Here is a 94,444-nt window from a genome sequence, read left to right on the forward strand (position 1 = left end):
AAGCTAAGCCCTCCAGCGCCGATGGTACTGCACTCGATAGGGTGTGGGAGAGTAGGACACCGCCGACAATACTCATCAGAAGGGGCCGACCGGGCCCGTCCAACGGGACGGACCGGTCGGCCCCTTTTTTTCGTGCCGCGGACCGGTGCTGCACCGTCCGGCATCGCACGCAGGCGCTCCCGACTGAGCGGTGGCGCCGAGGTCTACGCTGGTAGTTAACCGAGTTGTACGTTTCCAGGAGGTCTGGTGTCCGGGTCCGACGACACACGTGGCGGCGGCGACCGCCGCGGAGCCGATTCCGGCCGTAGCGGCCAGGCCGGCAGGAATGGGTCGGCCGGACGCGGGTTCGGCGGCGCCAAGAACGACCGAGGCCGCGACGGCGGGTCGCGCGGCTCGGCGAACGACCGCGGACGTCAGGGTCGTGGTGGCGGCGATCGGTTCGGGAACAAGGATCGACGGGACGATCGTCGCAGCGGTCCTCGCATCGAGGACCGTCGCGCCGACGGTGGTCACCGCCAGCGAGCGTTCGGCCAAGGTCGCGATGAGCAGACCTGGGGCGGTCCGGGCGGCAAGGACGACTCGAAGTACCGCAACGACGGTAAGGGCCGTTCGGGCGACAAGGGCGGTTTCCGGCGGGACTCGAAGTTCGATGACCGCAAGGGCGGACGTCCCTCCGATCAGCGTCGTGGCGCCCCCCGGGACGACCGGCGCAGCGACGGTGGCCGGGGTACTGGTGGAGGTCCGCGTCGTTTCGATCGGCAGGACGACCGCGGCCGTCGATTCGACCGCGATGACCGTCCGAGCCGGCCGCAGCGCGACGATCGCGGGCGCGACGACCGCAATCGTGGTGAATTCCGCGGTGGTGACCGCAGGGACAAGCCGCGGTTCGATGACCGACGTGACCGGCCCAACTCGAACTTCAAGCGGGACGACCGTCGTCCGGACAACCGGCGCGACGACGATCGGCGCGGTGGTGGCCGTCCGGACGACAACCGGCAAGGCGGCAACCGCTATCAGGGCGGCGGACAGCGCCCCGACGATCGTCGACGGGACGACCGGCCGAGGTCCGACCGTTCGTGGAACGACCGCAAGAACGAGGGTCGCGACCGCAATGACCGCCCCTGGGCGGACAAGCGCCGTGATGATCGTGGCGGGAATCGGCGGTACAACGACGACCGGCGCGACGACCGCGGTGGCCGCCCGGCGAATGACCGCCAGCGCGACGACCGCCGGGGTGGACCTCGGCCGCAAGGCAAGCGCGAGCGCTTCGACAACGACCGTCCGCGCCGTGACGACCGGCAGCGCCCGCCTTCGAACGACCGCGGGCCCGGCGGTCCGCGTCGGGACGATCGCGGGCGCAACCCTCGACAGGGAACGCCGGCGGGCGAAGCCGTAGACACGAGGCCAGTGGAGGCGGCTCCCGAACTGCCGGAGGACGTCGACGCCTCCGAGCTGCACGGTGAGATTCGTCGTGACATGCGTTCGCTGCCAAAGGGGCTCGCGGACAAGGTCGCGGCCCACCTCGTCGCGGCCGGCAAGTTGATGGACACCGACCCGGAACAGGCTTTGGTGCACGCCCGCTACGCCCGGCATCGTGCGTCGCGGATCGGCGCGGCACGCGAAGCGAACGGTCTGTGCGCCTACCAGATGGGCGAGTGGACCGAGGCGCTGTCGGAGCTGCGCGCGGCCCGCCGCATGGGCGGCGGCCCCGGCCACATCGCGATCATGGCGGACTGCGAGCGCGCCCTGGGGCGCCCGGAGCGCGCCCTCGAGCTGAGCCGGAGCGCCGAGGCGGCCGAGCTGGTCGGCGGGGAAGCCGTCGAGCTGCGGATCGTGGCGGCCGGTGCTCGCCGGGACCTCGGTGAAGTCGACGCGTCGGTGGTGAGCCTGCAGATCCCGGAACTCGACCCGAAGCTGCAGGAACCCTGGAGCGCTCGGCTGTTCTACGCGTACGCGGACAACCTGCTCGCGGCCGACCGGGTTCAGGAGTCGTTCACGTGGTTCGTGCACGCGGCCCACGCGGACGACGAGGGTGAGACCGACGCACCGGAACGCTTGGACGAACTGGTCGTCCAGCTCGGCGGTGACGTCGACGCGGAGGAACTCGTGGCAGAGGCCACGGCAGCGGGCTCGGCCGCCGTCGTGGGGGCCGCTGAGACCGACGACGCCGCGGAGGAGTCCGTCGAGGACGACCAGCACCTCGACGCGACGACGGCAGAAGTCGTGGTCGCCGACGCCGAGGTGGACGAGTCCGCGTCGGACGCCGCGATCTCGAAGGACCCCGATGACGAGGCGGCGCAGACCGACCGTGCAGTGAAGGCGAGTGACCCGCGAGGGGACGAATCGCAGTGACCGGCACCTTGCTCGATCACCACGACGTGGTGCTGCTCGATCTCGACGGCACTGTGTACCGCGGTGGGCAGCTCGCTCCCGGCGCTGACGAAGCCATCGCAGAGGTGCGTGCTCGAGGCGTGCTGGTGCGGTACGTGACCAACAACGCCTCGAAGCCGGCGCAGGCCGTGTCCGAGCACTTGAACTCGCTTGGTTTGAGCGCCACCACCGACGAGGTGAGCACCAGTTCGCAAGCGGGTGCGGCACTGCTCGCCGAGCAGTTGCCCGCCGGAGCGAAGGTGCTGGTCGTCGGCTCGGAAGCGTTGGCGGACGAGGTCGCGCAAGTCGGGCTCACCCCGGTCCGGGAGAACGCGGACGAGCCGGTCGCGGTGGTTCAAGGGCATTCACCCGACACCGGCTGGTGGAACCTCGCTGAGGCGTGTCTGGCGATCCGGGACGGAGCGTTGTGGGTCGCGTGCAATGCCGACGCCACTTTGCCGACCGAACGCGGCGAACTGCCGGGCAACGGTTCGATGGTCGCCGCGCTTCGCGCGGCGACCAAGCAGGAGCCGCAGGTCGCGGGCAAACCGGAACGGCCGTTGCTGGCTCGGGCCGTGTCCTCGGCGCAGGCGGGTCGTCCGCTGATGGTGGGCGATCGGCTGGACACCGACATCGGTGGCGCCGTCCGGTCCGGGATGCCATCGCTGATGGTGCTGACCGGCGTCGGTACGGCCGCCGACGTGCTGTTCGCCCTGGTGGGGGAACGTCCGGACCACGTCGCGGACGATCTGCGCGGACTGCACCTCCCCCAAGCGGCCACGGTGATCGGTGAACAGCCGGGTTGGAAGGTTCGCGTCGGCGAAGGGGTGCTGGAGTTGGCGGCGGACTCCGCGCAACCGCAGCCGGACTCCACTGAGGCACGGGCCGCGGCTCTCGGTGCGCTCCGCGCGTTGTGCGCGGCCTGGTGGCCGCTCGGCTCCGGGCCCGTCGAGGTTCGCGCGGAGGATTCCACGTCCGGCGACGCGTTGCGCGAGTTGGACCTGGGCTGAAGCGGCCAGGGTTCGCACACCGGCCGTCCTGGTCGGATAGCGTTGATGTAGTCGTCGTGACACGTCCGGCGACGTGGGCGACAGAAGCGGGAGACGATGACCTCTCCAGGACAGGGCGGTTCTCACGCCCCGAACCCGTCGATGTTGGCGAGACCGTCGGAGGACGGTTCGGCGGCCGAACACGCGATCGGCGAGGCCCTCGCGCGTCTTGACGAGGTGCGAGAACTGCCGGTGGCGGACCACGTCGAACGGTTCGAAGCCGTCCACACGGCGCTGTCGGACGCGTTGAGCAAAGCCGAGAACATGCTGTCCGGCTCGACCGGCGGTGGGTGATCAGGATGCCGCGCAAGGCGCGTTTGGACGCTGAACTCGTACGGCGCGGGCAGGCCCGGTCCCGCGAGCACGCCGCGGAGTTGATCGCCGCGGGCCGGGTGACGGTACGGGGCATGCTCGCCCGCAAATCCGCTACCGCCGTCGAGATCGACGCTCCGGTGGTCGTGACCGAGGACGTCGAAGATCCGCGATGGGCCTCCCGCGGCGCGCACAAGCTGCTGGGCGCGCTGGATGTGTTCGGGGAGGCAGGCCTGTCCGTCGAGGGACGCCGTTGCCTTGATGCCGGCGCGTCGACAGGTGGATTCACCGACGTGCTGCTGCGCCGAGGGGCGCGCGAGGTCGTGGCAGTGGACGTGGGGTACGGCCAGCTGGTGTGGGCGTTGCAGACCGATGAGCGGGTACGGATCCACGATCGTACGAACGTCCGCGCACTCGAACCGGCTGACATCGACGGTCCGGTGGACCTCGTGGTCGCCGATCTGTCGTTCATCTCGCTGAAGCTGGTGCTGCCCGCATTGCTGGCGTGTTCAAGTCCGGGTGCCGACCTGGTTCCGATGGTCAAACCGCAGTTCGAGGTGGGCAAGCAGCGATTGGGCTCCGGCGGTGTGGTGCGCGATCCTGGATTGCGCGCGGAGGCCGTGCTCGACGTCGTGCGCTTCGCCGCAGAGGCCGGGATGGGCCTGCAGGGCGTCGAGGCCAGCCCGCTACCGGGCCCGTCGGGCAACGTCGAGTTCTTCGTCTGGTTGCGGGCGGGGGCGAGCACGGAACCCGCGGTGGCCTCGGAACTCGTCGAGGACGCGGTGCGCCGAGGCCCCCAGACGACGGGGAAGAACGGCGCTGCCGGGGAGACCACCGTCGGAACGACCGAGCACCGACAAGGGAGCCGGAGTTGACCCGAGAGGTGCTGCTGGTGGTCCACACCGGTAAACAGCACAATCTGCGCACGGCGGAGAAGGTCGCCGGGCAGCTGGTCGGAGCCGGGGTGCGCGTTCGGGTGCTGGAGGACGAGGCGCGTGACCTCAGCCCAGGCTGCTACACCCAGGCCGTGTCGTCCGGGCCGCACGCGGCCGCGGGAACGGAGCTGGTGTTCGTCCTCGGCGGGGACGGCACGCTCCTGCGGGCCGCCGAACTCGCCCGGTTGCCCGGAGTCCCGGTTTTCGGGGTCAACCTCGGACGCGTCGGGTTCCTCGCCGGAGCCGACTCCGACGCGCTCGACCAAGCGGTGCTCGCGGTCGTCGAAGGGCGCTACCACGTCGAAGAACGCATGACGATCGACATCACCGCGATGCTCGACGGGCGGGTGCTGGCCACCACGTGGGCGTTGAACGAGGCCAGCGTCGAGAAGAGCAGCAGGGAGCGCATCCTCGACGTGGTCGTCGAGGTCGACGGTCATCCTGTGTCGGCGTTCGGGTGCGACGGAGTGCTGTGCTCGACCCCGACCGGTTCCACCGCATACGCGTTCTCCGCCGGCGGGCCGGTCGTCTGGCCCGAGGTGGAGGCCTTGTTGGTGGTGCCGAGCAACGCGCACGCGTTGTTCGCCCGACCGCTGGTGGTGTCGCGAAATTCGACGGTCGCGTTGGAGATCGACCACGGGGGGCATGACGCGGTGCTGTGCTGCGACGGGCAGCGGCACTTCGACCTGCCCGCGGGCGCCAGGGTCGAGGTCATCGCCGGGGCGAACCCGTTGCGGCTGGTTCGGTTGTACGACACGTCCTTCACCGATCGTCTGGTGCGGAAGTTCGAACTGCCGGTGCAAGGGTGGCGCGGCCCGGCAGCTGACTGACCGGCCACGATCGGCCGGTCGGAGCGTCTGGGGTTCACGTCCCCGCTCGGATCGGCGGCATTGATCGGGCTGGCGGGGCTCGGGCGGTCGGGGCCGACCGCTAGGGTGCTTGATGTGTTGGCTGAGATGCGCATCCAAGGTTTGGGAGTCATCGACGATGCCACGCTGGAGCTGCACCCTGGCCTGACCGTGGTGACCGGTGAGACCGGAGCTGGCAAGACGATGGTGGTCACAGGGCTGCATCTGCTCAGCGGTGGGCGCGCCGATGCTTCGCGAGTCCGATCCGATAGTCCTCGGGCTCTGGTGGAAGGGCGGTTCGAGGTCGCCCCTGAGACGGGGGCGGCGAAAGTCGCCAGGGACGCCGGTGCGGAACCGGACGATGACGGCAGCCTCATCGCGCTGCGCAGCGTGAACAACGATGGTCGTTCCCGCGCGCACTTGGGCGGTCGGGCGGTGCCGAACGCGGTGCTCTCGGAGTTGTCGGAGCAGCTGCTGGCGGTGCACGGGCAGAACGATCAGCTTCGGCTGTTGCGCGCTGGCGAGCAGCGGGCGGTGCTGGACCGGTTCGCCGGACACCCGGTGTCCGACGTGCTCGCCCAGTACCAGCGGGTGCGCGCCGAGTGGGCCGACACGGTGCGGGAACTGACCGAACGCACGGAGCGTGCTCGCGAATGGGCTCGTGAGGCCGAGATGCTCCGGCACGGAGTGGACGAGATCGAGGCCGTCGCCCCCGAGCAGGGGGAGGACACGGCGCTGGTCGATGAGGCGCGACGGCTCTCCGACGTGGACCAGTTGCGCGAGATCGCCGCAGGCGCTCAGCACGCGGTGAGCGGGGCGGCGGACGGCGATCCTGAGTCTCCCGGTGCGATGGGATTGCTCGGTGATGCGCGCCGTCGGCTCGGCGGAGCCGAGGACCCCGTGCTGCGCGAGCTGGACTCGAGGGTCGCTGAGGCCACCGCTGTGCTGGCCGATGTCGGCGCCGAGCTCGGCGGTTACCTGGATCGGTTGGACGCCGATCCCGGGCGGCTGGAGCAGGTGCTGGCTCGGCAGGCCGAGTTGAAGAACTTGACGAAGAAGTACGCCGCCGACGTCGACGGCGTCCTCGCTTGGGCGGCCGACGCGCGTGAACGCCTGGCGGGGATGGACACCTCGGACGAGGCCCTCGCCGCGCTCGCACAGCGCCGGGATGAGCTCGCCGTCGAACTCGCCGAGCACGCCCAGGTGTTGTCCCGGGAACGGCAGGAAGCGGCCGTCGGGCTCGCGGCGGCGGTGTCCGAAGAGCTCACCGGATTGGCCATGGCGCAGGCCCGGTTGGAGGTCGTGGTCGAGCCCAAGGAGACCGACGAGTCCGACTCGTCCGCCCTGCGAGTGGGCGACCGGACCTTGGCCGCGGGCCCGGAAGGGACCGACGAGGTCGAGCTCCGCCTGATCGCGCATTCTGGAGCGCCGTCGCTTCCGATCCACAAGGGAGCCTCGGGCGGTGAGCTCTCGCGGGTGATGCTCGGGCTCGAAGTGGTGCTGGCGGACGCCGACACGGTGCCTACGCTGGTGTTCGACGAGGTCGATGCCGGGGTGGGCGGGCGTGCGGCCGTCGAGATTGGTCGGCGGCTGGCGCGGCTGGCCCGAACCCACCAGGTCGTGGTGGTCACCCACCTCGCCCAGGTCGCCGCGTACGCCGATCGGCACCTGGTGGTCGACAAGGGATCGAACGACACCGGGCTGACCCGTAGCGACGTGCGCACGGTCGCCGACGGGAAGCGGGTGGCCGAGCTGGCCCGGATGCTGGCCGGCTTGGATTCCACGGCGACGGGGCGCGCCCACGCCGAGGAGTTGTTGGCGACCGCCGCCTCCCACAAGTCGATGGCCGAACCCGGCCGCGGGCAGGGCCGTGGCAAGAAGAAGGACGCCGCGGGACGCCACTGACCCTATTGGTCCATTTGGATCAATCAAGATGGGCCGATCGGGCCTACGCGTACGGCGTGGCAGCCTCTCGGGCGGTGATCCCTTTGTCACCATCGGTCCATGAAGCTCAGTGGTCTGCTCGCACGCCAGGAGGAAGTTCGGCCGGGAGTGACCGGAACGGCACGGGTTCCACGTCGTCCCGGCGAGCTGCCGCAGCGGCTCGGTCCCGGTGACATCGTCCTGCTGGATCAGGTCGACCTCGATCGCCGGACGGCGGATGCCTTGGTGGCGGCCGGTGTCGTCGCCGTGGTCAACGCCGCCCCCTCGATCTCGGGCCGGTTTCCCAACTTGGGGCCGGAAGTGCTGTCCGCTGCCGGGGTCACCTTGATCGATCGCGTCGGGAGGGAGCCGATGCGAGTGATCAAAGACGGTGCTCGGCTGCGGTTGTACGAGGGCCGGGTGTACTCCGGTGATCGTGAGCTCGCCCGCGGAGCCGAACAGGACGCCGACTCGATCGCGGATCAGCTGATCGAGGCGAAGGCCGGGATGACCGCGCAGCTCGAAGCGTTCTCGGCCGACACCATCGAGTTCTTGCGCACCGAGCGGATGCTCATCCTCGACGGCGTCGGCGTCCCTGCGGTCACCGTGCCGATCGAGGGGCGTCACGTGCTCGTGCTGGTGCCCGGTTACGGGCACGCCGACGATCTGAAGCGCCTCAAGCGCTACATCAAGCACTACCGGCCGGTGCTGATCGGCGTGGACGCCGGAGCCGACACGCTGCTGCGCGCCGGATACCACCCCGACGTGATCGTCGGCGATCCGTGCGGAATCGCGACCGACACGTTGAAGCGGGCGACGGAAGTGGTCGTGCCGGCCCATCTGGACGGCCATGCGCCGGGGATCGAGCGCATCCAAGATCTCGGCATCGGTGCGCTGACGTTCCCGGCCTCCGGGAACCCGGAGGACCTCGCCTTGCTGATCGCAGATGCTCACAACGCCCGCCTCGTGGTGACGGTCGGGTTCCAGGCGACGTTGCACGAGTTCCTCGATCGCGGTCGGTCCGGCTCGAACCCGTCCACGTTCCTGACGAGGTTGCGGTTGGGCAGCAGGCTCGTCGACGGTGCGGCGGTCGCTTCGTTGCAGCGGGCCGCCGGATCGAACGGTGCGCTCGCCATGCTCCTGGTGGCCGCCCTCGTGGTGTTGGCGGTGGCGTTGGCGGTGTCCGGCTTCGGTACCTCCTTCCTCGCCGTGCTCGTCGACTTCGCGCGTTCCGCGTTCGGCCGGTTGGGGGAGTGGTTCGCATGATCTCGCTGCGGCACCACGTGATCTCGCTGATCGCGGTCCTGCTGGCGCTGGCCGTGGGCATCGTGCTTGGGTCGACGTCGCTGAGCGAACGGCTGCTCTCGCACGTTGGGCAGGAACGCGACTCCCTGGGGCGTCAGGTCGAGGAGTTGGAAGCCGACCGGGCCGCGTTGCGCGGGGAGCTCGACGGTGCGCACCGGTTCAGCGCCGCGACCGCGCCGCTGGCCGTGCAGGGCCGGCTCGCCGACCGCGGCGTCGTTCTCTTCAGCTCCTGGGACGTGCCGGAGCAGGACAGGGCGGCGATGCGCGGGATGGTCGAAGCCTCGGGTGCGCAGGTCACCGGTGAGGTGCGCCTGTCCGAGGCCGTGGCGGATCCGGACCGGTCCGATCAGGTGCGCCGATTGGTGACCCGGCTGCTGCCCGCCGGGGTGCAGCTGCCCACCGCTACCGACGTCGGCACGCTCACCGGTGGGCTGCTCGGGCCGCTGACCTTGGTCGATCAGCGGACGGGCGCACCCCAGGTCTCCCCGGAGGAACGTTCGGCCGCGATCTCCGGACTGACCGAGGGAGGCTTCGCCACCGCGGTGGGCGAGGTGCGTTCCGCGCCGCTCGCGCTCGTGCTCACCGGTCAGGGGTCCGGTGGTGCCGAATCGGCGGGCGCTGCCGATCGGGCGGCGTTCTTCGCCCGCTTCGCGTCCCAGCTGGACCGCTCCGGCGGCGGTGCGGTGCTCGCGGGCGGGCGCGGCTCCGCCGCCGGTGATGGGGCGGTCGGGTTCGCACGGGCCGACACGGCGGTCTCCTCCGCCTTGTCGACGGTGGACAACGCGGACACCCCCCAGGGTGAGGTGGCCGCGGTGCTGGCGCTGCGGGAACAGCTCGACCGCCGGGCCGGGCACTACGGCACGGCCAGCAGCGCCGAGGGCATGGTGCCCGGTACGCGCGACTGAGCGGGTCCGTGCCCGGCCCGGCGGTGTGGCCGCGCCGGGCGGCGCATACGCGAGTGCGCCGCCCGGCTGGGCGGCCCGGCGCACCGGTCGTGTCCGGGGGAGGGGCCGGACGCGAACGGACGGGGCGGCGCCGGGCGGGGATTCGAGGTCCATGCCATCGATGATGTTCGAGAATTATTCGAATCGCGATAATTCGATGGAGTGACATTCCTGGACCGTGCGGCACGGCGTGACCAGACTTGGGTCCATGAGCGAAACGCGATCCACTCAGCACGGCCGTGCCGAGGACTTCGACTCCGGCCGGTCCGAGCAGACCGACGCCAGGGGTGTTCCAGCGGGAATCCGGCGGGGAGACCTCGGCCAGGACCCCGCGAGTCCGCTTGGTCGCGCGTCGGGCAGTCCGATGGTTCGGCGCCACCTGCTCGCCGGGGAGCTGCGGAGGCTGCGGCACGCGGCCCGGCTGACCCACGCCGACATCGCCGCCCGGCTGGACTGGCCGCAGGCGAAGATCAGCAAGATCGAGGGGGCGCGGCAGCACGTCGGGGTCGACGCGGTCATCGCGCTCGCGGACATTTGCCACGCCGCCTCCGAGCATCGAGATCGACTGGTGGCGCTGGCGCACTCCGCTCGGCAGCGCGGGTGGTGGGAGTCCTACCGGGACGTGTTGTCCCCGGATGCGCGGCAGCACATCGGGTTCGAGGCGGAAGCGGCGGCGGTGCAGGTGTTCGCCACCGAGGCGGTGCCAGAGCTGGTGCAGACCGCCGAGTACGCGGCGGCCATCAGGGCGGTACGACTGGCGGACCGGTCCGCGTCGGAGGTCGAGCGGTCGCTCGAAGTGCTCCGCCGTCGGCAGCAGCGGGTGGCGTCCGGCGAGGTCCGGCTCGACTTGACGCTCGCCGAATCATCGCTGCGCCGCGAGGTCGGTGGCCGAGACGTGCTGGAGCGGCAACGTGGCAGGCTGCGGGAGCTGGCGCGGCGGGAGGACGTGACCGTCCGGGTGCTGCCGTTCAGCACGGGAGCGTTGGCGGCCGATGAACCGTTCTCGCTGCTCTCGTTCGACCTGGAGCTGCCCGAAGCGGTGGTGAGCACGTTCGGGTCGAGCACCAGCCTGATCGACGATCCGGCGGCGGTGCAGAACCACCGCGCCCTGTTGCAGAGGCTTCAGGCGACCGCGCTGTCACCCGACGACTCGATTCGCTGGCTCGACGTGGCGGGAACGTCACCGGCGGTCGGGTGACGGGTGAGGCGGGTGGGTGTGCCGGTGACCGGAGTGACGCGTGCACCAACGGCGGTTGACCTGGAGCTCCGCATCGTGTTCCAAGCCATGCGGGTCGCCGTGTACCGGCGGTTCATCGTGCGTTAGGCTGAAATCCCGTGGGAGAGACGGAATCAGCCGTCCTGCCAGCGCAGATTCACTAGCCCGGCGACGGCTTGACCACGGGGAGCCTTCTTGGTGCCGCAAGCACGCACGATCAAGCACGTGTTCGTCACGGGAGGTGTCGCCTCCTCACTCGGCAAAGGCCTGACCGCGTCGAGTCTCGGCGAACTCCTGACCTCCCGCGGCCTGCGGGTGACGATGCAGAAGCTCGATCCTTACCTCAACGTCGACCCTGGAACGATGAACCCGTTCCAGCACGGCGAGGTCTTCGTCACCGAGGACGGGGCGGAAACCGACCTCGACATCGGACATTACGAACGGTTCCTTGACCGGGACCTCACCAAGAACGCGAACGTGACGACCGGCCAGGTCTACTCGGCGGTCATCGCGAAAGAACGCCGCGGCGAATACTTGGGCGACACGGTCCAGGTCATCCCGCACATCACCGACCAGATCATCGCGCGCATCCGCGCGATGTCCGAGCCGGACGAGGACGGCCGGACGCCGGACGTGGTCATCACCGAGGTCGGTGGCACGGTCGGCGACATCGAATCCCTGCCGTTCCTGGAGGCCTGCCGCCAGATGCGGCACGACGTCGGCCGGGACAACTGCTTCTTCCTGCACGTGTCGCTGGTGCCGTACCTGGCTCCGTCGGGCGAGCTGAAGACGAAGCCCACCCAGCACTCGGTGGCCGCGCTGCGCAACATCGGCATCCAGCCCGATGCGCTGGTGTGCCGTGCCGACCGGGACCTCCCCGAGGACCTCAAGCGCAAGATCGCGCTGATGTGCGACGTGGACTCCGATGGGGTCGTCGCCTGCCCGGACGCCCCGTCGATCTACGACATCCCGCGGGTGCTGCACGGCGAAGGGCTGGACGCCTACCTGGTCCGGCGCCTCGGGCTGCCGTTCCGGGACGTCGACTGGACGGTGTGGGGCGACCTGCTGGACCGGGTGCACAAGCCGACCGAGCGAGTGCGGATCGCACTGGTCGGCAAGTACGTGGACCTGCCCGATGCCTACCTGTCGGTCACCGAGGCGTTGCGCGCCGGTGGCTTCGCGCATCGCGCGAAGGTCGAGATCGCGTGGGTCCCGTCCGACGAATGCGAGACGGACGCGGGTGCCGCGCACGCTCTCGCCGGCATGGACGGCGTCCTGATCCCCGGTGGCTTCGGGGTCCGCGGGATCGAAGGGAAGCTGGGAGCGATCCGGTACACCCGCACCCACGGCATCCCGACTCTCGGCCTCTGCCTGGGCCTGCAGTGCATGGTGATCGAGGTGGCCCGCTCGCTGGCCGAGCTCAAGCGGGCGAACTCGGCGGAGTTCGAGGAACCCTGCCAGCACCCGGTGATCAGCACCATGGCGGACCAGCGCGACGTGCTCTCGGGAGACCGGGACATGGGCGGCACGATGCGGCTCGGTTCGTACCCGGCGAAGCTGGTCGAAGGTTCGGTGGTCGCCGAGGCGTACGGCACGACCGAGGTCGCTGAGCGGCACCGGCACCGTTACGAGGTGAACAACGCCTACCGGGACCGGCTGGCCAAGGCGGGCCTGGTGTTCTCGGGCACCTCGCCCGACGACCGCTTGGTCGAGTTCGTGGAGCTCTCCACCGAACAGCACCCGTTCTTCGTCGGAACGCAGGCGCACCCCGAGCTCAAGAGCCGCCCGACCCGTCCGCATCCGCTGTTCGCCGCCTTCGTCCGGGCCGCCGTCGACTACCGCGCGGCGGAGCGGCTCCCGGTCGAGTTGACGGACAACGTGCAGGCAGGGGTCTGACCTCCACCCGTAGGGTGGCGCCGTGAGCGCAGACAGCACGAACGACGGCGAGATCGAACGGACCGACGGCACGCATCGGTTCGCCACCGTGGCGTCCCAGGACGTCTACGTGGGGAAGATCCTGGCGTTGCGGGCCGACGAGGTCGCGATGCCAGGTGGTGGTCAGGCCCGCCGCGAGGTCGTCGAACACCTCGGCGCCGTGTCCGTGGTCGCGCTCGACGCGGACGATCAGGTGGTCCTGATCCACCAGTACCGCTATCCGGTGGGGCGGCGGCTCTGGGAGCTCCCCGCGGGCCTGCTCGACATCGCAGGTGAGGACCCGCTGCGGACGGCGCAGCGGGAACTCCTAGAAGAAGTCGGGCTGGCCGCGGGGACTTGGTCGGTGCTGGCCGACATCGCCTCATCGCCGGGGTTCACCGATCAGAGCGAGCGCGTGTTCTTGGCGCGCGAGCTCACCGATGTGGGTCGACCGGCGGCCACCGGTGACGAAGAGGCCGACCTGGTGATCCGCCGGTTCCCGTTCGACGAGGCGCTGCGCATGGTCTTCGCCGGGGAGATCGTGAACGCTCCCGCGGTCGCAGGTCTGCTCGCGGCGCACGCGGTGCGGTCCGGTGCCGGCGAGGCGCGGCCCGCTTCCGCGCAGTGGATCGACCGGCCGCGCCGGATGAGCTCCCGGCTGCACGGGTAACGGCGTCGTCGCGGGGACGACGCACCCGTATCGGCGGCGCGGTCCGCCGCTAGGGGCAACGCCCTGCACCGGCAGCGTGCACGCCTGGTCAGGAGGACAGGGCGCGTCCGTGCGCGTCGGTGCTCTCGGTGCTCAGGAGGACGATTCCGTCGACCACGCACCAGATCACCGCAGCGACGGAACCGACGCCGCAGGTGATCATCCCGCCCAGGAAGAACAGCAGCAGCTGGGCCACCGCGATACCGGTGTGGCCGGTGTAGAACCTGCCGATTCCGAACGGAAGCAGGATCTGCAGGAGTCCCGCGGCGAGCCGTGACTTGTCGGACCTCGTCCGGTTCTCGAACGGGTGCGGTGGCATCCCGTACGGCATCGGCGCGAGGCTCATCGGCTGCGGGATCTGCGCGAAACCGATCGGTGGTCGTGGTGCGGGCAGGTCGCTGAACAGCGCCATCAGGTCGTCGCGGGTGACGGATCCTGTCGCGCGGTCGACGCGTTCCTCGTATTCGGTCAGGGACAGCCTGCTCAAGGCGTAGTGCTCGCCGAGCGCCTGGATCGCTTGCGCGCGTTCGTGATCGCCGATGCGCATCCGGCCGGGATCGTGCGGGGAGCTCACCTTGATCAGAATAGACGAGCAGAGGGATTCTGCGGTGAACGGCCGAACGAAGATGCATTCGTTCGGCGCAATGGTTCCTCCGCCGTTCCCCTGCCCGAGGTACGCAATGATCGAGGTTGTTCGGAATTGGGCACGATGGCGGGTGGCCGGAGGTCCGGCGGCGTGGCGTCCTAAGCTGCGACCTGTTCGTTTCGCGCAGAGGAGTCCGGCAGTGAAAGCCTTCGAGGATCTTCCCGAGGCATTGCGCTCCGCGTGCGCCGGATTCCTGGACCACTTGGCCGTGGAACGTGGAAGCGCGCGCAGCACCCTGGACTCCTACTCGCGGGATCTGCGCCGGTACGGCCTGCACGTGGCGGAGGCCGGCGCGCGGACCTTGCGCGACGTCGACGCGCGGCACCTGGCCTCGTTCGCCGCGGAATTGCGCGAAGGACGTGGCGAACACGTCCCGCTCGCACCGTCTTCGGCGGCACGAGCGCTGGTCGCGGTGCGCGGGCTGCACCGGTTCGCCCACGCCGAAGGGTGGGTTGAAGTGGACGTGGCGCGGGAGGTCTCGCCGCCCAGTCCTGCCCGGCGGTTGCCCAAGGCGCTGCCGGTGGACGACGTGCTCCGGCTGCTCGACGGCGCCGACGGGCGGGATGTCCGCGGCCTGCGGGACCGCGCACTGCTGGAGTTGCTGTACTCCTCGGGCGCTCGCATCTCGGAAGCCGTGGGCCTCGACGTCGACGACGTCGACTCGGGTGAGCGCACGGTGCTGCTCAACGGTAAGGGCGGGCGGCAGCGGCTGGTGCCGATCGGACGCCCGGCGCTGGAAGCGCTGGACGCGTACCTGGTTCGGGCCCGCCCGGTGCTGGCGGCGCGGGGCAGAGGTGCTTCGGCGGTCTTCCTGAATTCGCACGGCAGCAGGTTGTCGAGGCAGAGCGCGTGGAACGCGTTGAAATCCGCGGCGGGCCGAGCCGGGATCAGCAGTGCCGTGTCGCCGCACGTGCTCCGCCATTCGTTCGCCACGCATCTGCTGGAGGGCGGCGCGGACGTGCGGGTGGTGCAGGAATTGCTGGGCCACGCCTCGGTCACCACTACGCAGGTGTACACGCTGGTGACGGTGAACACGCTGCGCGAGGTGTACGCGACCGCCCATCCGCGGGCGCTGCGGCGCGATACTTGAACTCGATGGAGTGGGGTGGCACGCATTTCGCTGGGACTCGGCGAGGCGCGTTGCCGCAGGTAGTGAATGCCACTTAGGCTGCGGTCGATCGGTATGATCGTCACCGGCAGACAAGGAGTCCTAGCGCCATGTCGACACCGCAGCCCTCCGCCGAAGGGCGGTCCCGGGGCGCGGTCGACCTGAGCATCGCCCCGCACAAGCCGTCGGCTTCGGGCGGTGAAGCCGAATTGTCACCCGACGGGAACGTCGGCCCGACCGGCAGGCCGCGCAGGCACGTCCCGGAGCCGCCGCTGCTGGATCGGCACGGTCCCGCCTCGGTGCTCGCCATGTGCAACCAGAAAGGCGGCGTCGGCAAGACGACGTCGACGATCAACCTGGGTGCCGCGCTCGCCGAGTACGGGCGGCGGGTGCTGCTGGTGGACTTCGACCCGCAGGGTGCGCTCTCGGTCGGCCTGGGAGTGCAGCCGCACCAGCTGGACCAGACGATCTACAACGTGATCATGGAGCGGGCGGTGGACGTCCGCGACGTCGTGATGTCCACGACGGTCGAGGGCATGGACCTGCTGCCGAGCAACATCGACCTGTCCGCCGCCGAGGTGCAGCTGGTCGCCGAGGTCGGTCGCGAGCAGACGCTGCAGCGCGTGCTGTTCCCGGCGATGAAGGAGTACGACTTCATCCTGGTCGACTGCCAGCCGTCGCTGGGCCTGCTGACGGTGAACGCGCTCGCCGCCGCCGACGGCGTGATCATTCCGCTGGAGTGCGAGTTCTTCAGCCTCCGCGGGGTCGCCCTGCTGATCGACACGATCGAGAAGGTGCAGGAACGGCTGAACCCGAAGCTCGAGATCAGCGGCATCCTGGCGACGATGTTCGACCCGCGCACCTTGCACTCGCGCGAGGTGATGGCCCGGGTGGTGGAGGCGTTCGGCGATGTCGTGTTCGACAGCGTGATCAACCGGACGGTGCGGTTCCCGGAGACCACGGTGGCGGGTGAGCCGATCACCAGGTGGGCGCCGCGGTCGGCGGGGGCGCAGGCCTACCGCTCGCTGGCTCGTGAGGTGATCGCGCGGTGATCGTTCCCGTGCGGCTGGGCGCAGGGGAGGGCGTGTGAGGCGTCGTGCCGAGTTGCCCGGTGCATCCGAGCTGTTCCGGACGACGGTGCGCACGCCGGAGGCGCCGGCCGAGCACCGCGCCGCCCCCGAGGCGCCCGCCGGTGGGCGGCAGGACAGGTCGGGGTCGGGGCGTCGCAAGCACGATGCGAAAATCACCGTGTACGTCTCCGATGAGGAGTTGCTGGCGTTGGAACAGGCCCGGCTCGCCCTGCGCGCTGAGCACGGTATCGCGGTGGATCGCGGCAGGGTCGTGCGTGAAGGGGTGGCGATGCTGCTCGCTGATCTTGATGCGCGTGGCGCGGATTCGGTGCTGGTGCGCAGGCTGCTGGCGGAGTCCGGCGAGTGACCGATTCCGTCACCGGCGGGGTCGAAGCCGATCCGGTGCAGGACCAGGTCGATGCCGCCGCGCCAGACGCCGCGCCCGTTCCCGCCGCTGCGCAGGAGCAGGCGCAGTCCTCGGGGCGCTTCACGGTGCGGCTGGACAACTTCGAGGGTCCGTTCGACCTGCTGCTGCAGCTGATCTCCCAGCACCGGATGGACGTCACCGAGGTCGCGCTGCACAAGGTGACCGATGAGTTCATCGCCTACACCAAGGCCTTAGGGGAGCACTGGAACCTCGACGAGACCACCGAGTTCCTGGTCGTCGCGGCGACGTTGCTGGACCTGAAGGCCGCGCGGTTGCTCCCTGCCGCGGAGGTGGAGGACGAAGACGACCTGGCCTTGCTGGAGGCGCGCGACCTGCTGTTCGCGCGGTTGTTGCAGTACCGGGCGTACAAGCAGGTCGCGGCGTTGTTCGGCGAGCTGGAGGCGGGGGCGCTGCGGCGGTATCCGCGGTCGGTGGCGCTGGAACCGCGGTTCGAGGGGCTGTTGCCCGAGGTGATGATCGGGGTCGGCCCGCAGCGGCTGGCGGAGATCGCCGCTGCGGTCTTCCGGCCGAAACCGCCGCCTTCGGTGTCGCTGGACCACATCCACCAGCACCAGGTGTCGGTGCGGGAACACGCGGCGATGTTGCGGGTGCGGCTGGCCGAGCTGGGCGCCGCGGACTTCTCGACGCTGGTGGAGGACTGCGAGCACACGGTGGAGATCGTGGCTCGTTTCCTGGCGTTGCTGGAGTTGTTCCGGGAGAAGGTGCTCGCCTTCGAGCAGGAGGACCCGCTAGGGGATCTGCTGGTGCGGTGGGTCGGCGGCAGCCTGGAGGAGGCGCGGGCGACGGCCGAGGCGGACCGGCGGAGCGCGCACGACGAGGAATACGGGTGAAGGCAGTGAACGACGACGCTTCCGGCGCGGAGCCCCAGGTCGAGCAGGAACGGATCGCGGAAGACCTCGCCGACTCCGGTGCCACCGTGCCCGGCGCGGCTGAGCAGGCGACCCCGGATCCCGCGGCTGAGGCGGCCGAGCAGCCTCGCGCGGATGCGTCGGGTGCCCCGGTGTCGCGCACGCCGCCGGACCTGACCGCGGACGAGGCCTTGGACTCGGCGTTGGAGGCGCTGCTGCTCGTGGTCGACGTTCCGGCGGGGGAGGAGCTGCTGGCGGACACCCTGGAGCAGCCGGTCGCCCGGATCCGCACCGCGCTGCAGCGGTTGGCGCAGGGCTACGAGGAGTCCGAGCGGGGCATCGACCTGCGCCGAGTCGGCGAGGGCTGGCGCTTCTACACCCGCGAGACCTACGCGCCGTACGTCGAGCGGTACCTGCTCGACGGGCAGCGGGCGAAGCTGACCAGGGCGGCCTTGGAGACGCTCGCGGTGATCTCGTACCGGCAGCCGGTGACGCGTGCGAGGGTGGCGGCGGTACGCGGTGTCAACGTCGACGGCGTCATCCGTACCCTGGTGGGGCGCGGCCTTGTCGAGGAGGCCGGTACCGACCCGGAGACCGGCGGGTTCCTGTACTGCACGACGGAGCTGTTCTTGGAACGGCTCGGACTGTCGTCGCTGAAGGATCTTCCGCCGCTGGCTCCCTTGTTGCCTGAAGTGGATACGATCGACGATGTCTGAACACCGTGCCCCGGCTTCTTCGTCCGCTGCGGATTCGCAGCCGGAGGGCATCCGGCTGCAGAAGGTGCTGTCCCGTGCGGGGGTGGCTTCGCGTCGCGCCGCGGAGGGCATGATCACCCAAGGTCGCATCGAGGTGGACGGCGAGGTCGTCACCGAGCTCGGACGCCGGGTGGACCCGCAGACGTCGGTGATCCACGTGGACGGTTCCAGAGTGGTCGTCAACGAGGACGTGCAGCACCTGCTGCTGAACAAGCCGCAGGGCATCCTGTGCTCCATGTCCGATGACCAGGGGCGTCCCTGCATCGGTGATTACCTGCGGGAGCGCGACGGCAAGCTGTTCCACGTCGGGCGGCTGGACGTCGACACCGAGGGCCTGCTGCTGATCACGAACGACGGCGAGCTGGCACACCGGCTGATGCACCCGTCGTACCAGGTGCTCAAGACGTACCTGGCGGAGGTGCCGGGGCCGATCGCGAAGGACCTGGGCAAGCAGCTGCGCTCCGGGGTGCAGCTCGACGACGGTCCGGTGAAGGTCGACAAGTTCCGGCTGGTCGACGTCAACGAGGGCCGTGCGCTGGTCGAGGTCGTCCTGCACGAGGGGCGCAAGCACGTGGTGCGGCGAATGCTGGAGCAGGTCGGTCACCCGGTGCGGCGCCTGGTGCGCACCGCGATCGACGAGGTGAAGCTGACCAGCGAGCGTCCTGGCGCGATCCGCAGGCTGGACCGCAAGGAGATCGGCGCGCTCTACCGGGCCGTCGGCATGTGATCTTCGGAAGTGATTCGGTTCGGATCACTTCACGCGCGACCTGTTCGATGGTCGTGATTTGTTCAGTGCCGAGTGAAATTTTTCCTAGGTCTGGTCCGGTTCGCTCGAACCGGGAAAACTCGCAATGACAGGTCAGGCCGGGGACGCGGACGTTCGATCAGCGGACCGTCCGGTGTCCCCGGCCTGACTTCGTGCGGAGCGGGCGCGGTTCGGCTCAGGCCTGGGTCTGCGGCTTCCGCGAGACGACCAGCCGGGCGACGGGCTCGACGACCCGTGCCGCTACCGGCCCCAAGATGGCCATGAGCAGGACGTACGCGGTGGCCAGGGCGGCGAGTTCGCCGGAGACGGCTCCGGAGCCGACAGCGAGCCCGGCGATGACGATAGAGAACTCACCGCGGGCGACGAGCGCAGCACCGGCTCGGGCGCGGCCCATCTTGCCGATGCCCTGGGAACGGGCGGCGAACCAGCCGGTACCGATCTTCGTGATGGCGGTGACCACGGCCAGCAGCAGGGCGAACCCGAGCACCGGCGGAATCTGCGACGGATCGGTGTTGAGCCCGAAGACCACGAAGAACACCGCCGCGAACAGGTCGCGCAACGGCTCCAGCATCCGGGTCGCGTTCTGCGCGGTGGAACCGGAGATCGCGATGCCGAGCAGGAACGAACCCACCGCGGCCGAGACCTGCAGCTCCGAGGCGATGCCTGCGACCAGCAGGGCCGAACCCAGCAGGCGCAGCAGGAACACCTCAGGATCGGGGCTGTCGATCAGTGCGGAGACGTAGCGCCCGAACTTCAAGGCGACGACGAGCACGATCGAGATCACGATCAGCGAGACGCCGACGGCGGTCAGCCCGCCGAGCAGGCTGACCCCGCCCAGGACCGCCGTGAGGATCGGGAGGTAGAGCGCCATCGCCAGGTCCTCGAAGACCAGGATGGACAGCACGACAGGTGTTTCGCGGTTACCGAGCCGACCGAGGTCGCCGAGGACTTTCGCGATGATGCCGGAAGAAGAGATGTAGGTGACGCCCGCCATGGTCAGCGCGCCGATCGGACCCCAGCCCAGCATCAGGGCGACGATCGCCCCGGGGGCCGTGTTCAGCACCAGATCGACCAGACCGGCCAGCCAAGAACGCCGGAGCCCCGTGACGAGTTCGCCAGCCGAGTACTCCAGCCCGAGTAGGAGCAACAGCAGCACCACGCCTATTTCGGAGGCTAGATGCGTGAACGGTTCGATCCCGTGCAGCGGTATCAATCCGCCGGTGCCGAAGGCGATTCCACCTATGAGGTAAAGCGGGATCGGTGAGATGCCGATTTTCCAGGCGAGGCGGCCTAATACGCCGAGACCGAAGAACACCGCTCCCAGTTCGATGAGGGAGATCGCCGTGTCGTGCACCGTGTTTCCTCTCGCCCCTGTCCGAGTACCTATTCAGTTGTCCCGCTGCTTGAGCGCACGGGGTTTCCGCCCAAGAGCGCGGTGCTCTTGGGCGGGTGCGGACGACCTTGTCCTCTGCGGGGCTCGGCTCTGCGTCTAGCCCCGTTCGAGGATTTCGCCTGCGGCCCGGAGTCCGTCGGCGGTGCCGACCACGACCACCAGGTCGCCGGCGCTGAACTCGAAGTCGGGGCGCGGTGACGGGTGCACGGTCCCGCCGCGGACGACGGCGACGATCGACGCCGAGGTGCGGGTGCGCATCTCGGTGTCGCCGAGGGCTCGTCCTTCGTACGGCGAGCCCTGGTTCACCGGGAGCTGCCAGGTGTTGATCCCAGCGACCCCGCGCTGCTGCTCGCTCAAGCGCGCCACCAGTTGAGGGGCGCCGAGCAGGTTGGCGAGGGTGTTGGTCTCCTCGGCGGTCAGCCCGGCCGAGGCGGCGACCTTGTCCGGGTCGTCGTGGCCGGAGACGATCAGCTCGAAGCGTCCGTCGCGATACGTGATCACACCGATCCTGTGCCCGGAACGAGTGACGAAGTCCTGTTGGGTCCCGAGTCCCGGAAGCGGGGTCACTGTGACGTCCACGTGTTCGAGCGTAATACAAGAAGGCGTGCGCGTGAGCAACACCTGGACCGAACCGGCGAGGACCGACTCGGAACACGCCCGATGGGCGCGTGCCGTGAGCGGCGTGCCGCCGATCGTGGACGCAAGTGGGGAACCCATCGGTGGAGCAGGCACAATGAGTGGTTGGTCCGGCGTTTCCTCGGCCGGCGGTGACTAAGGAGGAGACTCGACGTGGCACACGCCGAGCTTCGTGGGGTGGTGGCCCTCGACGGCCCCTCGGGCACTGGGAAGTCGACGGTGGCCCGGAAGCTGGCCGCGGCGCTGTCTGCGTCGTACCTCGACACGGGCGCGATGTACCGGGCGGTCACGCTCGCGGTGCTGCGCGCGGAGGTGCCGGTCGCCGATGAGGCCGCGGTGGCCGAGGTGGCCGCGTCGGCGCTGCCGGTGATGGGCACGAACCCGCTGCTGCCGACCGTGACCCTCGCGGGCGAAGACGTGGGGCAGGAAATCCGCGGCGCCGCGGTGACCGGTGCGGTCTCGGCGGTCTCGGCGGTCGCGCGGGTGCGCGAGCTGCTGGTCGACGAGCAGCGCAGGCTCATCCGGGAGGCGCTGGGCGAACCTGGTGGTGTGGTGGTCGAGGGCCGCGACATCGGCACGGTCGTCGCGCGCGACGCCGAGTTGAAGGTGTACTTGACCGCTTCGTCGCAGGCGCGGGCGCGCCGCCGCAGCGATCAGGATTCGGCGGCCGGCCGGGTCTCCGATCTGGAGAGCACGCATGCCGACGTGCAGCGACGGGACGCGTTCGACTCCGGTCGCGCGGTGTCGCCGCTGCGGATGGCGGACGACGCCGTCGAACTCGACACCACCGAGCTGGACGTCGCTGGCGTGTTGGAGCAGCTGCGGACGCTGGTGGACACCAGGGGGCTGTTCGCAGGGGTGGAGTCGACGCGATGAGCGCGGGAGATCTGCCGGAGGGCGCGTCGCGGCGACTGCACCGGGTGGGCCGCTGGATCGGGAAGACCTTCGTGCGGCTGCCGTACCGGGTGCGGGTGCACCACCTCGATCGGGTTCCGCGCACCGGCCCGCTGGTGCTGGTGGCCAACCACAGTTCGCTGCTGGAAGCTCCGCTGCTGTTCGGAATCCTGCCGCGCAACGTGGTGTTCCTGGTCAAGCACGAGTTGTTCCGAGGGCCGCTCGGCTGGTTCCTGCGCCGGATCGGGCAGATCCCGGTGCGCCGCGGGGAACCGGACCGGACTCCGCTGCTGGCGGCGGTGCGGGTGTTGCGGGCGGACGGGTTGGTAGGCGTGTTCCCGGAAGGAACTCGCGGTGATGGTGAGGTGTCCAACGCGCAGCACGGTGCCGCGTGGTTGGCGAGGACTTCCGGTGCGCGGCTGCTGCCGGTGGCCTGCCGGGGCACGCACCGTCCGGCTGGGCAGGGCCGTAGGCTGTTGCCCAGGGTGGATGTGCTGTTCGGCGAGCCGGTGACGTTGCCGGTGGCCAAGGGGCGCGCCGGGTTGACGGCAGCGACCGAGCAGGTCCGCAATGAACTGGTCGGGCTGATCGCCGAATTGGACGGGCTGATCGCCGAGACCTCCGAAAGCGACGATGCGAGAGGGAAACGAGCGTGACCGAAGAGTCGGTGGGCCGCCCGGAAGATGTGGGTGCGCCGCTCGACGGCGGCCTGGACGGTACGTGGTCGGACGAGGCCGAATGGACCGAGTTCGACGGGGTCGAGGGCGCCGAGGACGCCGCCGAGGGCGGGCCGCAGCCGGTGCTGGCCGTCGTGGGCAGGCCGAACGTGGGCAAGTCGACGCTGGTGAACAGGCTGCTGGGGCGCCGCGAGGCGGTCGTGCAGGACCAGCCGGGCGTGACGCGGGACCGCGTGTCCTACGACGCGTTGTGGAACGGCAGGCGTTTCACGGTGGTCGACACGGGCGGCTGGGAGCCGAGCGCCAAGGGGCTGCAGGCGGCTGTCGCCCAGCAGGCGGAGATGGCGATGTCCACGGCGGACGCGGTGCTGCTCGTGGTGGACGCCCAGGTCGGCGCGACCGCGACGGAAGAGGCCGTGGCGCGGGTGCTGCGCCGTTCGAAGCGGCCGGTGCTGCTGGCGGCGAACAAGGTCGACGACGAGCGGACCTACGCGGACGCGGCGGCCCTGTGGTCGCTCGGGCTGGGAGAACCGCGGCCGATCAGCGGTCTGCACGGGCGTGGTTCCGGTGACCTGCTGGACGCGGTCCTGGACGTCTTCCCGGACGTGCCGCACGAGCAGTTCGGTGTCACCGGCGGGCCTCGCCGGGTCGCGCTGGTGGGAAAGCCGAATGTGGGCAAGTCGAGCCTGCTCAACCGGCTGACCGGTGAGCAGCGTTCGGTGGTGCACGACGTCGCGGGGACCACGGTCGACCCGGTCGACTCGCTGGTCGAGCTCGACGGCGAGGTGTGGCGGTTCGTCGACACGGCGGGGCTGCGCAAGCGGGTCCGGACCGCGAGCGGCACCGAGTACTACGCGTCGCTGCGGACGAAGGCCGCGATCGAGGCGGCGGAGGTGGCGGTCGTGCTGATCGACGCTTCCGAGCCGTTGACCGAGCAGGACCTGCGGGTGATCAGCATGGTCATCGATGCGGGTCGTGCGCTGGTGCTGCTGTGCAACAAGTGGGACCTGGTCGACGACGACCGCAGGCGGCGGCTGGACAACGAGCTGGACCGCGAGATGGTGCGGGCCCGGTGGGCGGAGCGGGTGAACGTCTCCGCGGAGACGGGGCGTTCGGTGGCGAAGCTGGCGCCGGTGCTGCGCACCGCGCTGGAGTCCTGGGACACCCGGGTGCCGACCGGTCGGCTCAACTCCTGGCTGTCGGATCTGGTCGCGGCGAGCCCGCCGCCGGTGCGCGGCGGCAAGCAGCCGAAGATCCTGTTCGCGACGCAGGCGCATCCGCGTCCGCCGACACTGGTGCTGTTCACCACCGGGTTCCTGGAGGCCGGTTACCGGCGGTTCGTGGAGCGCAAGTTCCGCGAGGAGTTCGGGTTCACCGGCAGCCCGGTTCGGATCTCGGTGCGAGTTCGGGAACGCAAGGACGGGCGCAAAGCACGCCGCTGATCGGACCAGTGGCCGGGTACTGCACGCAGACCAAGATTGCCTTGCCGATAGCCTTCGGTCGGCCCTTTGCACAGGGGAGGTGACCCAGGGTGCGTGCTGATTCCGCCGCGGAGGGTTCCGCGACGCGGCCTATCCGGCTGGTGTTGGCCGATGACGAGGTGATGTTGCGGCGGGGCCTGCGGGTCCTGCTGGAGCATGACGGCCTGATCCGGGTGGTCGCCGAGGCGGGTACCGGTGATGAGTTGCTGTCGGTGGTGCGAACGCACCAACCGGATGTGGCGTTGATCGACGTGCAGATGCCGGGCAAGGACGGGCTGGCCGCGTTACGGGAGTTGCGCGGGCTGCCGCGTCCTCCGGTGTGCGCGGTGCTCACGACCTTCGACTTGGACGACTACGTCGCGGAGGCGTTGCGCCTGGGTGCGCACGGCTTCTTGCTGAAGGACGCGGAGCCGGAGGCGTTGGTCCGCGCGGTGCAGGACTTGGCCGCCGGCGGCGCGGTGCTGGATCCGCGGATCGCGGTGCGGTTGTTGCCGCGGTTCCGCTCGCTGGGCGACTCGGCGCACGAGGTCCGGTTGGTTCGGAGCTTGTCGGCGCGGGAACGTCAGGTGCTGGAGCTGCTCGGCGCGGGGCGTTCCAACGCGCACATCGGCGAGCAGCTGGGGTTGACCGAGGCCACGGTGAAAAGCTATGTCTCAACGGTGTTGAGCAAGCTGGGGGCCGAGAACCGCGTGCAGGCCGCGTTGATCGCGCAGCGCGTCGCGGGGACGGGTGAGGGCGAGCGGCGTTGAGCGGGCTCACCGAGTCGCGTCCGCGGCGGTTGCTGCTGGACGTTTTGGCGGTGCTGCTTCCCGTCGTGGCGGTGTTGCTGGCGCAGAACGGGTCGACGTGGGCCCTGGTGACGGGGTTGATCGCGTCCGCCGGGCTCGTCTTGCGGCATTGGTCGCCGCGGTTGGCGTTGGTCCTGTGCCTTCCGGGGTTGGCAGGCGGTCTCGGCTGGGCGGCTGCGTTCGTCGCGTTGTTCCGGTTGGGGCGCGCCCGGTCGCAGACCTGGTGGCTGGTGGGCTGGGTGTCGCTGGCCGCGGCGAGTGCGTTGCTGCCGGTGCTGATCTGGCAGTCGTTGCCGCCCGCGGACTTGGCCTTGACGGTGACGGTGGTGCTGATCGCTGCGGGGAGTCCGGCGGTGATCGGTACGTTGATCTCGACTCGGGCCCAGTTGACGACCAGCATGCGCCGCTTGCAGGACGCGACCGATGCGGAGCTGTCCGCGAAGGCCGACACCGCTCGCGCCGAGGAGCGCGCCCGGATCGCCCGTGAGATCCACGATGCGGTGGGCCATCACGTCACGTTGATCGCGGTGGAGGCGGCGGCGCTGGCCGCGACGACCGCGGAACCGGACGTCCGAGACTCGGCGATCCGGGTGCGGGGCTTGGCGAAGGAAGCGCTGGGCGAAATGCGTTCGACGTTGGGCCTGGTGGCGGAGGAGCGGGACTCGACGAGTGCGCGGGCCATTCCGGAACTGGTGGCGCGGGCTCAGCGGTCTGGCGTCAGGGCGACGCTCAGCGATGAGTGCTCGCAAGCGGTGCAGTTGTCGTCCGGGGTGAGCCGGGCCGTGTACCGCGTGGTGCAGGAGGCGCTGACGAACGTCTCGAAGCACGCGCCGGGCGCGGAAGTCCTGGTGGCGCTGACCGGGGACGACGAGCTGCTGCGAGTCGTGGTGCGCAACGGTGCTTCGATGCTGAGCGCTCGCGCGGTGAGCGTGGGAACTGCGCCGGACGTGGGCCGTGGCGGTTCGGGGCTGGCCGGGTTGTCGGAGCGGGTGCGGATGCTGGGCGGCACGTTGGACGCGGCGCCGTCGGACGAGGGCTTCGAACTCAGAGCAGAACTCCCGCTGAACCGGTCGTAGCCCGGCTCCCCTCTTTGCTTTGGTGGCGGGGAACCTCGGCGTTCTCCCGCTGCGGGTCACTTTTCGAGTGGCTCCGCCACGCGCACCAGTGCTGTCTTCGCGCGAAGAACGCTGAGAACCGCTGGGTGGTCCGGCTGCGGTGGCCGCTGCTCAGCGGCTTCGCCGCTGAGCAGGACGATGGTGGATCCGATTCAGTGGGATCTTGCGGGTTCCGCGGGCGGGGGCGGCTGGGGCCGCCCCCGCGTTGTCGTTCTGGTCAGGCTTCGGAGGTGCGGTCGGTGCCGCCCAGAGCCGCGCGCAGGAATTCGATTTGGAGCAGCAGCAGGTTCTCCGACGTGATCTCGTCGGTGGGCATGTGGCTCACACCGGGCAGCGACAGCATGGTGTGCGGGCGTGCCGCTGCTTGCAACGCCGCCGACAGGCGCAGCGAATGCGCGGGGAAGACGTTGTCGTCGACGGTGCCGTGCAGCAGCAGCAGCGGTCGGTGCAGGTTCTCCGCGTCGTCGGCGAGCGAACTCGCGGCGTAGTCCTGCGGGTTCCGCGCGGGGTCGCCGAGGTAGCGCTCGGTGTAGTGGGTGTCGTAGAGCCGCCAGTCGGTCACGGGGGCGCCCGCGATGGCGGCGTGGAACACGTCGGGGCGGCGGAGCACCGCGAGCGCGGCCAGGTAGCCGCCGAAGGACCAGCCGCGGATCGCGACCCGGCTCAGGTCGATCTCGGAGCGCTGCTCCGCCAGCGCGTGCAGCGCGTCGACCTGGTCCTGCAGCGGAGGTTCCGCCAGGTCGCCGCTGATCGCGCGGTCCCAGGAGGGGCCGCGGCCGGTCATGCCGCGACCGTCGACGACGACGACCGCGTAGCCCTGGTCGGCGAACCACTGGGAGGTCAGATAACCCTGCCGCCGGGCGAGCACGCGCTGCGCCTGCGGCCCACCGTAGGGATCGAGCAGCACCGGCAGCGGCCCGTCGTCGTCGGTGTGGCCCTGCGGCAGCAGCAGCGCGGTCCGGAGCTCGCGATCACCGAGGCGCAGCAGCTCCACGTTGGGCGTGATCGACGGGGTCTCCGGGTGGGAGCCGATCTCGCCGAGGACGCGTTCGCCGTCGGCCACCCGGAAGCGGGAGTGCTGGGACTCCAGGCCGGAGTGGGCGAGCAGGGTGGTCGTCCCGGTGCGGACGGCGCTGTGCACGCCGGGTTCGGTGCTGACGCGTTCGGCGCCGTCGGCGGTGCAGCGGTACAGGTGGATCTCGGCGGGATCCTCGGCGGAGGCCGAGATCAGGACGTCCTCGCCGATGTCGATGATCGACCGCACTTGCAGCGACTCCGGGGTCCACGGCACGTCGCCGACGAACAGGCGGTAGCTGTCGCCGTCGACGCCGATGCGGACGAGCTCACCGCTGGGGTGCCAGGCGGGCCAGCCGGGCTTGATCTCGATCCAGTGCTCGTCGGTGTCGCGGTGCACCTCGCGGGTGCGACCGGTGGCGGGGTCGACCACCAGCACCAGCTGGACTCGCTGGTCGCGGCTCTGCACCGCGATCAGCGGTGGTCCGCCGCGGGACCAGTGCGCGGTGACCAGGTACGGGTGGGCTTCGCGGTCCCACTCGACGTCGACGGGCGCGGTGTCCACGCCGAGCACGGTGAGGCGGACTTCGGCGTTGGCGGTGCCCGCCGCGGGGTAGCGCAGGGTTCGCGGTGCCTTCGCCGGATCGGCAGGGTCGGCGAGGTACCAGTGCTGAACCGGTTGCTCGTCCACGCGGGCCGCGAGCACCGCGGTGCCTTCCGGGGACCACCAGTAGCCGCGGTAGCGGGCCATCTCCTCGGCCGCGATGAACTCGGCGGCTCCCCAGGTGACGGTGTCGGTCTCGGGTTCGGCCAAGGCCCGGTCGCCGGCGCCGTCGGTGCCGATCAGGCGCAGCGCCCCGCCGGAGAGGTAGGCGACCCAGCGGCCGTGCGGGTCCGGTCGCGGGTCGGCGACGGGCTGCTGAGCGGGCAGTTCGCGGACGGCCGCGGTGCTCAGGTCGGCGTGGAACAGCCTGCCGGACAGGGTGAACGCCACCTGGGTCCCGGCGCTGTCGGTGGCGTAGCCGGTGATGCCGGTGGCCCGTTCCCTGGAACGTTCGCGCCGGGCCTGCTCCTCGTCGGAGACCTCGTCGTCGATGAGCAGTGTGGCCGGATCGGCGACCAGCGTCTCGGTGCCGGTCGTGACGTCCCAGCGCCACAGGGCGTTGCTGCGGTCCGTTCCGCTGGCGGAGCGCAGGAACAGCACTGTCTTGCCATCGGGGGTGATGGTGAAGGTCCGCGGCACGCCGAGGGTGAAGCCCTGGGTGCGCGCGCTGTGGCGGGGAAACGACGGAACGGACTGCATACCTGCACTTTGCCAGCTTTCCGGGCATGAGCGGGAGCCAGGTGGCGTCGGCGTGTCGGCTCTTGATCAAAGTCTTGACAACCTACGTTGGCCGACGGAATCGTTCACTGCGGGTGTTCGTCCGAGTCCGTTGCGTGTTGAGGAGGATCGAGTGGCGATCCGGTGGTCGCGGGTGCGCGGGATCTTGTTCGCGCTACCGATCCTGCTGGCCGCCACGGCGCCCGGCTCCGCCGCCGCACCGCGGCCGGCCAGTGACGCGACCTACTACAACGACGCGGCGCTGCCCGCGGCCGACCCGTTCGTGCTGCGGGATCCGCGCAGCGGCGACTACTTCGCCTACTCGACCGACGGAGCCGATCCCGGTCACGAGTTCGCGATCTACCGCTCACCGGATCTCGTGACGTGGCAGCGGCTTCCCGGTGGCGCGCTGGACATGGGCGACGGCGAGCAGTGGGGCCGGGACTGGTTCTGGGCGCCGGAGGTGTATCACAACCCCGCCACGGGCCGGTACTTCCTGTTCTACTCGGCGCGCTTGCGCGACGGGGTCGCCGAGCACTTCGGCTATGCCGATTTCGAGGAACCCAGCAAGGTCGGCGTCGCGGTGTCCGACTCGCCCGCCGGTCCGTTCCGCAACATCACGCCGGGACCGATCGACTACCACCCCTACGATCCCGACTACCACGACGTGAACCTCATCATGGACGCCGAGCAGAAGAAGCCACCGGCGACCCTGGAGGAGGGCCGCACGGCGCCGTTGGGCACCTACATCCCGTTCATCGACCCGAACGTGTTCTTCGACGACGGGCGGATCTTCCTGTACTACTCCCGCAACGCCTACCGGAACTGGGTGTGGGACCACGGGCTCGGGAAGTACATCGAGGAGTCCAACGTCCTGGTCGTGGAACTGACGGCGGAGTGGTGGAACGACCCCACGGGCACGACGATGCCGCAGATCGCGCCGGGCTACCGCGACGCCAACCGGTCCCCGGACGATCCGCCGGGGGTGCGCAAGGACGGGTTCACCCCGATCGTCGACTACGGTTCCGATCCGCAGCAGTGGGAGAACGCGCACGTCGACGACTACGCCGAGACCGGCGGTGCGGAGAAGGACCGGCGGTGGTCGGAGGGGTCCACGGTCGTCCGGACGACCACTCGGGACGGCAGGCCGCGGTACTTCCTGACGTATTCGGCGAACAACTTCGCCAACAGCTTCTACGGAGTCGGGTACGCGGTGGCCGACGATCCGCTCGGTCCGTGGCGCAAGAGCCCGGCGAATCCGGTGCTGTCGCAGGACGAACGGCAGGGCATGTACTCCACCGGGCACGGCAGCGTGATCGCCGCGCCGGACTCGGCCGAGCTGTACTACGTCCACCACGGCCGCCCGTCCGCGGAGATCGACCGCAGGCTCTACACGTCGCGGCTGCACATCGACCCGGACCGGTCGTCGCTGCGCATCGACGGGACGACCGAGGATCGGCCGGTTCCTTCCGGTGTCGCGCCGTATTCGCTGGTCGCGGATCGGCCGCTGATCGACGTCAGCGGCGGCCGGGGTGAGGTCGGGTGGCGCGTCGGCACCGCCTCCGGAACGGCGATGCCGTTGGGGAACTCGCTGAACCGGGTGGAGCCCCAGGTCGATCCGGCGAGCGGGCTGACCGTGGAACCCGCCGCGGACGGGGCGGTGGTGCACGGTTCGCCAGCAGGGGTGGTCCCGCTGCGGTTGAGCTACCAGCGTCGGCTCGCCGCCGGCCCTTACGCCGAGGTGCATCAGGACGCGGGGCCGGTGGCGATCACGGTCCCGGTCGCGGACTGCGCGACGACGGTGGCCGGTGAGCAGGCGGACATCGTGGTTTCCGAGGGCGTGACCTGCCTCGTGGACGCTCAGGTCCGCGGTTCGGTGCGGGTCGCGCCGGGTGCGTCGCTGATCGCGGTGAACTCGACCGTCGACGGGGCGGTGCACGCGGAATCACCGGGCGCGGTGTGGCTCTCGGGAGGTTCGGTAGCCGGGCAGGTCCGGGTGCGCGGGGCGGTGGGCCCGGTGCGGGTCGACGGTGTGGAGGTGGACGGTTCGGTGACGTTGACCGGCAACTCCGGTCCGGTCGTCGCGGGCTCCGTCATCGGCGGGGCGCTGCGCTGCTGGGGCAATCCCGCGCCGGTCGGCGAGGGGCGGGCCAACGAGGTGCGCGGGGCCGTCCGGGGGCAGTGCGGCGAGCTGTAGTTCTCTTTGCCGCGCGGTGGATTCCACTGGTGGCCGTCGAGTGGGATCCGTGTCGATTTCGGGTGCGCGACGCCGTGATTTCTCCCCCGCAGGAGTTATTCGCCGGTGTGTCGGACGGGGGTGCGGGGCCGCGGATTCCTACGTTCGCGGTGCCCGAAACGCCCCTCGCACCGCGTCGCCGCCGGCGGTGGTGCCGTCCGGATGAGAGCTGTCCATGGATCTCACGGTCGTCGTTCCCTGCTACAACGAACAAGACGGAATTCCCCGCCTGCACGCGGAATTGCTGCGGGTGCTGCCCGGCGTCGCCGCCGACTACGAGGTGGTGGCCGTCGATGACGGCAGCACCGACCGGACCCTGCCGAGGTTGCGCGAGCTCGCGGCGTCCGATCCGCGGTTCCGGTACCTGTCGCTGAGCCGCAACTTCGGCAAGGAGGCTGCGGTGCTGGCCGGTCTCCGGCGCGCGCACGGCCGTCGCGTCGTGATCATGGACGCGGATCTGCAGCATCCACCGGAACTGCTGGGTCGGATGCTGGCGGTGCTGGACTCCGGGCACGACCAGGTCGTGGCCTGCCGGGACCGCTCCGGTGAGCCGTTGTCGCGACGACTGACCGCGCGGGTTTTCTACCGGCTGCTCAACAGGTTCTGCGAGATCCGGGTGCCCGATGGCGCCGGTGATTTCCGGATGTTGACCCGGCGAGCGGTGCAGGCGCTGCTCGCGCTGCCCGAACAGCACCGGTTCTCCAAAGGCCTGTTCGCGTGGATCGGGTTCGACACCGCGCACGTGCCGTTCCGGGGTGGTGCCCGGCAGGGCGGTCGGTCGCGGTGGACGTGGCGCGCTCTCGTCGAGCACGGGGTGGACGGCTTGTTCTCCTTCCACCGCAGGCCGTTGCGCTGCGCGGGCTACCTCGGTGCGCTCGTCGCCGCGGCGGGCGCGGGCCAGGCGTTCCGGGAGTTGGCGAGCGGTGGGCCGCTGCTGGCGCCGGTGCTGCTGTGCGTGGCCGGGGTGCAGATGCTGCTGCTCGGCGTGGTCGGGGAGTACCTGGGCCGGATCCACCTCGAAACGATGGGCCGGCCGCACTTCCTGGTGAAGGAGTCCGGCGGCCTCGCGTTCGGGATCGGTGGCGCGGCGGGCGATCGCGGGTACGACGCGCTGTGCGCGGCGTCCGCCGAGCGGGTGTAGGTGGTGTCGGCGAACAGGGGCGGGTGGCCCCTGCTGCGCTTCGCCGGTGTGGGCGGGGTGAACACCGCCGTGCACTACGGCGTCTACATCGGACTGTCCGCGGTGATGTCGGTGCTGTCGGCGCACGTGGCTGCGACGGTTACCGCGATGGGGTGCTCGTACCTGCTGAACTGCCGGTTCACCTTCGGTGTGGCGCCGAGCGCGCGGTCCTTGCTGCGGTACCCGCTGTCGCACTTGGGAGATCTGGTCGCCGGTACGGCCGCGATGGCGGTGCTGACCAGAACGGCGGAGATCGACGCGCGGGTGGCGACGGTCGCGGCGGGTGTGGTCGCGATGCCCGCCACCTTCTTGATCACCCGTGCCGTGCTGACTCGCGGCGCGCGGGGCGACGGGAGGCTGCGATGAGGGCGCCGATCGTGGCAGGCCCGTGGCGTCGGGACCTTGGCGCCGCCTGCGGGGTGGCGGTGGTCGTGGCGCTGCTGGCGCAGTTGCCGGTGCTGGTGAATCCGGCGTTCTACTTCTGGGACGACAGCGCCGCGCAGTTCCTGCCGATGTGGCACCGGCTGGGCGAACGGGTGCTAGCCGGGCAATGGCCGCCGCTGCTGGAACCGGACTCGTGGATGGGCGGTGACATCGCGGCGGAGGCGTTGTTCGGCGTGTGGAATCCCGTGCACCTGGTGGAATTCGTGCTCGTCGTCGCCATCGGTGACCTGGCGGTCGCGGCCGTCGTGGTCAAGACGCAGTTCTTGGTGCTGCTGGGAGTGGGCACGCACGTGCTGTGCCGGGAGTACGGCGCCTCCCGCCCGGTGGCCGCGGTGTTCGGCGTGGCGCTGCCGGTGTCCGGTTTCGTGCTGTACTTCCAGGCCGCCACCTGGGCGGGCGGGTTGATGGGCCTGGCCTGGGTGCCGTGGGCGTGGTGGGCGCTGCGGCGGGCTGGTCGCGATCGCGCTCCGGTGTGGGTGGCGTTCGTGTTCGGGTACCTGTGCGTGTCGGCCGGTGATCCGTACGCGGTGCTCGCGCTGGTGCTGGTCGGCGCGGGACTGCTGCTGGAGCTCAGGTTCGCGCGGCTCGGGGTGCGGCGGTTGCTGCTCGCGGCAGTGCCGGTGGCGATGGTGGTGCCGCTGGTGTTCGTGCCGGTGCTGGCGACGGCGCCGGTCGGCTGGCGCACGGGTCTGCTGCTGTTCAACGCGGGGCTGCTGGCTCCGGATGCGGGTGATCTGCTGAACCTGAGCGTCGCCGGGTTCGTGCCGCAGATCCGTTCGTTCGGCTCGTTCCGGATGACGGTGCCCGCGCTGTACTTCACCTGGTTCGCGCTGCCGTTGGCTCCTTGGCTGGACTGGCGGGTGTTGCGCGCGCGGGCGCGGCACTGCGCGGGCGTGTTCGTCGTCGCCGGTGCGGGCGTGCTGCTGTGCCTCGGCCCGTCGCAGGTCGGGATGCTGCGGTGGCCGCTGCGGCACCTCCCGGTCGTGTACCTGGCGTTGGCGGTCGTGCTGGCGGTGGCGCTGAGCTCGGGAGTGCGGACCGAGCACCGCCGGACGCGAACGCTGATCACGCTGCTGGCGGTGGCGCTGTGCGGGTACTTGTCGTTCGCCGCCTGGCCGTCGTTGTGGGCGCGGCACGTCGTGTCGGTGGTGCTGATGGGATCGGTGCTCGGCTTGGTGGCGCTGGGCCGGCGTGCGCTCGTGCCGTGGGGGCTGCAGCTGGGCACTGTCGTCGCGCTGGTGTGCCAGGTGTGCTGGTTCCCGGCGAACCACGACGTCGCGGTGTACTCCTTCCCCTCCGACGTGCGGCGGATCCGCGCTGACTTCGCGCACCTGCGTTCGGGAACGGTCGTGCAGATCGCCGACCGGTCGCGCATCGCGGCGCGCGACGTCGAGTCGGGTGCGGCATGGCGGCAGCTGCTGTTCGGGAACATGCACGCGGTGGCCGGGGTGCCGAGCCTGGTGTCCTACACCGGGATCGGATTCCGCTCGCTGCACGAACGGCTGTGCCTGGGGTACTTCGGCGCGCAGTGCCCGGACGCGTACCGCCGGTTGTGGGAGGCGGACGAGACCGGTGCGCCGTTGGCGGACCAGTTGCGGGTGCGCCACGTCGTGGTGCAGCGCCGATCGCTCGACTTCCCGGTCGCGCCGCCCGGCTGGCGGGTGGTCCACCGGGATGCGGCCGTCACCCGGCTGCAGCGGTCGGAGCCGGTGCCGTGGCCCGCGGGCCGGTTGAGCGTGGCGTCCGACGTGCGCGTGCTCGCCGACGACGAACGCTCGGCGCGGTCCGAACAGGTGCGCTTCGACCGCGCGGGGCCGCGGGCGGAGCTGGTGTTCGCCCGTCTGGCCTGGCCCGGATATCGAGCCACCGCGGACGGAGCGGAGTTGCCGGTCCGCGCGACCTCCGCGGGACTCGTGCGGGTCGAACTTCCCGAAGGGACCCGTGCGGGCACGGTGCGGCTGGACTGGAGTCCGCCGGGGTATCGAGTGGGGATCGCGCTGGCGCTCGCAGGGGCGCTGCTGGCGTTGCTCGGCGGCAGGAGGTGGGCCTGATGCGGGGAAGTTGGCGTGCGTCGGTTCTGGCGGTGACGGCCTGCGTGCCGCTGTCGTTCGCCCCGACGCCCGGGGCGGCGGACACCGGTGGAGCGCGGTACGTGCAGGTGGTGGCGCATCCCGACGACGACATCCTGTTCATGAACCCGGACCTCCGCACGGCCGTGCGATCCGGGGCGCCGGTGACCACGGTGTACCTGACGGCGGGGGAGAGCGATGTGCGGCCCGCCGAGCCGTACGCGGCCGGCAGGCAGGCCGGGAGCCGTGCCGCGTTCGCGGAGATGGCGGCAGCACCCGACGAGTGGGAACGCTCGGCCACCGAGGTCCTGCCCGGTCGCTTCGCCGAGGTGCACGCGCTGCGGACGCGTCCGGCGATCCGGCTGGTGTTCTTGAACCTGCCGGACGACAACGATCCGCTCGCAGCGGGCGGAAAGCACGCGTTGAGTCGACTGTGGGCGGGCGGTGGGCCGGTGCGCACCGTGGTGCCGGAGGGCGCTCCGCTGCCCGGCCCGTCCGAGTACGGCCGGGACCAGCTGATCGGCGCTCTGGCCGAGCTGTTGCGCCGGTACGACCCGACGGTGCTGCGGACGCAAGATCCGTTGCCGGATCCTCGGTACCAAGCGCACTGGGACGGGCACGACCACCCGGACCACGTGGCGACCACCCGGTTCGCGACGGCGGCAGCGGCGCGGCACGACGGGCCGGTCCGCGTGGTGCACTACCGCGGTTACAACGTCGCCGACGCCGCGCCGAACCTCTCACCGGACGTCGTGGAGACCAAGCGGCGGATCTTCGCGCGCTACGCGCCGCACGATCCGATGGTCGGGCTGGGCGAACCGTACGGGACTTGGCTGCGCAGCATGCGCTACCGCTGGCCCGCGAGCGGGCACCGGGTCGAGCGGGACGACCGCGGGCGGCTGCACTTCGCGGACGTGCGCGGTGGGCGACTGCTGCTCGGCGAACGGGACGGGTCGCGGATCGAGCCGGTACCGCTGCCCGCGCCGCCGGTGGGGTCCGGTGATGTCGCGTTCTTGCGGGGAGGGGACGGGCTCCGCGTGGTGGTGCGGGACTTCCGGACCGGAGCGTCGTACTCGACGAGCCAGGACGCGGGCGGGCGTTGGAGGCCGAGGTGGCGGACCGTGGCGCCACCGGGCGACGGGGCGGCGCTGGGAAACATGGCCACTTCCTCCACCGCGGACGGCCGGTTGGTGGTGGCGCGTTCGGACGCGAGATCCGGGGTGAACGTCCGGATCGGTGATGGGCCGTGGATTCGGCTCCACGCCGAGGACGTCGGCGACGTCGCGGTGGTCCGCGGGCGAGGCGGGGTCGTGCACGTCTTCGCCGCCACGCCCGACGGCATGACGCACTGGGAGTCCGCCGGGGACGAGTTCGTCTCGGCGCCGGTCCCGCCCGGATTGCGCCCGGCCGGGCCGATCGGGGCCACGGCCGCCGCGGACGGCACGGCGCTGCTCGCGTTCCGGCAGGCCGACGACGGTGCGCTCGTGGTGCTCGCCGAGCCGGATGAGCCCGCCCGCGGGTGGCGGGTCCGGGCACGGCTGCGCTCCTCCGGCGGCGGATCCGGCCCGGCGCTGGCGGCGGCGAGCGCGACGAGCCTGGTGCTGGCCGTGCGCACCGGACTCGGCGGCACCGAGGTGTTCCGCCTGAGTCCGCGCGGGGTGCACCGGACCGTGCTCCGCGGCTCGGTGGCGGACCGGCCGTCGCTGAGCGCCGACGGCACGCTGGCGGCCACCGCCGACGACGGCGCACTGCTCGTCAGCGAGCCCGGACCCGACGGCGCGTACCGGCGGTGGGAGAGGCTCGCGGCGCCCGTCCCGGCCGGACGGCCGCGGCGGGACGGGCGCACCTGCCGGGGCGGCGGTGTCGGTGGCTGCCGTCTCCGCGGGCGGCCCCGGCTCGCGAACACCGCGCAGCCTGGTCGTACGGCACGGGAAAATACCAATATCAATGTTAAAGATGCCAGGGAGGCTGTGAACGGTGCTGCGGGCGGGGTCGGGTGGGCCTCCTGAGCAGGGCGGGCGCGGGTCTCCGCCTCGCGGGGCGGCACGAGGTGGCACGTGCGAGCGCAGGCTCAGCCCAGGGGGACGAGCCGCACATCGGAGTGCTCGCGCATCGACTCCACCAGTGCGGGATCGAGCTCCCCGGCCAGCAGCACGTGGTCGAAGTCGGCGACGGGGGCGAGCCGGTGCAGCGCGGCGCGGCCGACCTTGCTCGAATCCATCATCAGCACCCGCGTGCTGGCACTGTTGATCATCGCCCGCTTCACCAGCACGATCTCCTGCTCCTGGTGGAAGGTCATCTCGGCGTTCATCGCCGAGGTGGACAAGAACATCAGGTCCACCGACAACCCGCTGATCATCTCTTGGCAGGGCAGTCCGATGAAGGAGTCGTGCGTGCGGGAGTACTCGCCGCCGATGCTGATCAACCGGATGTCCGGAGCCTCTCGCAGCGTCTCGTGCACCTGCCGGTAATTGCTGACCACGGTCAGCGGTCCGACGTCGGGCAGCAGGTGGGCCAGGGCGAGAGCCGTGGTCGAGTCGTCCAGCAGCACCGACATGCCGGGGGCGATCAGGGGCAGCGCGGCGGCGGCCAGCGCTTCCTTCTCCTTGGTGTGGGTGTGCAGGCGGAAGTCCGAGCTGCTCTCGAACACGGTGGAGGGTTGCGCGGAGACGCCGCCGTGGAACTTGCGCAGCAGTCCGCGGCTGACCAGATCGTCGATGTCGCGGTGCACCGTCATCAGGCTGACCCCGGTCAGCGCGGACAGCTCCGCTGCGCTGGCGAAGCCGCCCTCGACGACGTGGTCGATGATCTGCTGCTGGCGCAGGAGCCGGGGGGACTGCTTCTTGGATGCGGACGCCATGGCCGCCATCTTGCCTCCTTGCTGCACTGGACCGCGGGACCGGCCGAAGCCGACCAAGTATCATCGATGTAGTGACAATTAACTACCCCGATGTTAATTTGAGCGCCGTCACTGAACGACTGGGAGGTACACCGATGACGCAGCCCGACCGCGCGCCGGGCGCGCACCGAGCGGTCGTCTTCGACATGGACGGCGTCCTGGTCGACAGCGAGCACCTGTGGGAGCGGATGTGGGCGCGTTTCGCAGCCGCCCGCGACCAGACCTGGACGGCCGAGCAGACCCGCCAGGTGCAGGGCATGAGCGCTCCGGAGTGGTCGGCGTTCCTGGCCCGCTTCAGCCTCGCCGAGGAATCCGCCTCGGAGACCGAGCGCATCGTGGTCGACGACATGATCGTCGCGCTGGAGGCGGGGGAGATCGAGCTGCTGCCCGGCGCCGAGCGCATGGTGCTGGAGGTGTCGGAGCGGGTGGTCATCGGCCTGGCCTCATCGGCCCCGCGCAGGCTCATCGACGCCGTGCTCGATCTGCACGCGCTGAGCGACTGCTTCAGCGCGACCGTGTCCAGCGCCGAGGTGCCGCGCGGGAAACCGAGCCCCGACGTGTACCTGGCTGCCGCGAACAAGTTGGGCAGGCACCCGCGAGAATGCCTGGCCGTGGAGGACTCCAGCAACGGGTTGCGCTCGGCCGCGGCGGCCGAGATGACGGTGGTGGCCATCCCCAGCGCCGACTACCCACCCGCCGAGGACGCGTTGACCGGCGCGTCTTTCGTGGCCGCGGACCTCGACGAAGTGCGCGTCCGGCTGCTCGAATCGTTGACGACGCCCGTTGTGGGCTGACCGACTCGGACGGAGGAGTCTGGACATGACGAAGGTTCTCGCCGCGGGTGACCGCTTCGTGGACCCGCAGCTGTTCGTGAGCGCGCTGACCGAACGGGCGGTCGGGCACGACCTGAGCTTCAGCACGATGAAGACGGGCTGGCCGGTGGAACCGTTCGGCCCGGTCGGGGGCGTGCGCGAGGCCAGCGGAACCGAGCAGCAGGTGCTCGAAGCACTGGGCGACGCCGAGATCCTCGCCACCCAGATGGCTCCGGTGACCGCGGAAGTGCTGGGCAAGAGCCCGAACTTGCGGTTCGTCGGCGTCGCCCGCGGCGGGCCGGTCAACGTCGACCTCGCCGCGGCCACCGAGGCGGGCGTGATCGTCAGCTACACCCCCGCGCGCAACGCGGCGGCGGCAGCGGAATTCGCGGTCGGCCTGATCCTGGCCGCGATGCGGCGCATCGCCGACTCGAACGCGGAGCTGAAGAACGGCAACTGGCGCGGCGACTACTACGCCTACGAGCAGGCAGGACTCGAACTCGAAGGCGCCACGGTCGGTCTGGTCGGCTACGGAGCGATCGGGCGCATCGTGGCGCGGGTGCTGTCCGCGTTCGGCGCGCACGTCCTGGTCTCCGACCCGTTCGTCGGCCGGGCCGAAGCGGACCGGGACGGCGTGCGGCTGGTCGAGCTCGACGACCTGCTGCGCGCGAGCTCCGTGGTGAGCCTGCACGCGCGGCTCACCCCGGAGACCGAGCACCTGATCAACGCCGAGAACTTGGCGCTGCTGCCCGAGGGCGCAGTGCTGGTGAACTCCGCGCGAGGCGGGCTGCTGGACTACGCGCCGCTGCCGGAGCTGCTCGAATCGGGCCGGTTGGGGGGCCTGGCCCTCGACGTGTACGACATCGAGCCGCCGCCGCGGGACTGGCCGCTGTTCAACGCGCCGAACGTGATCACCACCCCGCACCTGGCCGGGGCGACCCGCCGGACCGCCGACCGCGCCGCGGCCATCGTGGCGGGCGACGCGGCGCTGTTCCTCGACGGACGACGGCCGCGCCACGTGGCCAACCCGGAGGTCCTGGAACGGCTGGAGGGCCTGAGCCCATGATCATCGGAGTCGATGTCGGTACCTCGGTGACGAAGGCGTCGCTGCTGGGCCGCGACGGCTCGGCCCGAGTCACCCACAGCGTGCGCAGCACCCTGCACCGCTCGACGGGCGGGCGGGTGGAGCAGGACCTCGACGAGGTCGTGGCTTCGGTGATCAGCGTGGTGCGCTCGGTCGCCGCCGAGGCGGATGCGCCGGTGCAGGCCCTGGCGATCACCGGCCAGGGCGACGGCCTGTGGCTGCGCGACGCCGCGGGCGCCCAGATCGGCCCCGGGCTGTCCTGGCTGGACGCCAGGTCGGCGCCGGTGCTGGAGCGCTGGGAATCGGAGGGCGTGCTGCGCCGGGTGTACGGCTTGACGGGCTCGGGCATGTTCCCGGGTTCGGCGGCGCCGCTGCTGGCGCACGTGGCCGAGCACGAACCGCAGCGGCTGGACCGGGCGGAGGTCGCGGGCTACTGCGTGGACGCGATAGTGCAGCGGCTCACCGGCGAGATCACGGTCGACGCCTCCGACGCGTCGCTGCCGTTCCTCGACGTGCCCACTCGCGCTTACAACGCGGCGGTGCTCGAAGCCTGCGGGTTGAGCGGATTCCGCGCGCTGCTGGCGGAACCGGCGCCGCCGGGCAAGCTGTTCGCGCTGGATTCGCGCAGTGCCGCCGAGCTCGGGCTGCCTCCAGGCCTGCCCGTATCGGCGGGTCCCTTCGACCTGCCCGCCTGCGCGTTCGGCTCGGGAGTGCGCGCGGACGGCGACGCCGCCCTGGTGATCGGCACGACGCTGGGCTGCCAGGTGCTGCGCGACGAGGTCACCATCGACCCGGACGCGGATGCCGCGGGCATGTGGCTGGCCACGCCGGACCCGGACCGGTACCTGCGGGTGATGCCGGCGATGGTCGGCACCGCGAACCTGGACTGGGTGCTGCGCATGGTCGGCGCGGGCGTGCACGACCTGGAGGCCCTGCTTGCGGCGAGCCCGGCCGGGGCCAACGGAGTGTCGGCGTTGTCGTTCCTGTCGTCCTCCGGTGAACGAGCCCCGTTCGTCGAGCCGCACGCCCGCGGCCAGTTCACCGGGCTGTCGTTGGAGACGACCCCGGCGGACCTGGTGCGGGCGTTGTGCGAGGCGGTCGCGTACGCGGCGCGGCACAACCTGGAGTCCGCCGGTTTGACGGGAGAAGTCGCCGCCTGCGGTGGCGGCGCGCGGTCGGCGGCGTGGAGCCGGATCTTCGCCAGCGTGCTGGGACGGCCGCTGCACGTGCCGCACGAAGAAGGCGTCGGTGCGCGCGGGGCGGCGATGACCGCGTGGGATTCGCTGGGTGAACCGGTGGATCGCGAGCTGTGGGCGAACGCCCGGCACACGGTGGAGCCGGACGCGGCGGCGGTGGAGTTCTACGAGCGCGGGTATCGCGCATATCTGGAATCGATCGATCGGGCCCGACCGGTGTGGCGGTCGGGGGGAGGAGCATCCGGATGACTCGTCTGTACGACGATCCGGCGACGTTCACCGAGGACATGGTGGCCGGTTTCGTGGCCGCGAACCCCGGTTACGTGCGCGAGGTGCGCGGCGGCGTGGTGCGGGCGCGGCGTGCGCGCCGCGGCAAGGTCGCCGTGGTCACCGGCGGCGGATCCGGGCACTACCCGGCGTTCTGCGGGGTGGTCGGTCCTGGTTTCGCCGACGGCGCGGTGATCGGCAACATCTTCACGTCCCCGTCGGCGGAGGACGCCTATTCGGTGGCGAAGGCCGCCGACACCGGTGCGGGTGTGGTGTTCTCGTTCGGCAACTACGCCGGGGACAACATGAACTTCGGGCTGGCCGTGGAGCGGCTGCGCCGGGAGGGGATCGCCGCGCACAACGTGGTCGTGACCGACGACGTGGCGAGCGCGTCGGCGCAGGACATCGGCAAACGCCGTGGTGTGGTGGGCGATTTCGTGGTGTTCAAGGTCGCCTCGGCCGCCGCGGAGGAGGGCTACTCGTTCGACGAGGTGGTGCGGGTCGCCGAGCACGCCAACGACCGCACCCGCAGCCTGGGCGTGGCCTTCGACGGCTGCACGTTGCCGGGCAGCCCGCAACCGCTGTTCGAGGTTCCGAACGGCCGGATGGGGTTGGGCCTGGGCATCCACGGCGAACCCGGTGTGTCCGAAGTGGACATGCCCAGTGCGGCGGAGCTCGCCCGCACGCTCGTCGACGGGGTGCTCGCCGAAGCGCCCGAGGGAACGGGGACGCGTCGCGTGGCGGCGATCCTCAACGGGCTGGGCGCCACGAAGTACGAAGAACTGTTCGTGGTGTGGAAGACCGCGTCCCGGCTGTTGGCCGAGGCGGGTGTCGAAGTGGTGCAGCCGGAGGTCGGTGAGCTGGTGACCAGCCTCGACATGGCCGGATGCTCGTTGACGCTGACCTGGCTGGACCCGGAGCTGGAGCGGCTCTGGAGTGCGCCCGCCGATTCCCCCGCCTACCGCAAGGGAAGCATCGTCGAGTCCGATGTGGACGATGAAGTGGTGGAGGAGGCCGCCGAGGTGGTCGCGGCGGCGACCGTCGTGGCCCCGCAGATCGGTCAGGACACCGCGCGGCTCGTGGTCGCGGGACTGCGGTCGCTCAGCGAGCTGATGCACGAGTCCGAGGACGAGCTGGGCAGGCTGGACGCGGTGGCCGGCGACGGTGATCACGGCCGGGGCATGTCGCGCGGCAGCGGCGCCGCGCTGGAGGCGGCGGAGCGCGCCGCCACCGCGGGTGCGGGTCCCGCCGCCGTGCTGATGGCCGCGGGCGACGAGTGGGCTGCGAAGGCGGGCGGCACCTCGGGCGCGTTGTGGGGCGCGGGGCTGCGGTCGTTCGGCGACCTGCTGCCCGACGACCGGGAGGCCACGGCCGCCGACCTGCTCGCCGGGTCGCGGGCCGCGCTGGAAGCTGTGCAACGGCTCGGCCGCGCCGAAGCGGGTGACAAGACGCTGGTGGACGCGCTGATCCCGTTCGTCGACGCGTTGGAAGCCGCGGTCGGGGACGGGGCCGGAACGGGCGAGGCGGTCCGGCGGGCGACGCGGGAGGCGACCGCCGCCGCGGAGCGGACGGCCGAGCTCACCCCGCGCACCGGGCGGGCGCGCCCGCTGGCGGAACGCAGCGTCGGCACTCCCGACCCGGGAGCCACTTCGCTGGCGATGGCGCTGAACCGAGCAGCGGAAGTCCTCGGTGGACGGAACACGCAACTCGACACGACTGAGGTGAAGTGACGATCATGGCGGACGAGCAGGCCGGCTGGCGCGTCGTCGTCGGCTCCGATGACGCGGGGCTGGACTACAAGGACGTGCTCAAGGCCGATTTGGAGAAGGACCCCAGGGTGGCCTCTGTGGTCGACGTGGGCGTCGGTTCCGACGAGCACACCGACTACCCGCACGTCGCCGTCAACGCCGCGCGCAAGGTCGCCGCGGGTGAGGCGGACCGGGCGCTGCTGGTGTGCGGCACCGGGCTCGGCGTGGCGATCAGCGCGAACAAGGTGCCGGGGGTGCGCGCGGTGACCGCGCACGACAGCTACTCGGTGCAGCGCTCCGTGCTGAGCAACAACGCCCAGGTGCTGTGCTTCGGGCAGCGCGTGGTGGGCCTGGAGCTGGCGCGGCTGCTCGCGGCGGAGTGGCTGGACCTGCGCTTCGACGAGAACTCGGCGTCGGCGCAGAAGGTCGCGGCCATCGGCGAGTACGAGGGTGGCTCCACCGGCGGGACGTGTTGAGCCCGTTGCTGGTCGAGGAGCGCGCGGAGGTCATCCGCATCGCCCAGAAAATGATCACCGATGGTCTGGTGGTGGGCACGTCCGGCAACGTGTCGGTGCGCAGCGGTGAGCTGGTCGCGGTGACACCGTCCGGAGTGGACTACGACGGTCTGACCGTCGGTGACATCGCGGTGGTCCGGCTCGACGGCACCTTGGTCGAGGGCGATCTGCCCCCGACCTCGGAGCTGCCGATGCACCTGACGGCCTACGTCGAGCACGGGGTGCAGGCCGTGGTGCACACGCATTCCCTGCACGCCACGGCGTTGTCGTTGCTGCGCGACGACGTCCCCGCGGTGCACTACCAGCTGGCGGAGATGGGCGGTGTGGTGCGGGTCGCCGAGTACGCGACCTTCGGCACCGATCAGCTGGCCCGCAACATGTCGGCCGCGCTGGAGGGCCGGGGCGCGTGCGTCCTGCGCAACCACGGCACGGTCGCGGTCGGTTCGACGCCGGCCGCGGCCTACAACCGGGCCCGGCAGCTGGAATGGCTCAGCGAACTGTGGCTCACGGCGCGGCGAGCAGGTGAACCGAGTCTGCTCGACGACGAGGAACTGTCCCGCTGCGCAGCCCAGTTCCACCACATCAGCGCCCGCTGACCGCAGTGCGGCGACGCCTGACGCGGCCACCACACCCCGCCAGAGCGTCGCCGCACCAAGGGCCCACCCCTGTCTTGTCAGCGGCGAAGCCCGCGAAGGCGCGGCGAAGCAAGCCTGCCTCGCGGCCGAAGGCCGTGCCTTGCGGCGAAGCCGTGCTCGGATGCGCGAAGCGCATAGCCCACGTCGAGAAGCCGCTCACCCGCTGAGGTTCCGCTACCGGGCAACCTGAGCGAAGTCACCCCGACGCCCCGGGAAAAGAAGCGAAGTACGCCGCTGCCATGTCTTCGTTGCCGTGGCCTGCTTCTGCTGCGCGGCGAAACCGTTCGCGCACGGCTTCGGCCACGTCGAGCCGCAACTCGCCGGCCGCTTCGGCGATGAGGCTCGCGTCCTTGTGCGCGCCGCTCACGGTGAACGAGGGGGTGTAGTCCCCGGACACGATGGCGCCGCCCTTGATGTGGGCGTACGGGGAGTCGACGGCACCGCCGGAGATGGCGTCCAGGAACAGTTGTGGCCGCACGCCGAGGGATTCGGCGAGCGCGATCGATTCTCCGACGGCGTTGGTCAACGACAGCACCCAGTTGTTCGCGGCGAGCTTGAGCCGAGTCCCGTCTCCGTGCGCCGCGTCCGCGCCGAGCCACAGGGTGCGGGCACCGACCGCGTCGAACACTGGTCCCGCCTGGTCGCGGATCTGTTCCGGTCCGGCGGCGAGCACCGTCAGCGTGCCTTGCACGGCGGGACCGCGGGTGCCGAGCACGGGTGCGTCCACCAGGGTCAGCTCGCCCGCGATCTCGGCGATCTCGGCGATGCCCGTCAGGCCGATCGTCGCCATCTGCAGCCATGGGGCGCCCGCGGGCAGTTCGGGGGCGGCGGCGCGCCCTGCGGCGGCGGTCGATTCCGCGTCGAGCAGCATCGTGACGAGCACGTCCGCGCCGCGCGCCGCGTCGGCCGGGCTTTCGGCGATGGTGGCGCCGTCGGCGGCGAGTTCTTCGGCGCGGGACCGGGTCCGGTTCCAGGCGCGCACCGCGAAGCCGTGCGCGAGCAGGTTGCGCACCATCGGTGCGCCCATCGTCCCGGTTCCGAGGAAGGCCACGGTTGTCATCGTTCGCGTCCCAACATGTCGCTGATCGTCGGAGCGGGGGCCGGAGCCGCCCTGCGCTGATTGTGCGCGTCCGCCCGGCCCCCGTCCGCCGGGCGCTGCCGCGGCGAGTCCATGACCTTGGCTGGATCTTGTCGCTAAATGGCGTTGCCGCCACTCGAAACGCCGCTGGGCGCGCCGCATGCTTGTGGCAGCTCACCGAACAGCCTTCGAGAAGGGAACCCGACGATGCGTGCACTGCTCACCGCTTGCGGGAACGTCGTCCGAGACTTCGCCTACGGCATCGATGCCGGTCACGCCATCAAGCACGGGGCCGCTCCGGCTCCGCAGCCCGCGCTGCGGGTGGCGAGCCGGCGTCGCGCCGAGGCGCCGATCCGCACCCGCGTCCACCGCCCCGTCAGCGCCCGGTTGGAAGTGGCGGGATAGGGGCCGGTCCCCGCGGGACGGTCCGCGGGGACGTCCCGTCGCCATCCGGGACACCACGCCGACAGGAGGTGCGACACCGGCGGCCCCGGTTGCGGCAGACCATTTCGATCACCTGTTCACCGGTACCCGGGTACGTCTGATCGGACGTGGTTCGCGGGACCGAACGGACCTCGCCGACCTTCGGCGGATTCAGCGGAGCTCACTGGCCTCGGATCCGCTCCTGCTCTCCTACCAGTGCCGATGTCCGGAAAACCCGCATTCGCGGGTCCCGCCACCTGGGCGGGAACGCGGATCGAAGCGGGAACGGCATCTCTTCCGGGACCCGGATGCTGACGCATCCGGGCCGTTAGAGTGAGCTGGTTTCGGTCGTATCGGTTCTCCCAGTTCAACGGGCTTCGCGGTCCGAGCAACTGCCAGGAGGAGACGGAGAATGCAGGCACGGTTGTCCCCCGAGTCGGTCGCGCTGTACAAGTTCGCGGTGTCCACTCCGTCCTGGACGAACGGGCAGGCCGCGCGTGAACTGGGCCTGACCGAACGCGAGGTGGTGGACGCCGAGCAGTTGTTGCTGGCGCTGCGGCTGCTGCGCGTGTCGCCGGACGGCCAGCGCGAACACGACGCCGTGGGCCCGGAAACGGCGCTCGCGGAGCTGTTGTACGACGACGAGGCGGAGATCCGTCGCAGGCAGGTCGAGCTGGCGCGGATGCGTGGCGAGGTGATGTGCCTGCTGCCGACCTACTACGAGGGTCGGCGGGCGCAGCGGCGGCACGAGGCGATCGACGTGATCGAGGACGTCGCCACCATCAACCAGCTGATCGCCGACAGCGCCCGCCAGGCCGCCCAGCAGGTCCTGATCGCGCATCCCGGTGGAGGTATGGACGCCGGCAACATCGACCGCATCCTCCAGGTGGACTTGGACATCCTGGCGCGCGGAATCGAACTGCGGATCCTGCTGCAGCACTCGACGCGGTCGCATCCGCCGTCGCAGGAGCACGCCAGGAAGGTCTCCGAAGCGGGTGGGCTGATCAAGACGGTGCCGATCGTGCCGCGCCGGCTGCTGGTCTACGACCGGGAGGTCGCCTACATCCCGCTGGACGGCGGGGACGTCTCGAAGGGCGCGCTGCGCATCAAGGAACCCGCGGTGGTCGACTTCGTGACCGCCACGTTCACGTCCATGTGGGATGCGGGGCGACCGATGGGGGTCGGTCCCGACGACGAGGTCGACGACATCCGCTCCGAGCTGACGCGTTCGATCCTGGGGCAGCTGGCGACCGGGGCGAAGGACGAACTGATCGCGCGGCGACTGGGGATGTCGGTCCGGACCTGCCGCAGGCACATCGCGGCGATCATGTCGCACCTGCGGGCGGAGAGCCGGTTCCAGGCGGGTGCTCTCTCGGAGCACCTCGGCCTGCTCGAAGACGAGGGGTACCGCTGATTCGGCGTATTTGCACCCTCGCGATGCGGGTGCGCGTGGTAGTTCGCTGCCAGTCAGGAAGCTGACAGCCGACGTATCTGGACTTCGTTGCGAAGCACGCACGATGATTGTGTCACCGAGGCAAGGGGTTAATCGAAAGTCTCGGAACCACAGTCGCAGCACTTCGCAAAAAAGGGGACCACAGTGAACGCGAAGACCACTTCCATGGTGATCATTGCCGGCGCGCTCGTTTTCCCGCACGTGGCAGAGGGAGGCACCCCGGGGCTCGCCGGTGGTTCCGCCATCGTGTCGGAATCCGCTCTGGGATTCGGCGCGCAGGACGGCAACGGCAACGGCTGGCGGATGACGAACGCGGTGTGAGCGCCTCCCACTTTGCGACGAGGACATGAGGCGACCAGGCCCGGGAATGAGGATGTGGTGAACCCGAACAAGGTGCGCAGCCACGTTGAGATCGACCACGTCGTCGGCCCGTCGGACACCGCGCAGCGCTGGGGCGGCGATCTCCCGGTGCTGGCGACCCCGGTTCTGGTGTGGTTGAGCGAGGTCGCCGCCGTCGAATCCCTCGAAGCGGCGCTCGACGAGGACGAGGCGAGCGTGAGCGTCCGGCACGACGCGCGGCAGCTGACCACCGTCGTCGAAGGCAGTGCCGTGGTCGTCCGGGTCACCTCCGTCGGCGCCTCCCCGCGGGTCGCCGTGTTCGACATCGAGGCGAGCGACCACAACGGGATCATGTTCCGCTCGATGCACGTCCGGGAGATCGTCAAGGTGCACGGTTCGGACGACGTCTGCCACGGTTACCGCGGGTTGTTCGGCGTGCGCTAGTCCGCCGCGAAATCCGGTCGGCAGCCGGACGCCGATCGGGTCCATTCGGTGCCGCGGACGGCCGAACCGCACCCCGTCATTCTTCTCCCTCGCGCGACCGCATCAGCCGTTGAATGCGATTTAGAGAATTATTCCCCGGAAGCAGTGCGCCCTGAATCGTTCCTTTCTCGTTCGGTGGCCGCTGTTCGAGTGAAGGCGAATTCAGGCTATCCGGAAAGTGGGCGACATGGACGTGGAACTGATCGTGTTCGACTGCGACGGCGTGCTCGTAGACAGCGAACGGCTCAGCGCCGAGGTGCTGCGGGACATGGCAGCCGAACTGGGGATCGCCTTCACCTCGGGCGCGGCGCTGGAGCACCTCCGGGGACGCAAGGTCGCCGAGTGGGTGGCGGAACTGGCCGGCCTGCGCCGGGGCGGGGTGCCCGCCGACTTCACTGACGAATTCCGCAGGCGCACGGCCGAGGCGTTCGACGCGCAGCTGGTCCCGGTACCGGGAGTGCGCGAGGTCCTCGACGTCGTGGACGTGCCCTACTGCGTCGCGTCCAGCGCTCCGCTGCACAAGATCCACCACACGCTCGGGCTCACCGGACTGCTGTCGTACTTCGGCGACCGCGTCCACAGCGCGTACGAGGTCGGTTCCTGGAAACCGGACCCGGACCTGTTCCTGCACGCCGCCCGCGACGCCGGGGTCGACCCCGCGCACTGCGTCGTCGTCGAGGACAGCGTTCCCGGCGTCCGCGCCGGAGTCGCCGCAGGCATGACCGTCCTCGGTTACGCCCCGCCCGGCAGCGGGATGGGCCCGGTGCTCGCGGAACGTGGCGCGCACCCCTTCCCCGCGATGTCCGAACTGCCGCGGTTGATCGACCGGCTGCGGAGCTCGGGAGGTCTCGTCGACGCGGTGGCGCACCCGTCCGCCGCGTCCTGAACGTCCTTCACCGGTACGAGAAGCGAGGTTGATCCACTTGTCACGCGTTTTGGAAAAGCTGCAGCGCACCCACGACACGGCCGAGATCTGGTGGGACTCCTCACCGCTCGACTTCCCCGCTTGGCGCGACGGGCTGCTCGCCTCCGCGCCGGACTCCGCGACCCGCGAGCGCTGGGCCGGGCGGCTCGACCGGTTCCTGGATCCCGAGGATCCGGGCAGATCGCTGGTGCGGGGGGTGACGACGAACCCGTCGCTGGTGTCGGCGAGCGTGCTCTCCGGTTCCCGCAAGTGGGCGGGGTGGTTGCGCGAAACCGGGCTCACCGACCCTGAGGACGCGTTCAGCACCGTCTACGAGGAGGTGCTGCGCCGGGCCGCGAACCACATGCGACCGCAGTGGGACGCCACCGAGGGCCGCTACGGCTGGGTCTCCGGCCAGCTCGACCCGCGGGTGATGTTCCAGGCACAGCGGATGCGGGAGCAGGGCAGGAGGTTCGCCGCGATCGCGCCGAACCTGATGGTGAAGGTGCCCGGCACCGCGCAGGGCTACCAGGTGGTCCGCGACCTGGTAGCCGAAGGCATCTCGATCAACGGGACGTTGTCGTACACGGTGCCGCAGTTCGCGGCCTGCGTGCGAGCGGTCGAGGACGGGTTGGTCGAAGCACGGGCCGCAGGCCGAGACCTCTCCCGGTGGCGCGCGGTGTTCACGCACATGATCGGCCGGTTCGGCGCGAACGTCGACCTGCAGCTGGAGGCCGCCGCGCGGGGCATCACCTTGGAGACCCGCGACCTGCGGTGGGCGGAACTGGCGATCCTCAAGCGGATCCACTCGATGATCCGGCAGCGCGGGCTCCCGATCAAGCTGCTGCTGTCGAGCCTGCAGACCGACGATCCCGCCGACGGCTGGCTCAGCGCTCACCTGGAGCAGAGCGCGGGTGCGGACATCGCCTACACCTGCAAGCCGTCGTTCATCGCGGAACTCCTCCGCCGCGAGGACGAGTTCGGCGAGTTCCGCCCCGGTGCCATCGACGACGAGGTGCCCGACGACGTGCTGCGCAAGCTCGACCGGCTCCCGTCGTTCCGCGACGCCTACGCCGTCAACGGCATGGCACCCGCGGAGTTCGGGCAGTACGGCTGCTTCATCTCCACCTACGCCGAGGTGATGCAGAACAACCGGGCGCTGCTGGACTTCGCCGCCCGCCAGGCGCACCAGGGAGACCGGCACCGGACGCCGCTGCTGGCGGCCTCCAGCTGACCGTCCAGGGATCACGACTACGCAAGGGAAAGAGGAACATGCACCGGTCCATCACGTTGTGGAGCCATCCCCGTTCGATGTCGACGGCGCTGGAGCGCTCCTTCATCGAACGCGGGGACTTCACGGTCTTCCACGAGGAGTTCGCCTACCTGTTCTTCGTGCACGAGCAGCGCGCCGACATCCCGCACAAGAACCCCGACCCCGACCACCCGATGACCTATCCGGACATCCGGGACCGCATGCGCGCCGCGCGCCGCGAGGCCCCGGTGTTCCACAAGGACTTCCCCTACCACGCCTTGGAGGAATTGCTGGCCGACCCGGAGTTCCTGCTGGGGCAGACCAACACCTTCCTCATCCGCGACCCCGCGGAGGCCGTGCTCTCGCACGCCACCGTGCACCCCGGTCTCACCCGCGAGGTGCTCGGCTACGAGCAGCTGGCCCGGCTGTTCGACGAGGTCCGCGAGCTGACCGGCGAGGTCCCGGCGCTGATCAACGCCGCCGACCTGGCCACCGACCCCCAAGGCACGCTCGCCGCCTACTGCGCCGCGATCGGGCTCGATTTCCGCGCAGAGGCGCTGAACTGGTCCTCCGGCGAGGCGCCGGAGTGGAAGACGTGGAGCGGCTGGCACGACGACGTGGCGGCCAGCAGCGGTTTTGCGAAACCCGCGCGCAACTACCGGTTCTCGCTGGCCGACGAGCCGCGGCTGCGGGAGTTCGTGGACCACTGCCAGCCCTACTACGACCACCTCGACCGGTTCCGGATCCACCCCGCGCCGCGCGGCGCGTTCGACATCCCCGAACAGGCGGGGCGGCCCGAGATGGAGACGACGCCATGAGCATCGAGAAGGTCATCATCACCGGCGGCGCCAACGGCGTCGGACGTGCCCTGGTGCGGCGCTGCCTCGACGACGGCCAGACCGTGATCGCGGGCGACATCGACGAACCCGGCCTCAAGGCCCTCGCCGACGAGCACGCGGGCCGGCCGCTGGAGGTGCACACCGTCGACGTCGGCGCGCACGAGTCCTGCGACGCGTTCCTGGACGTGGTGCTCGCCGCGCACCCCGAGGTGACCGGCCTGGTGAACAACGCCGGGCTCTACCTGGGGCAGCCGGTGCAGCAGTACGACGACGCCACGATCGACCGGGTCATCGACGTCAACGTGAAGGGGCCGGTGTGGCTCTCGCGCCGGTTCGCCGGGCACGTCATCGCCGAGGGTCGCCGCGGCGCCATCGTCAACCTCGCCTCGGTGGCAGGTGAGGTCGGCAGCTCCGATGCGCTCTACGGCACGGTGAAGGCCGGTGTGATCGGCCTGACCAAGTCGAACGCGATGAACTTCGCCCCGCACCTGCGGGTGAACGTGGTCTCGCCGGGCCTGATCATCCGGACGGCCATCGCCGACCGGATCCCGGACTACCGCTACGCCGAGTACAAGCGCCAGGAGCAGCTCGACGGCGACATCACGCCCGAAGCGGTGGCCGACGTGTGCGCCTACCTCCTCAGCGACCGGTCCGCGCTGATGACCGGAGCAGTCCTCCGCGCCGACAACGGCTGCTACCCGCGCTGAGGAGCCTTCGCGGGCGGTTCGGGCAGCGGCTCCGCCGCTGGCGAGACACCGATCGACTCCGTTGCGCGAAGACTTCCGAGCGGAACTCCGCCGCCCGTCCCGCGCGGGCGGCGGAGTCCCCGCGCCGAATCCGTCCCGCATTCCCTCCGAGGAGGACGCATGAACGACCGATCCGCATCGGACAAGCCGCTGATCATGTTGGTGGGCATGGGAGATCTGTCCTCCCGGGTGCTCACGATGCTGCTGAACGACCCGGCGACCTCGCGCCTCGTCGTGGCCGGACGCGACGTCGAGGCGATCCGGCGCCGGGCGAACCTCGCCCGCTTCACCGCCGCCAACCTGGGCGTGCACGGCACCGTCGACGCCGTTCACGTCGACCTGCACGACGTGGACGCCACCGCGGAGACGCTGGCCCGGGTGCGCCCGGACATCGTGTTCATGGGCGCCTCGTTGCAGTCGTGGCGCATCATCACCGGCCTGCCGCCCGCCGTGTTCGACGAGCTGGACCAGGCCCAGTTCGGTCCGTGGCTGCCGATGCACCTCACCCTCAACCACCTGCTGATGCGAGCGGTCCAGAGCTCCGGCGCGCAGCCGGTCGTCGTCAACGCAGCGTTCCCGGACGCGGTGGGGCCGGTGCTCGATGCGGTGGGGCTCGCCCCGACGGTCGGCGTCGGCAACGTCGCCAACATCATCCCGGCGCTGACGTTCGGGTTCGCCGACGAGCTCGGCGTGGACCCGGCGGCGGTGCGGCTGCGGCTGGTCGCCCAGCACTACTTCAGCCACTACGTTCCGCGCGCCGGCGACGCGGGCGGCGGTTCCTACCACCTCGACGTGGAGGTCGACGGACGAGCCCCGAGCAGGGACGTGCCGCACACCGACGTGTTCGGGCAGCTCAACGGCAGGCTCAAGCGCCTCGGCGGGGTGGACGGCCAGCTGCTCACGGCGTCCTCGGCGGTGCGGGTGCTCACCGGCATCGCCACCGACAGCGGGATCCACGCCCACGCCCCGGCACCGGGCGGTCTGCCCGGTGGTTACCCGGTCCGGGTGGGCCGCCACGGCGCGACCCTCGACCTGCCCGCCGGACTGCAGCGAGCCGAGGCCGTCCGGATCAACGAGCGCTGCCAGGCCGCCGACGGCATCGAGCACATCGACGCCGACGGCACCGTGACCTTCACCGAACCCGAGATGTCGATCATGCGGCGGTTGCTCGGCTACGAGTGCAAAACCATGAAGCTCGCCGACAGCGCGGACCACGCCGACGAGCTCGCCGCCAAGTACCGGGCGTTCGCCGCGGTGCACGCGTGACCGGGCCCGCCCGACCTCTCGTCCACTCCCAGCTCCGGAGGACATCATGACCGCACGCGCGACCACGCCCGAACCCGCCGTCGAAGACGGTGCGGGCCAGTACGTCCAATCCCTCGTGGACCACTGGGACGAGCTCATCGACTGGGAGCAGCGCAAAGCCGGTGAAGGCGGGTTCTTCGACTCGCTGCTGTCCCGCGCCGGTGCCCGCCGGGTGCTCGACGCGGCGGCCGGGACCGGCTTCCACTCGGTCACCCTCGCCGAAGCCGGCTACGACGTCACCGCCACCGACGGCAGCCAGGCGATGATCGACCGCGCCGCGAGCAACGCGCGATCCCGCGGCGTGCGGCTGCCGACGATCCGCAGCGACTGGAACGACCTGCACGACACCGTCGACGGCCGCTTCGACGCCGTGCTGTGCCTGGGCAGTTCGTTCCCGCACCTGTTCGACCCGGCGGAGCGCGCCGCAGTGCTCCGCGAGTTCCACGACGCCCTCGAACCCGGGGGAGTGCTCGTCCTCGACCACCGCAACTTCGACGCGATCCGGGCGCACCGCTACCGCAGCAGCGGCAACTACTACTACTGCGGCGACGGGGTGCAGGTGTCGGTGGCCCACGTCGACTCCGAGCGATGCCGGTTCCGCTACGAGTTCGCCGGGCGGGTGACCCACCACCTGGAGGTGTACCCGGTGCTCGCCGACGAACTCGCGGACCTCTTGCGCGAAGCCGGATTCGACTCCGTCGAGCGGTTCGGCGACTTCCACGCCGAGTACGACCCGTACGCGGCCGACTTCATCATCCAAGTCGCCCGCAAGGCCTAAAAGGATCACCTCATGAACGCATCAACGCACCATGTGCGCACGCAGCGCAGCCCGCTGATCGGCTTCGTCGTCACGGTGCTGCTGACGAGCTTCGTCGCCGCGACCTACGGTTTCGGCTTCTACCTGTTCTCGCAGATCGTGACGGACATGCGTCTCGACCTGGGGTTCGGCTTCACCGCGGTCGGCACCATCACGGCCGCCGGTCAGCTCGGGTTCCTGGTGTTCGCCCTGTTGGGGACGTGGCTGTCCACCCGCATCGGTGGCGGCCAGATGACGCTGGGCTCGGCGATCCTGTGCGGGCTGTGCCTGCTACTGGTCCCGGTCACCGACAACATCGTGGTGATCGGCGTGCTGCTGACCATCCTCGGCGGCACCGCCGCGTCGGTGTACGTGCCGCTCGTCGAGATCGTCGGGCGCATCATCGACTACAAGCACCGCGGCAAGGTGCTCGGGCTCATCTCCAGCGGCACCAGCTACGGCGTGTTCGTCAACAGCATGCTGGTGCCGTCGTTCGTCAGCGACGACAACTGGCGCGGGCTCTGGTACTCCGTCGGATTCGGCACGCTCATGGTCACCGCGGTCGCCGCGTTCACCTTCTGGCGGATCGGCATCCTGTCCAATGCGGACACGACGGCCCCCACCGGCGGCGCGGCGCCCGACAGCGCCAAGGCCGGCTGGAAGATGGTGCTGGTCCGCTGGGTCGTGATCGTCTGGGTGATGAAGTTCCTCAACGGCTTCGCGTCCATGCCGTTCCAGAACTACTTCTCCCCGTACCTGCGGGAAGATCTGGGCTTCGACATCGAGTTCGCCTCCTACGCCTGGGGTGTCATCGGAGTCGTCGGCATGGTCGCCGGGTTCGCGGTCGGCTGGCTCTCGGACAAGATCGGCGTTCGTGCCGCGCTCGTCCTGTGCTACTCGTGCTTCTTCATCGCCGCCGCGCTGCTCGTCGTGGCGCCGGTGGGCGTGCTGCCGATCGTGTCCGGAGTGCTGTTCGGGCTCGCCTTCTACCCGATCTACGGCCTGGTTCCCGCCTACGTGGCCAAGACCGCCAGCGGGGCCGCGGCGACCATCATCTTCGGCGTCACCAACGTCACCCAAGGCGTCGGCGGCATCGCGGGCAACTACCTGGCCGGTGCGCTGAAGAACCTCACCGGCGGATTCATGTGGTACTACGTCGTGATCGCCGTGACGACCGTGGTCCTCGGAATCCTCACCCTCCAGCTCCCGCGCGAAGGATCCGTCGCCGGCGGACCCGATCAGGACGCGCCGGACCCCACTCCCGAAGCCGCCGACCCGGCGCCCGTTGCGGCGGCCCGTCCGATCACGGAGGTAGTGCGATGACCCTTGCTCCGAGTTCCCCTTCGCCCACCACGACCGGAACCCGTTGGTGCACCTGCCGTCCCGGCGCGACGGTGTGGCTGACCGGCCTGCCCAGCGCGGGCAAGACCACCCTCGCCCTCGCCCTGTCCGCGGTGCTGCGCGAGGAGGGCCGCCGCGTCGAGGTGCTCGACGGCGACGTCATGCGCTCGACGCTGTCGGCGGGCCTGGGCTTCTCCCGCGAGGACCGCGAAGCCAACGTCGCGCGGATCGGCCTCATGGCGGAAGTCCTGTCCCGCAACGGAGTGCTCACCCTCGTCCCGGTGATCGCCCCGTTCGCCGAGAGCCGTGCCGCGGTGCGCGAGCGCCACGACCGCAGCGCCACGAACTTCCTCGAAGTGCACGTCGCCACGTCGGTGCAGCTGTGCGAGGCCCGTGACGTGAAAGGCCTCTACGCCAAGCACAAGGCGGGCCGGCTCACCGGGCTCACCGGGGTCGACGCGCCCTACGAAGCGCCGGCGCGGCCGGACCTGCGGATCGAGACCGACGCGCACAGCGTCGAGGAATCCGTGGTGAGCCTGCGGGCGCTGCTGTTCCAGAGGGGGTTGGCATGACCACGGTGGCCGGACCGATCACCGACATCGCCGAACTCGCGGGCGGCCTGTCGCACCTCGACGTCCTCGAATCCGAAGGCGTGCACATCATCCGGGAGGTCGTGGGGGAGTTCGAACGACCCGTGCTGCTGTTCTCCGGCGGCAAGGACTCCATCGTGATGCTGCACCTGGCGCTGAAGGCGTTCGCCCCCGCACCCGTCCCGTTCGCGCTGCTGCACGTCGATACCGGGCACAACTTCCCGGAGGTGCTCGAACACCGGGACCGCACCGCCGCGCGGCACGGGCTGCGGCTGCACGTGGCGTCCGTGCAGGAGTTCATCGACCAGGGGAGGCTGCGCGAACGTCCCGACGGCACCCGCAACCCGCTGCAGACCGAACCGCTGCTCGACGCGATCCGCACCGGCCGGTTCGACGCCGTGTTCGGCGGCGGGCGGCGCGACGAGGAGAAGGCGCGCGCCAAGGAACGCGTGTTCTCGTTGCGCGACGAGTTCGGCGGCTGGGACCCGCGCAGGCAGCGGCCCGAGCTGTGGCAGCTCTACAACGGCAGGCACGCCCCCGGCGAGCACGTGCGGGTGTTCCCGCTGAGCAACTGGACCGAACTCGACGTGTGGCAGTACATCGAGCGGGAGCGCATCGAACTGCCCGAGATCTACTTCGCGCACGACCGGGAGGTGTTCTCCCGCGCGGGGATGTGGCTGGCGCCCGGCGAATGGGGCGGGCCGCGCGAGGACGAGCGGCTGGTGAGCCGGACCGTGCGCTACCGCACCGTCGGGGACATGTCCTGCACCGGCGCCGTCGAATCGGAGGCGGACACGGTGCCCAAGGTGATCTCCGAGATCGTCGAGTCCCGGATGACCGAGCGCGGTTCCTCCCGCGCCGACGACAAGCTGTCCGAATCCGCCATGGAAGACCGCAAACGTGAGGGGTACTTCTGATGGGCGTCACCGAGCAGACCCGCGCGATGTCGTTGCTGCGCTTCGCGACCGCCGGTTCCGTGGACGACGGGAAGTCCACTCTCGTCGGCCGGCTGCTGCACGACTCGAAGTCCGTGCTCTCCGACCAGCTGGAGTCGATCACCCGCGGTTCGCGCCACCTGGGCGAGACCGCGGTGGACCTCGCGCTGCTCACCGACGGCCTGCGAGCCGAACGCGAGCAGGGCATCACCATCGACGTCGCCTACCGGTACTTCGCCACTCCGCGCAGGCGGTTCATCCTGGCCGACACGCCCGGACACGTGCAGTACACCCGCAACATGGTGACCGGGGCGTCGACCGCCGACCTGGCCGTGGTGCTCGTCGACGCCCGCCACGGCCTCGTCGAGCAGACCCGGCGTCACGCCGCGGTCGCGGCGCTGCTGCGGGTGCCGCACCTGGTGCTCGTGGTGAACAAGATGGACCTCGTCGGGTGGTCCGAGCAGCGGTTCACCGAGATCGTCGACGAGTTCGTCGCCTACGCCGCGTCGCTGGGCGCGGACGACGTCCTCGCCATCCCGATCTCCGCGCTGGAGGGCGACAACGTCGTGCTCCCGTCGCGGCACATGGACTGGTACGGCGGGCCGACCGTGCTGGAGCACCTGGAGGCGGTGCCCGCCGACCGCGACCCGGCGGCTGATCCCGCGCGGTTCCCCGTGCAGCACGTGATCCGGCCGCAGACCGCGGCGCACCTCGACTACCGGGGCTACGCGGGCAGGTTGTCGTCCGGGACGCTGCGGGTCGGCCAGCGGGTGACCGTGCTGCCGTCCGGGCTCACCAGCACCATCGCCGCCATCGACGTCCTGGGAGTGCCCGCCGCCGATGCCCGCGCGCCCCAGTCGGTGACGGTGCGGCTGGCCGATGACCTGGACGTGAGCCGCGGCGACCTCATCGTCCCCGCCGAAAGCCCGCTGCGGCCCCGGCGCGACGTGTCCGCGACCGTGTGCCACCTGCACGACCGGCCGCTGGTGCCCGGCAGACGGGTGCTGCTCAAGCACACGACCAGGACGGTGCAGGCGATCGTGCGGGACATCGAGTACCGGCTCACCCCGGAGACGCTCGGCCGCACACCCGCTCCGGAACGGCTGGAGGTGAACGACATCGGCGGTATCGCACTGCGCACCGCGGAACCGCTGCCGGTGGACTCGTACGCGGCATCGCGCACCACCGGATCGCTGCTGCTGATCGATCCGTCGGACGGCGCGACGTTGGCGGCCGGTATGGCATCGGAGTGATCGGCGATTCGCATTCCCGCGGGGCTGGCATACTTTCCGGTCGAATAGTGACGACGATCCGGAAAAGTTGACGAGGAGCTTTCGTGCAGGAGTGGGAACTCGGTCGAGTCCACCGCAGCAGCATCGGCGATGTTCGCTGGGATCGCCTCGGCGAAGAGGAGAAGGAACCGGTCGTGCTCTTGCACGGCACGCCCTTCTCCTCTTTTGTCTGGCGAGGCGTCGCCCGCGCGTTGGCGCCGCATTTCCGGGTGTACGTCTGGGACATGCCGGGTTACGGCGCGTCGGACAAGCACGACGGCCAGGACGTGTCGCTGGCCGCGCAGGGGCAGGTGTTCGCGGAACTGCTCCAGCACTGGGAACTGGACCGGCCCGCCGTGATCGCGCACGACTTCGGCGGCGCCGTCGCGTTGCGCGCGCACCTGCTGCACGGCGCGCGGTACGAGCGGCTCGCCGTGGTCGACCCGGTGGCGCTCGCCCCGTGGGGATCGCCGTTCTTCCGGTTGATCGGGCAGCACGTGGAGGTCTTCGAACAGCTGCCCCCGGCCATGCACCGGGCGCTGGTGCGCGAGTACATCAGGTCGGCGAGCCACCGCGGCCTCGACGACGCCCTGGTCGACGCGCTGACCGAGCCGTGGCTGGGGGAATCCGGGCAGCCGGCGTTCTACCGCCAGATCGCCCAGGCGGATCAGCGCTACACCGACGAAGTGCAGCACTCCTACGGCGAGCTCGACCTGCCCGCGATGGTGTGCTGGGGAGCGGAGGACACCTGGATCCCGGTGCAGAAGGGCCACGAACTCGCCGGACTCGTTCCCGGCGCGCAGTTGCGGGTGATCCCGGGAGCGGGGCACCTGGTGCAGGAGGACGCGCCCGCCGAACTGGCAGCGGCCCTTTTCGCATTCCTCCGCGACCGGTGAGCGAGCTGTCCTCGTTTGCCGGTCGAGGTGGTCAGGTGAAGAACCTCGGCTGTCCTCGCGAGAATGCAGCTGAGAACCTGCGGCGGATCCTTCTGCGGCTCTTCGCAGATGTGCGCGTGGTGCCTGCCGGTCGGTCCTGACGCACTTCAAAGTGCCTTTTGTAAGCCTTCTCCTGCTCATTCACGATGGGGTTACGAACTACTGGTGAGGTGAGCAGGGTGGTTGAGCGGCTAATGCAATCCGAGGAGGCGCAGGTCGTCGTCGAGGTGTGGTCCGACCTGGGCTGCCCGTGGTGCTACGTCGGGAAGCACCGACTCCAGGCCGCGATCGCGCAGCGCCCGGACGAAGCTCGGTTCGAGATCGCAATGCGGTCGTTCGAGCTGGACCCGGGCGCACCGCGGGAGCCGGAGAAGAACGAGAAGAGCTTCATCCGCGCGCACGGCGGCACCGCCGCCGACGTCCTCCGGGCCGAGCGCCGGATGCAGGTGATCGCGCGCGAGGAGGGGCTCGAGTTCTCTCCGGACCGGCTGAACGCCAACACGTTCGACCTGCACCGCGTGGTCCAGTTCGCCAACGACCAGGGCCGCGGGTTCGAGTTCTTCTCGGACGTCCAGAACGGCTTCTTCGCCGGCGCCCTCGACCCCCACGCCCCGGGCGTGCTCGCAGGCGTCGCGGAGGCGGTCGGGCTGGACGGGCAGCGAGTCCGCGAGATCCTCGCTGGCGACGAGTACGCCAACCGCGTGCGCGCCGACCGGACCGAGGGCCTGGAGCTGGGTGCGACCGGCGTCCCGTTCGTCGTCTTCGGACGCCGGGTGGCCGCCCCGGGCGCCCAGGAGGTCCCCGTCTACGGCCGGTTGCTGGAGCGAGTAGCGGGGCCCGTGCCGAGTGAGCGCGTGTCATGAACGAGGCGAAGGACGGGTTCGAGATCGTGGCGACCCCTCCAGCGGGCGATGCGATCCTGCTACCGGAACGTGCTGCATCGACACCGACGACGAGGCAACGACCGTGGAAACGAGCGATGAGCACCGGCGGCTCAGCCTGCCGACGCGCTGACCTTGGTCTTGCCTCGGCCGACTCCTGTGAGTTCACTGGCCGCCCGGTTGCCGGCGATCTCGCCGTGGTGGGCGGCGGCCCAGCCGGCCATCGCCATCACCGCATCCATCAGGGACCGGCCCAGATCCGTCAGCTCGTACTCCACTCGCGGCGGGACCTCGGCGTACGCGGTCCGCGTGATCAGACCATCTCGCTCGAGGTTCTTGAGCGTCTGGGTCAGCATTCGCTGCGAGATCCCGGGGATGCTCGCCTGTAGTTCGGAGTAGCGCAGCGTCCCGCCGCCGAGCGTGCTGATGATCAACACGGTCCACTTGTCGCCGATCCGGTCGAGCACCTCGCGGATGAACGCGCTGTCTTCGGGCCATGCCTGACACGGCCCGCTGATGCTCGTCGGTGCCACCATCTCGTCCGCCTCCCGTGGGGGCTCACCAGCTTACAGACCTTTCAGCCTGTTACCGCACGATCAGTAAGTAGCAGCCGATCGAACTCGCGGGGCCACCTCGCCGCGCGATCATGGAAAGGGAGACCCGCCATGCCCACCATCGCCATCGTCGGAGCCGGACCCGGACTCGGCCTGTCCATCGCCAAGGCCTTCGGGGACAACGGATTCTCCGTCGCGCTCGTCGCCCGCACCCAGGAGAAGCTCGATGCCCTCGCCGCTGAGCTGAACGAGGCCGGGATCGAGGCCGCCGGCTTCGCCGCCGACGTCATGGACCCGGCCTCGGTCGCCGCCGCCTTCGACCTGATCAAGGAGCGCTTCGGAGCCGTGGACGTCCTGGAGTACTCGCCCGCCCCGCACACCCCCGTCCCCGGCCTGAGCAACCCGGCCCCGTTGCAGGCGAGCAGAGCGAACATCCAGCCGCAGATCGACTACTACCTCTACGGCGGGATCGCAGCCACCGAGCAGGTGCTGCCCACCATGATCGAGCGCGGCAGCGGCACGATCCTCTACACCACCGGCGGCACTTCCCAGGACCCGCTCGCCGGGCCCGCCGAGTTCACCACGACCACCATCGGCAGCGGTGCGCTGCGCACCTACGCGTTGAAGCTGCACCAGGCGACCGCGGGCACCGGTGTGCACGTCGCGCACGTCCCGATCTTCGCCTGGATCGGCACCGGCGGGCCCGAGACCCAGCCCGAAACCATCGCTCAGCACTACTGGACCGCCCACACCACGCGCGACGGAGCTGAGCAGCCCTACGTCGCCCTGTGACAGGACGGTCGCCTGCTCTCTCGCGCGCGGGCACTACGCGCTTCGGCGCGCGAGATTCTTCGGGTTCTCGGGGGCCTGCGGGGTGTGGAACATCCGGCGGTACGCCGATGGGGAGGTCCGCATGATCCTGCTGAAGTGGTACCGGTAGGTCACCACGGATTCGAAGCCGACGGCCTCGGCCACCTCGTCCACCGAATCGCGGGTCTTCTCCAGCAGCGGCAGGCTCGCGCGGACTCGCTGCGAGGTGAGCCAGCGCATCGGCGAACTCCCCGTGGTGTGCGCGAAGTGCCGCAGGTAGCTGCGCTCGGACATGTGCGCCGCGCCCGCCATCAGCTCGACCGTCAGCGGTTCCTTGAGGTGCTCCAGCGCCCAGTTCATGCTCCGCGCCACGCCGTCGTTCTCCGGTGAGCCGGCCACCGGCGACTCGACGTACTGCGCCTGCCCGCCTTCCCGGTGCGGCGGGATGACGAGCCTGCGGGCGACGGTGTTGGCGAGGTCGGCGCCGAGGTCCTTGCGCACCAGGTGCAGGCACAGGTCGAGGCTCGCCGCGCTGCCCGCGCTGGTCAGCACGTCGTCCTCGTCGATGTACAGCGGCGCCGGGTCGACCTCCACCAGCGGATACCGGGTGCGCAGCAGGTCGGCGTAGCGCCAGTGCGTGGTGGCCCGGCGCCCGTCCAGCACTCCGGCGGCGGCGAGGGCGAACGCCCCGGTGCAGGTGGACACGAGCCGGGCGCCGCGGTGGCGGGCCGAGCGCAGCGCCTCCACGAGTTCGGCCGACGGGTGCTCGTGCGGGTCCGCGCGGCTGGTGACGATGACGGTGTCGGCGGCGGCGAGGTCGTCGAGACCGTGCGGTGTGCTCATCACGGCCCCACCGGCCAGCGGCACCGCCCCGGGCGCTTCGGAGCACACGGTCAGCTCGTACCGGCTCGGGATCAGGTCGAGCAGGTAGTGGCCGAACACGGCGGAGATCACGCCCAGCTCGAAGGGGGCCGTCCCGGTGGTCGGCAGCACCGCCACCCGGTGCCGCCGTTCGTGCCGCTCACCCGAAGTCGCCATGGCGTCATCTTAGCGTACTGCGTGGTTACCGCCAGGCCTGTTCAGGGGAAAGCACCGGCGAGACCCTGCGGCGGGCGACCGGGCACGGCCGTTAACGAGAAGGTCATGGCAGGTCGACGCGGGGAAACATCCGGCCCGCACCGTGAAGACATGACAGCTGAAGGCGGGAACGGGGCGGAGTCCACCGCCGCGCGCCGCGGGGGAACGTGGACGCGCGAAGTGGTCGAGCTCGCCGCGCTGTGCGCGGTCGCCGGGATCGTGCACCTGATCGGCGCCGGGCCGCGCGCCTTCGACCTGGCGGCCTGGGGGCTCGTCACGCTCGGCGCGCTGCTCGTGGCGGGCGCGGCGCTGCACTCGACCTGGCCGCGCGGCGGCGGTTACCCGGCGGCCGATTCCGCCACCGAACGAGGATCCCCGGGTACGGACCTCGCGGGCGGCGAGCGCGCGCTGTGGCGGTTGCGCGCGTCGGTGTCCGACAGCCCCGGACGGCTCGCCGACGTGGCACGGGGACTCGCCGGACTGGGCGGTGACATCCGCGCGCTGCACGTGCACCCGGTCGCGGACGGAGCCGTCGACGACGTGCTCGTGCACGTGCCCGCGACGGTGGGGGAGGGCGATCTGATCCGGGCGGTCGCAGCCGCGGGTGGCCGCGACGTCACAGCCCGCCGCGCGGAGGTCCGCGAACTCGACGACGTCCCGACGCGGACGCTGAACCTGGCGGCGGACCTGGTCGATGGGCGCGGAGACCTGGAGCGGGCGTTGCGCAGCACGCTCGGCGCGATCGAGGTGCGCTGCCAGGAGGAACCGCACCCCGCGGCCGGGCTCGACGGCGTGGCGAGCGGGGTGATCTGCCTGGCCGCGCCCGGCGGTGGCGCGCTGGTGCTGGAGCGGACAGGTGCCGCGTTCACGCCGGCCGAGTTCGCGCGGGCGCGGGCGATGGTGGAGCTGGCCGCGGCCTGCCGCAGGCGGCTGCGCCCGGAGAGGCAGGCACTGACCACCACCGACGGTGCGCGGCTCACCGTGCGCGTGGCCGGCCGCGAGGATCTGGACCTGGTCACCGAGTTCCACACCCGGTGCTCGCCGGCCGCGCGGTACCGCCGCTACTTCAGCGCGGGCCCGCCGGGCGGTGAGCGCGGAACGCTGCGCCTGCTGACGCCCGCGCTGGGCGGTTCGCTGCTGGTGCAGGGACCGGACGGTGAGGTCGTGGCGGTGGGCAACCTGATGCGCGAGGGACGGACCGCGGAGGTCGCCCTGCTGGTCCGCGATGATTGGCAGCGCCGCGGCATCGGCACCAGGCTGGCCGCGAAGCTGGTGGAGCAGGCGGAGGCAGCGGGGCTCGCCACCGTCCAGGCCCACACCCGCGTCGACGACACCGCGATCGCCCGCACCCTGCGAGCGGCCGGGCTCAAGCTCGTCGGCGTCCCCGAGCCGGGCGAGTGGAGCTGGTCCCGCTCGCTGACCGGCGCCCGCTGAACCTTCCGGCCCGCTCGCGACGCGCAGGTCGGCGGCGGTGGCTGTCACGATGGGCCGATGGACGAGGACGTCATCCCGATCATCAGGGTGGAAGCGGCCGACGTGGCGCTGAAGTGGTACGCGCTGCTCGGCTTCACCGCGCAGTGGGAGCACCGGTTCGAGCCGCACCTGCCCGCCTTCGTCGAGGTCATGCGCGGGGGAGTGCGCCTGTTCCTGTCCGAGCACGAAGGCGACGCTCGTCCCGGCACGCTGATCTACCTGCGGGTCAGCGACGTGGACGAGATCGCCGAGCGCTTCGGGATGCGCCCGGAACCGACCCCGTGGGCGCGGGAGATCGAACTGCACGACCCCGACGGCAACCGCCTCCGCATCGGCACCCCGCTGGGGTGAACGACCCGGCCCGCTGAGCGGATCATTCCGGCTAGGTCACCAAGCCCGGTCGGTGGCGGCGGTGAGGAGTTCGGTGAGCATGCCGTGCACGTGGTTCGGGACGCGCATCGCGGCCAGCGCGTCGCGGGCCGAGTCGGCGCGGCGGGTGATGAGGCGTTCGCATTCGGCCAGCGCCCCGCTGTCCACGACGATCGACTGGATGCGCCGCACCTGCTCGTCGTCGAGGTCGCCCGCGGCGAAGGCGCGGTCGACCTCGTCCAGCTGCGCGGCGTCGGCGCGGCGCCGGGTGGTGGCCAGCAGCACGGTGGGCTTGCGGGTCCGCAGGTCGTCGCCGACGGGCTTGCCGGTGATCGCGGCGTCGCCGAACACGCCGAGCACGTCGTCGCGCAGCTGGAACGCCTCGCCCAGCGGCAGCGCGTAGGCGGTGTAGGAGTCGAGCAGCGCCGCGTCGGCCCCGGCGAGCAGACCGCCCAGGTGCAGCGGGCGCTCGATGGTGTACTTCGCCGTCTTGTAGTGGATGATCGTGCACGCCCGTTCCACGGAGTGCGTGGACCGGGCCTGTTCGGCGACGTCGAGGTATTGGCCGAGCACGAGCTCCGCGAATGACTGCGCCACCATCGGCTGCACGGCGGCCAGCCGCTGCTGCGGGAGCCCGCTGGAGCCGAGCAGCTCGTGGAACCAAGCCAGGCACAGGTCGCCCAGCAGCAGCGCCACCGAGGTGCCGAACAGCTCGGAGGAGCCGCGCATCCGCTCGGTGTGGTGCAGGTCCGCGTGCTGGCGGTGCAACGACGGGGCACCACGGCGGGTGTCGCTCTCGTCGATGATGTCGTCGTGGATCAGCGCGAACGCGTGCAGCAGTTCCAGCGCCGCGGCGGCGGCGATGATCCCCTCGTCGTCGGCGTCGCCACCCGCCCCGCGCCAGCCCCAGTAGCAGAACGCGGGCCGCAGCCGCTTGCCGCCGATCAGGAAGCTTCGCAGCGTGTCGATCGCCGCGGCCCACTGCGCCCGCCCGGTGTCGTCGGCGGCCATCGCCCGGTAGCGGTCCTCCTGCATGTCGAGGAACCGGGAGAGGGCCGCGTCGACCCGTTCGCGGACCCCGTCCACGTCCACTGCATGGGTCGGGGCGGGGAACGTGGTGGTCATCTGCACTCCCTGGAGCGGCGAACCGGTCGGCTCATGTGGATTGGTCGTCCACAAAACTAGGGTTCGCGGGGGTGCGGGGGCATCGGCCGTTGTGCCCGTGATGATCTCCGCCGAACGGTCGGCCGAACGGTCATTTCCGGGCCGTTCGGCCGAGGTTCAGATTCCGTAGCGGCCGGCGGCGCCGTCGAGCAGCGCGCGCAGCCCTTCCTCGAAGCGCTCCTCGGCGGTGGTCGCGCTGGCGAGCCGCGCCCACTCGGTGTGCGGTGCCTCGGTTCCGAGCAGGGAGCGCAAGTGCGGGAGGTCGTCGTGCTCGAGCTGTTCCCGGAGGAATCGGGCGGTGTCGGCGGAAACCTCGCCGTCGTGCAGCGGCTCTCCGGCGCGCAGCACGTTGCCCACGACGTAGTCGTCGACGGCGGCCAGCAGGTCGAGCTTCGAACCGGGGTCGAGGGTGGTGCCGGCGAGGGCGGCCAGGGACTGGTCGCTGTGGCGCAGCGCGTTCGGCCCCAGCCGGGCATTGCGCAGACCTTGCAGCAGCCCGCGGTGGCGCAGTGACATGTCGCGGGTCCGGCGCGCGATGGCGGTGAGGGCGGCACGCCAGTCGGTCGGAAGTTCGCCTTCGGGTATCAGCACTTCGGCCATCACCGCGTCGTCCATGAGCGCGATCAGGTCGTCCTTGGTGCGCACGTAGTGGTACAGGGTCATCGTCCCGGCGCCCAGTTCAGCGGCGACCCGGCGCATCGAGACGGCTTCGAAGCCTTCGGCGTCGGCGAGGGCGAGTGCGGCGGCGGCGATCTGCTCGCGGGTGAAGCGGGGTCTCCGGGTGCCCGGTGCGGGTTCGGCCCAGATCGGGGTTCCGCCGTGCTCGGTTGCCATGCGGTACACCGTACCGCTAACGTTGTTCGTGCGGCGTACGACTATCGAGTACGCCGTACCAATTGATGGAGGCGGAACATGCAGGAGATCGAAGTCCTCATCGCGGGCGCCGGGCCGACAGGCCTGGTCCTGGCGTGCGAACTGGCCCGGCGCGACATCGGCTTCCGGATCATCGACAAGGCCGGCGAGCACTTCGGCGGCTCCCGCGCCGACGGGATCCACCCGCGCACCCTGGAGGTCTTCGCCGACCTCGGCGTGCTCGACGAGCTGCGCGCCGCGGGCGACGGCGGCATCCCGATGCGCAAGTACGACGACGGTGAACTGGTCTGGGAGGGCAGGCCCAGCGAACCCGTGCCCGCCACGCCCGGCGTTCCCCACCCCCACCCCTGGTTCGTCCCGCAGTTCCGCACCGAGGAGATCCTGCGCAAGGCGCTCGCCGGGAACGGCGGCCAGGTCGAGCTCGGAGTGGAGCTGCGCGAGTTCCACCAGGACGACCGGCACGTCACCGCGCTGCTCGCCGACGGCACCGAGCTCCGAGCGCGGTACCTCGTCGGAGCGGACGGCGGGCGCAGCACCGTGCGGCGCACCCTGGGCATCGGCTTCCACGGCGAAACCGACGAGACGACCAAGATGCTGATCGCCGACGTCCGGCTCAGCGGCCTCGACCGGGGCCAGGCGGTTGCCTGGTCGAGGGGCGGGGAGATGGTGTCCGCGCAACCGCTGGCCGGGACCGAGCTGTTCACCGTCACCACGTCCCGCGACGACATCGCCGCGACTCCCGCCGAGCTGCAGGAACAGCTCCGGTGGGCCAGTGGGCTCGACGTGCGGGTGCACGAGGTGCACTGGAACTCGACCTGGCGGGCCAACGCGCGCCTCGCCGAGCGCTACCGGGACGGCCGGGTGCTGCTCGCCGGCGACGCGGCGCACGTCTGCCCGCCCACCGGAGGGCAGGGCATGAACACCGGTGTGCAGGACGCCTACAACCTGGGCTGGAAGATCGCCGCCGTGCTGCGCGGCGCGGACGCGGCACTGCTGGACACCTACGAGGCCGAGCGGCGCCCGGTGGCCCGGGAAGTGCTGGAGCTGAGCGGACGGCTGCTGGACCTGATGCGCGCGGACGATCCCGAAGCGCACGTGCGCGGCCCGGAGCTGAACCAGCTCGGCTTGCACTACCGGGGCGGTCCGCTGTCGGCGGAGGAGCGCGCCGACCCCGGCCCGGTGCGCGCGGGCGACCGGGCACCGGACGCGCCGTGCGTGCGCGACGGTGCCGCGGTCCGGCTCTTCGAGCTGTTCGGCGGAACCCGGTGGACGCTGCTGGACTTCGGCGGCTCGCTCGGCGACCCGGGCATCGCCGACCTGGACGTGCACGCCGTCGTCCGCGGTGCGGGCCGCCCCGGCGACGTCGTGGACGTCCACGGCCACGCCCGTGCCGAATACGGCGTGGACGCCCCCGCCTTGCTGCTGATCAGGCCGGACGGCTACATCGGCTGGTGCGGAGACCCCGCGGGCCTCGCCGGACTCCGGTCCTACCTGCTGCCGAAGCTGAGCAGGTGAACGCCTCGCTCCCGAACTGATCGGGTGGCGGAGGCGTTCACCTGGAGCCGCGGGGGTGCTCCGCAGTCGTGCGACTCACGCAGGACGCGCTAGATGAGCATTCCCGCGATGGCCGCGCTCATCAGGTTCGCCAGCGTGCCGCCCGCGATCGCGCGCATCCCGAACTCGGCGATCAGCGGGCGGCGGGACGGCACCAGGCCGCCGAGGCCGCCGAGCAGGATCGCCAGCGACGAGAAGTTCGCGAACCCGGTCAGCGCGAAGGTGATGATGATGGCGGTGTGCGGCTCGAAGCTCGCCGCCTGCGGGCCGAAGTCGCTGAACGCGACGAACTCGTTGAGCACCAGCTTCTGCCCGATGAAGCCGCCCGCGACCACCGCGTCGTCCCACGGCACGCCGATCAGCCACATCACCGGAGCGAAGACGTAGCCGATGATCTGCTCGAAGGTGATGTCGCCCAAGCCGACCAGGCCGCCGAACGCGCCGAGGACGAGGTTCAGCAGCGCGATCAGCGAGACGAACGCGAACAGCATGGCGCCGACGTTGAGCGCGAGCTTCAACCCGTCGGAGGCACCGGTGGCGGCGGCGTCGATGACGTTGCGCGGCTTGGTTTCCAGGGCCTCGCCGTCGTCGACCGCCGTCGCGGTGCCCGCCTTCTCCGGCTCACCGGTGTCCACGGTGGACGTGTCGGCTTCGGGCTTCTCGGCGGGGGCGGGCTTCGGGTTCTTCGAGAACCACGCCGCCAGGCCGCGCCGTTCGGGGCTCGGCGTCGCCGCGTGCTCGGCGTCGCCGGTGGGCTGCTCGGTCTCCGGCACGATGATCTTGGCCATCATCAGCCCGGCGGGGGCGGCCATGAAGCTCGCCGCGATGAGGTGGTCCAGGTTCGCGCCCAGCAACGCGTAACCGACCATCACCGAACCGGCCACAGTGGACAGACCGCCGACCATGACGGCGAAGAACTCCGACCGCGTCATGCCCGCCAGGTAGGGGCGCACCACCAGCGGCGCCTCGGTCTGCCCGAGGAAGATGTTGGCCGTCGCGTTCAACGACTCCGCGCGCGTCGTGCCCAGCACCGCGCGCAGCCCGCCACCGACCACGCGCACCACCCACTGCAGCACGTTCCAGTGGTAGAGCACCGCCGTCACCGAGGCCACGAACACGATGATCGGCAGCACCTGGAAGGCCACCACCGTCGCGCCGTTGGTCGGCATGACCGGCCCCAGCAGGAAGTCGATGCCCTCCTTCGACGAGTCGATCACGCGCTGCACCCCGGAGGAAACAGCGCTCAACGCCTGCTTGCCCGCGTCCCAACGCAGGACGATGAAGGCGAACACCAGCTGGATCGCCAACGCCCCGAGCACGGTGCGCGGCCGGATGGCCCGACGATCGGTGGACAACGCGAAAGCGATCAGCAAGAGCACCACCATGCCCGCCGCGCCCCAGAGCACCTGCACGTGACCCACCTTTCGTCGATGTGGTTCGCGGAATGCTCGCATCCTCGTCAATCACGTGTGCGAGCGGCCTCACCACGGGAAATGTGGCAACGCGGCCCGTTCGTCCATCCGGACCGAGGCGGGCTTCGGGCGAATGGCGCAAAGACCGGTGCCGGGCCGGGCGGACTTCTGCGCTCCGGACTCGGCTGATCGGTCGCGGTCCGGCGTTCAGCGGCGCACGCCGACGCCGCCGTAGATCAGGTAGTCGGAGGCGTCCTCGCCGAGGTGCTCGTCGGGTCGCCACTCCGAGACGAACACCGCTCCCGGCTCGACCATCTCGAAGTCGCCGAACAGGTCGGCGATCCACCGCGACGGGCGCGGCGTGGCGGGATTGGTGCTGGTGGCGAACAGCGCGGTGAGCTGGGCGAGTTCCTCGGGGCGGGCCTCGTCGGCGGCGTGGCTGACCGCGAGCATGCTGCCGGGCGCCAAGGCCCTCCGGTAGCGCTCGACGAGCTCGGCCGGGTGGTCGTCGTCCGGGATGAAGTGCACCAGCGCCAGTATCAGCAGCATCACCGGCTGGTCGAAGTCCAGCAGCCGCCGGGTGTCGGGATGCCCCAGGATCGTGTCGGGCCGACGTGCGTCGGCTTGCACGATCGTCGCCTGCGCGTCGTCGTCGAGCAGCAGCCGGCTGTGGGCCACCGCGACGGGTTCGCAGTCGACGTAGACCACGGGGCAGGACGGATCGATCTCGTGCACGATCTCGTGAACGTTGCCGACGGTGGGGATGCCGGAGCCGAGGTCGAGGAACTGGCGCACCCCCGACTCCAGCGCGTGCAGGACGGCGCGGCGCAGGAATTCGCGGTTGATGCGGCTGGACGTGGTGATGCCGGGGAAGATCCGCTCGGCCTCGCGGGCGAACCGGCGGTCCGATTCGAAGTTGTGGCCACCGCCGAGGAGCACGTCGTAGACCCGTGCCGCACTCGGCCTGGTGGTGTCGACGTCAGCCGGAATCCACTCCTGCTCGCCCAATCCGCACCCCTTCGTGATCAACGATGTCTCCTCGGAGGATGCCGCAGTCGGGGCATCGGAGGGGCGCGAATCGATCACGGAACGCGGTGCGGTCGGAGCGGGTCGTGCGGAGTTCGCTCAGCCGCCGTCGATGCCGCGCTGGTCGGGGTCATTCGGACGTGCGCGCCGGGCGGCGATCCGGATGCAGCGCATGCACGGCATGCCCGTGGATTCCTCGACGAGCGAGGGGTCGAGCGGCATGCCGCACAACGTGATCAGCACATCGCGCGGCGTCCAGGTCGCGGCGTGCACGACGCGAGCGCGCTCGCCGACGATTCCGGCGCGGTAGCGGACGTTGAGCACGGTGGGTTCGGGCGGCGGGCGCCCGCGGTCGGCGTCGACCATCTCGGGAAGTGCCACCGTTCCGGGTTCGGGTTGGCGGTCGTGAAAAGCAGGCATGTCTCTCACCTGATTAGCTCGCGGTGGGTGAGCGCTTGTCCTGTCAAGCTACGACCGTGCTGCACTATGGAGTGACAGCTATGTGACAGTGCGGCAAGAAAGTGCTCACTCCAACGTGTGTCACCTAGTCTGGTGGTCTCATGGACCCACGTGGAAGGAGTCCCGTGCCACGGCCCGAACAGGGACTGGCCCTCGGTGACCGCGTCGCGATGGCCCGAAAAGTCGCCGGACTCAACCAGCAGGCCCTAGCCCAGCGGGCCAATTACAGCATCAGCATGCTCCGAGCGGTCGAACAGGGGCGTGAGCCCGGATCGCCCGCGTTCGTCGCCGCCGTGGCCCGTGCGCTGGGCATCGAGGCCGAGGAGCTCTACGGCCAGCCCTACCGCGGCACGCTCGACGACGACGGCGGCGTACCGCCGGGGCTGACCGAACTGCGCACGTTGTTCGCCGAAGGCCGCTACGCCCTCCCGCTGGATCCCGGCTCGCCCGAGGAGCTCGAAGCCGACCTGGACAAGGCGCGGGACCTCCGGCACTCCGACCGCGCCCGGCAGGCGATCGAGATGACGCCGTCGTTGCTGCGCAGGATGGCCGGCGCCATCCACCAGGCGAGCACCGACTCCGGTCGCGAACGGGGGTACCGGCACCTCGCGCAGGCCTATGGCAACACAGCGCAACTGGTCTACCGGTTCGGGTGGATTCCACTTGCGACACAGGCCGTGGACCTGATGGAACTTGCTGCGGAGCGTAGTGATGATCCGCTGCTGGCTGCTCACGCTGTGCAACACCGAGCGCTGATCCTGATGTCGTGCGCGGCGTACGACACCAGCAGCCGTCTGGTGCAGCACTCGCTGGGCCTGTTGGAGTCCAGACCGGACAGTGAGGAGGTGCTGGCGCTGCGCGGATCGGCGCACCTGCGCGGCGCGATGATCTCCGCCCGCGCCTGCGAGCTGGACCGCGCTCGCGAGCACATCGCCGAGGCGCGGGTGCTCGGTCAACGCCTCGGCCGGTCGTCCGCCGCTTATGACACGAACTTCGGGCCCGGCAACGTGGAGATCCACGACGTCGCCGTCTCGCTGGAAGGCGGCGATCCCGGCAAGGCGGCACGCGATGGCTCCGAGCTGCGCCTGCCCGACGACATGCGGGCCAACCGGGTCGGCCACCACTGGCAGGACGTCGCCCGCGCCTGGGTGCTCGCCAACGACCACACCAACGCGCTGCGCGCCTTGAGCAACGCGCGCCGCGCGGCCCCGCAGCAGACCCGCTACCACCCGCAGGTCCGGGAAACGGCCCGAGCCATCGCCATGGCCGAACGCCGCAAATCCGACAGCATCGCCCACTTCACCAACTGGCTGGGCCTGAAGGTCTGAGGCGCCTCGGCGGGCACCGACCGACCTGCGCACGACCAACGGCAAAGCCCACGAGGGCGAGCGAAGCGAAGCTTGCCCCGCGGCCGAAGGCCGTGCCTTTGCGGCGAAGCCGTGCAGTGGGCAAGCGAAGCGATGCTTGCCTCGCGGCCGAAGGCCGTGCCTGGATGCGCGAAGCGCATAGCCCACGTCGAAAAGCCGCTCACCGGCGGGTTCTCAGCGCCCTTCTCGCGAGGACAGCTTTTTCCCTCGTGGCGGAGCCACTTGGGAAAAAGATCCCGCAGCGAGAAGGACGCTGAGGTTCCGCTACCCGGACACCCCGTCAACACGAGCCGTGGAAGCGCTCAGTGAAGAAGACCTTCCACCGCGCCCCAGCAACCACACGCCCAAACCGGGGAAGGCACTGAAACCCACCCCACCAGCCAAGCCGAACCCCCCAGCAACGCCCACTTCGGCACCGGGAAGCGCCGGAGGGCACCCTGGTGTCATGGTCAGCATCAAGGACGTTGCCGAACGCGCCGGAGTCTCGGTGGCCACCGTGTCCAATTCGCTCAACCGCCCGGACCGGGTTTCGGTCACCACCAGGGCGCGGGTGTTGTCGGTGATCGATGAACTGGGCTACGTCCGCAGCGAGTCCGCTCGTCAGCTCCGCGCCGGGCACAGCCGGATCATCGCGCTGCTCGTGCTGGACATGGGAAATCCTTTCTTCGTCGACGTCGCCCGCGGTGTGGAGGCTGCGGCGCGCGCGGAGGGGATCGGCGTGATGCTGTGCAACTCGGGCCAGGACCCGGAGGCCGAGGCGCTGTACCTGTCGTTGTTCGCCGAGCAGCGGGTGCGCGGCGTGCTGGTGACTCCTGCCGATGTGGGCGGCGCGAATCTGGATTCCTTGCGGCGTCAGGGGATTCCCTCGGTGCTGGTCGACCGCAAGGTCGGCAGCGAGCAGGCTTGTTCGGTCGCGGTGGACGACGTCGCGGGCGGTGCGCTCGCGGTGCGCCACCTCATCGAGCAGGGCCATCGGCGGATCGGCTACGTCAGCGGGCCCGCTTCGCTGACGCAGTGCCTCGATCGGCGCACGGGCGCGCTCACGGCGCTGCGGGAAGCGGGCTTGGGCGAGGACGCGCTGAACGTGCTGGAGGTGCCTGCGCTGGACGTGGCCTCCGGGCGGGACGCGGGCGCCCGGTTGCTCGGGCTGCGGTCCCGGCCGAGCGCGGTGTTCTGCGCCAACGACCTGCTCGCGCTCGGGCTGTTGCAGTCGCTGTTCGCGGCGGGGATCCGGGTGCCGGAGGACATCGCGCTGGTCGGCTACGACGACATCGAGTTCGCTTCCGCGGCGGCGGTACCGCTGACTTCGGTGCGCCAGCCCGCGTTCCGCATCGGGCGCAAGGCGGCCGAGCTGGTGCTGGCCGAAACCGATCGCGACACCGCGGACGGGCACGTGCACCAGCAGGTGATCTACGAGCCGGAGCTCGTGGTGCGGCGCTCCAGCCTGCCGTCGTCCCGGTGAATCCGTCCCAACCGGACACTTCCGGCGCGGATGCGCCCATCCGGTGTGCCGGAACGCCCGGACGGGGGCTTCTCGCGCCGACGCGGCTTCGGTAACACGTTCCCATCGGTGTTGCGGCCGAGGGGATCGCGGCTCGACCGCACGCGGAACGCGCGGCCGGTGCTCGGCCCCGCCCGCCTCCTCGCACACCACCGGAGGCCCGCGAGGCGGGCGGGTTCGCGCGGCATCCGGACGGCGGACGACGGGAGCGCGCTTCGATGAGCACCACCGGCCCTGCCGGGGCGGCCGACGAGAGCCCCACCCGCACGCAGTGGAAGTGGACGGCGCTGGCTTCGATGGCCTCCTACATCGACGCGGGATCGATCGTCGCCGCGGCGGCGGGCCTGCCGCTGTGGGAGGCCTATCTCGGGCTGAACTCGACGGCGGTGGGGCTGCTCACCGCGTTCAGCTCCAACGCGATCTCCGCCGCGATCGGCGCGCTGATCGGGGGCAGGCTCGGGGACAGGTTCGGCCGCAAGCGCATCTACGCGTGGGATCTGCTGGTGTTCGCCTTCGGCATCTTGTGGATCGTGTTCGCGATGAACCTGCCGATGCTGTTCGTCGGTTATGTCATCGTCGGGCTCGCCGTCGGCGCCGACCTGCCGACCTCGCTGGCGCTGGTCGCCGAGTTCTCGCCGAGTCGCGCCCGGGGCAGGCTGATCGGTGTCACCCAGGTCGCCTGGAGCCTCGGGCCGATGGTGACTTTGCTGCTCGCGTTCGCGCTGGCGCCGATGGGGTTGCTGGGCGTCCGGATCGTGTTCGCGCACCTGTTCGTCGTCGCCGTGGTCACCTGGTACCTGCGGCGGGGCATGGTCGAATCCGTGCCGTGGCAGCAGGCCAGGCAGGCCGCGGTGGACAGCGGGAACCCGCTCGACGCCGGGCGGCTGCGGGACGTGTTCACCGGGCGCAACCTGCGCGCGCTGGTGTTCACCGGCGGCCTCTACGCGCTGTGGAACACCGTGGCCGGGACCAACGGCGCGTTCTTGCCGTACATCTTGCAGCGCACCGGCGACGTCGATCAGGCGACGAGCGTCGGCATCCAGGCGTTCAACTACCTGCTCACGATGCTGGCGGTCGCGTTGGTGTTCATGCCGATGGCCGACGGCACCCGCCGCAAGCCGCTGTTCGCGTTCGGGGCGGCGATGCAGATCGCCGCGTTCGCCTGCTTCGCGTTCCTGCCGATCGGGGTCGGGGTGGCGATCGCCAACGTCGCGCTGTTCGGGATCGGTGCGGCGTTCGCGGGAGAATCGTTCTACAAGTTGTGGTCGCAGGAGATGTTCCCGACGATGCTGCGCGCGACCGCGCAGGGGATCACGTTCGCCTTCGCCCGCATCGTGCTGGGAATTTGGAGCTTCCTCGTCCCGCTCATGATCGTTTCCTCGTTCGGGTTGGCAGGAATGTCGATGATCATGATGGGGATGCTGGTGTTGTTCGCCGTCATTGGGTTGCTGGGCATGCCGGACTCCGCGGGCAGGTCACTGCACGTGCTGGATCAGGAACTGTTCACTTCGGGCACCGCCGAAAGGGTCGACCCGGGTCGTGAGATCAAGGGCGCTGAGTAGTCGAATTCGAATTGAATCCACCTGATCGGGGAGTTTACTTCGGGCTTTTGGTTCCTTCCTGATTCATCGGTGAAAATAACGCGTGTCGGCAATTCGCCAACTCGGTGGATGTGGTCGATTGGGGACGTTCAATCGATCCGAGCCGGAACATCCGAGTTCTGGGGTCGGAGAGTTCGTTCGGAGGATCCATGCGTCACATTCGGGGGGTCGCGCGCGCCGTCGCGGCGACCGTCGTCATCGGAACATCCATGATCGGAGCGCCGGCGTTCGCAGCGCAGGCCGACACGAACTACGTGGCGCTGGGCGACTCGTTCGCCTCGGGCACGGGAACCAGGGACTACTTCGAGGACAGCGGGGACTGCCTGCGCAGCCCCAAGGCTTATCCGCAGCTGTGGGCCGACGCCAACGGTGCCACCTCGTTCTCCTTCGACGCCTGCTCGGGCGCCACCACCGACGACCTCAACGCCGATCAGCTCGGGTCGCTGTCCGCGGACACCACGCTGGTCACCGTGCAGATCGGTGGCAACGACATCGGCTTCGCCAAGGTCATCCAGAACTGCCTGCTCGGCAACGACGAAGCCTGCGACGGCGCCGTCACCGACGGCGAGGCGCAGACCCGCGACGAACTGCCCGCCAAGCTCGACGCCACCTACGCGGGCATCCGCTCCGCGGCGCCCAACGCGGAGATCGTCGTCGTCGGCTACCCGCGGATCACCGAACTCGGGGACTGCGGCATCCCCGGCTTCACCGACGCCAAGCGGGAGCGGATCAACGCCGGCGCCGACGTGCTCGCCGAAGTCATCTCCGAGCAGGCCCAAGCCGCCGGGTTCGCCTACGCCGACCCGCGCGACGCCTTCGACGGGCACGGCGTCTGCGGCGACCCGGAGTGGATCAACGGTCCGAGCACCCCGTTGCAGGAGTCCTTCCACCCCAACGTCTCCGGCCACGCCGACGGCTACCTCCCCACGGTTTCCTCCGCCGTCGGTCTCAGCGCGCAGGTGGTCGGGTAGCGGAACCTCGGCGGCTTCCTCGCTGCGGGAGCATCTTCCTAGTGGCTCCGCCACCAGGAGAAATGCTGTCCTCGCGAGGAAGCCCGCTGAGAACCTGCGGCGTCCCGGTTGCGTGCCGGGTCGCCGCTCAGCGGCTTCGCCGCTGACAAGGTGGAGATCAAGAACCGAGCTCGAGGACTCTTCGGTCAGGTCAGGTCAGGTCAGGGCGGAGCGGTGGATCGTGGTGAGGCCGCCGTCGTCGTCGGCTCGTTGCAGGGAGAGCAGGACGTGTTCGCCGTCCGCCTCCAGGACGCCGACCATGTTGCCGAAGTACGGGCCCGTCGACTTCGTCCAGCGCAGCGGGACCGGCGGGACCCCGGCTCGTCCGGCCAGCCGCCGGAACACGGCGGTGAGCAGCCGGGACCAGGCCATGCGCAGCGGCACGGTCAGGTGCGGGGGAGTGGCGTTGTGCAGCGGTGAGCACGTCACCTGCACCACGCGGGACCGCGTCGGCGGGGTGAACTCGGCCTCCGCCAGGTAGCTGTGGTGCACGTCCCCGGACAGCACGGACACCGAAGCCGTTCCCGGTCGGTCCGCCGCGGCGCGCAGCACCTCGGCGAGCCGATCGAAGGAAGCGCGGAACGCGGCCCAATGTTCCAGGTCGCCGGCTTGGCGGATCCGCTCGGCGAGCTTCGGCCACCGCCCGCGGTCGGAGCAGGCCGCCTCGTTCCACGACTGCAGGTGGTGCACGGCGTGCGGCAGCAGCCACGGCAGCGAGGACGCGACCACCACGTGCTCGTGCACGTCGCCTCGAACGACGGGTGTCGCGTCCCCGGACACGTCCGCCGCTGGCGGTTCCCGCCCGTCCGCGTCCACCCGCAGTTGATCGCGCAGCCAGGCGAAGTCGACCTCGGAGAGCATCGCGCGTTCGCCGCCCTCCAAGATCCGGCCGGCGCGAGTGTCCAGCACGACCAACCGCAGCGATCCCAGGTCGCGACGGTAGCTCCAGCGCACGTTCTTGTACCGGCCGTGCGTGCCGCCGGACCCGTGACCCGGCGCGGCCTCCGGCGCGCGGAGTTCGGTGTCGGCGCGCGCCGCGAACTCGCGCAGCACCGGCAGCGCGTCACCGGCCCGGCCCGCCGCCAGCACCGCCAGGTAGGTCGGGTCCTCGTCCAGGTCGTCCGGCCCGAGGTTGCCGATGTGCTGGTACACCCAGTAGGAGATGAGCCCGCCGAGCAGGCGTTCCCGCCACCACGGCTCGGCGGCCATCGCGGTGCGCCACTCCAGCGACGTGTTCCAGTCGTCCCGGACGTCGTGGTCGTCGAAGATCATCATGCTGGGCACGGTGGACAGCAGCCACCGCACCAGCGGATCGCCCCAGCCGTTGCGGTAGAGCGCGGTGTACTCCTCGAAGTCCGCGATTTCCTCGCCCGGCGGTTCGGACAGGTCGCGTCGCTGCGCGAGCTCCCGGCGCACCTGCGGTGCCGTCTGGTCGGCGTAGACCTGGTCACCGAGGAACAGCATCGCGTCCGGCCAGTGCCGCTCCGGCGCGTCCATCAGACGTCGCGCGCAGGACTCCAACGCGTCCGGCCCGAGCGCACGGCGCCGTGAAGCGTCTTCGGTCGGCCCGAACCGGCACGACCCGAACAGCAGCCGCGCCTTCGACCCGCGCGGCACCGTGCGGATCCGGCTCGGCGGGTGCGTATCACCGGGTTCCGGCCACGCCAGTGCGCCGTCCACCCGCACGTCGTACGGCGTCGACGTGCCCGGGAGCAGGCCCCGGATCGGGACGAGCGCGTAGTGGTGCCCGCCGATCCGGAACGTGTCGACGGCATTGCCGAGCACTTCGACCGTGCAGGCCTCATCCAGCTCCAGCCACACCGTCGCCGACGTGTCGTCGGTGTAGCGGAGGATCGGCCCCAGCACCACATTCGTCACGCGCCTTGCATACCGCACCGGAGGGCGTGGTGAAAGCGCTCGTGCGCCGGGAGCCCGGCGCCGATCGTCCGGCGACCGGTACGTGCTCAGGCGCGCACTTCCTCGATGGTCACCGGCCGTCCCGTCCGGCGGGACAGGTCGCAGGCCTCGGCCACGTACAGCGCCTCCAACGCTTCGGCCGCGGTGCACGGATTCGGGCTGCGACCCGCGGCGACCTCGACGAACTCGGTGAGCTCCGCTACGTAGGCGCTGCGGAACCGCTCCAGGAACGTGCGGTACGGCTCGGCCGACGGCCACGTCACGCCTTCCTCGGCCGACGGCAGCGGTGCGCGGTCGTCGTTGCCGACGAACATCGCGTCCTGCGAGCCGCAGACCTCCAGCCGCACGTCGTGCCCCGCGCCGTTGTAGCGGGTGGCGGTGACCGTGGCCAGCAACCCGTCGTCGAACTCCAGCAAGGCCGCGCCGGTGTCGACGTCATCGCCTTCGGCGAAGAAGGCGGCGCCCCGGTTGGCGCCCCTCGCGCACACCGAGACGACCTCGCGCCCGGTGATCCAACGCAGCACGTCGAAGTCGTGGATGCTGCAATCCCGGAACAGCCCGCCGGACGTGGCGATGTACTCCGCGGGCGGCGGGCCCTGATCCCCGGTGACCGCGCGGAGCGTGTGCAGCCAGCCGAGCCGTCCACTGCGGATCGCGTCCCGCGCCGCGCGGTACCCGGCGTCGTAGCGGCGCTGGAAGCCGATTTGCAGCGGGGTGCGCACCGCCTCGTCGTGCTCGACGACTCCGCGGGTGCCGGGCACGTCCAGCGCGACCGGCTTCTCGCAGAACACCGGCACCTCGCGGTCCAGCGCTCCGTGGATCAGCGCCGCGTGCGCGTGGGTGGCCGCGGTGATCACCACGGCGTCCACTCCACCGGAGTAGAGGTCGTCCTCGGTGTCGGCGGCGTCGGCGGCCCAGCCCTCGGCTCGGAGGTCCTCGGCGAGCCGGCTCGCGCGCTCGGGCAGGGCGTCGGTGATCCGGAGTTCGGTCACGCCGTCCACGTTCAGCAGGGTGCGGGCGTGCATGGTGCCGATCCGGCCGGTGCCGATCAGTCCTAACCGCATCGTCATCCCTTCGTCCGGTTCGCGAGCTACGCGTAGCGCAGTCGCATGTCCGCTTCCAATTCCTCCAGGCTGCGGCCCTTCGTCTCGGGCACGAGCCGCACGCTGAACACCAGCGACCCGACGCCCAGCGCCGCGAACACCCAGAAGGTCGCGCTGCCGCCGAGCGACGCCACCATCGGCGGGAACACCAGCGCCACCACGAAGTTCGTCAACCACAGCACCAGCACCGCGATGCCCATGGCGAACCCGCGGATCTTCAACGGGAACAGCTCGGTGATCATCAGCCAGGTCACGGTGCTGACGCTGCTCTGCTGGAACGCCATGTAGACGACCATCAGGCCGAGGGTCAGGTAGCTGACCCAGGCCGCCCCGGCGGGCAGCAGGAACGCGAGGCCCAGCAGAACCAGGCACCCGGTCACGCCGACCTGCCCGGTGATCAGCAGCGGTCGCCTGCCCACGCGGTCCATCAGCAGCAGGCCGACGAGCGCGGCCAGCACCGAGATGACGCCGATCGAGATGGTCGCCACGATGGAGGCGACCTCGCCCAGGCCGGTCTGCGTCAGCAGCATCGGCGCGAAGTAGATGATCGTGTTCACGCCGGTGATCTGCTGCACCACCGCCAGCCCGATGCCGATGAAGAACAGCCTGCGCAACCACCGCGACCGCAGTTCCCGCCAGCCGCGGGCCGCGGACTCCTGCTCGTTGGCGGTGGTGATCTGCGCGAGTTCCCGTTCGGCCTCGTCGTGCGAGCGGCCCCGGTGCAGCACGCCGCGGGCTTCGTCGAACCGGTCCTTGCTCGCGTACCAGCGCGGGCTGTCCGGCAGGAACACCATGCCCACGCCCAGCAGCACCGCCGGGATGGTCGCGAGGCCGAGCATCCAGCGCCACGCGCCCGCCTCCGCGAGCAGCGCGTTCACGATGTAGGCCGCCAGCTGCCCGGTGACGATCATCAGCCCGTTGAACGTGACGAGGCTGCCGCGCACGTGCGCGGGCGCCATCTCCGAGATGTACAGCGGCACCACCACCGACGCGGCGCCCACCGCGACACCCAGCACCACGCGGGAGAGCACGAGGATCGGGACGTCCGGGGTCAGCGCCGAGCCGAGCGTGCCCACCACGAACACCACCGCGGTGCCGATCAGCAGCGGCCGTCGCCCGGCGCGGTCCGCGATCCGGCCGCCGAACAGCGCACCCGCGGCGGCGCCGATCAGCAGCGCGCTCGTGACCAGGCCTTCCAAGAACGGAGTGAGTCCGAACTGCGGTGTCATGAACAGCAGCGCGCCGGAGATCACGCCGGTGTCGTAGCCGAACAGCGCGCCACCCAGCGCGGAGATCACCGCGACCAGCAGGATGAAGCGCTTGGCCTTGCGCACCGCGGCGGCATCGGTCGGCCCGCCGGGCCCGTCGTTCGAGAGCGTTTTCGCCACCATCGGCCTCTCAGTTCTCACCGCGCGGCCGGGGTTCGTCGGCCGTCTTCCTTGTAGCCGAACTCGGCCAGGGGTTTCCGTAGTGCCGTTGACGGGGCGAGTCTCCGTCGCGCGGCACGCTGCCATCCTGCTCCACGGAGGTCGGCGATCGCGTCGGGTGGTCCGGGTGCGGGGCGGATCGCCACTTCGTCCACATAGGACGAACCGGTAGTCGTCGGCAGTGCAGTCTCGGATCTCCAGCCACGGCAACCGTTTGCGGCCCCGGCGGGAAGGCCTCAGCCCGTGCCCGCTCCGCATTGGGTCAGGAAGTCGCGAGTGCGCCGCGCGATGGGCAGCGGTACCTCCGGTCCGCACGGGTAGAGGTCCTGCTCGACGATGGCGAACAGGTCGGCGTCGAGATCTCCGGTGGCCTGGATGATCGGTTCGAGCTCCGGAACCCCGTTCGGCGGCTCGCACATCACGCCGCGCCGCACCGCCGGGCCGAACGGCAGGTCCTCGTCGCGCACCCCGGCCAGCACTCGCGGGTCCACCTGCTTGAGGTGCAGGTAGCCGATGCGGCTCGGGTACTTCTCGATCAGCTCCAGGTTGTTCCCGCCGCAGTAGGAGATGTGCCCGGTGTCCAGGCACAGCTTCACCAGGTCGGGATCGGTCATCTCCAGGAACCGCTCCACGTTCGGCTGGGTGTCGACGTGGCTGTCGGCGTGCGGGTGGAACCGCAGTCCCAGCCCGAATTCCTCGTGCACCGCCTTGGCGAGCCGGTCGATGCCGGCGCCCAGGGAGCGCCACGAGTCATCGTCGAGCACGCGGTCCTCCAGCTGTTCGCCGCTGGCCTGGTCGCGCCACATCTCGGGGATGACCACGAGGTGTCCGGCTCCGAGCGCCGCGGTCAACCCGGCGACTTCGCGGACGTGCGCCCACATCTCGTCCCAGACGTCACCGCGGTGGAACGCGGTGAAGCAAGTGCCCGCCGACAGGGTCAGCTCCCGTCGGGCGAGTTCGTCCCGCAGCCGCTGCGGATCAGTGGGCAGGTAGCCGTACGGGCCGAGTTCGACCCACCGGTACCCGGCGTCGGCCACTTCGTCCAAGAAGCGCTGCCACGGAGGCTGCCGCTCGTCCTGGGGGAACCAGACGCCCCAGGAGTCCGGCGCCGAACCGACCCGCAGCCGGCCCTCGGCCGCATTGCCGTTGCTCATCGAAATCTCCTTGTGCTGCCGCGTCGCGGCGGAAGTCCGAATCTGCGGCACCGGAGGAGCCGGTGCGGATGTCCGTTCGTGGCCCGGAGAATCGCGCGGGCGGGGAGTCGCGGAGCGAAGGGGTGCCGGTCGGGGTGCGCGTGAGCGCCGACTGTGACGCCGATCTCCGGGTCCGTAGTTTTCACCGGCGGTCCGGCGCTGTCAAGACTTGGTCCTGACATACTTACGTACGGATGATTCGGCGTCCTCGCCCGGAGGGCGTCGTGACGGTGAATCCGCGCAGGTCCGGTGATGCGGAGTCCGCGCGCGGAGGTGAGCTCGTGTCACCCGGCCGGGGGTGGCGAGGAAGCCGCCCGGTCAGGCGGCGTGGGTGATCGGCCGTGGCGCGAGCGCGGCGTGGATGCGGCGCGCGGTCAGATGTCGCCGCGGAGCGAGAGGTCGAAGGAGTAGCGGGAGGCGCGGTACACGTGCGAGCCGTACTCGACGATCCGCCCGGACTGGTCGTAGGTGGTGCGTTCCATCGTCAGCAGCGCCGCGCCCTCGGGTTCGTCGAGCAGTTCGGCGTCCTGCTTCGTCGCGGTGCGGGCGCCGATCGTCTGGCGGGCGGCGTGCAGCGGCACGCCGGCGTTGCGCAGCAGCTGGTAGAGCCCGCGCTCGATCAGCGAGTCCGTCGAGGGGTGGATCAGTTCCGCGGGCAGGAAGTTGTTCATCCGCGCGATCGGCTCCCCGGCGGCGTAGCGGACCCGTTCCAGGTGCAGCACGCTGTCGGTCCGGGTGAGGCCGAGCGTGCCGGTGAGCACGTCCGGCACCAGCTCGACCTCGTTGACCAGCACATAAGTGCTGGGCTTCCGGTCGATCTCGGTGAGGTCGTCGAACAGGCTGCTCAGCTCGACGGAGCGCTTCACCTTGTTGAACACGACCTGGGTGCCCGCGCCGCGCTTGCGCACGACGAGGCCCTTGTCGACCAGTGAGCCGATGGCCTGGCGGACCGTCGGCCGGGAGAGCCCGAGGTGGCCCGCCAGTTCGATCTCGTTGTCCAGCCGGGTGCCGACCGGGAGGTCGCCGGACTCGATCGCGGCCTCGATCTGGCTGGCCACCTGGTGGTACAGCGGGACGGGGCTGGCGTGGTCCACGGTGACCCGGCTCGCCGGGTCCCAGGTGGACTTCCCGGCCTCGCGTCGGGATCGCTGCTGCATGGAGGTCACGTTCCTTACGGTAGCAAGGTCGGGTGTCACCCATAAGTAAGTATGTCCGGACATTCTATTGACAGGCGGCATTTCGGCCGAGTAGACACGAAATCACAACGCGTGGCCCCGGTGCTCGGTGACGAGCCGGATCGGCCGCGACTCGGCCCCCTCGATCGACCCGCCGGTGGACTTGCCGGTGCCCGAGAACCCCATCGCCTTCGGACTTCCGGCCGTGCGGCGATTTCCAGGAACTCCGAAGCTCCGCGCCGATTCCGCTTCCCGTCCCGTTCGGAGGTCAGAACTGATGAGCATCACGTTCGACGTCATCACCATGGGCCGCATCGGGGTCGACGTGTACCCGTTGCAGACGGGCGTGCCGCTGTCGCAGGTGGAGACGTTCGGCAAGTACCTCGGCGGGTCGGCCACGAACGTCGCGGTCGCGGCCTCCCGGCTCGGGCGGGGAACCGCGGTGATCAGCCGGACCGGAGCCGATCCGTTCGGCGAGTACGTGCGCCGGGCGTTGCGCGAGTTCGGCGTGGACGACCGCTGGGTCGCGCCGGTCGAGCGCTATCCGACACCGGTGACCTTCTGCGAGCTGTTCCCGCCCGACGACTTCCCGCTGTACTTCTACAGATTTCCCAAGGCTCCCGATCTGGAGATCCACCCCGGCGAGCTCGACCTGGACGCCATCGCCGGGGCGCGGATCTTCTGGATCACCGGAACCGGGCTCGCGGAGGAGCCGAGCCGGTCGGCGACGCTGGCCGCGCTGGAACATCGTGACCGTCGCGGCCACACCGTGTTCGACCTGGACTGGCGCCCGATGTTCTGGCCCGATCACGACGAGGCGACCTCCTGGTACCGGCGGGCGCTGCGGCACGCGACCGTGGCGGTCGGCAACCTCGACGAGTGCGAACGGGCCGTCGGCACCCGTGATCCGGACGCCGCCGCGGACGCGTTGCTGGCGGCCGGGGTGGAACTGGCGGTGGTCAAGCAGGGGCCGGCGGGGGTGCTCGCGCGCACCGCCGCCGCCGAGGTGGTGGCGCCCCCGGTTCCGGTAGAGGTCGTCAACGGGCTCGGGGCCGGCGACGCGTTCGGCGGCGCGTTGTGCCACGGGCTGCTCGCGGGCTGGGATCCGGCGCGCACGATGCGGTTCGCCAACGCGTCCGGGGCGCTGGTGGCCTCGCGGCTCGCCTGCTCGTCGGCGATGCCCTACGCCCACGAGATCGAGTCCCTGCTCTCCGCCGATCGCCCCGGCGTCTCCGGCTGAGCGGCTAGGAAAAGGGGGAACCGTGTCCACTATGGACATAGCTGATCTCACGCGGGTCCGCGCCACCCGGCCGGAAGCGATCCGGGAAGCGGCCTCGGTCCGGCGCCGCAGGCCGTTGCTCGGGGCGAGCGGCAGGTTGCTGATCATCGCGGCGGATCACCCGGCGCGCGGTGTGCTCGGAGCCGGTGGCGATGCGCTGGCGATGGCGAATCGCGCCGACCTGCTGGCGCGGTTGTGCACGGCGCTGCGGCGGCCTGGAGTGGACGGGGTGCTGGGCACGTCCGACGTGCTCGACGACCTGCTGCTGCTCGGGGCGCTGGAGGACAAGGTCGTGATCGGTTCGATGAACCGGGGCGGGCTGGCGGGGGCGGCGTTCGAGCTGGACGACCGGTTCACCGGGCACCGCGCCCAGGACATCGAACGGCTGCGGTTCGACGGCGGGAAGCTGCTGCTGCGCCTCGACTACGCCGATCCGGGTTCGCTGGAGACGATGTGCGGCGCCGCGCGGGCCGTCGACGATCTCGCCGAACGCGGCCTGATGGCGATGGTCGAGCCGTTCCTGTCCCGCCGCGTGGACGGCGAGGTGCGCAACGACCTGTCCGCGGCGGCCGTGACCCGGTCCATCTCGATCGCGGCCGGGCTGGGCGGCACGTCGGCCTACACCTGGCTGAAGGTGCCGGTGGTCGACGACATCGAACGGATCGGGCCGGTCATGGAGGCCACGACGCTGCCGACGGTGCTGCTGGGCGGCGAGGTGTCCACCGATCAGGACGCGACGTTCGACCGCTGGCGGACGGCGTTGCGGCTGCCGAACGTGCACGGCCTCGTCGTCGGCCGGAGCCTGCTCTACCCGCCCGGCGGGGACGTGGCCGCGGCGGTGGACACCGCCGTCGGACTCCTGTGACCCGCGCACGACCGCGATCCGGATCTCCCGGACGACGAGGACGGAGGAGGAAGTGGTGGCGGACAAGCGTTTCCACCTGACCGCGGGGGCTGCGGCGCGCGGCGAGCACGCCGTGCACGTCGACCCGGACACCGCCGGGTGGGAGTACTCGTCGTTGCGCGTGCTGGAGCTCGCGGCGGGAGCGGAGCACGAGTTCCGCACCGGCGACAGCGAATGGATCGTGCTCCCGCTCGCCGGTGGGTGCACCGTCCGATGCGAGGACGGTGCCGGCGAGGTCGCGGTGTTCGAGCTCACCGGGCGCGGCAGCGTCTTCCACGGCGTCACCGATTTCGCCTACGCGCCCAGGGACGCGCGGGTGCGGATCGGCAGCGCGTCCGGAGGCCGGTTCGCGCTGACCGGCGCCAGGTGCGCTCGCCGCCTTCCCGCGCGCTACGGCGCGGCCTCCGACGTGCCGGTCGAGCTGCGCGGTGCGGGCCAGGCCAGCAGGCAGGTGAACAACTTCGGCGCGGCGCACGTGTTCGAAGCCGACCGGCTGATCGCGGTGGAGGTGCTGACCCCGGCGGGCAACTGGTCGTCGTTCCCGCCGCACAAGCACGACACCGAACGCGACGGCGAATCCCGGCTGGAAGAGATCTACTACTTCGAGATCGACGCCGGAGGAAGCGGCGAAGGCATCGGCTACCAGCGGGTGTACCCGTCCGGGCCGGGACGGGACACCGACGTGCTGGCGGAGGTGCGCAGCGGGGACGTGGTGCTGATCCCCGACGGCTGGCACGGGCCGTCGATGGCGGCGCCCGGTTACGACATGTACTACCTGAACGTCATGGCCGGGCCGTCGCCGAACCGGGCGTGGCTGATCTGCGACGACCCGGCGCACGCCTGGGTGCGCGAGACCTGGTGGAACCAGGCGCTCGACCCGCGGCTGCCGTTCTACTGAGGCGCCTCGGACGCGGTGTGCGGACGGTCGGTGCTGGACGTGGAAAGGATCAGTGATGAATCCCCGAACACGGCGGTTGACGGTGGCTCAGGCGTTGGTGCGGTTCCTGGCGCGGCAGCACACCGAACGAGATGGTGAGCGCGCGCGGTTGATCGCCGGGTGTTGGGGGATCTTCGGGCACGGCAACGTCGCGGGGATCGGGCAGGCGCTGCTGGAGACGCCGGAGCTGCCCTACCTCCAAGGGCGCAACGAGCAGGCGATGGTCCACGCCGCGGTCGGGTACGCGCGCCAGCGCGGCAGGCTCTCCACCTACGCGTGCACCACGTCGATCGGCCCCGGCGCCACCAACCTCGTCACCGGCGCGGCGCTGGCCACGATCAACCGGCTGCCGGTCCTGCTGCTGCCGGGGGACGTGTTCGCCACGCGCCCGGCGGATCCGGTGCTGCAGCAACTGGAACTGCCGCACGCGCGGGACGTGTCCGTGAACGACGCGTTGCGCCCGGTGTCCCGGTACTTCGACCGGATCTGGCGGCCGGAGGCGCTGATCCCGTCCGCCTTGGAGGCGATGCGGGTGTTGACCGACCCGGTGCAGACGGGGGCGGTGACGCTGGCGCTGCCGCAGGACGTGCAGGCGGAGGCTTACGACTGGCCCGAGGAGTTCTTCGCCGAGCGGACCTGGCGGGTGCACCGGCCGCAGGCCGATCCGCGGTCGCTGGACGAGGCGGCCGACCGGATCCGGACGGCCCGGCGCCCGCTGATCATCGCGGGCGGCGGTGTGCACCACAGCGGCGCGGAGCAGGCGTTGGGTGCGTTCGTGGCGGTGACCGGAATCCCGGTGTCGGAGACGCAGGCGGGGCGCGGTTCGCTGCGCTTCGACGATCCGCGCGAGCTCGGCTCGATCGGGCACACCGGCACCTCGGCCTCCGACGACATGGCGCGGCAGGCGGACTTGGTGATCGGGGTCGGCACTCGCTACACGGACTTCACGACGGCCTCGCGCACCTTGTTCGCGAACCCGGAGGTGCGGTTCGTCAACGTGAACGTCGAGGCCGCAGACGCGCACAAGCAGGCCGCGACGCCGGTGATCGGGGACGCGCGGGCGGTGCTCACCGGACTCGCGGAGCGGTTGGCTGGCCACCACGTCGACCCGGCCTACGTGCGCGAGTACCGCGCCGCCGCGGAGAAGTGGGCCGACGTGGTCGACCGCGTCACCGGCTGCGCCGACGGCGCCGAACGTCCCGGCCAGGCCGAGGTGATCGGCGTGCTCGACGAGGTCCTCGCGGACGAGGACGTCCTGATCAACGCGGCGGGTTCGCTGCCGGGGGACCTCCACAAGCTGTGGCGGGTCAAGCAGCCGAGCCAGTACCACGTGGAGTACGGGTTCTCCTGCATGGGCTACGAGATCCCGGCGGCCGTCGGCGCGCGGCTGGCCGACCCGGATCGAGAGGTGTTCGCGCTCGTCGGCGATGGCACGTACCTGATGTCGCCCACCGAGCTGGTGACCGCGGTGCAGGAGGGCATCAAGATCAACCTGGTGCTGGTGCAGAACCACGGCTACGCGTCCATCGGCGGGTTGTCGGAGTCGGTCGGCGCCGAGCGCTTCGGCACCGCCTACCGGTTCCGCGACGAGCACGGCCGTTTCACCGGGGAACCGTTGCCGCTGGACCTGGCGGCGAACGTGCGCAGCCTCGGCGTGGACGTGCTGCGCGCGGAGACCGTGGACGAGCTGCGGGAGGCGTTGCGCGCGTCGAGGGCGGCGGACCGGCCGACGGCGGTGTACGTGGAAACCTCCCCGGAGAAGGCTCAGCTGCCGCCGGAGGCGTGGTGGGACGTGCCGGTCGCCGAGGTGTCGGCGCTGGAGAGCACCCGTGCCGCCAGGGCCGAGTACCAGCGCCGGGTGCAGGAGCGGCGTCACCACCTGTGACGCCCAGGGCGACTCGGTGCTCGTCGCGGAGGAACGCGGTTTCACCATCATGGAGGAACGGGTTCGTCCTGAACCGCCGGAAAAACGGCGGAATTCCCTGAACGATCTGAACTCGGCGTCTCGAAATGCGGCGAGGCATGGGCTTATTTCACCCATAGCGGTTACCGTGGTGGTTGCGCCGAACAGAGCTGGCCGTGCCGGTCGCAGGGCGCCACCTCAAGACCGGGCACGGCTGTGCCGGGTGGCCACAAGGGAGGGGCGGCTACGTCGCCTCGGCCGCCCGTGTGGAAAGACCCGCTGACTGCAGAGTCAGCGGGTTTTTCGCGTTCCATGGCAGGTCACGGCGCCCCTCACTGCTTCGGCATCACGATCCACAGCGCGAGGTAGATCAGGAACTGCGGCCCGGGCAGGACGCAGGAGATCACGAACAGGAAGCGGACCAGGCCGACGCTCCAGCCGAAGCGGTGGGCGATCCCGGCGCACACTCCCGCGATCATGGCTCCGCGCCGGGGGCGTTGCAGCGTTTTCGTCATGACCGCAGGGTGCCCGCCCGCGCCGCCGCTTACGCTTCCGCGGGCTCGGGTGCGGGTGGACGCGCAGCGTGCTGAGCTGAACCGATGGCCGGGGAGCAGGTGTCGGAGGCGGTGCTGCGGGAGCTCTACCAGGGCGATCCGGCGGATTTCGTCGCCGAACGGGACCGCCGGTTGAAGCAGGCGCGCGACGCGGGCGACGACCGGCTCGCGGCGGAGATCAAGGCGTTGCGGAAGCCGACGACGGCGGCGTGGGCGGTGAACCGGGTCTCGGTCGAGCAGCGGGACCGGGTCGACGAGCTGGTCGAGGTGGGCGATGAGTTGCGCGTGGCGCAACGCGACCTGCGTGGCGACGAGATCAGGCGGCTGGATCGGCGGCGCGCGGAACTGGTCCGGGACTTGACCGAGCAGGCCGCGGACGTGGCCTCCCGCGCCGGGAAGCGGCTGGGGGAGCAGGCTCGGCGGCAAGTGGAGTCGACGTTCGCCGCCGCCGTCGCGGAACCGGGGTCGGCACGCCGGGTCCGGGCCGGGGCGCTCAGCGGGGCGCTGACCTACAGCGGTTTCGGGTTGGACGAGCTCTCGGTGGCCGCGATGCGCAGTGCCGCGTCGAGCCGTCGCGCGCACGACTCCGGGGCACGTCGGGGCGGTCGCCGCCGAGCGCACACCCGGGTGGGGCGAAGCGGGGCGGATCGTCCGGACGCGGACGGGGAAGGGGGCAGGAGCGCCGCGCGGGCGCACGACACCGAGCGGGCGGCTCGCGGCACCGGGGGGAAGCGGCGCGGTGGTCGGCGAACCGCGGAAACCCCTGCCGCCGAGTCCGCGGAAGAGGCATCGGCAGGCGCACGCGCGGAGGACGGCGCGGCCGAGCCGCAGCCCCGGCGGGAACGCGCCGACCGCGGATCTCAGCCGGAACGCACCGACCGCCGTACCCGGCCGGAACGGACTGCCCGGAAGCCCGAGTCGGAACGCGTCGGCCGAAAAGCACGCCAGGAAGGAACCGACCGCAAGGCACGCTGGGACCGCGACGCCTCCGAGCGCACGACAGAGCGGGCGAAGACATCGGACTCCGCAGGCCGAACGAAGCGGGCGCCGCGCCCGAGTACCGGCCGTGGCAGCACCGCGGACTCCGGAGTGGACGAGGCGTCCGAACAGCTGCGGCAGGCCGAGGACGAGCTGCGCGCGGCCGAGCAGGAACGCGATGAGCAGGAGCGCGACCGCGATGAGCTCCGCGCCCGCCTCGACGACCTGTCCGCGCGGCTGCGCGACACGACGCGGAGGGTGACCAGGGCGCGGCGGCAGCGCGACACGGCCCGGCGCCGCTACGACTCCCTGCGGCAACGCCGCTGATCGAGGGGAACCCGACGAGAGGAACGGTTTCACCGGGAAGTCGGACGCAGCGCCACTTCGATCACGCTTCGTGGCTGCTGGATAGAGCGGCGACGGGACGGCGGTGCTGCGACGCTGAGCCGGGTGAGGTCCCGTTGGTTCCGGTTGGTGGCCGCGCTGGTGGTGGTCGCGGCGGTCGCCGCGCTGGTGTGGGCGAACCGCCACGAGCTGCCCGCGGCGGGACGGGCGTTGCGCGATGCCGATCCCGCTTGGCTGGCCGTGGGCGCGGGGGTGCTGCTGATCTGGATCGCGGACTGGGTGCTGCTGCACCTGGCGGCGCGGCGGGTGACGGGAGCGGGCGGTTACCACGAGTTCGCCAGGTTGCTGCCGGTCACGCTGGCGTCGATGGCGCTGAACCTGGCGGTGAAGTCCGGGAACGTCGCGGGCCTGGCCGCGTTCACCCTCGACTCCCGCAGGCAGGAAGCGCGTGATCCGGCCGGGCGGTCCGAGCGGGGGCGGGTCACCGGGGCGTACCTCGCCGCCGCGCAGACGGCCGAGGTGGGTTTCGTGGTGACGCTCGCCGCGGGGCTGGCGGTGGTGTCCTGGGACGGCAGGCTGGAGCGCGCCGAGATCGTCGCGACGGTGCTGTTCTCCGCGGGATTGCTGGTCAGGGTGGTGGCGCTGGTGGCGGCGGTGCGCAGCCGGGAGGTGCTGCGCCGGGTGTGGACGTTGCCGGGCCGCTGCTGGGACCGGTTGTTGCGCCGTCGGCACGAGCCGCGCGGTACGGAGGCGGCGGACGAGTTCTACGACGCGGTGGCGGCCATCCGCGCCCGGCCAGCGGCGGCGGTGCCCGCGGTGTGCTTCGCGGTGGCGATCGATCTGCTCGGCGCGGTGGTGCTGTGGGCTTCGATGATCGCGGTGGGGGCGGGGGACCGGCCGCTGGTGGCGCTGGTGGCGTACGCGGTGTCGACGTTGTTCGGCATCGTCGGCGTGCTGCCCGGCGGGATCGGGTTCGTGGAGGTGGGTGCGGCGGCTGCCTTGGCCTCCTACGGGGTTCCGGTGGGGGTGTCGGCGGCGGCGGTGCTGGTGTTCCGGGTGTTCGTGTTCTGGTTGCCGCTGGCGCTGGGCGGGCTGCTCGCGTGGCGGCTGCGCGCGTCACCCGGTTAGCCCAATCGGTGGCGTCGCGGGGCCCGCGCGTCACATCTGGTTGATCTTGAAACGCCCGGAACAACTATCATGGCCGCGCGGTCGTGGCTGGCCGATCGCCGATGGTGGACGGAGTTTCGTGCGCGGGGTCGACTATTACGAGCTGCTGGGCGTGGACCGGTCGGCGTCGAGCGCCGAGATCAAGTCCGCGTACCGGACCTTGGCGCGCACCATGCACCCGGACGTCGGCGGCACCGCCGGCACGTTCAGGTTGTTGCAGCAGGCCTACGAGACCCTCAACGACCCGGTCCGCCGGGCCGACTACGACGATCCGCCGGACGAGCCGGAGCCGGACCCGCGGCCGACCGGACGTGATCGCTCGCCGTCGCGGCGCTGGGTGTACCGGCCCGGCAAACGACGCGACTTCGGCGACGATCCGAACTTCACCCCGCCCGCACCGGACCTGGACCCGGCCGACATCCCCTGGTGGGACGAGGTCGATCCGGCGGAGCGGGTGGTGTACCTGCCGGTCACGGCACCGGACCGGACCCCGGCGCTCGCGCTGGCCGGGGGCTGGGTGCTGCTGGCGGCGACGGGGCTGCTGGTCGGGCTGAGCGGAGTGCTGCTCGGCGTGTGGCTGGCGATGCTGGTCTCCGCCGGGGTGGTGGTGCTGGTGCTGCTGCGCCGCCTGCTGGAGGCGCGTCGAACGGACCGGCTGTTCGAGGCCGAGAACCGGGGCCGAGTGTTCGGCGGCACCGCGGAGGAGGAGGTCGCCGCGGACGGGGCTGTCAAGCAGCGCTCCGCGGAGTTGCTGGCCGATCACCTGACCCGGATGCCGGGGGTGCGGATCTTCCACGGGGTCGCCTGGCCGGGCTCGGTGTTCGCCGACATCGATCACGCGGTGCTGTGCGGGCGCAGGCTGGTGCTGGTCGAGTCGAAGCGGTGGCTGCCGGGGCATTACGAGGTCGACGAGGACGGCGAGGTGTGGCGCAACGGCCACGTGTTCCGCGGCGGCACCACCCGGCTCGCGAACGGGGTGGCGGCGTTCGAGGCGTTGCTGCCGGAGGTCGAGGTGCGCGGCGTGCTGCTGCTGTACCCGAACCGGGCGGGCGAGGTCACGGTGGGCGAATCCGATGCGGAGGCGCCGGTGGAGCCGCTGACTCCGGAGGGCTTCGTCCGAGAGGTGGGCGAGTGGCTCGCCGAGGAGCCCGCCGCCGTCGATCGCGACGCGTTCACGATGGTGCTGGCCCAAGTGGTGACGCGCTGAGCCGCGCTCCGCGTCGCCCGATCGGCCCTGATCAGGCGAAATTCACCATGGTGTGAGGTGCGGTTCGTTGCTTGGCGGCTCGGGTACCTGAATTGTGGGGCGCACAGCCGATCCGAGCCCCCGCCAGATTCGAGGTTCCCGCGCGATGGTCACCACTGAATCCGCCGCGACCCGGCAGGGGCGCTCGCCGCTGTTGACCGGGCGTCGTGGCTGGGCCCCGCAGCTGTCGGTCTACGTGTTCATCCTGGTGCCGTTCCTGGCGTTGCTGGCCGCGGTGCCGCTGGCGTGGGGGTGGGGGCTGAGCTGGTTGGACTTGGGGCTCGCCGCCGGCTTCTACGTGCTCACGATCCTCGGCGTGACGGTGGGCTTCCACCGGTACTTCACCCACGGCGCGTTCCGCGCGAAGCGCGGGCTGCGGATCGCGCTGGCGGTGGCGGGCAGCATGTCGGTGCAGGGGCCGGTGATGCACTGGGTCGCGGATCACCGCAGGCACCACGCGTTCTCCGACCGGGAGGGCGATCCGCATTCGCCGTGGGCGTTCGGCACGTCGCCGGTGGCGTTGGCGCGCGGGTTCTGGCACGCGCACATGGGTTGGCTCTTCGAGCGGGACCTGACGAACCGGGAGCGGTTCGCGCCGGACCTGATGGCCGATCGCGACATCGTGCTGGTGCACCGTCTGTTCGGGCCGTTGACGTTGCTGACGCTGCTGGTGCCCGCGGTGGTGGGCGGTGCGGTGACGGGCACCTGGTGGGGCGCGTGGACGGCGTTCTTCTGGGCGGGCCTGGTGCGGGTGGCGTTCCTGCACCACGTGACGTGGTCGGTGAACTCGATCTGCCACATCATCGGTGAGCGCCCGTTCCAGAGCCGGGACAAGGCGGCGAACTTCTGGCCGCTGGCACTGCTGAGCATGGGTGAGTCCTGGCACAACCTGCACCACGCCGACCCCACGTGCGCGCGCCACGGCGTGCGGCGCGGGCAGATCGACATCTCGGCGCGGGTGATCTGGATGTTCGAGCGTTTCGGCTGGGCTACGCACGTGAAGTGGCCGACGCCGCGCAGGCTGGCCCGGTTGAGTAGGGGTGCCGGGGACTGAGCGCTCGGCGCTCGATCCCGGTTCCGCGCGTTGGGATCGGCGTTCCGAGGCGTTGACACCCCGTTCGTGGCGGTGTTGCGATGGCCTCGTGCTTCCGGCCCTGTTCACCAAGCGTCGTCACGTGGATCTGCTGCGTGTCGTTGCACAAGGGTGTCGTCCCAGCAGCTGAGCCGGTCGTCGCGTGCCGTCGCCGCGGGTGAGCGAGTCTCCCCGCACGTCCACTGTGGAGTTTCCTGGTGGTTCGGCCGCGTCCCGGTCTGATTCCGCTCGAATCGGCCACATCCCCGTGAGGAGAACGCGCGTGTCCACCGTCCTGGTCATCTCCGGCAGCCCTTCGAAGACTTCGAAGACCGAACGCGTCGCCGACCACCTCGCCCGCAGGCTGACCGCCGCGGGCCGCCAGTCCGGCCACCTGCGGCTGCGGACCCTGCCCGCCGAACCGCTGCTGGGCGCCGACACGAAGGCCCCCGCCATCGCCGAGGCGATCCAGCAGGTGCACCGCGCCGACGGCATCGTGCTGGCCACGCCGACCTACAAGGCCGCGTACTCCGGGCTGCTGAAGGTGTTCCTGGACCTGCTGCCGCAGTTCGGCTTCAGCGGCAAGGCGGTGCTGCCGCTGGCCACCGGCGGCAGCCTGGCGCACGTGCTGGCGCTGGACTACGGGCTGCGCCCGGTGGTGAGCTCGCTGGGCGCGCGGCACGTGGTGCAGAGCTTCTTCCTGATCGACAAGCACCTGACGGTGACCGGGGACGACCTGACGATCCACGAGGACAGCTCCGGCCCGCTCTTGGACGTCCTGGAGCAGTTCGAGAAGGCCCTCGACGGCGTCCCGCACGGCACGGTCCTGGGCCGCACGGCGTAGGTCGAGGCTTTGCGGACGCCGGTGCCCGGGGTCGACGGGCGTCCGGGGAGGCTCCGCGGGGCGGTACGGGCAGCCGCGTTGCCCGCTACGGGGGTTCGTTGGGTCTGGCGGGGCACGCGGCGGGCGGGGAAGGCTGGTCGTTCGAGTCGCGGTGGGCGTGGTCCGCCGCCGCGGATGAGCTCAGCCGAGGAGGCGAGATGCCCGCCCGTTCCCGCGATTCACGCGAAGCGGAGTTCCGCAGGCCGCCGCGCCCGTCGCACGATGGCCCGACGCCGAACGTCGAAGAGCCGGCGTTGCTGGAATTGCAGCGGACGGTGGGAAACGCGGCGGTGGCGAAGCTGCTTGCCGACCGCGCGCAGCCCTCCGCTCCGCCCGGGGCGAACCCGCGTCCCGCCGCGTTGCGGGGCGCCCGCGTCGGCAGGGGCACGACGACCGCGCTGCCCGTTCAGCGGACCGCAGTGGTGAACTAGCAATCGCTCACGGCAGATGACCCGGGCCTGACCACCGACAAGATGGTCGAATGGGTCAAAGATCAGTGGTGGGCAAGTACGAGTCGATGAACGAGTTCGAGCAGCACGCCGCGGAAAGCACCGACTACCTGGGCAACATGTCTTCGGAAACAGTGGGTTCGGTTCTCCCGAACGGGCATCAACGTGCTAGGAGAGCGGCACACCAGCGTCACCTTGCCCGACGTGATCAAAGCGGTTTCGGGGAGAACACCGCCGAAGTACTTGTACGAGCCGTTCAGCACCGATGACTTCAGTCAGGAGCCGCATACCGAGGCTGCGTACCGGGCCGGACTGGGCGCGGTTCGCGACAAGTTCGGTGAGGGGGAGGATTTCGACTGGCGTCCGCATGCGCTCGAATCGTTGTACCCCAAGCTGGGGGAGACCATGAGCGCGCTCCTCGGTTACATGGAATCGGGCAAGCTAACAGCTCGTTTCAGAATGATCGGCGTGTCTGATGGCGATGTTTGATCGACTCGGTGCATGGTCTCGGCATGATCGAG

88 protein-coding genes are annotated in these 94,444 nt (G+C 70.7%); 68 read left to right on the forward strand and 20 right to left on the reverse strand.

Translation table 11 applies throughout. The features are described 5' to 3' along the window. Positions 1 to 75: 75 nt before the first annotated feature. On the reverse strand, positions 76 to 1,458 hold the full coding sequence (locus OOZ19_RS22350) for a hypothetical protein (protein WP_266092107.1): 1,383 nt from the start codon (positions 1,456 to 1,458) through the stop codon (positions 76 to 78). 18 nt (positions 1,459 to 1,476) lie between these two features. On the opposite strand from OOZ19_RS22350, the gene OOZ19_RS22355 reads away from it, so the two are divergent. From OOZ19_RS22355 to OOZ19_RS22405, 11 genes are all read left to right on the forward strand, one after another. Beyond that, positions 1,477 to 2,352 carry a hypothetical protein gene (locus tag OOZ19_RS22355; RefSeq protein WP_266092108.1) on the forward strand — a complete coding sequence of 292 codons (876 nt, stop codon included), beginning with the start codon at positions 1,477 to 1,479 and terminating at the stop codon, positions 2,350 to 2,352. Then, positions 2,349 to 3,380, forward strand: coding sequence for an HAD-IIA family hydrolase (locus OOZ19_RS22360; protein ID WP_266092109.1), 1,032 nt, complete (start codon positions 2,349 to 2,351; stop codon positions 3,378 to 3,380). Before OOZ19_RS22355 ends, OOZ19_RS22360 begins: the two co-directional genes overlap by 4 nt. A 96-nt stretch (positions 3,381 to 3,476) precedes the next feature. Then, positions 3,477 to 3,713: a hypothetical protein gene (locus OOZ19_RS22365; protein ID WP_323055170.1), complete on the forward strand. Its 237-nt coding sequence runs from the start codon at positions 3,477 to 3,479 to the stop codon at positions 3,711 to 3,713. A gap of 5 nt (positions 3,714 to 3,718) precedes the next feature. Then, on the forward strand, positions 3,719 to 4,606 hold the full coding sequence (locus tag OOZ19_RS22370; protein ID WP_266092110.1) for a TlyA family RNA methyltransferase: 888 nt from the start codon (positions 3,719 to 3,721) through the stop codon (positions 4,604 to 4,606). Further along, on the forward strand, positions 4,603 to 5,496 hold the full coding sequence (locus OOZ19_RS22375) for an NAD kinase (protein WP_266092111.1): 894 nt from the start codon (positions 4,603 to 4,605) through the stop codon (positions 5,494 to 5,496). The genes OOZ19_RS22370 and OOZ19_RS22375 overlap by 4 nt, the downstream gene beginning before the upstream one ends. Positions 5,497 to 5,610: 114 nt before the next feature. Further along, the gene (gene recN / locus OOZ19_RS22380; RefSeq protein ID WP_266092112.1) at positions 5,611 to 7,419 is read left to right on the forward strand and encodes a DNA repair protein RecN; all 1,809 of its coding nucleotides are present in this window, start codon (positions 5,611 to 5,613) and stop codon (positions 7,417 to 7,419) included. Between the two features lie 99 nt (positions 7,420 to 7,518). Next, positions 7,519 to 8,703: a putative cytokinetic ring protein SteA gene (steA, locus tag OOZ19_RS22385; protein ID WP_266092113.1), complete on the forward strand. Its 1,185-nt coding sequence runs from the start codon at positions 7,519 to 7,521 to the stop codon at positions 8,701 to 8,703. Continuing rightward, the gene (locus OOZ19_RS22390) at positions 8,700 to 9,647 is read left to right on the forward strand and encodes a copper transporter (RefSeq protein WP_266092114.1); all 948 of its coding nucleotides are present in this window, start codon (positions 8,700 to 8,702) and stop codon (positions 9,645 to 9,647) included. Before steA ends, OOZ19_RS22390 begins: the two co-directional genes overlap by 4 nt. A 247-nt stretch (positions 9,648 to 9,894) precedes the next feature. After that, complete coding sequence (locus OOZ19_RS22395) at positions 9,895 to 10,884, forward strand: helix-turn-helix domain-containing protein (RefSeq protein WP_266092115.1); 990 nt, start codon at positions 9,895 to 9,897, stop codon at positions 10,882 to 10,884. A 216-nt stretch (positions 10,885 to 11,100) separates the two neighbouring features. Continuing rightward, a complete protein-coding gene (pyrG, locus tag OOZ19_RS22400) occupies positions 11,101 to 12,798 on the forward strand; it encodes a CTP synthase (RefSeq protein ID WP_416309482.1) in 1,698 nt (565 codons plus the stop codon). Positions 12,799 to 12,820: 22 nt separating this feature from the next. Beyond that, the gene (locus OOZ19_RS22405; protein ID WP_416309483.1) at positions 12,821 to 13,486 is read left to right on the forward strand and encodes an NUDIX domain-containing protein; all 666 of its coding nucleotides are present in this window, start codon (positions 12,821 to 12,823) and stop codon (positions 13,484 to 13,486) included. A gap of 88 nt (positions 13,487 to 13,574) precedes the next feature. On the opposite strand, the gene OOZ19_RS22410 is transcribed toward OOZ19_RS22405, so the two are convergent. Continuing rightward, on the reverse strand, positions 13,575 to 14,099 hold the full coding sequence (locus OOZ19_RS22410; protein WP_266092116.1) for a DUF1707 domain-containing protein: 525 nt from the start codon (positions 14,097 to 14,099) through the stop codon (positions 13,575 to 13,577). 211 nt (positions 14,100 to 14,310) lie between these two features. On the opposite strand from OOZ19_RS22410, the gene xerD reads away from it, so the two are divergent. The 6 genes from xerD to OOZ19_RS22440 all read left to right on the forward strand — a co-directional run bounded on the left by xerD (position 14,311) and on the right by OOZ19_RS22440 (position 19,127). After that, positions 14,311 to 15,261, forward strand: coding sequence for a site-specific tyrosine recombinase XerD (gene xerD, locus OOZ19_RS22415; protein WP_266092117.1), 951 nt, complete (start codon positions 14,311 to 14,313; stop codon positions 15,259 to 15,261). A 128-nt stretch (positions 15,262 to 15,389) separates the two neighbouring features. After that, positions 15,390 to 16,331 (forward strand): ParA family protein, encoded by a 942-nt coding sequence (locus OOZ19_RS22420; RefSeq protein ID WP_266092118.1) that lies wholly within the window; start codon positions 15,390 to 15,392, stop codon positions 16,329 to 16,331. A gap of 34 nt (positions 16,332 to 16,365) precedes the next feature. Continuing rightward, entirely contained in the window at positions 16,366 to 16,716 is a 351-nt protein-coding gene (locus OOZ19_RS22425; RefSeq protein ID WP_266092119.1) for a hypothetical protein, read from the forward strand. A gap of 35 nt (positions 16,717 to 16,751) precedes the next feature. Beyond that, the gene (locus OOZ19_RS22430) at positions 16,752 to 17,627 is read left to right on the forward strand and encodes a segregation and condensation protein A (RefSeq protein ID WP_416309485.1); all 876 of its coding nucleotides are present in this window, start codon (positions 16,752 to 16,754) and stop codon (positions 17,625 to 17,627) included. After that, positions 17,624 to 18,361 (forward strand): SMC-Scp complex subunit ScpB, encoded by a 738-nt coding sequence (gene scpB / locus OOZ19_RS22435; protein ID WP_266092121.1) that lies wholly within the window; start codon positions 17,624 to 17,626, stop codon positions 18,359 to 18,361. The genes OOZ19_RS22430 and scpB overlap by 4 nt, the downstream gene beginning before the upstream one ends. Continuing rightward, positions 18,354 to 19,127, forward strand: a complete 774-nt coding sequence (locus tag OOZ19_RS22440; protein WP_266092122.1) for a pseudouridine synthase — start codon at positions 18,354 to 18,356, stop codon at positions 19,125 to 19,127. Before scpB ends, OOZ19_RS22440 begins: the two co-directional genes overlap by 8 nt. Before the next feature lie 214 nt (positions 19,128 to 19,341). Here the strand turns inward: OOZ19_RS22440 and OOZ19_RS22445 are convergent, their stop codons facing one another. Together OOZ19_RS22445 and OOZ19_RS22450 are read right to left on the reverse strand one after the other, a co-directional pair. Further along, positions 19,342 to 20,520, reverse strand: a complete 1,179-nt coding sequence (locus OOZ19_RS22445) for a cation:proton antiporter (RefSeq protein ID WP_266092123.1) — start codon at positions 20,518 to 20,520, stop codon at positions 19,342 to 19,344. A 135-nt stretch (positions 20,521 to 20,655) separates the two neighbouring features. After that, positions 20,656 to 21,138, reverse strand: coding sequence for a cation:proton antiporter regulatory subunit (locus tag OOZ19_RS22450; RefSeq protein WP_266092124.1), 483 nt, complete (start codon positions 21,136 to 21,138; stop codon positions 20,656 to 20,658). A gap of 210 nt (positions 21,139 to 21,348) precedes the next feature. On the opposite strand from OOZ19_RS22450, the gene cmk reads away from it, so the two are divergent. The 5 genes from cmk (at position 21,349) to OOZ19_RS22475 (ending at position 26,111) form a co-directional block, all read left to right on the forward strand. Continuing rightward, positions 21,349 to 22,071, forward strand: coding sequence for a (d)CMP kinase (cmk, locus tag OOZ19_RS22455; RefSeq protein WP_266092125.1), 723 nt, complete (start codon positions 21,349 to 21,351; stop codon positions 22,069 to 22,071). Continuing rightward, entirely contained in the window at positions 22,068 to 22,745 is a 678-nt protein-coding gene (locus OOZ19_RS22460; RefSeq protein WP_266092126.1) for a lysophospholipid acyltransferase family protein, read from the forward strand. Before cmk ends, OOZ19_RS22460 begins: the two co-directional genes overlap by 4 nt. Beyond that, the gene (gene der / locus OOZ19_RS22465) at positions 22,742 to 24,208 is read left to right on the forward strand and encodes a ribosome biogenesis GTPase Der (protein ID WP_266092127.1); all 1,467 of its coding nucleotides are present in this window, start codon (positions 22,742 to 22,744) and stop codon (positions 24,206 to 24,208) included. The genes OOZ19_RS22460 and der overlap by 4 nt, the downstream gene beginning before the upstream one ends. A gap of 89 nt (positions 24,209 to 24,297) precedes the next feature. Beyond that, positions 24,298 to 24,996 carry a response regulator gene (locus OOZ19_RS22470; RefSeq protein ID WP_266092128.1) on the forward strand — a complete coding sequence of 233 codons (699 nt, stop codon included), beginning with the start codon at positions 24,298 to 24,300 and terminating at the stop codon, positions 24,994 to 24,996. Further along, complete coding sequence (locus OOZ19_RS22475; RefSeq protein ID WP_266092129.1) at positions 24,993 to 26,111, forward strand: sensor histidine kinase; 1,119 nt, start codon at positions 24,993 to 24,995, stop codon at positions 26,109 to 26,111. The genes OOZ19_RS22470 and OOZ19_RS22475 overlap by 4 nt, the downstream gene beginning before the upstream one ends. 256 nt (positions 26,112 to 26,367) lie before the next feature. Here the strand turns inward: OOZ19_RS22475 and OOZ19_RS22480 are convergent, their stop codons facing one another. Then, positions 26,368 to 28,467, reverse strand: a complete 2,100-nt coding sequence (locus OOZ19_RS22480) for a S9 family peptidase (RefSeq protein WP_266092130.1) — start codon at positions 28,465 to 28,467, stop codon at positions 26,368 to 26,370. 151 nt (positions 28,468 to 28,618) lie between these two features. Between OOZ19_RS22480 and OOZ19_RS22485 the strand changes: the two genes are divergently transcribed. The 5 genes from OOZ19_RS22485 to OOZ19_RS22505 all read left to right on the forward strand — a co-directional run bounded on the left by OOZ19_RS22485 (position 28,619) and on the right by OOZ19_RS22505 (position 36,423). Then, positions 28,619 to 30,682 carry a glycoside hydrolase family 43 protein gene (locus OOZ19_RS22485; RefSeq protein ID WP_266092131.1) on the forward strand — a complete coding sequence of 688 codons (2,064 nt, stop codon included), beginning with the start codon at positions 28,619 to 28,621 and terminating at the stop codon, positions 30,680 to 30,682. Positions 30,683 to 30,896: 214 nt separating this feature from the next. Beyond that, on the forward strand, positions 30,897 to 31,862 hold the full coding sequence (locus OOZ19_RS22490; RefSeq protein ID WP_266092132.1) for a glycosyltransferase family 2 protein: 966 nt from the start codon (positions 30,897 to 30,899) through the stop codon (positions 31,860 to 31,862). Between the two features lie 3 nt (positions 31,863 to 31,865). Beyond that, the gene (locus tag OOZ19_RS22495) at positions 31,866 to 32,267 is read left to right on the forward strand and encodes a GtrA family protein (RefSeq protein WP_266092133.1); all 402 of its coding nucleotides are present in this window, start codon (positions 31,866 to 31,868) and stop codon (positions 32,265 to 32,267) included. Further along, positions 32,264 to 34,396 (forward strand): GtrA family protein, encoded by a 2,133-nt coding sequence (locus OOZ19_RS22500; protein WP_266092134.1) that lies wholly within the window; start codon positions 32,264 to 32,266, stop codon positions 34,394 to 34,396. The genes OOZ19_RS22495 and OOZ19_RS22500 overlap by 4 nt, the downstream gene beginning before the upstream one ends. Continuing rightward, complete coding sequence (locus OOZ19_RS22505) at positions 34,396 to 36,423, forward strand: PIG-L family deacetylase (RefSeq protein ID WP_266092135.1); 2,028 nt, start codon at positions 34,396 to 34,398, stop codon at positions 36,421 to 36,423. The genes OOZ19_RS22500 and OOZ19_RS22505 overlap by 1 nt, the downstream gene beginning before the upstream one ends. Before the next feature lie 62 nt (positions 36,424 to 36,485). Here the strand turns inward: OOZ19_RS22505 and OOZ19_RS22510 are convergent, their stop codons facing one another. Then, positions 36,486 to 37,274, reverse strand: a complete 789-nt coding sequence (locus OOZ19_RS22510; RefSeq protein WP_266092136.1) for a DeoR/GlpR family DNA-binding transcription regulator — start codon at positions 37,272 to 37,274, stop codon at positions 36,486 to 36,488. Between the two features lie 134 nt (positions 37,275 to 37,408). On the opposite strand from OOZ19_RS22510, the gene OOZ19_RS22515 reads away from it, so the two are divergent. From OOZ19_RS22515 to OOZ19_RS22540, 6 genes are read left to right on the forward strand one after another with little or no spacing between them, the layout of a single operon-like run. Beyond that, on the forward strand, positions 37,409 to 38,107 hold the full coding sequence (locus OOZ19_RS22515) for an HAD family hydrolase (RefSeq protein ID WP_266092137.1): 699 nt from the start codon (positions 37,409 to 37,411) through the stop codon (positions 38,105 to 38,107). Between the two features lie 25 nt (positions 38,108 to 38,132). Next, on the forward strand, positions 38,133 to 39,191 hold the full coding sequence (locus OOZ19_RS22520; protein ID WP_266092138.1) for a 2-hydroxyacid dehydrogenase: 1,059 nt from the start codon (positions 38,133 to 38,135) through the stop codon (positions 39,189 to 39,191). After that, positions 39,188 to 40,654, forward strand: a complete 1,467-nt coding sequence (locus OOZ19_RS22525; protein ID WP_266092139.1) for an FGGY-family carbohydrate kinase — start codon at positions 39,188 to 39,190, stop codon at positions 40,652 to 40,654. Before OOZ19_RS22520 ends, OOZ19_RS22525 begins: the two co-directional genes overlap by 4 nt. Then, on the forward strand, positions 40,651 to 42,402 hold the full coding sequence (locus OOZ19_RS22530; RefSeq protein ID WP_266092140.1) for a dihydroxyacetone kinase family protein: 1,752 nt from the start codon (positions 40,651 to 40,653) through the stop codon (positions 42,400 to 42,402). Before OOZ19_RS22525 ends, OOZ19_RS22530 begins: the two co-directional genes overlap by 4 nt. A gap of 5 nt (positions 42,403 to 42,407) precedes the next feature. Further along, positions 42,408 to 42,896, forward strand: coding sequence for a ribose-5-phosphate isomerase (locus tag OOZ19_RS22535; RefSeq protein WP_266092191.1), 489 nt, complete (start codon positions 42,408 to 42,410; stop codon positions 42,894 to 42,896). Next, the gene (locus tag OOZ19_RS22540; protein WP_266092141.1) at positions 42,890 to 43,531 is read left to right on the forward strand and encodes a class II aldolase/adducin family protein; all 642 of its coding nucleotides are present in this window, start codon (positions 42,890 to 42,892) and stop codon (positions 43,529 to 43,531) included. The genes OOZ19_RS22535 and OOZ19_RS22540 overlap by 7 nt, the downstream gene beginning before the upstream one ends. Before the next feature lie 235 nt (positions 43,532 to 43,766). On the opposite strand, the gene OOZ19_RS22545 is transcribed toward OOZ19_RS22540, so the two are convergent. After that, positions 43,767 to 44,630 (reverse strand): NAD(P)-dependent oxidoreductase, encoded by an 864-nt coding sequence (locus OOZ19_RS22545; RefSeq protein ID WP_266092142.1) that lies wholly within the window; start codon positions 44,628 to 44,630, stop codon positions 43,767 to 43,769. Positions 44,631 to 44,855: 225 nt separating this feature from the next. On the opposite strand from OOZ19_RS22545, the gene OOZ19_RS22550 reads away from it, so the two are divergent. The 16 genes from OOZ19_RS22550 (at position 44,856) to OOZ19_RS22625 (ending at position 59,123) form a co-directional block, all read left to right on the forward strand. After that, on the forward strand, positions 44,856 to 45,053 hold the full coding sequence (locus OOZ19_RS22550; RefSeq protein ID WP_266092143.1) for a hypothetical protein: 198 nt from the start codon (positions 44,856 to 44,858) through the stop codon (positions 45,051 to 45,053). Between the two features lie 430 nt (positions 45,054 to 45,483). Beyond that, positions 45,484 to 46,485 (forward strand): LuxR C-terminal-related transcriptional regulator, encoded by a 1,002-nt coding sequence (locus tag OOZ19_RS22555; RefSeq protein ID WP_266092144.1) that lies wholly within the window; start codon positions 45,484 to 45,486, stop codon positions 46,483 to 46,485. A 183-nt stretch (positions 46,486 to 46,668) separates the two neighbouring features. Further along, on the forward strand, positions 46,669 to 46,845 hold the full coding sequence (locus OOZ19_RS22560; RefSeq protein ID WP_266092145.1) for a hypothetical protein: 177 nt from the start codon (positions 46,669 to 46,671) through the stop codon (positions 46,843 to 46,845). A 57-nt stretch (positions 46,846 to 46,902) separates the two neighbouring features. Next, positions 46,903 to 47,307 carry a thioesterase family protein gene (locus tag OOZ19_RS22565; protein WP_266092146.1) on the forward strand — a complete coding sequence of 135 codons (405 nt, stop codon included), beginning with the start codon at positions 46,903 to 46,905 and terminating at the stop codon, positions 47,305 to 47,307. A gap of 226 nt (positions 47,308 to 47,533) precedes the next feature. After that, complete coding sequence (locus OOZ19_RS22570; RefSeq protein WP_266092147.1) at positions 47,534 to 48,232, forward strand: HAD family hydrolase; 699 nt, start codon at positions 47,534 to 47,536, stop codon at positions 48,230 to 48,232. Positions 48,233 to 48,269: 37 nt separating this feature from the next. Further along, positions 48,270 to 49,484 (forward strand): transaldolase family protein, encoded by a 1,215-nt coding sequence (locus OOZ19_RS22575; RefSeq protein ID WP_266092148.1) that lies wholly within the window; start codon positions 48,270 to 48,272, stop codon positions 49,482 to 49,484. A 38-nt stretch (positions 49,485 to 49,522) separates the two neighbouring features. Beyond that, a complete protein-coding gene (locus tag OOZ19_RS22580) occupies positions 49,523 to 50,320 on the forward strand; it encodes a sulfotransferase-like domain-containing protein (protein WP_266092149.1) in 798 nt (265 codons plus the stop codon). After that, positions 50,317 to 51,048 carry an SDR family NAD(P)-dependent oxidoreductase gene (locus tag OOZ19_RS22585; RefSeq protein WP_266092150.1) on the forward strand — a complete coding sequence of 244 codons (732 nt, stop codon included), beginning with the start codon at positions 50,317 to 50,319 and terminating at the stop codon, positions 51,046 to 51,048. Before OOZ19_RS22580 ends, OOZ19_RS22585 begins: the two co-directional genes overlap by 4 nt. Positions 51,049 to 51,207: 159 nt before the next feature. Then, positions 51,208 to 52,353: a hypothetical protein gene (locus tag OOZ19_RS22590; protein ID WP_266092151.1), complete on the forward strand. Its 1,146-nt coding sequence runs from the start codon at positions 51,208 to 51,210 to the stop codon at positions 52,351 to 52,353. A gap of 46 nt (positions 52,354 to 52,399) precedes the next feature. Beyond that, positions 52,400 to 53,170, forward strand: a complete 771-nt coding sequence (locus tag OOZ19_RS22595) for a class I SAM-dependent methyltransferase (protein WP_266092152.1) — start codon at positions 52,400 to 52,402, stop codon at positions 53,168 to 53,170. Between the two features lie 12 nt (positions 53,171 to 53,182). Next, positions 53,183 to 54,511: an MFS transporter gene (locus OOZ19_RS22600; RefSeq protein WP_266092153.1), complete on the forward strand. Its 1,329-nt coding sequence runs from the start codon at positions 53,183 to 53,185 to the stop codon at positions 54,509 to 54,511. Next, positions 54,508 to 55,101: an adenylyl-sulfate kinase gene (gene cysC / locus OOZ19_RS22605; protein ID WP_266092154.1), complete on the forward strand. Its 594-nt coding sequence runs from the start codon at positions 54,508 to 54,510 to the stop codon at positions 55,099 to 55,101. The genes OOZ19_RS22600 and cysC overlap by 4 nt, the downstream gene beginning before the upstream one ends. Then, entirely contained in the window at positions 55,098 to 56,036 is a 939-nt protein-coding gene (gene cysD, locus OOZ19_RS22610; RefSeq protein WP_266092155.1) for a sulfate adenylyltransferase subunit CysD, read from the forward strand. Before cysC ends, cysD begins: the two co-directional genes overlap by 4 nt. Then, the gene (locus OOZ19_RS22615; RefSeq protein ID WP_266092156.1) at positions 56,036 to 57,307 is read left to right on the forward strand and encodes a sulfate adenylyltransferase subunit 1; all 1,272 of its coding nucleotides are present in this window, start codon (positions 56,036 to 56,038) and stop codon (positions 57,305 to 57,307) included. The genes cysD and OOZ19_RS22615 overlap by 1 nt, the downstream gene beginning before the upstream one ends. Positions 57,308 to 57,390: 83 nt before the next feature. Beyond that, complete coding sequence (locus tag OOZ19_RS22620; protein ID WP_266092157.1) at positions 57,391 to 58,221, forward strand: alpha/beta fold hydrolase; 831 nt, start codon at positions 57,391 to 57,393, stop codon at positions 58,219 to 58,221. A gap of 218 nt (positions 58,222 to 58,439) precedes the next feature. Further along, entirely contained in the window at positions 58,440 to 59,123 is a 684-nt protein-coding gene (locus tag OOZ19_RS22625) for a DsbA family oxidoreductase (protein WP_266092158.1), read from the forward strand. Between the two features lie 131 nt (positions 59,124 to 59,254). Here OOZ19_RS22625 and OOZ19_RS22630 read toward each other — a convergent pair whose 3' ends face one another. Continuing rightward, positions 59,255 to 59,677, reverse strand: a complete 423-nt coding sequence (locus tag OOZ19_RS22630; protein WP_266092159.1) for a winged helix-turn-helix transcriptional regulator — start codon at positions 59,675 to 59,677, stop codon at positions 59,255 to 59,257. 129 nt (positions 59,678 to 59,806) lie between these two features. On the opposite strand from OOZ19_RS22630, the gene OOZ19_RS22635 reads away from it, so the two are divergent. After that, positions 59,807 to 60,487, forward strand: a complete 681-nt coding sequence (locus tag OOZ19_RS22635) for an SDR family NAD(P)-dependent oxidoreductase (RefSeq protein WP_266092160.1) — start codon at positions 59,807 to 59,809, stop codon at positions 60,485 to 60,487. A 33-nt stretch (positions 60,488 to 60,520) separates the two neighbouring features. Here OOZ19_RS22635 and OOZ19_RS22640 read toward each other — a convergent pair whose 3' ends face one another. After that, entirely contained in the window at positions 60,521 to 61,543 is a 1,023-nt protein-coding gene (locus OOZ19_RS22640) for a GlxA family transcriptional regulator (RefSeq protein WP_266092161.1), read from the reverse strand. Positions 61,544 to 61,693: 150 nt separating this feature from the next. Between OOZ19_RS22640 and OOZ19_RS22645 the strand changes: the two genes are divergently transcribed. Beyond that, the gene (locus OOZ19_RS22645; RefSeq protein ID WP_266092162.1) at positions 61,694 to 63,016 is read left to right on the forward strand and encodes a GNAT family N-acetyltransferase; all 1,323 of its coding nucleotides are present in this window, start codon (positions 61,694 to 61,696) and stop codon (positions 63,014 to 63,016) included. A gap of 57 nt (positions 63,017 to 63,073) precedes the next feature. Further along, positions 63,074 to 63,406: a glyoxalase superfamily protein gene (locus OOZ19_RS22650; protein ID WP_266092163.1), complete on the forward strand. Its 333-nt coding sequence runs from the start codon at positions 63,074 to 63,076 to the stop codon at positions 63,404 to 63,406. Positions 63,407 to 63,442: 36 nt separating this feature from the next. Here the strand turns inward: OOZ19_RS22650 and OOZ19_RS22655 are convergent, their stop codons facing one another. Together OOZ19_RS22655 and OOZ19_RS22660 are read right to left on the reverse strand one after the other, a co-directional pair. Next, positions 63,443 to 64,549: a polyprenyl synthetase family protein gene (locus OOZ19_RS22655; protein WP_266092164.1), complete on the reverse strand. Its 1,107-nt coding sequence runs from the start codon at positions 64,547 to 64,549 to the stop codon at positions 63,443 to 63,445. Between the two features lie 156 nt (positions 64,550 to 64,705). Next, complete coding sequence (locus OOZ19_RS22660) at positions 64,706 to 65,422, reverse strand: TetR/AcrR family transcriptional regulator (protein ID WP_266092165.1); 717 nt, start codon at positions 65,420 to 65,422, stop codon at positions 64,706 to 64,708. Between the two features lie 78 nt (positions 65,423 to 65,500). Here OOZ19_RS22660 and OOZ19_RS22665 point away from each other — a divergent pair, with 78 nt between their 5' ends. Further along, complete coding sequence (locus OOZ19_RS22665; protein ID WP_266092166.1) at positions 65,501 to 66,976, forward strand: FAD-dependent monooxygenase; 1,476 nt, start codon at positions 65,501 to 65,503, stop codon at positions 66,974 to 66,976. An 89-nt stretch (positions 66,977 to 67,065) separates the two neighbouring features. Here the strand turns inward: OOZ19_RS22665 and OOZ19_RS22670 are convergent, their stop codons facing one another. The 3 genes from OOZ19_RS22670 to OOZ19_RS22680 all read right to left on the reverse strand — a co-directional run bounded on the left by OOZ19_RS22670 (position 67,066) and on the right by OOZ19_RS22680 (position 69,873). Next, entirely contained in the window at positions 67,066 to 68,427 is a 1,362-nt protein-coding gene (locus tag OOZ19_RS22670; RefSeq protein WP_266092167.1) for a NupC/NupG family nucleoside CNT transporter, read from the reverse strand. Positions 68,428 to 68,634: 207 nt separating this feature from the next. Further along, complete coding sequence (locus OOZ19_RS22675; protein WP_266092168.1) at positions 68,635 to 69,456, reverse strand: SAM-dependent methyltransferase; 822 nt, start codon at positions 69,454 to 69,456, stop codon at positions 68,635 to 68,637. Between the two features lie 96 nt (positions 69,457 to 69,552). Then, positions 69,553 to 69,873, reverse strand: a complete 321-nt coding sequence (locus OOZ19_RS22680; RefSeq protein ID WP_266092169.1) for a hypothetical protein — start codon at positions 69,871 to 69,873, stop codon at positions 69,553 to 69,555. Positions 69,874 to 70,037: 164 nt separating this feature from the next. Here OOZ19_RS22680 and OOZ19_RS22685 point away from each other — a divergent pair, with 164 nt between their 5' ends. From OOZ19_RS22685 to OOZ19_RS22700, 4 genes are all read left to right on the forward strand, one after another. Beyond that, the gene (locus tag OOZ19_RS22685; RefSeq protein ID WP_266092170.1) at positions 70,038 to 71,240 is read left to right on the forward strand and encodes a helix-turn-helix domain-containing protein; all 1,203 of its coding nucleotides are present in this window, start codon (positions 70,038 to 70,040) and stop codon (positions 71,238 to 71,240) included. A gap of 484 nt (positions 71,241 to 71,724) precedes the next feature. Continuing rightward, positions 71,725 to 72,741, forward strand: coding sequence for a LacI family DNA-binding transcriptional regulator (locus tag OOZ19_RS22690; protein WP_266092171.1), 1,017 nt, complete (start codon positions 71,725 to 71,727; stop codon positions 72,739 to 72,741). Between the two features lie 257 nt (positions 72,742 to 72,998). Then, entirely contained in the window at positions 72,999 to 74,342 is a 1,344-nt protein-coding gene (locus OOZ19_RS22695; RefSeq protein ID WP_266092172.1) for an MFS transporter, read from the forward strand. 248 nt (positions 74,343 to 74,590) lie between these two features. Further along, entirely contained in the window at positions 74,591 to 75,352 is a 762-nt protein-coding gene (locus OOZ19_RS22700; RefSeq protein WP_266092173.1) for an SGNH/GDSL hydrolase family protein, read from the forward strand. Between the two features lie 195 nt (positions 75,353 to 75,547). Here the strand turns inward: OOZ19_RS22700 and OOZ19_RS22705 are convergent, their stop codons facing one another. The 5 genes from OOZ19_RS22705 to OOZ19_RS22725 form a co-directional block, all read right to left on the reverse strand. After that, positions 75,548 to 77,269, reverse strand: a complete 1,722-nt coding sequence (locus OOZ19_RS22705) for an alkaline phosphatase D family protein (RefSeq protein ID WP_266092174.1) — start codon at positions 77,267 to 77,269, stop codon at positions 75,548 to 75,550. An 86-nt stretch (positions 77,270 to 77,355) separates the two neighbouring features. After that, positions 77,356 to 78,372 (reverse strand): Gfo/Idh/MocA family protein, encoded by a 1,017-nt coding sequence (locus tag OOZ19_RS22710; RefSeq protein ID WP_266092175.1) that lies wholly within the window; start codon positions 78,370 to 78,372, stop codon positions 77,356 to 77,358. A gap of 26 nt (positions 78,373 to 78,398) precedes the next feature. Next, complete coding sequence (locus OOZ19_RS22715; RefSeq protein ID WP_266092176.1) at positions 78,399 to 79,802, reverse strand: sugar porter family MFS transporter; 1,404 nt, start codon at positions 79,800 to 79,802, stop codon at positions 78,399 to 78,401. Between the two features lie 272 nt (positions 79,803 to 80,074). Further along, positions 80,075 to 80,992, reverse strand: a complete 918-nt coding sequence (locus OOZ19_RS22720; RefSeq protein ID WP_266092177.1) for a sugar phosphate isomerase/epimerase family protein — start codon at positions 80,990 to 80,992, stop codon at positions 80,075 to 80,077. A gap of 413 nt (positions 80,993 to 81,405) precedes the next feature. Continuing rightward, on the reverse strand, positions 81,406 to 82,188 hold the full coding sequence (locus OOZ19_RS22725; protein WP_266092192.1) for a GntR family transcriptional regulator: 783 nt from the start codon (positions 82,186 to 82,188) through the stop codon (positions 81,406 to 81,408). 295 nt (positions 82,189 to 82,483) lie between these two features. On the opposite strand from OOZ19_RS22725, the gene iolC reads away from it, so the two are divergent. Genes iolC through iolD form a run of 4 tightly spaced genes read left to right on the forward strand, consistent with a single transcriptional unit; the run spans position 82,484 to position 87,211 of the window. After that, entirely contained in the window at positions 82,484 to 83,446 is a 963-nt protein-coding gene (gene iolC / locus OOZ19_RS22730) for a 5-dehydro-2-deoxygluconokinase (RefSeq protein WP_266092178.1), read from the forward strand. A gap of 31 nt (positions 83,447 to 83,477) precedes the next feature. Then, a complete protein-coding gene (locus tag OOZ19_RS22735) occupies positions 83,478 to 84,350 on the forward strand; it encodes a Cgl0159 family (beta/alpha)8-fold protein (protein WP_266092193.1) in 873 nt (290 codons plus the stop codon). 52 nt (positions 84,351 to 84,402) lie between these two features. Then, positions 84,403 to 85,287 (forward strand): 5-deoxy-glucuronate isomerase, encoded by an 885-nt coding sequence (iolB, locus tag OOZ19_RS22740; protein WP_416309484.1) that lies wholly within the window; start codon positions 84,403 to 84,405, stop codon positions 85,285 to 85,287. A gap of 55 nt (positions 85,288 to 85,342) precedes the next feature. Beyond that, positions 85,343 to 87,211 carry a 3D-(3,5/4)-trihydroxycyclohexane-1,2-dione acylhydrolase (decyclizing) gene (gene iolD / locus OOZ19_RS22745; RefSeq protein WP_266092180.1) on the forward strand — a complete coding sequence of 623 codons (1,869 nt, stop codon included), beginning with the start codon at positions 85,343 to 85,345 and terminating at the stop codon, positions 87,209 to 87,211. Positions 87,212 to 87,561: 350 nt separating this feature from the next. On the opposite strand, the gene OOZ19_RS22750 is transcribed toward iolD, so the two are convergent. Beyond that, on the reverse strand, positions 87,562 to 87,744 hold the full coding sequence (locus OOZ19_RS22750; RefSeq protein WP_266092181.1) for a PspC domain-containing protein: 183 nt from the start codon (positions 87,742 to 87,744) through the stop codon (positions 87,562 to 87,564). Positions 87,745 to 87,828: 84 nt separating this feature from the next. Between OOZ19_RS22750 and OOZ19_RS22755 the strand changes: the two genes are divergently transcribed. The 7 genes from OOZ19_RS22755 to OOZ19_RS22785 all read left to right on the forward strand — a co-directional run bounded on the left by OOZ19_RS22755 (position 87,829) and on the right by OOZ19_RS22785 (position 94,412). After that, on the forward strand, positions 87,829 to 89,088 hold the full coding sequence (locus OOZ19_RS22755) for a hypothetical protein (protein ID WP_266092182.1): 1,260 nt from the start codon (positions 87,829 to 87,831) through the stop codon (positions 89,086 to 89,088). A gap of 123 nt (positions 89,089 to 89,211) precedes the next feature. Next, positions 89,212 to 90,234: a lysylphosphatidylglycerol synthase transmembrane domain-containing protein gene (locus OOZ19_RS22760; RefSeq protein ID WP_266092183.1), complete on the forward strand. Its 1,023-nt coding sequence runs from the start codon at positions 89,212 to 89,214 to the stop codon at positions 90,232 to 90,234. A gap of 118 nt (positions 90,235 to 90,352) precedes the next feature. Continuing rightward, positions 90,353 to 91,480, forward strand: a complete 1,128-nt coding sequence (locus OOZ19_RS22765; RefSeq protein ID WP_266092184.1) for a J domain-containing protein — start codon at positions 90,353 to 90,355, stop codon at positions 91,478 to 91,480. 145 nt (positions 91,481 to 91,625) lie between these two features. Further along, complete coding sequence (locus OOZ19_RS22770) at positions 91,626 to 92,573, forward strand: acyl-CoA desaturase (RefSeq protein ID WP_266092185.1); 948 nt, start codon at positions 91,626 to 91,628, stop codon at positions 92,571 to 92,573. Between the two features lie 301 nt (positions 92,574 to 92,874). Continuing rightward, positions 92,875 to 93,435: an NADPH-dependent FMN reductase gene (gene ssuE, locus OOZ19_RS22775; protein ID WP_266092186.1), complete on the forward strand. Its 561-nt coding sequence runs from the start codon at positions 92,875 to 92,877 to the stop codon at positions 93,433 to 93,435. 197 nt (positions 93,436 to 93,632) lie between these two features. After that, positions 93,633 to 93,905: a hypothetical protein gene (locus OOZ19_RS22780; protein ID WP_266092187.1), complete on the forward strand. Its 273-nt coding sequence runs from the start codon at positions 93,633 to 93,635 to the stop codon at positions 93,903 to 93,905. 213 nt (positions 93,906 to 94,118) lie between these two features. Next, the gene (locus tag OOZ19_RS22785) at positions 94,119 to 94,412 is read left to right on the forward strand and encodes a hypothetical protein (protein WP_266092188.1); all 294 of its coding nucleotides are present in this window, start codon (positions 94,119 to 94,121) and stop codon (positions 94,410 to 94,412) included. Positions 94,413 to 94,444 lie beyond the last annotated feature (32 nt).

The organism is Saccharopolyspora sp. NFXS83, from assembly GCF_026241095.1.
Lineage (GTDB): Bacteria > Actinomycetota > Actinomycetes > Mycobacteriales > Pseudonocardiaceae > Saccharopolyspora_C.

What these genes read in the sequence shown, in the direction of transcription:
- OOZ19_RS22555 (WP_266092144.1), top strand. Translation starts at nt 45,484, where the DNA reads ATGCAGGCACGGTTGTCCCCCGAGTCGGTCGCGCTGTACAAGTTCGCG.
- OOZ19_RS22755 (WP_266092182.1), top strand. Translation starts at nt 87,829, where the DNA reads ATGGCCGGGGAGCAGGTGTCGGAGGCGGTGCTGCGGGAGCTCTACCAG.
- OOZ19_RS22655 (WP_266092164.1), bottom strand. Translation starts at nt 64,549, where the DNA reads ATGACCACCACGTTCCCCGCCCCGACCCATGCAGTGGACGTGGACGGG.
- OOZ19_RS22365 (WP_323055170.1), top strand. Translation starts at nt 3,477, where the DNA reads ATGACCTCTCCAGGACAGGGCGGTTCTCACGCCCCGAACCCGTCGATG.
- OOZ19_RS22615 (WP_266092156.1), top strand. Translation starts at nt 56,036, where the DNA reads ATGGGCGTCACCGAGCAGACCCGCGCGATGTCGTTGCTGCGCTTCGCG.
- OOZ19_RS22440 (WP_266092122.1), top strand. Translation starts at nt 18,354, where the DNA reads ATGTCTGAACACCGTGCCCCGGCTTCTTCGTCCGCTGCGGATTCGCAG.
- OOZ19_RS22710 (WP_266092175.1), bottom strand. Translation starts at nt 78,372, where the DNA reads ATGCGGTTAGGACTGATCGGCACCGGCCGGATCGGCACCATGCACGCC.
- steA (WP_266092113.1), top strand. Translation starts at nt 7,519, where the DNA reads ATGAAGCTCAGTGGTCTGCTCGCACGCCAGGAGGAAGTTCGGCCGGGA.
- OOZ19_RS22500 (WP_266092134.1), top strand. Translation starts at nt 32,264, where the DNA reads ATGAGGGCGCCGATCGTGGCAGGCCCGTGGCGTCGGGACCTTGGCGCC.
- OOZ19_RS22770 (WP_266092185.1), top strand. Translation starts at nt 91,626, where the DNA reads ATGGTCACCACTGAATCCGCCGCGACCCGGCAGGGGCGCTCGCCGCTG.
- OOZ19_RS22395 (WP_266092115.1), top strand. Translation starts at nt 9,895, where the DNA reads ATGAGCGAAACGCGATCCACTCAGCACGGCCGTGCCGAGGACTTCGAC.
- OOZ19_RS22690 (WP_266092171.1), top strand. Translation starts at nt 71,725, where the DNA reads ATGGTCAGCATCAAGGACGTTGCCGAACGCGCCGGAGTCTCGGTGGCC.
- OOZ19_RS22700 (WP_266092173.1), top strand. Translation starts at nt 74,591, where the DNA reads ATGATCGGAGCGCCGGCGTTCGCAGCGCAGGCCGACACGAACTACGTG.
- OOZ19_RS22355 (WP_266092108.1), top strand. Translation starts at nt 1,477, where the DNA reads ATGCGTTCGCTGCCAAAGGGGCTCGCGGACAAGGTCGCGGCCCACCTC.
- OOZ19_RS22780 (WP_266092187.1), top strand. Translation starts at nt 93,633, where the DNA reads ATGCCCGCCCGTTCCCGCGATTCACGCGAAGCGGAGTTCCGCAGGCCG.
- OOZ19_RS22750 (WP_266092181.1), bottom strand. Translation starts at nt 87,744, where the DNA reads ATGACGAAAACGCTGCAACGCCCCCGGCGCGGAGCCATGATCGCGGGA.
- OOZ19_RS22550 (WP_266092143.1), top strand. Translation starts at nt 44,856, where the DNA reads ATGCGTGCACTGCTCACCGCTTGCGGGAACGTCGTCCGAGACTTCGCC.
- OOZ19_RS22640 (WP_266092161.1), bottom strand. Translation starts at nt 61,543, where the DNA reads ATGGCGACTTCGGGTGAGCGGCACGAACGGCGGCACCGGGTGGCGGTG.
- OOZ19_RS22535 (WP_266092191.1), top strand. Translation starts at nt 42,408, where the DNA reads ATGGCGGACGAGCAGGCCGGCTGGCGCGTCGTCGTCGGCTCCGATGAC.
- OOZ19_RS22650 (WP_266092163.1), top strand. Translation starts at nt 63,074, where the DNA reads ATGGACGAGGACGTCATCCCGATCATCAGGGTGGAAGCGGCCGACGTG.
- OOZ19_RS22530 (WP_266092140.1), top strand. Translation starts at nt 40,651, where the DNA reads ATGACTCGTCTGTACGACGATCCGGCGACGTTCACCGAGGACATGGTG.
- OOZ19_RS22725 (WP_266092192.1), bottom strand. Translation starts at nt 82,188, where the DNA reads ATGCAGCAGCGATCCCGACGCGAGGCCGGGAAGTCCACCTGGGACCCG.
- OOZ19_RS22545 (WP_266092142.1), bottom strand. Translation starts at nt 44,630, where the DNA reads ATGACAACCGTGGCCTTCCTCGGAACCGGGACGATGGGCGCACCGATG.
- OOZ19_RS22635 (WP_266092160.1), top strand. Translation starts at nt 59,807, where the DNA reads ATGCCCACCATCGCCATCGTCGGAGCCGGACCCGGACTCGGCCTGTCC.
- OOZ19_RS22510 (WP_266092136.1), bottom strand. Translation starts at nt 37,274, where the DNA reads ATGGCGTCCGCATCCAAGAAGCAGTCCCCCCGGCTCCTGCGCCAGCAG.
- OOZ19_RS22680 (WP_266092169.1), bottom strand. Translation starts at nt 69,873, where the DNA reads ATGCCTGCTTTTCACGACCGCCAACCCGAACCCGGAACGGTGGCACTT.
- OOZ19_RS22660 (WP_266092165.1), bottom strand. Translation starts at nt 65,422, where the DNA reads ATGGCAACCGAGCACGGCGGAACCCCGATCTGGGCCGAACCCGCACCG.
- cysC (WP_266092154.1), top strand. Translation starts at nt 54,508, where the DNA reads ATGACCCTTGCTCCGAGTTCCCCTTCGCCCACCACGACCGGAACCCGT.
- OOZ19_RS22460 (WP_266092126.1), top strand. Translation starts at nt 22,068, where the DNA reads ATGAGCGCGGGAGATCTGCCGGAGGGCGCGTCGCGGCGACTGCACCGG.
- OOZ19_RS22525 (WP_266092139.1), top strand. Translation starts at nt 39,188, where the DNA reads ATGATCATCGGAGTCGATGTCGGTACCTCGGTGACGAAGGCGTCGCTG.
- OOZ19_RS22645 (WP_266092162.1), top strand. Translation starts at nt 61,694, where the DNA reads ATGACAGCTGAAGGCGGGAACGGGGCGGAGTCCACCGCCGCGCGCCGC.
- OOZ19_RS22390 (WP_266092114.1), top strand. Translation starts at nt 8,700, where the DNA reads ATGATCTCGCTGCGGCACCACGTGATCTCGCTGATCGCGGTCCTGCTG.
- iolC (WP_266092178.1), top strand. Translation starts at nt 82,484, where the DNA reads ATGAGCATCACGTTCGACGTCATCACCATGGGCCGCATCGGGGTCGAC.
- OOZ19_RS22595 (WP_266092152.1), top strand. Translation starts at nt 52,400, where the DNA reads ATGACCGCACGCGCGACCACGCCCGAACCCGCCGTCGAAGACGGTGCG.
- OOZ19_RS22735 (WP_266092193.1), top strand. Translation starts at nt 83,478, where the DNA reads ATGGACATAGCTGATCTCACGCGGGTCCGCGCCACCCGGCCGGAAGCG.
- OOZ19_RS22580 (WP_266092149.1), top strand. Translation starts at nt 49,523, where the DNA reads ATGCACCGGTCCATCACGTTGTGGAGCCATCCCCGTTCGATGTCGACG.
- OOZ19_RS22600 (WP_266092153.1), top strand. Translation starts at nt 53,183, where the DNA reads ATGAACGCATCAACGCACCATGTGCGCACGCAGCGCAGCCCGCTGATC.
- iolD (WP_266092180.1), top strand. Translation starts at nt 85,343, where the DNA reads ATGAATCCCCGAACACGGCGGTTGACGGTGGCTCAGGCGTTGGTGCGG.
- OOZ19_RS22420 (WP_266092118.1), top strand. Translation starts at nt 15,390, where the DNA reads ATGTCGACACCGCAGCCCTCCGCCGAAGGGCGGTCCCGGGGCGCGGTC.
- OOZ19_RS22490 (WP_266092132.1), top strand. Translation starts at nt 30,897, where the DNA reads ATGGATCTCACGGTCGTCGTTCCCTGCTACAACGAACAAGACGGAATT.
- OOZ19_RS22570 (WP_266092147.1), top strand. Translation starts at nt 47,534, where the DNA reads ATGGACGTGGAACTGATCGTGTTCGACTGCGACGGCGTGCTCGTAGAC.
- OOZ19_RS22665 (WP_266092166.1), top strand. Translation starts at nt 65,501, where the DNA reads ATGCAGGAGATCGAAGTCCTCATCGCGGGCGCCGGGCCGACAGGCCTG.
- OOZ19_RS22515 (WP_266092137.1), top strand. Translation starts at nt 37,409, where the DNA reads ATGACGCAGCCCGACCGCGCGCCGGGCGCGCACCGAGCGGTCGTCTTC.
- OOZ19_RS22630 (WP_266092159.1), bottom strand. Translation starts at nt 59,677, where the DNA reads ATGGTGGCACCGACGAGCATCAGCGGGCCGTGTCAGGCATGGCCCGAA.
- OOZ19_RS22715 (WP_266092176.1), bottom strand. Translation starts at nt 79,802, where the DNA reads ATGGTGGCGAAAACGCTCTCGAACGACGGGCCCGGCGGGCCGACCGAT.
- OOZ19_RS22695 (WP_266092172.1), top strand. Translation starts at nt 72,999, where the DNA reads ATGAGCACCACCGGCCCTGCCGGGGCGGCCGACGAGAGCCCCACCCGC.
- cysD (WP_266092155.1), top strand. Translation starts at nt 55,098, where the DNA reads ATGACCACGGTGGCCGGACCGATCACCGACATCGCCGAACTCGCGGGC.
- OOZ19_RS22520 (WP_266092138.1), top strand. Translation starts at nt 38,133, where the DNA reads ATGACGAAGGTTCTCGCCGCGGGTGACCGCTTCGTGGACCCGCAGCTG.
- OOZ19_RS22370 (WP_266092110.1), top strand. Translation starts at nt 3,719, where the DNA reads ATGCCGCGCAAGGCGCGTTTGGACGCTGAACTCGTACGGCGCGGGCAG.
- OOZ19_RS22505 (WP_266092135.1), top strand. Translation starts at nt 34,396, where the DNA reads ATGCGGGGAAGTTGGCGTGCGTCGGTTCTGGCGGTGACGGCCTGCGTG.
- OOZ19_RS22585 (WP_266092150.1), top strand. Translation starts at nt 50,317, where the DNA reads ATGAGCATCGAGAAGGTCATCATCACCGGCGGCGCCAACGGCGTCGGA.
- OOZ19_RS22720 (WP_266092177.1), bottom strand. Translation starts at nt 80,992, where the DNA reads ATGAGCAACGGCAATGCGGCCGAGGGCCGGCTGCGGGTCGGTTCGGCG.
- OOZ19_RS22590 (WP_266092151.1), top strand. Translation starts at nt 51,208, where the DNA reads ATGAACGACCGATCCGCATCGGACAAGCCGCTGATCATGTTGGTGGGC.
- OOZ19_RS22480 (WP_266092130.1), bottom strand. Translation starts at nt 28,467, where the DNA reads ATGCAGTCCGTTCCGTCGTTTCCCCGCCACAGCGCGCGCACCCAGGGC.